Origin of the sequence: Methylobacterium sp. CCH7-A2 (genome assembly GCF_001557075.1) — a bacterium.
Classification (GTDB): domain Bacteria; phylum Pseudomonadota; class Alphaproteobacteria; order Rhizobiales; family Beijerinckiaceae; genus Allobosea; species Allobosea massiliensis.
Window position 1 is genome coordinate 1 of sequence record NZ_LSKN01000289.1, and the last position, 110,784, is coordinate 110,784.

Here is a 110,784-nt window from a genome sequence, read left to right on the forward strand (position 1 = left end):
GGGGTGGGAGCCGGCGCGGCGGCCGGCGCCGGGGGCGGTGTGTCAGACATAAGCCAGCGTAGGCTTGGCCCGTGCCTTGGCAAGTCGATCGAAGCCTTGCAGCTCTGCAATCAGCGCAGGGAAGGCCGAGAGCGGCACCATGTTTGGCCCGTCGCTGGGGGCGCTGTCGGGGTCCTCATGCGTCTCGATGAAGACGCCGGCGACGCCGACGGCGACCGCAGCACGCGCCAGTACGGGCACGAATTCGCGCTGCCCGCCGCTCGATGAGCCCTTGCCACCGGGCTGCTGGACGGAGTGGGTGGCGTCGAAGATCACCGGCGCACCGATCGTCTGCGCCATGATCGGCAGGGCGCGCATGTCGGAGATGAGCGTGTTGTAGCCGAAGGAGGCGCCCCGTTCCGTCACCATGACATTGGGGTTGCCGCTCTCGGTGATCTTGGCGGCGACGTTGACCATGTCCCAGGGGGCGAGGAACTGGCCCTTCTTGACGTTGACGACGCGGCCGGTCCGGGCCGCCGCCACCAGCAGGTCCGTCTGCCGGCAGAGGAAGGCGGGGATCTGCAGCACATCGACGCATTCCGCCACGGCGGCGCACTGGCTCGCCTCATGGACGTCGGTCAGCACCGGCAGGCCGGTCTGCTCGCGGATCTCGGCGAAGACAGGCAGCGCCGCCTCCAGCCCCATGCCGCGCGCAGCCTTGACGCTGGTCCGGTTCGCCTTGTCGAAGGACGTCTTGAAGACGAGCCCGATCCCGAGCTCCTCCGCGATCTCCTTCAGCGCGAAGGCCGTTTCCAGCGCGTGGTCGCGACTTTCCATCTGGCAGGGGCCGGCGATCACGGCGAGCGGCAGGGCATTGCCGAAGCGCACCGGTGAGGCGAGATCCGCTCCTACGGTCACGATGGCGTTGGCGGTCATGATCGACGTCTCCCGTCCTGTCAGGCGCCGGGCTTTGGACCCTCCGCCCCGGCGGGTCAACCCGCCGCGCCGAGACGCCGCAGCTGCGCGGCTGCCGTGCGAACGCACTGGCGAAGCAGTCGCGAGGTCTGTAAATTCAGTCGCGACGCATTATGTCGGTCAGGTCAGGACAGGGATCGATCTTGGGAACGACGGCTGCGAGCACGATGCGGGGGAGGGCTGCCAGGGGCGCCGGAAACGGTCCCGCTTGGCCCGTGACCGCCCGCACCCCCCTGGTGATGGCCGATCGGCCGCGCCGCGCGGGCCCGCCCGCCGATGGTGGCCGGGAAGGCGCCGGCACCGCGGTCCTGACGCGGACGCGGACCCGCAAGCCCAACCTCTATCGGGTCCTGCTTCTGAACGACGACTACACCCCGATGGAGTTCGTCGTTCACGTCCTCGAGCGGTTCTTCCAGAAGGACCGCGCCGCGGCCACGCAGATCATGATGCATGTGCATCAGAACGGCGTCGGCGAATGCGGCGTCTTCACCTACGAGGTCGCCGAGACGAAGGTGACCCTCGTGATGGACCTTGCACGCAAGCACATGCATCCGCTCCAATGCGTGATGGAGAAGAAGTAGCGTCTTGAGTCCGTTCGCACCCCTTGAATCGGAATAGGAGCGCAATCCGTGCCGAGTTTCTCGCGCAGTCTCGAACAGGCGCTTCACCGGGCTCTGGCGCTCGCCAATGAGCGCCACCACGAATACGCCACCCTGGAACATCTGCTGCTGGCGCTGGTCGACGACCAGGACGCGGCTGCGGTCATGCGCGCCTGCAGCGTCGATCTCGACACGCTGCGGCGCAGCCTCGTCGACTATATCGACGCCGAGCTCGCCAATCTGGTCACCGACGGGCGCGACGATTCCAAGCCGACCGCCGGCTTCCAGCGCGTGATCCAGCGCGCCGTCATCCATGTCCAGTCCTCGGGCCGCGAGGAGGTGACCGGCGCCAATGTGCTCGTCGCCATGTTCGCCGAGCGCGAGAGCCATGCCGCCTACTTCCTGCAGGAGCAGGACATGACGCGCTACGACGCGGTGAACTACATCAGCCACGGCATCGCCAAGCGCCCCGGTGCGAGCGAGTCGCGGCCTGTCCGCGGTGTCGAGGAGGAGCCCGAGCAGCAGCGGGATTCGCGCGCCGCCGATTCCGGCAACGACGCCGACAAGGACAAGAAGAAGAAGGAAAGCGCCCTCGACGCCTATTGCGTCAATCTCAACCGCAAGGCGCGCGACGGCCGGATCGACCCGCTGATCGGCCGCGAGGCCGAGGTCCAGCGCACGATCCAGATCCTCTGCCGCCGGCAGAAGAACAATCCGCTGCTCGTCGGTGATCCCGGCGTCGGCAAGACTGCCATCGCCGAAGGACTTGCGCTCAAGATCACCCGCGGCCAGGTGCCCGAGGTGCTTGAGGACGCCACCGTCTTCTCGCTCGACATGGGCACGCTGCTCGCCGGCACCCGCTATCGCGGCGATTTCGAGGAGCGCCTCAAGCAGGTGATGAAGGAGATCGAGGCCCATCCCAAGGCGATCATGTTCATCGACGAGATCCACACGGTGATCGGCGCTGGTGCGACCTCGGGCGGCGCGATGGACGCCTCGAATCTGCTCAAGCCGGCGCTCGCCTCGGGCAGCCTGCGCTGCATCGGCTCGACCACCTACAAGGAGTACCGCCAGTACTTCGAGAAGGACCGGGCGCTGGTTCGCCGCTTCCAGAAGATCGACGTGAGCGAGCCCTCGATCCCGGATGCGGTCGAGATCCTGAAGGGGCTGAAGCCCTATTTCGAGGAGTTTCACAAGCTTCGCTACACCAACGACGCCATCAAGGCTGCGGTGGAGCTGTCCGCGCGCTACATTCATGACCGGAAGCTGCCGGACAAGGCGATCGACGTCATCGACGAGACCGGCGCCTCGCAGATGCTGGTGCCCGAGAACAAGCGCAAGAAGACCATCGGCGTGAAGGAGATCGAGGCGGCCATCGCTACCATGGCGCGCATCCCCGCCAAGACCGTCTCCAAGGACGATGCCGAGGTGCTGCGCAATCTCGAGACGACGCTGAAGCGCACCGTCTACGGGCAGGAAAAGGCGATCGAGGCGCTGTCCTCCTCGATCAAGCTCGCCCGCGCCGGCCTGCGCGACGGCGAGAAGCCGATCGGGTGCTATCTGTTCGCGGGGCCCACCGGCGTCGGCAAGACCGAGGTCGCTCGCCAGCTCGCCACCTCGCTCGGCGTCGAGCTGATCCGCTTCGACATGTCGGAATATATGGAGCGCCACACCGTCTCGCGGCTGATCGGCGCGCCTCCGGGCTATGTCGGCTTCGACCAGGGCGGGCTCCTGACCGACCAGATCGACCAGCATCCGCACAGCGTGCTGCTGCTCGACGAGATCGAGAAGGCCCATCCCGACCTTTTCAACATCCTCCTGCAGGTGATGGACCACGGCAAGCTGACCGACAACAACGGCAAGCAGGTCGATTTCAGGAACGTCATCCTGATCATGACGACCAATGCCGGCGCCGCCGACATGGCCCGCAACGCCTATGGCTTCACCCGGCAGAAGCGCGAGGGCGACGACACGGAGGCGATCAACAAGCTCTTCGCGCCGGAATTCCGCAACCGGCTCGACGCGGTCGTCTCCTTCGGCCATCTGCCCAAGACGGTCGTCGCCCGGGTCGTCGACAAGTTTGTGCTGCAGCTCGAGGCCCAGCTCGCCGACCGCAACGTCACGATCGAGCTGTCGGACGAGGCCCGCGAGTGGCTGGTCGAGAACGGCTATGACGAGGCCATGGGCGCCCGCCCGATGGCCCGCCTGATCCAGCAGACGATCAAGACGCCGCTCGCCGACGAGGTGCTGTTCGGTCGGCTGAAGAATGGCGGCGCGGTCCGCGTCGTGGTCGTGCAGTCCGAAACCGGCATCAAGGTGCTCGGCCTCGAATTCCCCGACGGCCCGGTCAAGCCGAAGCCGGAGAAGGACGTGGCCGCCGCAGCCGAGAAGCGCGAGCGCAAGCCGCGTGCCAAGGCCGCCGCCGCCAAGCCGGCTCCCGCTGCGCCGCGTCGCAGCGGTCCCGCCGGCAAGGCGGGCAAGGGCGACGGTGGCGGCAAGGGCGATGGTGGGAAAGGACCGGAGGCTCCCAAGGCCCAGCGTTCGGTCCGCACCGTCCCGAAAGTCCCGCTGACCAAGGCTTGAGACCGTGTTGTTCAGGCGCAAGACCGATACGCTGCTGGCTCATGCGGCCGAGCCGGCGCCGGAGCAGTCCGCTCCGGCGCGCAAGGAAAAGTTGAGCTGGTTCGAGAAGCGGGACCGGCGCCGACGCCGGCGCAAGGTGTTCGAGGAGATCCTGGGCTGGATCCTCGTCCCCGCCTTCATCTACCTGATCTATCTCGGCGTGCAGGCGATCGGCGGCATCCCGAAGGAAATCATCGACTTCGGCAACGAACTGTTCGGGTTCGTGATGAAGGGCGGTCGCTGAGAGGCGCAGGTGGCCGGCGCCCCTGCAGCCGGCGCAATCCCCGCTGCTCATCGCAGTGGCTCGGCGGGCCGGGCCGGGTCGTCTAGAAGGCGGGTACCGTCCCCGCCAGCGGGGCCGGCCCGATCTCCCGCCCTCCGAGCCGCCTGCGTGCTGACATCCTCATGACCGTATCCGCCGAGTGGAGCTGGTGGCGCGTCGCGCTGGCCGGCATGCGCGATGCGCTGTCGCTGCCGGCCTGGGTCGTCGGCTTCGGCTTGGTCGGCATCGGCTCGCTGGCGCGCGATGTCGGCTATCCGGTCGAGGTCGCGGTGCTCTCGACCATGCTGGTCTGGGCCGGCCCCTCGCAGGTCATCTTCTTCGCCTCGATCGCGGCCGGCGCGGCCTGGAGCGCGATCGCGATCGCGGTCGGCTTCGCCTCGCTGCGCTTCCTGCCGATGACGGTGGCGATCCTGCCCTTGCTGCGCCGCCCGGGGCAGGGTGTCTGGATGCAGCTCCTCCTCGCGCATTACGTCGCGGTGACGGCCTGGACGGAAGGGCTGCGCCGCTTGCCGCATGTGCCGCCGGCCCAGCGCGTCGCCTATTTCCTCGGCTTTGCCAACACCTGCATGGCGACGAGCTCGGTCGGCACCTTCCTCGGCTACTATCTGATCGGCGCCCTGCCGATCCCCTTCGCCGCCGGCCTGCTCTGCCTGACGCCGATCTTCTTTCTCGCCTCGCTCACGGCGGGGCTGCGCCACCGCGGCGACGCCGCCGCCATCGTTCTCGGTCTCGCGCTGGCGCCGATCTGCGACCGCTTTATCGGCGGCGGCTTCGATCTCATCGTCGCCGGGCTGATCGCGGGTACGATCGCTTTCGCCCTGCGGCCGAAGCGGGCGGCGCCATGACCGGGACGATCACGCAGCCGATTGCCTGGCTAGACGGGCCGTGGTGGCCCTATCTCGCCCTCATCCTCTTCGCGGTGCTGCCGACCGAGATCTGGCGCTGGCTCGCCGTGGCCTTCTCGCGCCGGATCGACGCCGACTCGCCCGCGCTCGAATGGGTGAGGGCGGTGGCGACGGCGCTGCTCGCCGGCATCGTCGCCAAGCTGATCGTCGCGCCGCCGGGGGCGCTGGCCGCCGTGCCGCTCGCGCTGCGGGTCGGCGCGCTCTCGGTCACGCTCGCGATCATGCTGTTCGACCGCCGCCGGGTCCTGCTCGCGGTGCTGGCGGGCGAGGCGACGCTGATCGGCGGCGCCTATGTGCTGCTGGCGCTGTGACCCGGCCGCTCAGCGCGCCGACAGCGCCGACCGGATCTTCTCCGCATTCGCCTTGAGCACTTCGGCATCCGCCATGGCGCCCGTATGCGGACGCAGCGCCACGCCGTCGTGACGCGGCATGACATGGACATGCAGGTGGAAAACGACCTGCCCGCCGGCCGCCTCGTTGAACTGCTGGATCGTCACGCCGTCGGCGGCGAAGGCGGCCTTCACCGCGCGCGCCATGCGCTGCGTCGTCAGCGCCACGGCCTGCAGCGCCTCGGACGGCGCGTCCAGCACATTGCGGCAGGCCGCCTTGGGCAGCACCAGCACATGCCCGTCGGCACGCGGCATGATGTCCATGATCGCGACCGTCGCCTCGTCCTCATAGACGGTGTGGGAGGGCAGCTCGCCGCGCAGGATCCGGGCGAAGACGTTGTCGGTGTCGTAAGCGGTCATGGAGCATCCGGACGGCGTTGAAACAAGGCGTCAGCCTGTGGGGGCGGGCCGTCGGCGTCAAGGCCGGAGCGCCTGGGGAGGGGGACGCTCGTCGGCGCCCAATGACAGGGTCTCGCTGATCTGCGACTCGAGCACGAGATCGTCGCTGGCGCCGAGCACCCAGAGGTCGGTCACCTCGAAGCGCAGCAGCGAGACGTCCCACCAGCGCGCCACGATCTCCGCCAGCGCCGCCGTCTCGCCCGCGTCGAGATCCTCGGTCAGGTTGTAGAGCCCGACGAGATAGAGACCGCCCGGCGGGCGCCCGAAAGCGGCCTGGACCTCATGGATCGGGTTCAGCCCGCGCCGCTTCTCCGGATAGACCCGCAGATAGAACCGCCCGCGATTGACATTGCCCGAGAAGGGCCCGCGCAGATCCACCGCGAAGGGCTCGATCCGGGCGAGGGCGCGGCGGGCGCTGTCCGAGATCACCGGCGCGTCGCCGGTGGCGAGCGTGCCGCACAGCGTCGCATGCAGCCGTCCCGCGCGTCGCGGCAGGATGTCCCAGGCGATCTTGGGGGCGAAGGGCGCCGCGCGCATCTGCGCGTCGAGCCGCTGGAACGGCTCGGAAGCCGCGAGCCGCGCGCCATCGATCGGCAGGACGAGCGAAAACACCGGCGGATGCCGGCCCATCTCATACGCGCGCCCCTCCTGCCGGGGAATGACGCGGGGATGATCGGGCGCCACCAGCGGCAGATGCGCCAGCCGGTAGGACTCGTCCAGAAGCAGCGGCTCGCTCTGGAAATCGCTCAGGCTGCGGCGGTAGCCCAGTTCGCCATCGGTACAGAAGGTCGGCCCGGCCGTTGCCGGGTGAGCCTGCCGGTCAGCCATCGTGATCCCCGGTCTTGCGGAACGGGCTCTCGGCCGCGAGCGCCGCCTGGGCTTCCGCGATCTGAGCCCGCTCGCGGGGCAGGTAATGCGCGACGGCGCGCTTCAGGCCCGGATCGGCGAGATGGTGCAGCGAGCGCGTCACCACGGGGCGGTATCCGCGCGCGAGCTTGTGCTCGCCCTGGGCACCGGCCTCGACGCGGGCGAGCCCGTTCGCGATCGCATAGTCGATGGCCTGATGGTAGCAGATCTCGAAATGCAGGAAGGGGTGGTCCTCGATGCAGCCCCAGTTGCGGCCATAGAGCGTGTCGGCGCCGCGGAAATTGATCGCGCCAGCGATGTAGCGCCCGGCGCGCTTCGCCATCACCAGAACGATCCGCTCGCCCATCGCCGCGCCGACGCAGGAGAAGAAGGCGCGGTTCAGATAGGGGCGCCCCCATTTGCGCGAGCCGGTGTCCTCGTAGAAGGCGTGGAAATCATCCCAGACCGTCTCGGTCAGGTCGCTGCCGCTGAGCACCTCGACGCTGATCCCCGCCGCCAGCGCCTCGCGGCGTTCCCGCTTCAGCGCCTTGCGTTTGCGCGAGGCGAGCGTCGCCAGGAAGTCGTCGTAAGAGCCGAAGCCCTCGTTGAACCAGTGGAACTGGAGATCGTGCCGCTCGAGATAGCCGGCCTCCCGCAGGGCCATGACATCCGGCTCCTGCGCGAAGGTGACATGGACGGAAGACGCCTCGGTCTGCTCGCACAGAGCCTCCAGCCCGGCGATCAGCCCGGCGCGGGCCTCGTCCGCCCGCGGCCCCGGCGCGACCAGCAGCCGCGGGCCGGTGGCGGGCGTGAAGGGCGCCGCGACCTGGATCTTCGGGTAATAACGCCCGCCCGCGCGCTGATAGGCGTCGGCCCAGCTGTGGTCGAAGACGTATTCGCCCTGGCTGTGGCTCTTCAGAAAGCTCGGCGCGGCGGCGAGCAGCCGGTCCTCGCCGTCCTCGACGAGGAGATAGGCCGGCGACCAGCCCGAGCGACCGCCGACGCAGCCGCTTTCCTCGAGCGCGCGCAGGAACGCGTACGAAATGAACGGGTTTTCGCGGTCGAGCCCGCTCGGCAGTCCGTCCGGAGGAGCGGGATGGGCGCAGGCATCCCAGGCTGCGGCCGGAACCGCCTTCAGCGAGGTCGCGACGCGTACCCTGAGGTCGCCGGCCCCGCTCTCGCTCAAGGCGTGAAGCCCTCGAACACCATCTGGTCGGCGAGGCGCGAGGCCTTCTCCCGATCCTCCGGCGTGCGCACCGTCCAGCTCATCAGCGGCATGCCGACGACATTGCGGCAGAGATAGGGGGCCGCGCTGTCGAGATCCACCACCTTCCAGGAGAGGAAATCCGGCCGGCTTCGCTCGAAATGCAGCAGATTGGCCATGGCGCGGCGCGTTCCGGCATCGAGATGGGCATAATCCGGATAGGAATAGTCGTTCATCGCGACGATCCCGCGCGGGACGGCTGGCGCGATCTCGCGCAGCGCGGCGACGATCTCGGGATCGAAGGATTTGAACACGATCGGTTGGCCGGCGCGGCCGGCGACGATCTCGGCCGCGCGCCGCGTCAGGCGCAGATCGCCGTCGAAGCGGCTCTTGATCTCGATGACGAGGGGCACGCGCCCGCCGATCAGGTCGAGGAAGCCGGAGAGCGTCGGGATCGGCGCTCCGCTGCCGCGCAACGGGATGGCGGCGAGCGCCTGCGCCGTCTGCGCCGAAACCGCGCCCTGGCGCTCGGTCAGCCGGTCCAGCACGAAGTCATGGAACACCATCGCCTCGCCGTCGGCGCTGAGCTGGACGTCGCATTCGATGCCGAAGCCGTGGGCGATGGCCGCCTCAGCCGCCGGGCCGCTGTTCTCGATCACGCCGGCGGCGGCGTCGTGCAGCCCGCGATGGGCGATCGGGCGGGCGATCAGCCAGCCGAGATCGGGGCGGGTTCCGCCAAGGAGAGGGCCGCGCATCAGGCGATCTCGAACATCGCCTCGACCTCGACCGCCGCATCGGCCGGCAACTGGGCGACGCCGATCGTCGAGCGGGCATGGCGCCCCTTGTCGCCCAGAACCTCCACCATCAGGTCCGACGCGCCGTTCATGATCGCGGGCAGGGCGGCGAAATGCGGCGCGGCGTTGATGAAGCCGCCGAGGCGGACGCAGCGCGTGATCCGGCTGAGATCGCCGTTCAGTGCCGCCTTGGCCTGGGCGAGCACGTTGATGGCGCAGAGCCGCGCCGCCTCGAGACCGGCCTCGTTGAAGATCTCGACGCCGAGCTTGCCCTTGTGCTTGTCGGAGAGCTTGCCGTCGAGGCCGAAGCAGAGCTGGCCGGAGATCACCAGCAGGTTGCCGGTGATGACAGCCGGTACGTAGTTCGCGATCGGCGCGGCCGGCGTGGGCAGGGTGATGCCGAGTTCGGCGAGCTTGGTATCGACGGCATTCATCGGAAAAACTCCACCGGAGCGGCTGATGTGAAGCGGGCCCGGCGCGAGGCGGCGCGACGAAAACACGAGCCGGGCGAGGGCCTCCCTTCATGGCCGATGCCCGGCCCGCCCGCAAGCGCGAGGCCATGCGCCATCCGGCCGCCCGCCGCGCGCGACGCGGCCGCCTCTCGCGCGCTGACCGCCTTGTTTGCGCCATTGCGGCAATGCACCTAGCTTCGAGAGTGTTCAGCACAGGAAGCGGCGCGACCATGACGACGAACGCAGCAGGCCTCACGGGATTTCTCGCAGTCGCGGCGCTCTGGAGCGGCGCGGCGGCAGCCCAGCCGAGCCCTACTGAGCGTGTCGTTCTGGCGCCGCATCGCGCGGTCTACGATCTGGTTCTCGACGCCGGCAAGGCGGCCAAGAACGTCGACTCGGCCCGCGGACGCATCGCCTTCGACTTCACCGGCGATGCCTGCGAGGGCTATGCGCTCTCCTTCCGCCAGGTGACGCAGCTGCAGAGCGGCGAGGGCGGCCCGCGCCTGATCGATGCGCGAACAACCAGCTTCGAGGCCGGCGACGGCGCGAGCTATCGCTTCAAGACCGAAAGCTCCGCCAGTGGCACGCCGAAGGAAATCGTCGACGGCACGGCCACCCGCACCGGGGAGGGCTATGAGGTCAAGCTCACGGCGCCCAAACCCGAGACTCATCGCGAGCCGGTGGCAGCGCTGTTTCCCAACGCGCAGATGAAGGCCGTCATCCAGGCGGCGCGCGAGGGTCGCAACACCCTGAACGTCCGGCTCTATGACGGCGCCAATGGCGGCAAGGACGTCTACGAGACGCTGTCCGTCATCGGCCGCAAGCTGGACAGCAAGCCGACGGAAGAACCGCTGCAGCGGCCGGAGTTCGAGAAGCTCGCCCGTTGGCCCGTGACCATGTCCTATTTCAAGGTCGGCTCGGGCGAGACGACGCCGAGCTATACCATCTCCTTCGAGCTGTACGAGAACGGCGTCACCGGCGCGGTCCGGCTCGACTATGGCAGCTTCGCCCTGCGCGGCACGCTCACGCGTCTGGATCTTCTGCCTCAGGCGGATTGCGCGAAATAGCGCTCTCGCCCCCGGCCCGCTGCGGCAGGCGCAGGCTCAGCCCCTTGCCGATGGCGGCGTCGCCGAAGCGGGCCCGCAGCGCATCGAGCGCGCCCTCCATGGCCTTCAGCCGCGGCGTCGCGACATCGGCGAGGTCGCCATGGTCGGCATCTTCCGGGCCGGTCAGGTCGCTCGCCCCGATCCCGATCAGCCGGTAGCGCGGGCCGGTGCATTCGCGCCGCAGCAGCTCGCGCCCGGCCGCGAAGAGCCGCGCGGCGAGCTGCGTCGGCTCGGGCAGCCGCGTCGCCCGCGTGATGGAGTGGAAATCCGCGGTCTTCAGCTTCAGCGTGATCGTCCGTCCGGCCAGCTCCTGATGCTTCAGGCGCTTCGAGGTCTTCTCACACAGGCGCCACAGCACGGGCTCCAGCTCCTCGAAGCGCGAGAGATCGACATCGAGCGTGGTCTCGCTGGAGACGCTCTTCGTCTCGCGCTCCGGCGTGACGCGGCGCGGGTCGATGCCGTTGGCGAGATTCTTCAGCCGAGGCCCGTCCTTGCCCGCCAGCCGGAACAGCTTGTCGACCGGCGCCTCGCGCAGGTCCCCGATCAGCCTGAACCCGGCTCCAGCCAGCTTTGCCGCGCTCGCCTGGCCGATGCCCGGAATCAGGCCGACCGGCTTGGAGGCGAGGAAGGAGACCGCTTCCGCCCGCCCGATCACCGAGAAGCCGCGCGGCTTGTCCATGTCGGAGGCGACCTTGGCCAGGAACTTCGCATAGGACAGGCCGACCGAGACGGTGATGCCGATCTCCTGTTCGATGCGCCGGGCGAAGCGCGCCAGGGTCACGGCCGGGCTGGCATGGTGCAGCAGCTCGGTCCCCGCGAGGTCGAGAAAGGCCTCGTCGATCGAGATGGGCTCGACCAGCGGCGTGAGCTCCTGCATCAGCCGGCGCACCTGCCGGCCGACCGCGACGTATTTCGCCATGTCGGGCTTCACCACCACCGCTTCGGGGCAGGCCTTCAACGCCTTGAACATCGGCATGGCCGAGCGGACGCCATAGGTCCGCGCGATGTAGCAGGCGGTCGAGACGACGCCGCGCTTGCCGCCACCGATGATCACCGGCTTGTCGATCAGCGAGGGATCGTCACGCTTTTCCACCGCCGCATAGAAAGCGTCGCAATCGATATGGGCGAGGCTGAGACTGTCGCGCTCGGGGTGGCGCAGCAGGCGCGGCGAGCCGCAGGCGGGGCAGCGCCGCGGCTCGGCCTCGTCGCCGTCATGGTCGCGCAGGCAGTCGCGGCACAGGACGCGCCGCGCCAGGCCCCGCGACGGCGCGGTCAAGCGAAGTCGCCGGCGGGTGGCCCGCCCAGACGCTCCCGGGCCCGCGCCACCGCTTCCGGGTTTACCCCCGCATTGGCGGCGAATTCGAGCAGCAGCGAATCGCTGCCGCCGACATGGTCCAGCACCGCCGCCAGGAAGCCGGGGTCGCCCGCGGCGGCGCGCAATGTCGCCGGGCCCAGCCCCGTCGTGGCCAGGAAGGGCTCGAGCCGCTCGGGCTCGGCGGCGAGAAATCCCAGCGCGCGCAGGGCCAGCATCTCGGCGTCGTCTTGGCTCGGGGGGCTCGCCATGGCTGTCGGAAGGCTCCTGCCGGAATTGGTCGGGGGATTTGCGTTTCGTCAACGGCTTACATGCTAGGCAGTGATCATGGAACGAGGCTGCCAGCTTGGGCAATCGGGATCGGCCCCCGGTCCGCGGCGCAAAGGAAGGGCGGCATCATGAAGACGGTTCTGATCGTCGAGGATAACGAGCTCAACATGAAGCTCTTCAACGATCTCCTCGAGGCGCATGGCTATGCGACGCTGAAGACCGCCGATGGTATCGAGGCGATCGAGCTCGCGCGCACGCATCGTCCCGACCTGATCCTGATGGACATCCAGCTGCCCGAGGTCTCGGGGCTCGAGGTCACCAAATGGATCAAGGAGGACGACGACCTCAAGGCGATTCCCGTGATCGCGGTCACGGCCTTCGCGATGAAGGGCGACGAGGAGCGCATCCGGGAGGGCGGCTGCGAGGCCTATCTCTCCAAGCCGATTTCCGTCGCGAAATTCCTGGAGACCGTCCGCGCCTATGCCGGCGCGGCCTGAACGTTCGAGGGGCTTCCCATGTCAGCGCGCGTTCTGGTCGTCGACGACATCATCACCAACGTGAAGCTGCTCGAGGCGAAGCTCTCCTCGGAATATTTCGACGTCGTCACGGCACTGAACGGCCCCGATGCCATCGCGATCTGCGAGCGCGGCGAGGCCGACATCGTGCTGCTCGACGTGATGATGCCGGGCATGAACGGCTTCGACGTCTGCCGCCGCCTCAAGAGCGAGGCGATCACGGCGCATATCCCGGTCGTGATGGTCACCGCGCTCGACCAGCCGGGCGATCGGCTCAAGGGGCTGGATGCCGGCGCCGACGACTTCCTGACCAAGCCGCTCGACGACACCGCGCTCTTCGCCCGCGTGCGCAGCCTTGTACGGCTGAAGTCGATGACGGACGAGCTGCGCAACCGGGCACTCGCCTCGCGCCGCCTTGGCATTGCCGATCCGCTCGCCGCCGCCGCCTCCGAAACCGGGCTGAACGGCCGCATCCTGATCATCGAGGACCGGCCGCGCGTGATCGAGCGGCTCGAAAGCGCGCTCTCGGCCTTCCATGTCGTGGAAACCGAGCCGGATCCGCAGCAGGCGCTGCTGCGGGCGGTCGAGGGCGAATTCGACAGCGTGCTGGTCAGCCTCGACCTGCAGGGTTTCGACGGGCTGCGCCTGTGCAGCCAGCTGCGCTCGCTGGAGCGCACCCGCAACGTCTCCGTGCTGATGATGGGCGAGGCGGAGGACCGCACCCGTATCCTGCGCGGCCTCGAGATCGGTGCGCATGACTTCCTGATCCGGCCGATCGATCGCAACGAGCTGCTGGCGCGCGTCCGCACCCAGGTGCGCCGCAAGCGCTTCACCGAGAAACTGCGCGACAGCGTGCAGACCTCGATGGAAATGGCGGTGATGGATCAGCTCACCGGGCTGCATAACCGCCGCTACATGGATACGCGCATGGCGGCGCTCTTCGACGAGTCCGCGCTGCGCGCTCGCTCGCTGGCGCTGCTCGTGCTCGACATCGACCACTTCAAGAGCGTCAACGACAGCTACGGCCACGATGCCGGCGACGAGGTGCTGCGCGAATTCGCCGACCGCGTGCGCGCCTGCACCCGCGGCATCGACCTGGTCGCCCGCATGGGCGGCGAGGAGATCGTCGTCGTGCTGCCGGATACCGCGCTGGACGCCGCCTATGCGGTGGCCGAGCGCATCCGCGAGCGCGTGGTCTCCGAGCCCTTCGGCATCCAGGGTGCGACCCGCACGATTCCCGTGACCGTGTCGATCGGCGTCTCGAGCCGGCGTGCCGGCGATGCCTCGCCCGCCGAGATCATGAAGCGCGCGGACGACGCGCTCTATCTGGCCAAGGCGAACGGCCGGAACCGCGTCATCGCGGCCAACGCCGCCTGAAACGCGGCGGATCTGGTTATCAGGTAAGGTTAAGCCCCGACAAAGATTGGTGAATCGCGGTCCGGCTGTTGATTCGGCTGCGCTCCGGCGGCAAGTGTTGTGCGACGCAGCGTCATGCGCTGCCTCGCCACGCCCCTCGGCTCTCAGGTCCGCCGCATCTCCTGGGATCCCGGAGGGCTCGGCCGGTCGGTTGCGGACATTCTGGCCTCCTCAGAACCGCCGCCGGCCGGCCACCTCTTTCCCGCTTCAGAAATACTGGGAAAGCACGGCCGGCACGACATAACCGAGCCCGGCGAAGATCGCGAGGATGGCGACGAGCGCGACCGCCGCGACGACGCGGTTGCCGAGGAAGCGCGAGGAATCGATTTCGACGAGCAGCTTGAGCAGGCGACGCCCGGCGCCATGCGGCGTGCTGCGGGGGGCGGGATCGGGATCTGCGGCGTTCACGGGTCGATCTTCCGGTAACCAAGGGACGAACCCTGCGCAGCGCGCGCCGCCAGCGCAGATGGTCGTCGCCCCCGACCGATCGCCAGCGTGACATCATTCTGCGTTCCGTGGCGTGACAATTGCGCCGCAGCCGCCCAAAAACCGCCTTCAGATGTCTGTCGGCATGCTTAGCCTCGCGCCGATGACGTCCGGCGCCCGGCGGGGAGGGGATCTCAGAGCCCGGTCGCGCGCCGCAGCGCCGCGTTGATGCGATCCTGCCAGCCGGGTCCGTCGATCTGGAAATGTTCGAGCACATCGCTGTCGATGCGCAGCGAGACCAGTTCGCGCGCACCGGGCAGGGCGGTCCGCTGTGTCACGGGCTCGGGCGCCGGTGGCTTCGGGGCGGCGAACAGGGCTTCCGCCTTGTCGCGCGCGCTGAGGGGGCGGCGTGGCCGATCGTTGCTCATGGCGCGAGATCCTTTGGCGCAGACATCTTTCAGGGGCCGCTGGGCGACGAGGGAAGGCCGCGGCCATGGAGGGCGACAGGTCGGGCGCAACAAAAAAACCGCCCGGAAGGGGCGGTTTTCGTGAAAGACCGATCTCAGTGGGGCCAAAGCCTCACTTGATCTTGGTCTCCTTGAACTCGACGTGCTTGCGCGCGATCGGGTCGTACTTCTTCTTCGACATCTTCTCGGTCATCGTGCGCGAGTTCTTCTTCGTCACGTAGAAGAAGCCGGTGTCGGCGGTCGAAAGCAGCTTGATCTTGATGGTCACGGCCTTGGCCATGGGGATATCCTCGAACCATGCGGGGCGGTGAGGCCCACGGAAAATCAGAAAGGCCGGGCGAGCCCGGCAAACCGTCGGGCGTGGGAATGCCGGAAAGGGGCGCCGAAGTCAAGGCGGATCGGTGCGGCGACCGCCCGGCGGGACGGAGGACGCGTCAAAGCTCCTCGCGCACGAAGCGGCCGTTCTTCTCCCAATAGAACGGCACCGGCAGCCAGGGCGCAAAACCGCCGGCGATCCGCGCTTCCACCTCCTGGATGATGACCTTGGTGATGGTCGGCAGGTCGAGTTCCTTGGCCTCGTCGAAGTCGACCCAGACGAGGTCGATCAGTTCCGAATCGGGCCCGACGACGTTCTCGATGCGCTTGGCGCTCGCCGTGGCGTCGACCGTGAAGAAACGGGTGTCAAAGCGCTTCGGGCGCCGCGGCGGCGTGATCGCACGCGCGACGAAGGTCACCGCCGACAGATCCGGAAAGATGCCGTGGCCGGCGAAATCGGCCCAGCTTCCGGCCGGGGCCTTCTCCGGCGCGCCGAATTCGGTGGAGCCGAAGAGCAGGCCGGTCTCCTCGAAGGTCTCTCGGATCGCGGCGAGCGCCAGAGCCCGCGCCTTGCCGGCGCTCGGGCGCAGGGTCCGCTTCAGCAGCCGGTCCTCGCAGATCTGGGGGAGCGCCCCCGTTGCAGCCATCCGCCGGTCGCCGGGATCGACCCGGCCACCCGGGAAGACGTACTTCCCCGGCATGAATTTATGGCCGGGATGGCGCTTGCCCATCAGGATCCGCGGCTTCGCCGCCGCGCGGTCGAGGATCATCATCGTCGCCGCGTCGCGCGGCCGCTGGTTGACGGCGACGCGGACGCGTTCGGCATTGGTCAGGGTGACGGCATGGTCGTTCATGGCTGCTGCACCGCAGGCGGAAGGGGTTGGCGCTCGGCCGTGTCGGGCCGGCCGCCGAAGCCGTGCATGCGCAGGGCCCATTGCAGGCCGATGACGCCGCCCTTGACCGGCTGCATCAGCAATAGCGAGAGGATGACGGTCAGCGCCGGCCAGACCGCCATATGCAGGCCCATCGACCAGTCGGCATACTTCTCCGCCAGCAGCAGCCCGCCGACGACGACATGGCCGACGATGGTGATGACGACATAGGGCGGCAGATCGTCGGCGCGCTGGTGATGCAGCGCCTCGCCGCAGGCCTCGCAACTGTCGACCGGCTTCAGGAAGCCCTTGAACAGCCGTCCCTGGCCGCAATGCGGACAGCGTCCGCGCAGGCCGTTGCCGATCGCCCGGCGCCAGTCCCGTGCCTGCGGTTGAGGGTTCGCCGTGTGGATCTGGACCGCCATCACCGCCTCTTTCCCGATTTGGGCTTGCCCGCCTTGCCCTTGGCGAAGCGCCCCGGGCCGCTGCGGCCGCCGGGCGGACCGCCGAAGGCGCCGCCCTTGCCGCGACGAGGCGCGGGGCCACGTCCGCCCAGGCCGCCTCCCGTTGCCGCCCGGCCGGCCGAGAGCAGCTCGAAGCGCAGCGCACCCGCGACGGGTGCGGCCTCGACCAGCTTGACATGGACGCGGTCGCCGAGGCGGAAGCTCTCGCCCGTGCGCTCGCCGATCAGCGCATGCGCCGCCTCGTCGTAACGGTAATAGTCCGCCCCCAGCGTCGAGGCGGGAATGAAGCCGTCGGCGCCCGTGCCGTCGAGCTTGACGAAAAGCCCGGCCTTGTTGACGCCGCCGATGCGCCCGTCGAAGGAGGCACCGATCTGATCGGCGAGGAAATGCGCGATCAGCCGGTCGACCGTTTCGCGCTCGGCCGCCATGGCGCGCCGCTCGGCGGCGGAAATCCGCGTCGAGACCTCGCGCAGTGCTTCCAGCGTCGTGCCCTTCGGCAGGCCGTCCTCGCCGAAGCGCTGGGCGGCGATCAGCGCGCGGTGGACGACGAGATCGGCATAGCGCCGGATCGGCGAGGTGAAATGGGCGTAGCGGCGCAGGTTGAGCCCGAAATGCCCGTAATTTTCGGCGACATACTCCGCCTGGGCCTGGCTGCGCAGCACCACCTCGTTGATGAAGATCTCGTTCTCCGAGCCCTTGATCATGCCGAGAATGCGGTTGAACAGCGCCGGCCGCAACACGCCTTCCTTCGGCAGCTTGATGCCGATCAAGGCCAGCACCTCGCCGAGTGCGCGCATCTTCTCGAGCGAAGGCTCGTCATGGCAGCGATAGACCAGGAGGCTCCCGGCCTTTTCCAGCGTCTCCGCCGCCGCGACATTGGCGAGGATCATGAACTCCTCGATCAGCTTGTGGGCCGCCAGCCGCTCCGGGACGATGACGCGGTCGACCGAGCCGTCGGGCTTCAGGATCAGCTTGCGCTCGGGCAGGTCGAGATCGAGCGGCTGGCGCGCATCGCGGGCGCGGGCCGCCACGCCATAGGCCGCCCAGAGCGGCATCAGGATGGTGTCGCGGACGGCCGCGCCCTTCTCGTCGCCCTGTCCGTCGATCGCGGCCTGCGCCTGCTGGTAGGAGAGCTTGGCGGCGGAGCGCATCAAGATGCGGTGGAAGGAATGGCTCTTCTTCGAGCCATCGGCCTTCAGCACGAGCCGCACGGCCAGCGCCGGCCGGTCCTCGCCCTCACGCAGCGAGCAGAGATCGTTGGAAATCCGCTCCGGCAGCATCGGCACGACGCGGTCGGGGAAATAGACCGAGTTGCCGCGCTCCAGCGCCTCGCGATCGAGCGCCGAGCCCGGCCGGACATAGGCCGCGACATCGGCGATGGCGACGGTGACGACATGGCCACCGGGATTGTCCGGGTCGGCGTCGGGCGCGGCATGGACCGCGTCGTCATGGTCCTTGGCATCGGCGGGGTCGATCGTGATCAGCGGCAGCGCGCGCCAGTCCTCGCGTCCCGCCGGGCCGGCCGGCCGCACGGCTTCGGCTTCCGCGATCGTGGCGGGCTGGAAGACATGGGGAATGCCATGGGCGTGGATTGCGATCAGGCTGACCGCCCGCTCGGATTTCAGCGAGCCCAGACGCTCATTGACCTGCGCCTCCGGCGGCCCGAAGCGCGTTTCGCGTCGCAGCGCCACCGAGACGAGATCGCCGTCCTGCGCATCGCCGGTCTGGCCCTTCGGGATCAGCGCCTCGCGGCCCTGCGCCTTCTTGTCGATCGGGATCAGCCGGCCCGAACCGTCCGGCATGGCGCGGAAGATGCCGAGCACCTGCGCCTTGCCCTTGCCCATGACCTTGAGCACGCGGCCGGAATACCCATAGCCCTCGATGCCCTTCAGCCGAGTCAGCTTCAGCAGCACCTGGTCGCCAAAAGCCGGAGCCGGCGCGGCATGGCGCTTGGCCCGGAATTCGCGCGGCCGCTCGACCAGAATGCGCGGCGCGACACCCTGCTCGGCCTCGTTCCACTCGAGCGGCAGGGCATAGGCGTCGCCGTCGCGATCCTTGCCCTTGATCTCGCAGAGCAGCACGGGGGGCAGGGCGCCACGCGGATGCACCGGCCGGGCGACGCCGTCGCCGCCGGTCTCGCCCTCTTCCTCGAGCTCCTTGAGCAGGCGCTTGAGCCAGATCTTGCCGCCACCCGACAGCCCGAAGGCCTTGGCGATCTCGCGGCGGCCAACCTCGCGGCCGGCCTCGCGCTCCGCCTCGATGAAGTCGAGGATCGCCTCGCGGCTGGGGTCAGGAGCGGACAAGGCCGAGGCTCTCGGGATGGGGCGGGAACTGCGTCATCCGCCTGATGTGGCATGCGAGGGCGGGCGATACCAGAACCCGCAGCGGATTCCGCCCCTGCAACGGAAGAAGGGCCGCCCTCGCGGACAGCCCTTCCATTGCCGAACCGCAGCCCCGGTAACCGGGCCTGAAGGTCCAAAACTCAGGCGGAACAAGACCCCCACGGAGAGAGAGACCCTGTCTGCCCGCCTTGAACCAGCGGTTGATGACAATGAGACACTGGATCACCTCCTTTCATTTGTTACCGGCAGGGAGAGGCTAGGGCGATTCCCGACGGGTCGTAAATGTCAAAAAGCAAGCGGGCTTCCGTGGCGCCCATCCCGGTGCTGCCGGGCCTCTCGGCAATACGACAGCCGAATGCCTGTCCGATAGGCAGATGAGTTGCCTACAGATCAGGCAAATCAGCCATATCCGCATGAACATTGCGTGGCTAAGGGAGGGCGTCGCAGGAAATGCTGTCGGGCGGCCTCTGGTGACAGAGATTTGTGGTGCGGTGCAGCGGTATTCCCGAGGTTGGCACGTCCTTTGCCAGCCACCTGAACCGGGCCGGGGAGGCCCGCCGACGCCTCGGTCCGCAGGCGCGGCCAACCAGGGTCGGTTCGGGGGATCATCCGTGAACACCACACGTCGCACAGTTCTAGGCGCCGCTCTCGCGGGCGCCACCATGCTTGCCACCCTTCTGCCGGCGGCGGCGCAGGAGACCATCAAGGTCGGCATCCTCCACTCGCTCTCGGGCACGATGGCCATTTCCGAGACGACGTTGAAGGACGTCATGCTCATGCTCATCGAGGAGCAGAACAAGAAGGGCGGCGTGCTCGGCAAGAAGCTCGAGCCGGTCGTGGTCGACCCTGCCTCGAACTGGCCGCTCTTCGCCGAGAAGGCGCGCGAACTCATCACTAAGGACAAGGTCTCGGTCGTGTTCGGCTGCTGGACCTCGGTGTCCCGCAAGTCCGTGCTGCCGGTCTTCAAGGAGCTGAACTCGATCCTGTTCTACCCCGTCCAGTACGAGGGCGAGGAGAGCGAGCGCAACGTGTTCTATACGGGCGCCGCGCCGAACCAGCAGGCGATCCCCGCCGTCGACTATCTCGCCAAGGAAGAGAAGGTCCAGCGCTGGGTGCTGGCCGGCACCGACTACGTCTATCCGCGCACGACCAACAAGATCCTCGAGGCCTATCTGCTCGCCAAGGGCGTGGCCAAGGAGGACATCATGATCAACTACACGCCGTTCGGGCATTCCGACTGGCAGACGATCGTCTCCGACATCAAGAAGTTCGGCACCGCCGGCAAGAAGACGGCCGTGGTCTCGACCATCAACGGTGACGCCAACGTGCCGTTCTACAAGGAGCTCGGCAACCAGGGCATCAAGGCGACCGATATCCCGGTCATCGCCTTCTCGGTCGGCGAGGAAGAGCTGGCCGGCATCGACACCAAGCCGCTGGTCGGCCATCTCGCCGCCTGGAACTACTTCCAGTCGGTGAAGACGCCGGAGAACGAGGCCTTCATCAAGCAGTGGAAGGCCTTCAAGAAGAACGACAAGGCCGTCACCAACGACCCGATGGAGGCCCATGTCATTGGCTTCGCCATGTGGGTGAAGGCGGTCGAGAAGGCCAAGAGCTTCGATCCCGACAAGGTGATCGACGCGCTGCCGGGCATCACCGCGCCGAACCTGACCGGGGGCATCTCGACGATGCTCCCCAACCACCACATCACCAAGCCCGTCCTGATCGGCGAGATCAAGGCCGACGGCCAGTTCGACGTGGTCTCGAAGACCGATCTCGTTCCCGGCGACGCATGGTCCAAGCACCTCGAAGGCTCCAAGGACCTGATCGGCGACTGGGTCGAGAAGAAATGCGGCAACTTCAACACCAAGACCGGCAAGTGCGGCGGCGCCTGACGACTTGAGAGGGGGAGGGCCGGCACGGGCGCCATAAGGCCCGGCCGGCCCTCGCAATCAGCGGCACCCCCGGCTCGGGCCGGGGGTGTTCGCCACAGACGATCCGGCGCCGCGCCCCGCCCGCCGACGGACCATGCGAAGCGAGCCCATGCGGATCCTGCCCTGCCTCCTGCGCACCCTGGCGCTGGCGATGTTGCTCGCGCTCCATCCGGGTGCAGCCCCCGCCCAGAGCGCCGACGACGCCTTTGCCCGGCTCGGTGCCGACAGTTTCTCCGAAACCAACCGCGCCATCGAGCTGCTGATCGCCCAGGCGCATCCGCAGGCGGCGTTGATCATCGAGGCGCTGGCCGAGGGCCGGCTGCTGGCCGGTGGCGGTGCCGTCGTGGTGCGGATGCCCGACGGCCGCATCCTCGACGCCCGCACCGGCGCGACCCTGCCCGCGGCGCCCGCGGGTCTTGCGGCCGTGCGGCTCAACAACAGCGTGCGCCGCACCATCCAGGGCGCGCTCGGCGGGCTCGGCCTGCTCAATCCCGACGCCGGCAAACGCATCGCCGCGGCGGAGGCCGTGTTCAAGTCGCGCGACGCCTCGCTGCTGCCCGTGCTCGAAGGCGCCATCGCCAAGGAGACGAATGCCCGCGTCAAGGCGGCGCTGCGGCAGGCACAGGCCGCCATCCTCGTCGCGAAATCCGACGCGCCCCCCTTCGACCGGATCGCCGCCATCGACGTGCTGCGCGAGCGCGGCGACCAGGATGCGCTGGCGACGCTGCGCTCCCTGCCGGCCGATGCCTCCGCCTCGCTGAAGGAGGCGCAGGCCCGCGCCATCTCCGACATCGAGGGCCGGCTGGCGCTCTGGCGGGCCGGACAGAACCTCTGGTATGGGCTCTCGCTCGGCTCGGTCCTCCTGCTCGCCGCCATCGGGCTCGCCATTACCTTCGGTGTGATGGGCGTGATCAACATGGCCCATGGCGAGATGGTCATGATCGGCGCCTACACGACCTTCATCGTCCAGGAGGTCATCCGCGCCCGCTTCCCGGGCCTGTTCGACTATTCGCTGCTGATCGCCGTGCCGCTCGCCTTCCTCGTGGCGGGGCTGGTGGGCATCGCCATCGAGCGCGGCGTGATCCGCTTCCTCTATGGCCGGCCGCTGGAGACGCTGCTGGCGACCTGGGGCATCAGCCTGATCCTGCAGCAGGCGGTCCGCACCGTCTTCGGGCCGACCAACCGCGAGGTCGGCGCGCCCGCCTTCATGTCGGGCGCCTTCGAGATCGGCGAGATGGCGATCACCTGGAACCGGCTCTGGATCATCGTCTTCGCGATCCTCGTCTTCGCGGCCCTGCTGGCGATCCTGAAGCTGACGCCGATCGGCCTGCAGATGCGCGCCGTCACCCAGAACCGGCGCATGGCCTCGGCCATGGGCATCCGGACCGGCCGCGTCGATGCGCTCACCTTCGGGCTGGGCTCCGGCGTGGCGGGGCTGGCGGGCGTCGCGCTCTCGCAGATCGACAATGTCAGCCCCAATCTCGGCCAGAGCTACATCATCGACAGCTTCATGGTCGTGGTCTTCGGCGGCGTCGGCAATCTCTGGGGCACGCTGGTCGCCGCGATGACGCTGGGTGTCGCCAACAAGCTGCTCGAACCCTATGCGGGGGCGGTGCTCGGCAAGATCGCGCTGCTCGTCTTCATCATCCTCTTCATCCAGAAGCGCCCGCGCGGCTTGTTCGCGCTCAAGGGCCGGGCGGTGGAAGCATGATCGCGCGCTTTCTCCTGCAGGACATGGACCGGCGCGGCGCGATCTTCCTCGCCCTCATCGCCGGGCTTGCCATCCTGATCCCGGCTTTGAACCTGCTCGTGCCGGCCGGCTCGCCCTTCCACGTGCCGACCTCGACCATGTCGCTCTGGGGCAAATATCTCTGCTACGCGCTGCTGGCGATCTCGCTCGACCTCGTCTGGGGCTATTGCGGCATCCTCTCGCTCGGCCACGGCGCCTTCTTCGCGCTCGGCGGCTATGCGATGGGCATGTATCTGATGCGCCAGATCGGCTCGCGCGGCACCTATGGCAACCCGATCCTGCCGGATTTCATGGTCTTCCTGAACTGGAAGGAGCTGCCCTGGTACTGGTACGGCTTCGACTCCTTCCCCTTCGCGATGCTGATGGTGCTGCTCGCGCCGGGGCTGCTCGCCTTCGTCTTCGGCTGGTTCGCCTTCCGCAGCAGAGTCACCGGCGTCTATCTCTCGATCATCACCCAGGCGCTGACCTACGCCCTGCTGCTCGCCTTTTTCCGCAACGACATGGGCTTCGGCGGCAACAACGGCCTGACCGATTTCAAGGACATCCTCGGCTTCAACGTCCAGGCGCAAGCGACTCGTGCGGCTCTGTTTTCCATGACCTGCGTCATGCTGATCGCGGGCTTCCTGATCGCGCGCGGCATCGTCGTCTCGAAGCTCGGCAAGGTCGTCATCGCGATCCGCGACGCGGAATCGCGCACGCGCTTCCTTGGCTACCGGGTCGATCGCTTCAAGCTCTTCGTCTTCACCGTCTCGGCCTGCATGGCGGGTGTCGCGGGGGCGCTCTACGTGCCCCAGGTCGGCATCATCAATCCCAGCGAATTCGCCCCGGCCAACTCGATCGAGACCGTCATCTGGGTCGCGGTCGGCGGCCGCGGCACGCTGGTGGGTGCGGCGCTCGGCGGCGTCGTCGTCAACTACGCCAAGACGATCTTCACCTCCGGCTTCATGGCACCCTACTGGCTGTTTGCGCTCGGCGCGCTCTTCGTCTTCGTCACCCTGTTCATGCCCAAGGGCATCCTCGGCACGGCGCAGGACTGGTGGGAGAAGCGGCGCAGGCCCGCTCCCGCGACGACGCCCGAACCGGCCCCGGCGGAGTGACGCGCATGAACGCTCCCACCCCCGGCCAGCTCACCTCGTCACTGCTCTATCTCGACGGCGTCAGCGTCTCCTTCGACGGCTTCAAGGCGATCCGCGGCCTCTCGCTGACGATCGAGCCCGGCGAAATGCGCGCCATCATCGGCCCCAACGGTGCCGGCAAGACGACGATGATGGACATCATCACCGGCAAGACCAAGCCAGACGTCGGCACGGTGATGTTCGGCGGCTCGATCGACCTGACGCGGCTCGACGAGGCGGCGATCGCCAATCTCGGTATCGGCCGCAAGTTCCAGAAGCCGACCGTCTTCGACTTCCACACCATCGAGGACAACATCCTTCTGGCGCTGAAGGCGCCGCGCACGGTGGCGCGGACCCTGTTCTGGAAGACGGCGGCGGCGCAGCAGAAGCGCATCGACGACATCCTCGGCATCATCAAGCTGGGCGATGCGCGCGAGCGGCTCGCGGGTTCGCTCTCGCACGGCCAGAAGCAGTGGCTCGAGATCGGCATGCTGCTGGCGCAGGACCCCAAGCTCCTGCTCGTGGACGAGCCCGCCGCCGGCATGACCGACGGCGAGACCGCCGAGACGGCCGTGCTCCTCAAGGAGATCGCCAGGGACCATTCGGTCATCGTGGTCGAGCACGACATGGGCTTCATCCGCGAACTCGGCGTGAAGGTCACGGTGCTGCACGAGGGCTCGGTCCTGGCCGAGGGGCCGCTCGACCAGGTCAGCGCCAATGAGCGCGTCGTCGAAGTCTATCTGGGGCGCTGAGCATGCTGACCGTCGACGCCATCGACCTGCATTACGGCGCCGCCCAGGCGCTGCGGCGCGTCTCGATCACCGCGCAGGCCGGCCAGGTCACATGCGTGATGGGCCGCAACGGCGTCGGCAAGACCACGCTGATGCGCGCCATCGTCGGCCAGCAGCCGATCAGCGGCGGCAAGATCGGCTTTCGCGGCGAGGATATCTCGACCTTGCGCACCGAGGACCGCGCCCGTGCCGGCATCGGTTTCGTGCCGCAGGGCCGCGAGGTCTTCCCGCTGCTCAGTGTGAAGGAAAACCTCGAGACCGGCTTCGCGCCGCTGCCGCGCCGGGAGCGCTATGTCCCGGACGAACTCTTCGACCTGTTCCCCGTGCTCAAGTCCATGCTGGGCCGACGCGGCGGAGACCTCTCGGGAGGCCAGCAACAGCAACTCGCGATCGCGCGGGCGCTGGTGACCCGACCCAAACTGCTGGTGCTCGACGAGCCGACCGAGGGCATCCAGCCCTCGATCATCAAGGATATCGGCCGCGCGATCGATTATCTGCGCTCCAAGGGCGACATGGCGATCGTGCTGGTCGAGCAGTATTTCGACTTCGCCCGCGATCTCGCCGACACGATGTTCGTGATGGACCGCGGCGAGGTCGTGCTGTCCGGCGCGATGAAGGACCTCGACGCCAACCAGGTGCAGCGGCTGATCCAGGTGTAGGGGCGACCTTTCGCCGTCATTGCGACCGAAGCGAAGCAATCAAGGAGACGTAGATTACTGCCGCTCTGGATTGCTTCGCTCCGCTCGCAATGACGGAAGGGCCAGCCACGGCCCCCGTCAAAACGCCAGCGGCGCGTTGTCGACGACCTCCTTCATCACGAAGAAGGTGCGGGTCTGCCGCACGCCGGGAAGCGCGATCAGCTTGTCGCCGTGGAGCTTGTTGAAATCCGCCATGTCCCGCACGCGGATCTTCAGGATGTAGTCGAAGTCGCCGGCGACGATGTGGCAGTCGAGCACGACCGGCATCGCCCGGATCGCCGCCTCGAAATCGCCGAAGCTCTCCGGCGTCGATCTGTCCAGCACCACGCCGACGAAGGCCAGCGTGCCCATCTCGACCTTTTGCGGCGAGACCTGCGCCCGCACACCCGTGACGTAACCCTCCGCGAACAGGCGCTGGATCCGCCTGTGGCAGGTCGCGGCGCTGGTGTTCACGCGCTTGGCGATCTCGGCATTGCCCATCCGTCCGTCGCTCTGCAGCAGCCGCAGAATCTTGAGGTCGGTCCGGTCGAGTTTGGGCTCCATGAAAGGATCTTCCAGAACAGCCGCCGATTATGGTTTGATATGTAAGCAGCCGAGCAGCCATCGTCGTCAAGACGTCATCCACGCCTCCCACTTCGGAAGCACCTTTCAGGCAATTCTCGCTAGTTTTTTCCGAACTTCAATCCGGAGCAAGCAAGAACCATGCTGTCGAAATTCGAGCGCTATCCGCTGACCTTCGGCCCGACGCCGATCGAGCCGCTGCCGCGTTTGTCGGCCCATCTCGGCGGTCAGGTCGAGCTCTTCGCCAAGCGCGAGGACTGCAATTCCGGCCTCGCCTTCGGCGGCAACAAGCTGCGCAAGCTCGAATACATCGTGCCGGATGCGATCGCGTCTGGAGCCGACACGCTGGTCTCGATCGGCGGCGTCCAGTCCAACCACACCCGCATGGTCGCGGCGACCGCCGCCAAGATCGGCATGAAGTGCCGCCTCGTGCAGGAGAGCTGGGTGCCGCATGACGATGCCGTCTATGACCGCGTCGGCAACATCCTGATGTCGCGGGTGATGGGCGCGCATGTCGAGCTGGTCGACGAGGGCTTCGATATCGGCATTCGCGCAAGCTGGGAGAAGGCGCTGGAGGATGTGAAGGCGAAGGGCGGCAAGCCCTATCCGATCCCCGCCGGCGCTTCCGTCCACAAATTCGGCGGCCTCGGCTATGTCGGCTTCGCCGAGGAGGTGCGGGCGCAGGAGGAACAGCTCGGCTTCAAGTTCGACTACATCGTCGTCTGCACCGTGACGGGCTCGACCCATGCCGGCATGGTCGTCGGCTTCGCCAAGGACGGCCGCCAGCGCAACGTCATCGGCATCGACGCCTCCTTCACCCCGGCCCAGACCAAAGCGCAGGTGCTCGACATCGCGCAGAAGACCTCGGCCCTGGTTGGCGGCAAGGACATCGTCGCAGACGACATCGTTCTGAACGAGGACTACGCCTATCCGGTCTACGGGGTCCCCTCGAAGGAAACGATCGAGGCGATCCGGCTCTCCGCCAGGCTCGAGGGCATGATGACCGACCCCGTCTATGAGGGGAAATCGATGCAGGGCATGATCGACCTGGTGAAGAAGGGCTTCTTCCCCGCCGGCTCGAAGGTGCTCTACGCCCATCTCGGCGGCGTACCGGCGATCAACGGCTACAGCTACACCTTCCGTAACGGCTGAGCGCGATGGAGGTCGTCCTCCTGGTCGAGTTCGAGGCGGGGGCGCCAGAACGCGCCGCTCTGCTGGAGCGGCTCGGTGCGCTTGCGCTGACGGGGCGAGGCCGGCTCAGCTTTCTCGGCACCGCCCCGGGCGAGGCGGGTCGGCCGGGCCGCGAGGTCCTGGCTGTCGGGGTGACGCGGGCGGCCGAGGCCACCGCGCTCGTCGCGCGCTGGCGCGAGGAGGGGGCGCTTCCGGTCGAGGCCTCGGTGCGGCCTCTCGCCGTCCAGCCGCTCTGGTCGATGGAGCCCTTAGCGCTGATGTTTCCCTGAAACGGCACGCTCGCCCGGCGGCCTGCGGCACACCGGGCGAGGGCAGGAGGGCTCACTTGCCTGCGTTGACCGTGATCGCCGGCAGGGCGCTGCTCTGCAGGCCGTATTTCGCGAAGATCGCGTCATAGCCGCCCTTGGCCTTGAGCCGGTCGAGAGCGCCCTTGACCGCGTCGCGCAGCTGGTTGCCCTCCGCGGTCTTGGCGAAGGGGATGCCGGCGCGGACATCGGTGAAGGGCGTGCCCAGCGGCACATAGGTGTTGGGCTCGAGCTTCAGGAAATAGGGCATCGTCTCGCTGCCCTGGACAGCCGCCTGCAGCCGCTGCGTCTTGAGCTGCGTGCGGGCATCGACCGAGCCCTCGGTCCCGACGATCGTCATCGCCGGCTTGCCCTTGGCGACGCAGTTGGCCTGGCTCCACTTCTCCATTTCGGCCGGCCAGGTGGTGGAGCGGCTGGCGCCCACGCTCTTGCCGCAGAGGTCGTCGGTGGTCTTGATGCCCGAGGCCGCCAGCGCCGTGATCGTGTAGAACTGCGCGCCGGACGCGAAGTAGTTGACGAAATCCACGGTCTCGCGCCGGGCTGCATTGTCCGACATGCCGGCCATGACCATATCGACGCGGCCCGTCTGCAGCGAGGGCAGCATCTGCGCGAAGGCGGTTTCCTGCCATTCGATCTTGACGCCGAGTTCGGCGCCGATCGCCTCGCCAAGCTCGATGTCGAGCCCGGTCAGCGTGTTGGTCGCCGTGTCCTTGAAGGTGATCGGCGGGTAGTTCGGCTGCGTTGCGACCACGATCTTGCCGGCGGACTTGATGCGCGCCGGAAGCTCCTGGGCCGAAGCGGCGGCAGGCAGGGCGAGGGCGAGCGCGGCGATCAGGCTGCGGGTCATCTGGGACATGGGAAACTCCTCTGGAAGCGGCGCTTGATGATGGGGTGGGTCAGCTCAGGACGGCGGCGATGAAGTCGCGGGTGCGCTGCTGCTGCGGCGCTCCCAGAACCTGGGCCGGCGGGCCCTGCTCGACGAGCCGGCCCTGGTCCATGAAGACGACCCGGCTGGCGACTTCGCGGGCGAAGCCCAGCTCATGCGTCACCACGATCATCGTCATGCCGCTGCGGGCGAGGTCGCGCATCACGGCCAAGACTTCGCCGACGAGTTCGGGATCGAGCGCCGAGGTCGGCTCGTCGAACAGCATCAGGCGCGGCTTCATGGCCAATGCGCGGGCGATGGCGACGCGCTGCTGCTGGCCGCCGGAGAGTTCGGACGGATAGGCGTCGCGTTTCTCCGCCAGGCCGACGCGCGCGAGCAGCGCCTCGGCTTCGGCGATCGCATCGCGCCGCTGGCGCTTCAGGACCGTCACCGGCCCCTCGATGATGTTCTGCAGCGCCGTCATATGGGCGAAGAGATTGAAGCGCTGGAAGACCATGCCGCTGGCCAGCCGCTGCCGGGCGATGTCGCGGTCGGTCAGCTCGACCAGCCGTCCGCCCTCCTGCCGGAAGCCGGTGAGTTCGCCATCGACCCAGATCGCGCCGGAGTCGATGCGCTCGAGCTGGTTGATGCAGCGCAGCAGCGTCGATTTGCCGGAGCCCGAAGGCCCGACGATGCAGACGACCTCGCCGGGTGCGATCTCGAGCGAGACGTCGTCGAGCGCGGCCAGCGTGCCGAAGCGCTTGGTGACCGACAGCGCCTTGACCATCGGGATGCCGGTCTCAGCCATGTCGACCTCCCGCGCCGGCACGCCCCTTGGCGAAATGCCGTTCGAGCGCGATCTGGCCGAGCGACAGGATCGACACCACGATCAGGTACCAGCCGGCGGCGACGATCAGCAGTTCGATGACGCGGGCATTGGCGTAATAGATCGTCTGGGCGTTGCGCAGGATCTCGGAGAACTGGATCACGCTGGCGATCGAGGTCAGCTTGACCATGCTGACCACCTCGTTGCCGACGGGCGGGATGATCACCCGCATCGCCTGCGGCAGCACGATCCGGCGCAGCGTCGTCAGCCGTGTCATGCCGATCGCCTTGGCGGCTTCGGTCTGGCCGTGATCGACCGAGAGGATGCCGGAGCGGACGACCTCCGCCGTATAGGCCCCCTGATTGATGCCGAGCCCCAGCAGCGTCGCCATGAAGGGCCCGATCACGTCGATCGTCCGGACCGAGAACAGGCCGGGGATGCCGAGGGTCGGGAACACCAGCGCGAGGTTGAACCAGATCAGCAGCTGCAGGATCAGCGGCGTGCCGCGGAAGAACCAGATGTAGAAGGCGGCGCAGCCCCGCATCACGCCATTGGGCGACATCGCCATGATGGCGAAGAGGACGCCCAGCGCGATGCCCAGCGCCATGGCGCAGACCGTCATGATGACGGTGTTGACGAGCCCGCCGAGGATGGCCGGCGCGGTGAAGAACTGGCCGACGACCTTCCAGGCGATGTCGCCCTCGGCGAAGGCCTTGATCACCAGTGCCAGGGCCAGCAGCACCAGCGCGGCCGAGAGCCAGCGCCCGAGATGCAGGCGTCCGACCCGGGGCAGGCTCAGGATGGCTGGGTCGAAGTGAGATGCCGTCCGCGTGGGCTGGGTCATGGCGTCGGCCCCCGGTACTCCAGCGCCCAGGCGCGCTGCCGGGCCAGATCGCGCGACAGCCGCTCGATCTGCTCGGCGACGCGTGCTGGCGAGGTACCGCCCCGGGCCATGCGGGCGTCCAGCGCGGCCTCGAGCGTCAGATGCTCGCGGATATCGGGCGTCAGGCGAGGATCGACGGCCGCCAGATCGGCATCGTCGATCTCGTGGAGCTCGCAGTCGCGCTCCTCGCAGAGTCGCACCAGCGCGCCGGTGATGTCATGCGCCGTGCTGAAGGGAACGCCCTTGCGCGCCAGGAAATCGGCGACCTCGGTGGCGAGCGTGAAGCCCTGCGACGCGGCCTTCCGCATCGTCTCGGTCTCGACGGTCATCGTCGCGACCATGCCCGCCATCGCCGGCAGCACCAGCGCCAGCCCGTCGACGGCCTCGAAGGCGGCGCGCTTATCCTCGGCGAGGTCGCGGTTGTAGGACAAGGGCAGGCTCTTCAAGGCGGCCAGCATCGTGGTCACGCCGCCGATCAGCCGGGCCGAGCGTCCGCGCGTCAGCTCGGCGATGTCGGGGTTCTTCTTCTGCGGCATGATCGAGGAGCCGGTCGCGAAGGAATCGTGCAGCGAGATCCAGCGATAGGGCTGGGTGCACCAGATCACGATCTCCTCGGCCAGGCGCGACAGATGCACCGCGAGCATTGCGGCGACGAACAGGAATTCGGCGACATGGTCCCGCGCGCCGACCGCGTCGACCGAATTCTCGAAGGAGGCGTCATAGCCGAGCTCTTCGGCCGACAGCTCGGGATTGAGCGCAATCGCCGAGCCCGCCAAGGCCGCGGCCCCCAGCGGGGAGACGGCATTGCGCGCATCCCAGTCCATCAGCCGGCCTGCATCGCGCGAGAAAGCCTGGGCATGGGCGAGAAGATGATGGCCGAAGGTGATCGGTTGGGCCGCCTGGAGATGGGTCACGCCGGGCACCGGCGTCGCCTTGTGGGCCTGCGCTTGGGCGACGAGCGCATCCTGCAGCGCCATGAGCTCCGTCATCAGCGTCCGCGCCCGGTGGCGCAGGAACAGCTTGAGATCGTTGGCGGCCTGGTCGTTGCGCGAGCGCCCGGCGCGGATCTTCCCGCCGAGCGGTCCGAGCTTCTGGGTCAGCACCCGCTCCAGGAAGGTGTGGACGTCCTCGTCCTCCGGCCAGGGCTCGATCAGCCCGGCGGCATGCTGCTGCGCCACCTCGTCGATGGCCCTCAGGATTGTGGCGATCTCGCCATCGTCGAGAAGCCCGGCGCGGCCGAGTTCGCGGATATGGGCGCGCGAACCGGCCAGATCATAGGGCGCGAGCCGGAAATAGCTCGGCTCCGAGCGGGAGAGGCGAGTCAAAGACGGATCGGGCTCGGCGCCGAAGCGGCCACCCCAGAGGCGCAAGGGCTGGTTCACAGATCAACTCCGGCACGATGTCTCTTCGGGGAAGCCTAGGGCGAGGACGGCCCCGCCGGCAAAGGAGATGATTTCCCACGATCATTCCATTTCGGAATACCTCTTTGCCGGATCGGCAACGTCCCTTAAAATGTCGGGATGAGCGGGCCGTCGCATCCCTTGCCGTCGACCACCGGCCTGCGCGTCGTCGAGGCCGTGGCGCGTCACGCCTCCTGCTCCGGCGCGGCGCTCGAACTCAACATGACGCAGAGCGCGGTCAGCAAGCAGCTCAAGGCCGTCGAGCAGATCGTCGGCGTGCCGCTGTTCAGGCGCAACCGCCGCGGTCTCGAGCCCACCGAGGCCGGCCGCGCCTTCATCGAGCCGGCGCGCGCGGCCCTGTCGGGTCTGGTGGCGGCCGTCGCCGGGATGGCGCCGTTTCGCCCGGCACAGCACCGCGTCAGGCTGCATGTGCTGCCGATCCTGGGCGATCGCTGGCTGGTGCCGCGCTTCTCGGGCTTTTCCGACCGGCATCCCGAGATCGACGTGCAGTTCACCACTTTCGTCACCCATGACACCAGTGAGCCGCCCGACGCCATCTTCCGCTTCGGCGAGGGCGACTGGCCCGGCCAGGTCTGCGACTATCTCTTCGGCCGCGACGTGGTTCTGGTCGGCGCTCCCGATGTCTTCGGCCGCTTCGGCGGTCTCGAGAGCGCAGCCGACGTCGCGCGATTTCCGGTGCTCGACCATTTCCAGACGCCGCTGCGCTGGAGCGACTTCGGCGAGGCGAACGGCGTCGTCGGCCTCGCGCCCCAGCGGGTGATTCGGTTCGGCTTCTATGCGCTCGTCATCCGCGCCGCCATCGCCGGCCAAGGACTGGCGCTGGTGCCCCGCACGCTGGTCGGCGAGGAATTGGCGAGCGGCCAGCTCGTCAATCCGGCCGGGCTCGGTTTTCGCAGCCGCCACGGCTACTGGCTGACCTATCCCTCCGATCGCCCCCCGAGCCCGGCCTTCGCGCTGTTGCGGGACTGGCTTGTCGCGGAGGCCGCCGGGATGCGAGAAGCGCGCTGAAAATCCGTGGCCTCGCATCGCGAGGGCGGCGACGAAAGGATTCCCGATGCAGCTTGGAATGGTCGGCCTCGGCCGGATGGGTGGCAACATCGTGCGCCGGCTGATGCGCGCCGGGCATGACTGCGTCGTCTACGACCGCGATCCCAAGCCCGGCGCGGCCTTGGCGGCGGATGGCGCGGTCGTCGCGGCCGATCTCGCCGACATGGTCGCCAAGCTCCAGGCGCCGCGCGCGATCTGGGTGATGCTGCCGGCCGGCAAGATCACCGAGGCGACACTGGCCGAGCTCGCCGGCCTGCTCTCGCCGGGCGACACGCTGATCGACGGCGGCAACGCCTTCTGGAAGGACGATGTCCGCCGTGGGCGCGAACTGGCGGCCAAGGGCCTGCACTACATGGATGTCGGGACCTCGGGCGGCGTGCATGGTCTCGACCGCGGCTACTGCCTGATGATCGGCGGCGACAAGGCGGCCTTCGACCGGCTCGAGCCGATCTTCGCGACGCTCGCGCCCGGCAAGGGCGAGATCGAGCCGACGAAGCATCGCGAGGGCCGCAATCCGACGAGCGAGCAGGGCTACCTTCACTGCGGACCCGTCGGCGCCGGCCATTTCGTCAAGATGGTCCATAACGGCATCGAGTACGGCATGATGCAGGCCTTCGCCGAGGGCTTCGACCTGCTGCGCAACGCCTCCGCGACGGAAGGCCTGCCGCCCGAATACGGCTTTTCCTTCGATACGGCCGAGATCGCCGAAGTCTGGCGCCGCGGCTCGGTCGTGACCTCCTGGCTGCTCGACCTGACGGCCGAGGCGCTGGCCGCCGACGAGGAGCTCTCGGCCTATTCCGGCCATGTGTCCGACTCGGGCGAGGGGCGCTGGACCGTCGATGCCGCGGTCGAGACCGCGACGCCGGCGGAGGTGCTGACCTCGGCGCTGTTCGCGCGCTTCCGCTCGCGCGTCGACCACACCTTCGGCGAGAAGGTGCTCTCGGCGATGCGGGCCGGCTTCGGCGGCCATGTCGAACCCAAAAAGCAGGGCTGATTCCGGATGGTTGCCTCGCATGCGACGGTCAAGCCGGCCGTCATCGTCGTCATGGGCGTCGCCAGCTCGGGCAAGACCTCGCTGGGGGAGCGCCTCGCCGGCCAGCTCGGCTGGCCCTTCCGCGACGCCGATTCGTTTCACCCGCCGGAGAACGTCGCCAAGATGGCGGGCGGCACGCCGCTGACCGACGAGGACCGCAAGCCCTGGCTCGCCGCCATCGCCGCCTGGATCGACGATCTGCGCGCGTCGGGCGGCCACGGCATCGTCACCTGCTCGGCGCTGAAGCGCGCCTATCGCCGCGTCATCGTCGGCGACCGGGCGGATGTCGCGCTGGTCTATCTCAAGGGCTCGCGCGAGCTGATCGGCGAGCGCATGGCACAGCGGCAGCATCACTTCATGCCGACGGCGCTGCTCGACAGCCAGTTCGCCACGCTCGAAGAGCCAGGCGAGGACGAGCGACCGCTCGTCGTCTCGGTCGAATCGTCGAAGGACGCGATCGTCGCCGACGTGCTGACTCGGCTCTCGCTGGCTTGAGCCCGGCGGGGAGCGTCAGGGGCGCTTGAACGGCCAGCGGATGACACCGCCGGCCTGGAGCGCCCACCAGACCAGCACCGGCTGCAGCGCCAGGCGCGGCGCGTGATACCACCAGCTCGAGGGAAGGCCTGTCACGGCAACGCCTTCCAGCGCATGCTTGATGTTGGCCGGGAACACGCAGGCCGCGTAGAGCGCGAGCCCGATGCCGGCCGCCGGGCGCAGGCGCGGGATCATCAGGCCGACGGCACCGGCGATCTCCGCAACGCCGGTGGCGATCACGACCGCAAGAGGCGCCGGCACCCAGTCCGGCACGATCGGCAGGAAACCCTCGGGTCGGGCGAGATGCAGCAGGCCGGCCGCGAGATAGAACGCCGCCAGCAGCCACCGCATCCCCCGGCGCCAGCGGCTTTCAGCCATCACGTCACCTCGAACCAGGTCCACAGGCCGCGGTCGAAGCGCTCCAGCACGGTCGAAGAGATCAGCCAGCGGCCGGGATTCTCGGCGATGAAGGCGATGTGCAGGCGCTTGCCGTCCGGGATCTGCACGGTGTCGAGGAAGTAGGGCTCCCAGCCATCGTCGAGCGGGTGAAGCAGGCGGAAGCAATGGCCGTGGACATGCAGCGGCTGCAGGAAGGCGGTCCGGTTGTCGATCGCGAGCACGATCGGCGTGCCGCGCTTGACGCTGAAGAGCGGCTTGCCCGCGGCATCGCCGACCCCGCCATTGAGGCGCCAGGGCCGCGCTGGATCGACGCTCGCCATGTCGAGCTTCAGGTCGGCACCGAGCTTCGCCCCGCCCTCGATCACGATCTGCGGTCGCACCGCATCCTGCAGGCGCACCGCCGCCGGCAGCGTCGGGTTGGCCTTGAGGGCCATCGGCGCGGTCGAGACCGGCCGGGCGGTGCCCTCGGTGACAAGCCGGACCAGCGGCACGCCCGAGCCGACGAGCGCCGTGACGATCGCGGTCGCCCCGGCCTCCGCCGGCATGTCGACCAGGAGGTCGTAGCGGGTCCCCGGCGCGAAGGGCAGTTGCGAGCGCACCGGCTCGAAGGATTCGGTCGGTTGCCCGTCGACCGCGATGACCACCGCCTTGATGCCGTCAAAGCGCAGCCGCATGATCCGGGCGTTGCAGGCATTGGCGAGCCGCAGCCTCACCCGCGCTCCGGGCGCCACCGGCACACGCTGCGGCGGCGCCGCGCCGTTGACGGTCACCCAGCTCCCGAGCCGCCCGGCGGCCGCAACGGCAGGGCTGTCGGGCGCGAAGGGCTGGACCGCATTGTCGTCGCCGAGCAGCCAGTCGGTGACCAGAACGGGCAGGTCGAGCGTGACCGGTGGCGGTTCGGGCTCCTCGACGACGAGCAGGCCGCTGAGCCCCCGCCCGGCGGGCTCGGCGGCACCGCCGAGCACCAGCGGCCGATACAGGATGGTGCCCGAATCCGGCGGCTTCAGGCGATAGGTGAAGCGCTCGCCTGGCGCGATCGCGGGCTGGCTGAAGCCGCCGACCCCGTCCATCGCCGCGTCGCCCCGCAGCCCGTGCCAGTGCAGTGACAGCGGCCCGCTGGTGTTGTTGAGCAACTCGAGGCGCAGCGCCTCGCCCTGGCGGATCCTCAAAGTGGGCCCCGGCGTGGCGCCATCGAAGGCCCAGATCTCGCTGTCGAGCGCCGGTGCCGGGCGCAGACGCGCTTTCGCAGGCGCCGCGGTGAGCGTGCGCAGGGGCGGCTCGGCGGCAGCCGCCGGGGGCGAGGCCGACTGGGCGCTGGCCCCGCCGGGCAGGGCGGCGAGCGCGCTCGCGGCGGCCAAACCGGTCAGCGCGGCGCGGCGGGTCGGTAGGGCGGGGCTGTCGATCGTGTCGGTCATGCACAACCGCATAATCGGCGGCGGGAGCGAAGGCGAGAGGCCGTGCCCTTGCGATCGCGTGAGGACGGCCGCCCGGCGTCTTTTGCAGAACCGTCATTTTTTTGCTGCATGGGCCGCCTGAAATGCGTATAGCACCGGCGCCCAATGATGGCCGCGCTGCGCTTTTGCGCATGCTGGCGCCATCGGGCCGGCGGGCGTGGCGGAACTGGTAGACGCACTGGTTTTAGGTACCAGCGGCGAAAGTCGTGGGGGTTCGAGTCCCTCCGCCCGCACCATCGAATGGTTTTCGTGAGCGCGGCGGCGGTCTCCCCGGCGTCGCGCTTTGGACATTGAAGTAACGAGCTGTTGGCGGATCGAAAACGATGAACGTGACCGAAACCCTCTCGCAGGGCCTCAAGCGCGAATTTCAGGTGGTGCTGAACGCCGCCGACCTCAAGACGCGGCTCGATGACGGCCTCCAGGGTCTGCAGGGCAAGGCGCGCATCAACGGCTTCCGCCCCGGCAAGGTGCCGGTCGGGCATCTGCGCCGGCTCTATGGCCGCTCGGTCATGGCCGATGTCGTCCAGAACGCGGTCAACGAAGCCAATCAGAAGATCGTCGCCGATCACGGCCTGAAGCTCGCCTTCGAGCCGCAGATCAAGTTCCCCGAGAACAAGGACGAGATCGAGGCCGCGATGGAGGCCAAGGGCGATCTCGCCTTTACCGTCGCGCTCGAGGTCCTGCCGAAGATCGAACTCGCCGACCTCTCGGACGTGGCGCTGACCAAGCCGGTCGCCGAGGTTCCGGACGCCGATGTCGACGCCGCCCTGGAGCGGATGGCGTCCTCGAACCGCAGCTTCTCCAACAAGGGCGAGAAGGCCAAGGCCGAGAAGGGCGACCGCCTGATGATCTCCTTCGTCGGCACGCTCGAGGGCAAGCCCTTCGACGGCGGCACGGGCGAGGGCATCGCGCTGGACGTCGGCGCCGGCCAGTTCATCCCCGGCTTCGAGGAGCAGCTCGAGGGCGCGAAGGCCGGCGAGACCCGCACCGTCAAGGTGACCTTCCCGGAGAACTATACCGCCCAGCATCTCGCCGGTAAGCCGGCCGAGTTCGAGGTCACCGTCACCGAGGTCCAGGCTCCCGAGCCGGTCAAGATCGACGACGAGCTCGCCAAGGCGTTCGGCCTGGAGTCGCTCGACGCGCTGAAGACCGCGATCCGCGAGCAGATCGGCCGCGACTTCGCCACCCAGTCGCGCCGCAAGCTCAAGAAGAGCCTGCTCGACGCGCTCGACGGCAAGTACACCTTCGAGCTGCCGCCGACGCTCGTCGAGCAGGAGTTCGGCAGCGTCTGGAGCCAGGTCGAGGCCGACATGAAGGACGCCAAGAAGTCCTTCGAGGACGAGGGCACGACCGAGGAGGCCGCCCGCGCCGACTACCGCAAGATCGCCGAGCGCCGCGTCCGTCTTGGTCTCGTGCTGGCCGAGATCGGCGAGCAGGCCAAGGTGCAAATCTCGGATGACGAGGTCACTCAGGCTCTCGTCGAGCGCGCCCGTCAGTTCCCGGGCCAGGAGAAGCAGGTCTGGGAGTTCTACCGCAAGAACCCGCAGGCTCTCGCCGAGATCCGCGCGCCCATCTTCGAGGAGAAGGTCGTCGACCACCTGCTCGGGCAGGTGAAGGTCGAGGACCAGACCGTCTCGCGCGAGGCGCTCTTCGCCGACGAGGACGCCGACGCGGCCGCCGAGGCCAAGCCGAAGAAGGCGGCCGCCAAGAAGGCGAAGAAGGCCGACAAGGCCGAGGATTCCTCCGGCGACGACGCATCCGTCTGACGATACGGAAACCTTATTCTCAACATTCGCGCCGCTCGGCCCCGTGCCGGGCGGCGCTTCTCTTTTCAGCCGCGTTTGCCGTGCTTATGTGTGTGGCTCTCACGACAGTCACGATTCGACCGACCGCCGGTTCCCGGCCTCCGCTCTTCCGGCCTCTTCCATCCAAGGACATCTCCATGCTTCGCGATCCGATCGAGACCTACAACAATCTCGTCCCGATGGTGGTCGAGCAGTCGAGCCGCGGCGAGCGTGCCTTCGACATCTATTCGCGCCTGCTGCGCGAGCGGATCATCTTCCTGACCGGGCCGGTCGAGGATTACTCGGCGTCGCTGATCGTGGCGCAGCTCCTGTTCCTCGAGGCCGAGAACCCCAAGAAGGAAATCTCCTTCTACATCAACTCGCCCGGCGGCGTGGTCACCTCCGGCCTGTCGATCTATGACACGATGCAGTTCATCCGCTGCCCGGTGACGACGCTCTGCGTCGGCCAAGCCGCCTCGATGGGCTCGCTGCTGCTGACCGCCGGCGCCAAGGACATGCGCTTCGCCCTGCCGAATGCCCGCATCATGGTGCATCAGCCCTCCGGCGGCTATCAGGGCCAGGTCACCGACATCCTGATCCATGCCCGCGAGGTCGAGAGCCTGAAGCGCCGGCTGAACGAGATCTATGTCAACCACACCGGCCGCACCTATGCCGAGATCGAGGCGGCTCTCGAGCGCGACAATTTCATGACCGCCGAGGCGGCCCGCGAGTTCGGGCTCATCGACAAGGTCATCGACAAGCGCCCCGAGGACCCGGCCTGATCGCGGCTGCGACCAGCGGGCGCGTTGCAGATGGGTTGGCTCGGCCTCGCCGAGTCCCCATATTGCCAGGTGGCCGGCCCCGTGTTTGCATGGGGAATCGGACGGATGCGGGATGATCCCGCCGGTGTCCCACGCTGATCCGCTTGTGGATCAGCCGCGAAATCAGGCGTCTCGGAACGGGCCGTTAACCTGATGATCGTGAACTGGACGCCTATGATGACGAAGAGACGACGGTTGCATCCGCTTAGGGCTGATGTGGTCTCCGGCTCCGAGAATGGAGATGGACGATGAGTAAGGTCAGCGGCGGCGATTCCAAGAGCACGCTCTACTGCTCCTTCTGCGGCAAGAGCCAGCACGAGGTTCGCAAGCTCATTGCGGGTCCGACCGTGTTCATCTGCGACGAATGCGTCGAGCTCTGCATGGACATCATCCGCGAGGAATCGAAGTCCGCGCTGGTCAAGTCCAAGGACGGGGTGCCGACGCCGAAGGAGATCCGCAAGGTTCTGGACGACTACGTCATCGGCCAGGAGCACGCCAAGAAGGTGCTCTCCGTCGCTGTCCACAACCATTACAAGCGCCTCTCGCACGCGACGAAGCACAACGACGTCGAGCTGGCGAAGTCCAACATCCTGCTGATCGGGCCGACCGGCTCGGGAAAGACGCTGCTCGCGCAGACGCTGGCCCGCATCCTCGACGTGCCCTTCACCATGGCCGACGCGACGACGCTGACCGAAGCCGGCTATGTCGGCGAGGATGTCGAGAACATCATCCTCAAGCTGCTCCAGGCCTCCGACTATAATGTCGAGCGGGCGCAGCGCGGCATCGTCTACATCGACGAGATCGACAAGATCAGCCGCAAGTCCGACAACCCGTCGATCACGCGCGACGTCTCGGGCGAGGGCGTGCAGCAGGCCCTGCTCAAGATCATGGAAGGCACCGTCGCCTCCGTGCCGCCGCAGGGCGGGCGCAAGCATCCGCAGCAAGAGTTCCTGCAGGTCGACACCACCAACATCCTCTTCATCTGCGGCGGCGCCTTCGCCGGCCTCGACAAGATCATCGCGGGCCGCGGCAAGGGCACCTCGATCGGCTTCGGTGCGACCGTGAAGGGCCCCGACGAGCGCCGCACGGGGGCGATCTTCCGTGAGGTCGAGCCCGAGGATCTGCTGAAGTTCGGTCTGATCCCGGAATTCGTCGGCCGTCTGCCGGTCCTGGCGACGCTGGAGGATCTCGACGAGGCCGCGCTGAAGACCATCCTGACCGAGCCGAAGAACGCGCTGGTCAAGCAGTATCAGCGTCTCTTCGAGATGGAGGACACCGAGCTGACCTTCACCGACGAGGCGGTTGGCCTGATCGCCCGCAAGGCGATCGAGCGCAAGACCGGCGCGCGCGGCCTGCGCTCCATCATGGAGGGCATCCTGCTCGAGACGATGTACGAGCTGCCGGGCCTCGAGGGCGTCGAGCAGGTCGTGATCGGCCCGGAGGCCGTGGAATCCAAGTCTCGCCCTCTGTTCATCTACTCGGAGCGCGAGGACGAGGCGAAGTCGGCCTCGGCCTGAGACGCCGCGTGATCGGGCCGGGCTGGTATTGGGCGGGTGTCCGAAGCGGCCCTGCCTGTGCCTTGCCAGATAACAAATCGTCGAACGCGCGCCGTCTGGCGCGCGTTTTGCGTATCCGGCCCGGCGTCTGCTTGGGCCCTCGCGGCGAATGCTTGACCGGTCTGTCTCCTGCCCTGGTGGCGGTGGCGCGAAATCGGGCCGCCGTCTCGGCTGGAGCAAATTGACGCGGTGCAATTGTCTGGGGCCAACTGTCGCCGGATCGCTTGAAAGCCGGTGAGGAAGTCTCCACTTTAGGCTCACTCGCGAGAGTCGCATGCCTGTCGAGGGTGCGATGCGCGGGGGCGGATGGGCGAATGGTCGCCACGTCCGCTTACGTCCGGCGCCGACGCCCATTGCGGGGAAGACGGCGGGCGCAACCACAAAGGAATAGTCATGACTGGCTCGGCGCCCCGCGCTCCTTTCGTGCCCGGTGAAACCGGCACCTATCCGGTTCTCCCCCTGCGCGACATCGTCGTTTTCCCCCACATGATCGTGCCGCTCTTCGTCGGCCGCGAGAAGTCGATCCGTGCGCTCGAGGAGGTCGTGAAGACCGACGGGCTGATCCTGCTCGCCACGCAGAAGAACGCCGGCGACGACGATCCGGAAACCAAGGACATCTACGAGATCGGCACGCTCGCCCGCGTGCTGCAGCTGCTCAAGCTGCCTGACTCCACCGTCAAGGTGCTGGTCGAGGGCGTCGGCCGCGCCAAGGCGACGGCCTATGTCGCCGACGAGGCTTTCTACCAGGCCGAGGCCGTCGGCCTCGCCGAGGAGGAGGGCAAGAAGGTCGAGGTCGAGGCGCTGGGCCGCTCGGTCGTCAGCGAGTTCGAGAGCTATGTGAAGCTCAACAAGAAGATCTCGCCCGAAATCGTCGCCGCCGTGTCGCAGATCGAGGAGCCCTCGAAGCTCGCCGACACCGTGGCCTCGCATCTGGCCGTCAAGATCGCCGACCGTCAGGCGGTGCTCGAGATCACCCATGTCGCGCATCGGCTCGAGAAGGTGCTCTCGCTGATGGAAAGCGAGATGTCCGTGCTCCAGGTCGAGAAGCGCATCCGCTCGCGCGTCAAGCGCCAGATGGAGAAGACCCAGCGCGAATACTACCTCAACGAGCAGATGAAGGCGATCCAGAAGGAGCTCGGCGACGGCGAGGAAGGCCGTGACGAGCTCGCCGAGCTGGAAGAGCGCATCGCCCGCACCAAGCTCTCCAAGGAGGCCCGCGACAAGGCCATCGCGGAGATGAAGAAGCTGCGCCAGATGTCGCCGATGTCGGCCGAGGCGACGGTCGTGCGCAACTATCTCGACTGGATGCTCGGCATTCCGTGGGGCAAGAAGTCGAAGATCAAGAAGGACCTGCCGGCCGCCCAGGCTGTGCTGGACGACGATCATTTCGGTCTCGACAAGGTCAAGGACCGCATCGTCGAGTACCTCGCCGTGCAGCAGCGCGCCAACCGGCTCGCCGGCCCGATCCTGTGTCTCGTCGGTCCTCCCGGCGTCGGCAAGACCTCGCTCGGCAAGTCGATCGCCAAGGCGACGGGTCGCGAATTCGTGCGCATGTCGCTCGGCGGCGTGCGTGACGAGGCCGAGATCCGCGGTCACCGCCGCACCTATATCGGCTCGATGCCCGGCAAGATCATCCAGTCGATGAAGAAGGCGAAGACGGCCAACCCGCTCATCCTGCTCGACGAGATCGACAAGATGGGCCAGGACTTCCGCGGCGATCCGTCGGCGGCCCTGCTCGAAGTGCTCGATCCGGAGCAGAACGGCACCTTCAACGACCACTATCTCGAGGTCGATTACGACCTGTCGAACGTCATGTTCGTGACGACGGCGAACACGCTGAACATCCCGCCGGCCCTTCTGGACCGCATGGAGGTGATCCGCATCGCCGGCTACACCGAGGACGAAAAGACCGAGATCGCCCGCCGCCACCTGATCCCGAATGCGATCAAGAAGCACGGGCTCGAGTCGAAGGAGTGGTCGATCGAGTCCGATGCGCTGCAGACCCTGGTCCGCCGCTATACGCGGGAGGCCGGTGTCCGCAATCTCGAGCGCGAGCTGTCCAACACCGTCCGCAAAGCGGTGAAGGACATCGTCCTGACCAAGAAGAAGAAGGTCACCGTCACGAGCGAGCTGCTAGAGGAGTATCTCGGCCCGCCGCGCTATCGCTACGGCATGGCGGAGACGGAGGATCAGGTCGGTGTCGTCACGGGCCTGGCCTGGACCGAGGTCGGCGGCGAGCTGCTGACGATCGAAGGCGTCATGATGCCCGGCAAGGGCAAGATGACCGTCACCGGCAACCTCAAGGAGGTGATGAAGGAATCGATCTCCGCGGCGGCGTCCTATGTCCGCTCGCGCGCCGTCGATTTCGGCATCGAGCCCCCGCTCTTCGACCGTCGGGACATCCATGTCCATGTTCCCGAAGGAGCGACCCCCAAGGACGGACCGTCGGCCGGTATCGCGATGGCGACCTCGATCGTTTCGATCCTGACCGGCATCCCGACCAACCGCGACGTCGCCATGACCGGCGAGGTCACGCTGCGGGGCCGGGTGCTGCCGATCGGCGGGCTGAAGGAGAAGCTCCTCGCGGCGCTGCGGGGCGGCATCAAGAAGGTGCTGATCCCCGAGGACAACGCCAAGGATCTGGTCGATCTGCCGAAGTCCGTGAAGGAGGGCATGGAGATCGTGCCGGTTTCGCGGATGGAGCAGGTCCTGCAGCATGCCCTGACGCGGCAGCCCGTGCCGATCGTCTGGGAAGAGGATCTGAAAGCGCCTCCCAAGGTGGCCGAGGACGATGCGGCCGGCGTCGTCGCTCACTGAAGCTGGCTGACGTTCAATCGAAAGGCCGCCGGGCAACCGGCGGCCTTTCCCTATGGGAAAGCCTTAACCATCCGCTGGCATGTTCGGAGCGTCCGAGTTGGTCGCAGCGGTCATGGCTAAGGCGAGAGTAAGTTTGGGAGACGCGCCCGGAAGGCCGGCCCCGCCCGCCGCGTTCGGTTCCAGATCGCTGATCTGGTCCATCGTGCTACCGGGCGTCTCGGCCATCATGATGCTCATGATCGCGCTCTCTGCCTATTTGCCGGGCTCGATCATCGCGGTCGAGGTGCGCGCGGCGCGAGAGCGGGCCGTCGCGGGCGCGATGCGGCTCGTGGCGCTGCGGGCCTTCTACTCCGACGCCGTCATCGCCCGCTTGTCGCCCAAGGCCGAGGGGGCGGCCAAGTCCGGATACGGCCCAGATCTGCATGCGATCCCCGTGCCCACCAGCTTCCTGCTCGACTACACCGAGAAGCTGGCCGCCGGGGGCGATCAGATCAGGCTCGTCAGCCCCTTTCCCTGGCCACAGCGGCCGCGGCGGGAGAGCCTCGACGCCTTTCAGGCGGCCGCCTGGAAGGCCCTGACGGAGGACAGGACGCCCTCCTTCAGCGCGATCGAGGGCGAGGGCGCCGAGGCCATCCTGCGCGTCGCCGTGGCCGATCGCATGACGCAGAGCTGTGTGGACTGTCACAACAATCATCCGGCCTCGCCGGCGCGGCACTGGAAGGTCGGGGATGTGCGCGGCCTGATCGAGATCAGGCAGCCTCTCGCCACCGTCACGCGGGAGGCGCGGGAGATCGGCTGGCGGCTGGCCCAGGGCGGGCTGCTGGCGGCTGCGATCCTCGCTCTCACCTTCATCGCCGTCGGGCTTCGCGTGGTCCGGCCCCTGCGCGACCTGACCGCCACCATCGGGCAGCTCGCGCATGATCGTGGGGGAGAGGTCGCGATACCCTATGTCGGCCGGCGTGACGAACTGGGCGTTGTCGCGCGAGCCCTGGAGATGTTGAAGCAGGAACGACGCGCGGCTCACAGCGCGCAGCGGGAAGCGGATGAGGAGGCCCGTCAGCGGCTGGAGCGCGCCGGCCGTCTGCATCGCTTCAGCGCCGGGTTGGGCGAGGATCTCCACCGCCTGCGTGCCGAAGCGGCGTCGTCCTCGGAGGCGATCCGCGGGGCGGTGGACGAAGTCGCCACGCTGTCGGTCGTTAGCGGCGAGCTCGTGCATCAGGCCGGCACCCACGCCGCCCGGCTGGACGAGGCTGGGCGGGCGGTGATCGCGCTCGGCACGGACATCGGCACGGCCGTGCAGGCGGTGGAAGCCCATCTCGATCTCGTCGGCCATCAGGCCGAGCACGCCGTGCGTCGTTCGCGCGATGCCGAGGAGCGGACCCGCCGCCTCGCCGCCGAAGCCACCCGGGTCGGCGATGTCGTCGGGGTGATCCGGGACATTGCCGAGCAGGTCAATCTGCTCGCCCTCAACGCGACCATCGAGGCCGCCCGGGCAGGGCCGGCCGGGCGCGGCTTCGCCGTCGTCGCCGGCGAGGTCAAGGCGCTGGCCGAGCGCACGGCATCCGCGACCGAGGATATCGCCGATCGGATCCGCCAGATCCAGCAGGCCTCGGGGGAGGTCGCCGCCCAGATCACCGACATGACCGGCGGTCTCGTCGGCGACGGGGCCACGGCCCGCGATCTGGCCCAGCGGCTGCGCGACGACGTTGCCGTCTCGGCCGATATCGAGCGCCATATGCGGACGGTGTTCGAGGAGGCGAATGCCCTGGTCGCCGCTCTTGATCGCGTCCGGAGCGAAACGGCGGCCGCGGGCGGCACCGTGCAAGCGCTCGACGAGGCGTCTTCGCGGGTCGCGGACGCGGTCAAGCAGCTAGACCGCCACGCCGAATCGCTCTCGCGCGAGATCGCCACAGCCTGAGGGGGCTGGATGGTGGGCGGTGACGGGCTCGAACCGCCGACCCTCTCGGTGTAAACGAGATGCTCTACCGACTGAGCTAACCGCCCGCGCAGCCGCATGTAAGCCGTGCGGAGGCGGCCATCAAGCTTTCCGTGGTGGGAGGACGGGATGGACGGTGGACGCATCGCCTGCTCCATCCCGGCCATCTGCATTTTGCCGGCGCTGCGCGCTTGACACTTCGGGCCGGTCGCCATAATCCACACCTCGCCGACGGCCACAGCGCCTCGGATGCCCTGCGCGGGCGTAGCTCAGTTGGTTAGAGTGCCGGCCTGTCACGCCGGAGGTCGCGGGTTCGAGCCCCGTCGCCCGCGCCATTTCTTCAATAATCTCAAAAAATTGCCGGCAGAAGCGGATCCGTTGGTTCGGATGCCGCTTGAGGCGCTTTTGCGTGCTGCCTATGCTGGAAGCCGGCTGCGATTTGCCTCGATGTCGAGGACGCTTTGGCCGCGAATCCGCGAGGCTTTTCCGCTCATGACGGCTTCCCTTTTGCTGCGCGACGTCCGCCCCTTCGGCGCTGCGGCGACCGACATTCTGATCGAGAACAGCCGCATCGCCCGGATCGCGCCGGCCATCGCGGCGCCCGGCGTCGCGGTAGAGGAGGGACGCGGCGAGATCGTCGTGCCCGGCCTCGTCGAGGCCCACACCCATCTCGACAAGAACCTGCTCGGCCTGCCCTGGTATGTGAACGAGGTCGGCCCGAATCTGCTCGACAAGATCGACAATGAGCGGATGAACAAGAAGAGGCTCGACATCGAGCCCGCCCGTCAGTCGGCCCGGCAGGCGGTGCGAGCCTCGGTCTTCGGCGCGACGCATATCCGCAGTCATGTCGATGTCGACACTGAGCATGGCCTTTGGGGCATCGAGGGCGTCATGGCGACGCGCGACGCCTGGCGCGACATCGTCGACATCGAGCTGGTCGCCTTCCCGCAATCGGGCCTGCTGCGCCGCCCGGGAACGCTCGAGGTCATGGACGCGGCCATGAAGGCCGGTTGCGAGGTCGTTGGCGGGCTCGACCCCTGCGGCATCGACCGCGACCCCAAGGGCCATCTCGACGCGATCTTCGGGCTCTGCCAGCGCTACGGGAAGCCGCTCGACATCCATCTCCACGAGCCCGGCGAGATGGGTGCCTTCTCGCTCGACCTGATCATCGAGCGCACGCGGGCGCTGGGCATGAAGGGCAAGGTCGCGATCAGCCACGCCTTCTGCCTGGGCACGCCCGATCCGGCGCTGGTCGATCCGCTGATCGAGCAAGTTGCGGCGCTCGACATCGCCATCGTCACCACCGCGCCGGCGAGCCGCCCGGTTCCCGCGGTCAAGCGCATGCTCGCCGCCGGCATCCGCATCGCCGCCGGGTCCGACGGTATCCGCGACACCTGGAACCCCTATGGCAATGGCGACATGCTAGAGCGCGCCGTGCTGGTCGGCCTGCGCAACAATCTCCGCCGTGACGACGAGGTCCGGCTCGCGCTCGACACCTGCACCGTCGAGGGCGCGAAGCTGATGGAGGTGGCCGATTACGGGCTGGCCGAGGGCTGCGCCGCCGATCTGCTGATCCTGCCCGGCGAGACACTGGCCGAGGCGGTCGTCAACCGCTCGCCCAACCGCCGCGTCCTGAAGCGCGGCCGCATCGTCGCCCGCGACGGGGTGCCGCTTCGGCCTGCGACCTGAGGCTGCAGCTCAGTTCTTCTTGAGCCCCGACAGGCTGCGCGCCTCGACCTGGTCCATGGCGCGCACCTGGCCCCAGAAGCTCGCCGGCGTCTCCAGCAGAGGCCGGAATCCGCAATAATCTAGCATCCATTCCGTCTGCGCCTGCGCCGTGTCGAGCACCGCATCCTCGTTGACGAATAGCGCCTTGCGGCCACGCAGCGCGATCCGGCCGTCGACGATGACGGTGTCGACGTCGTTGCCATTGGCGAAATAGACCAGCCGGAACAGCGGCATGTTGGCCGGGTAGAGATGTGGCCGGCGCCAGTCGAGCAGCACGACATCGGCCTTCTTGCCGACCTCGAGCGAGCCGATCTCGTCGGCCATGCCGAGCGCGCGCGCGGCATCCACCGTGCACATCTCCAGCACGCGGCCCGGCGGCAGCCAGCTCGGATCGTGGTGGAAGGTGCGGTGGTAATGCATGCATTGCTGCATATGCCGGAACATGTCGCCCGAGCGGTCCGGCGCCGTCGCATCCGAGCCGAGGCAGACATTGGCACCGGCCTCGAGCAGCTCCGTCACCGGGCAGCGGGCCAGGATCGAGGCGACGGCGGACGGATTATGGACGATATGCGTGCCGGTATCGGCGACGATCGCGATCTCCTCGTCGGTCAACGCTGTCGAATGCGAGAGCAGCGCATGGGGCCCGAGAACGCCGAGCTCCCTGGCATAGGCGACGCTGCCCTTGGTGTGCCCGTCCTGCGTGAAGACGAGGCCGGCCTCCCGGGCGAAATCGGACATGCGACGGCCCTGCGCACGCGCATCGGCCAGATCCGACGCGCTGAGCCCGGCCTCGTGCTCGGCCCGCAGCGTCGGCGTGATCAGCGCGATGTTGAGCCGCTTTCCGAGCCGGCCATGCTGCGACTCGACCAGCGATTGGCAGGTCGCGAACATGTCTTCAAAACTCGTGGCGTGTTCCTTCACCTCGCCGTTCTCGAAGCGGGCATAGGTGCGCGGGAAGGGCGGGCGCGTCGCGCCGACCGCCAGCACCGAGCGCGTGCCGACCTCGGCGACGCCGTCGAGATGCGCCTCGCCATAAACCGGCTCGTCGCAGCGCATGATGGTGTCACCGCCGCCGAGCAACGCGACCGCCGTGGTCACGCCGAAACGCAGTCGCTCCAGCGCCGCGAGCTGCGCCTCCGCGCGCCACCATTCCGGCGTCGAGGCGACGGTGTAGACGGTGTGGCAGACCTCGTACCATTCGTCGCTGCGCCCGCCGCCCATGGTCTTGATCAGGCCGTGGCCGGCATGGGTGTGCGCGTCGATCAGGCCCGGCATCACGATCTTGCCGCCCGCGTCGATGATGGTCTCGGCATCGCCATGGCTGATCGCGAGCTCGGCGCTGGTGCCGACGGCGACGATGCGGTCGCCTTTGATCGCGACGGCGCCGTCCTCGATGACGCGGCGGGTGCCGTCCATCGTCACGACCACGCCGTGCTGGATCAGGATGTCGGTCATGGTCGTCTCCTCAGGCCGGATGTTTGGTTCGGTGAAGCGGCCGTCAGGCCTCGCCGCGAATGCGCTCGAGCGTCGGCACGAGCGAGAGCAATTGCCGGGTGTAGTCGGCCTGGGGCGCCGTGAAGAGCGTCTCGGCGGCCGCCATCTCGACGATGCGACCCGCCCGCATCACCGCGACCCGGTCGCACATCTGGCGGATGACCGCGAGGTCATGACTGATCAGCAGAAGCGTCAGCCCGGTCGCGTCGCGCAGATCCTTCAGCAGGTTGAGGATCTGCGCCTGGACCGAGACGTCGAGCGAGGAGGTCGGCTCGTCGCAGACGATCAGCCGCGGCCGCGCGCCCAGCGCCCGCGCGATCGAGAGCCGCTGGCGCTGGCCGCCGGAGAAGGCATGTGGGAAGCGCTGCGCGGCTTCCGCCGGCAGGCCGACGGCCTCGATCAGCAGGCCGACATCGGCCTCGGCCTCGGCCCGCGTCCGGGCCAACTCGTAGAACAGGATCGGCTCCGCCAGGATGCGGCCGACCCGCATCCGCGCGTTCAGCGAGGAATAGGGATCCTGGAAGATCATCTGGATCGCGCGCCGGGCCTTGCCCTTGCGCGGGGCCGCCTCCGCGCCGGCGATCACCTGGCCATCGAAGCGGATGCTGCCGCCGGTCGGCGCCCGCAGGCCCGCCACCACATTGGCGATCGTGGTCTTGCCGCAGCCGGATTCGCCGACGAGGCCGAAGACCTCGCCTTGCCGGATCTCGAAGCTCACCCCGTCGACGGCCCGGAAGGCGCGGGCGCCACGGCCGGCCAGGAAGCCTGCCCCGTAGTCGACGCTGAGATTGTCGACGCTGAGTAGCGGCACGTCGCGACCCGACGACGGGTCCCCGACGGCCAGGGCCTTTTCCCGTAGCTGGTCTCGCGCGGCGCCGGCCTCGGTCTGGTTCGCCCCGTCGAGCATGGGAAAACGGTCGAGCCGGATGTCGATGCGCGGCACGGCGCCGATCAGGGCCTTGGCATAATCCGCCTGCGGCGTGCGCAGCACCTGCGCCACCGGCCCGCTCTCGACGATGCGGCCGCGGTGCATGATCGTCACCGTATCGGCGATCTGCGCGACGACGCCCATATTGTGCGTGACGAGCAGGATGCCGATGCCGCGCTCATCCGCCAGCCCGCGCAGCAGATCGAGGATCTGCGCCTGAATCGAGACGTCGAGCGCCGTCGTCGGCTCGTCGGCCACCAGCAGCCGCGGCTCGCAGGCCAGGGCGCAGGCGATGACGACGCGCTGGCGTTGCCCGCCGGAGAGCTGGTGCGGATAGGCCGACAGCCGTCGCTCCGGCTCGGGAATGCCGACCGCCTTCAACAGATCGAGGGCGCGCGCCCGCGCCGCGGCCCGGTCGAGCGGCAGATGCGCCCGCAGCGTCTCGACGATCTGGCTCTCGATCGTGAAGAGCGGGTTCAGGCTCGTCATCGGGTCCTGGAAGACCGCGCCGATGTCGCGCCCGAGCCGGATCGCGCCCGGCTTCAGCGGGTCGAAGGGCTGGCCGTCGAGGGCGATCGTGCCCGAGGCGATGCGGCCCGGCTTTTCGAGCAGGCCGAGCACGGCATTGCCGATCGTCGTCTTGCCCGCGCCGGATTCGCCGACCAGCGCATGGATCTCGCCCGGTGCGATGGTCAGCGACGCGCCTTCCACCGCCGTCAGCACGCCACCATCCGCAAGCGGGTATTCGATCCGCAGCCGGTCGATGGCGAGGATGGGGGCAGGGGCGCTCATCCGCGCCCCCGCAGCTTCGGGTTGAACAGGTCGCGCAGCCAGTCGCCGACGATGTTGACGCCGAGCACCAGCAGCACCAGCAGAAGCGCCGGGAACAGCGCGATCCACCAGACGCCGGAGAAGACGAACTCGTTGCCGATGCGGATCAGCGTGCCGAGTGAAGGGTAGGTCGGCGGCATGCCGACGCCGAGAAAGGAGAGGGTGGCTTCCGTCAGTACGGCAGCCGCGAGGTTGATCGTCGCGATGACCAGCACCGGCCCCATCACATTGGGCAGGATGTGCCGCAGCATGATCTGGCGGGAAGGCAGGCCGATCACCTTGACGGCGCGGACATAGTCGCGCGCGCTCTCGACCATCGTCGCGGCCCGCACGGTGCGGGCATACTGCACCCATTCATGGATGGCGATCGCGCCGACGAGGATGAAGGGCGCCCATTCGGCCGAACTCGCGGCCGGAAACAGCATCCGCGTCACGCCCGCCACCAGCAAGGCGAGCAGGATGGTCGGGAAGCTCAGGATGATGTCGCCGAAGCGCATGATCGCGGCATCGACCCAGCCGCCGAAATAGCCCGCGACCAGGCCGAGCCCGACGCCGACCACTGCGGCGACCAGCACCGCCCCGCCGCCGATCAGGATCGAGACCCGCGCGCCATAGAGCATGGCCGAGAGCAGGTCGCGGCCCTGGTTGTCGGTGCCGAGCAGGAAGCGCGGATCGCCCTCGGGCGAGAAGCGCGGCGGCAGCTCCGCATCGATCAGGTTGAAGCTGGTCAGGTCGGTCGGATCGAAGGGCGCGATCAGCGGCGCGAGCGCGGCCGCCGCGACGATGACGACGGCCATCAGCCCGGCGAGCCAGACCGACAGCGGGACGCGTCTCAGGCGGCGGGAGAGGGAGGCGGCCACGCTCAACCCCTCACGCGCAGGCGCGGATCGACCAGCGCATAGAGCAGGTCGACGGCGGTGTTGATCAGCACGAAGAGCAGACCGACGAAGAGCAGATAGGCCGCCATCACCGGCACGTCCGAGAAGCTGACCGCCTGGATGAAGAGCAACCCCATGCCCGGCCACTGGAAGACGGTCTCGGTGACGATGGCGAAGGCGATCAGCGAGCCGATCTGCAGGCCGGTGACGGTGATCACCGGCATCAGCGCATTGCGCAGAGCCAGCGTGAAATGGATGTGCCGGGCCGATAGGCCCCGCGCCCGGGCGAAGCGGATATAGTCGCTGGAGAGCACGTCGATCAGCTCCGATCGCACCAGTCGCATGATCAGGGTGAGCTGGTACAGCGCCAGCGTGATCGAGGGCAGGATCAGCGCCTTGAGCCCGCTCGCGGTCAAAAGCCCGGTCGACCAGGGTCCGATCTGCACGGTCTCGCCCCGGCCGAAGGAGGGCAGGAGCCCGAGCGTCACCGCAAAGGTCAGGATCAGCACGATTCCCGTCACGAAGGTCGGCGTCGAGATGCCGATCAGCGACACCGCCTGCACCAGTCGTGCCGCGATCCCCTCCGGCTTCAGCGCGCAGAGCACGCCGAGCGGGATGCCGAGCGCCAGCGAGAGGATCGTCGCGACCAGAACCAGTTCCAGCGTCGCCGGCAGCCGCTCCGCGATCAGCGCCGCCACGGGGCGCTGGTTGCGGAAGCTGATCCCGAAATCGCCCTGCACGATGCGGCCGAGGAAGCCGGCGTATTGCACCAGCACCGGCCGCTCGAGCCCGAGCGCCTCCCGCAACTCTTGTTTCTCCTCCACCGTCGCGTTTTCGCGCGACAGGGCCGAGACCGGATCGCCGACGAAACGGAACATCCCGAAGGAGACCGCCGAAACCGCGAGCATCACGAGCACGGCCTGTCCGAGCCGGGCGATCAGGAGGGGCAGCATGGCAGCCGGTCCGGCCTCTATCGGCGCGTCACTTCACCTGTGCGAACCAGAGGCGGACATACTCGTCCGGGAACTGCGGCACATCCAGGCCCTGGCGCGAGGCCCAGGCCACCGGCTGCAGATGCAGGGGAATATAGGCGACCGTGTCCTTCGCAACCTTCAGCGCCTGCACCATCATCGCGCGGCGCTTGGTCTCGTCGAGTTCCACGGCCGCCTCCCGGGTCAGCCGCTCGATCTCGGGGTTGGTGTAACCCATCGGGTTCGACCCGCCATAGCCGTCCTTCGGCGCGGTCAGCAGGGCCGAGAGCACGCTGAATCCGTCCATCGGTGGCAGGGTGGCCCAGCCGAGCATGAACGCGTCGAACTCGCCGCGGTCCTGCTTCGGGAAATAGGTCGCGCGCGATTCCGTCTTCACCTCGGTCTGCACGCCGATGCGGCTCCACATCGCGGCGACGGCGACGCAAATGGCCTCGTCGTTGATGTAGCGGTCGTTGGGGCAGTTCAGTCCGAGCTTGAAGCCGTTGGGATAGCCCGCTTCGGTGAGCAGCGCCTTGGCCTTGTCGGCGCTGTAGCCGGGCAGGGTGTCGTTGGCCTTGTCGTAGCCCGGCACCGGCGGCGCCACGAGCGTGCCGGTGTTCTGCGACTTGCCGCGCATGACGCGCTTCTGGATCGCGTCGAGATCGATGCCCTGCCAGAGCGCCTGGCGGACCTTGAGCTCTTTGAGCGGGTTCTTCTGCCCCGGCATCGACTTCAGTTCGTCACGCTGGCTCAGGCCGAGGAAGATCAGGCGCAGGGATGGCTCCTCGATCACCTTGAAGGCGCTGTTGGCGCCGATGCGGGCGAGGTCCTGCAGCGGAGCCGGCGCGATCAGGTCGAGCTCCCCCGAGAGCAGGGCGGCGACGCGCGTGGCGTCCGACTTGATCGGTTTGAACTCGATGCGGGTGACATTGTGGGCCGGCTTGTCCCACCAGTCGGGATTCACGACCATCGTCGTCCCGGCATCCGGCTTGAAGGATTCGAGCTTGAACGGCCCCGTGCCGATGGCGGTGTTGGAGGCGGCGGTGCTGACGCCGGTGGCGATGTTGCCGGGCTTGAGCGAGCCGGTCTGCTCCATCCACTCCTTGTCGAGGATGTAGATGCCGGCGAGGTCGTTCAGCAGCAGGGGGTAGGGGCCCTTGGTGATCAGATCGACCGTGAAATCGTCGACCTTCTCGGCGCGGATCACCTGCGAGAGATTGCCGCGCGCCCGTGCACCGGGGTCGAGCAGACGGGTGATCGAGGCGACGACGTCGTCGGCCGTAAAGGCATTGCCGTTGTGGAACTTCACGCCCTTCCGCAGCTCGAAGCGCCAGGTGTCGGGCTTGACCGTCTTCCAGCTCGTCGCCAGCGCCGGCTCGAGCTGCATCGTCCGCCCGCGGCGCACCAGCGGGTCGAAGACGTGGTGGAGCATCGCCGTGGTGAAGCTCTCGGTCTGGGCATAAGGGTCGAGGGTGGCGATGTCGGTCGGCGCGGACCAGCGCACCGTGTTCGCACCAGCCGCGGTGGCAGCGAGAGCGACTGCCGAGGCAGCCACCAGAAGCGTGACGATCCGGTTCATCTGATACCCCCCACAGCAAAGAATTGCATGCTGTATCTTACGCAAACTGCATGCAATTGCGTCAAGCGGGGAATCCGCGCTCTCGCTCAGATTCCTGCCCGTTCTTTCATCAGCGCATAGGCAGCGCCCGCCCGGTCGAGAACCGCGCCGGCATCCATTGTGAGTGGCGCGCGGTCGCGCAGCAGGAGGCGGCCATCAACCATGACATGGCTGACATCGGCGGCGTTGGCGAAGAAGACCAGTCGTTCTACCGGCAAGTCGGCGGGATGGAGATGGGCGCCCCGCATCGACACCACGACGAGATCGGCCCGCTTGCCCGGTTCGATCGAGCCGAGGCTGTCGCCGAGACCGAGCGCGGCGGCGCCACCCCGTGTCGCCATCTCCAGGATCGTCCAAGCGTCGATGGCGGACGGGTCCTTCCAGCGGATCGCTTGGTGGCGATGGGCCATGAACATCGTTCGGAACAGATCGAGCGAGCGATCCGGCGCCGGTCCGTCGGTGCCGAGCCCGACGCGCAGCCCCGCGGCGAGCATGGCGGGCGCCGGGCAATAGCCGAACACCGCCATCAGCGAACTCGGCGTGTAGGCGGCCGCGCAGCCGCGCGCGACCATCGTGGCGATGTCGGACTCCGTCAGGTCGATGCAATGGGCCAGGACCGAGTGTTCGTCGAACAGGCCGAAGCGCTCGGCCATGAAGGCGACCGACCCGTCGCGATGGCCGTCCTGCACGAAGCGGCTGCCGCTGCGACGCGCGAGGTCCCAGGCGGCGATGACGCTGTCGGCGATGGCACGCTGCGCCTGCGGATCGCCGGCTGCGAAATCGGCCGCGCTGACGACCGGAGCGGACACGGCGACGTCGATCCGGCCATCGGCGGCCTCCCGCCAGGATGTGACGACAGCCTCAATGGTCGCGAGCTGGTCCGCGAGCCCGATGGCGCGCTCGGCCCCGCCGCGGCCCCAGTCGCGTCGGCGCTTCGGAAAGGGCGGGCGATCGATGCCCATCACCAGAATTTCGCGCAGGCCGCTCGCCGCCACGGCGGCGAGATGCGCCTCGGCGAAGGCGGGGTCCTCGCTGCGCATGACATTGTCGCCGCCGCCGAAGAAGGGCACGGCGAGCGTCGTCCCGCCCATCAGCCGCTCCAGCGCCTGGAGCTCGGCATCCGCCGTCCAGAAGGCGAGATCGGAATGCAGCGCATAGACGTCGCCGACCGTCGCCATCCAGTTGTCGACGCCGCCGCCGAGATTCTTCGTCAGGCCGTGGCCGGCATGCAGATGCAGATCGATCAGGCCCGGGATCAGGATGGCACCCTCGCAATCGAGGCGCTCGGCCTCGGCGGGAAACGGCTCGGGCCAGCGCCCCTCTGCGACCGTGATGATCACGCCGTCCGAGACGACGACATGGCCGCGGTCGAGGATCAGTCGGCTCCCGTCGACGGGAATGACGACGGCGTTACCGAGGACCGTGAGCCTAGCCTCCGTCATGGCGCCGCCTCGACGGGATAACTCGGCTGGAAGATCTCCGAAACCGGAGGGTGCCCCCAGGTCCTCTCTGGATACTTGGCGATCAGCCCGTCGAACTGCCGCTGCGCGCGGGCATGGGCTGCTGCCGCGTCGAAGCCGGGGATGGCACCGTCCACGAGCACATGGCGCCCCTCCACGAAGACGTCGGTGACGTCGCGCCCCGCGCTGGACTGCATCAGGGTCTGGATCGGGTCGATCACCTGCCCGATCCGGTCATGGCCGAAATCGATCGCGATCAGATCGGCCCGCGCGCCGGGCATCAGCCGCCCGAGATCGGGGCGACCGAGTGCATCGGCTCCGGCCGAGGTCGCGGCGTCGAATAGCTGCGCGCTGCTCGGCTGGCTGACCGAGCCGGCCATCACCCGGCCGAGCATCAGCCCGACCTGCATGTTGAGGATCATGTCCGGCGGCCAGGTGTCGGTCCCGAGCCCGATGCGCAGTCCCCGTGCGACGAGATCGGACAGGCCTGCGAGCGCCGCGCCGTTGCGCGCCATCACCACCGGGCAATGGACGACCGTCGCATCGGCCGCGAGCAGGGCGGCGAGGTCGGCGTCGCGCGTCGAAACGCCGCCGACGCTCGGAAAATCCGTGAAATGCGGCAGCAGCACACGGGGGCCGAGCACGCCGAGACTGTCCAGCCACGAGGTCGGCGAGAGCCCGTGCAGCCGCATCACCGTCTCGACCTCGAAGCGCGACTGGTGGCAGTGCAGCCGCAGCGGTACGTCGAGATCGCGCGCCGCGGCCGCGGTGCGGCGCAGAAGTTCCGGCGTGCAGCTCTCGATCCGGTCCGGTGCCAGCATGGTCCGGACCCGTCCGCCAGCCAGCCCTTCCATGTCGCGGCAGAAGCGGATCGCCTCGTCGAGACCCGCGAGCCCGCGCGCCTCGTCCATGAAGAGGCTGACCGCGCCGGCCTCGTCGACTTGCGTGTGGCCGCTGCGATAGGCCGGTCCGAGATAGACCCGCAGGCCGAGATCCTCGGCCGCTTCGGCGGCCGCGGCGAATTCCTGATAGGTCTCGCCCCAGGCGCGGTAGAACAGGGACGCGATGGGCAGCGCCGTGGTGATGCCATTGCGCAGAAGCTGCGCCAGTCCATAGCGCTTCTGGAAGGCGAGTTCCTCGGGCCTGTACATCTCATAGGGCCCGCGCGCGATATAGCTTGTCGGCCAGATGCGCCCCTTGCGCCAGGAGGGCGTGTTGTCGAGGCTCAGCACGGCGGTATCGAGATCGCAGACCGCATCGAGATCGATGAAGCCCGGTGCGATCAGGGCGTCCGGCCGGTCGACCCGGCGCGCGACCTCGCCGGGAAAACCGTGCCCGACGAAGACGATCTCGCCGCCCTCGAACACCACCTCGCCGCGCTCGATCAGGACATGCCGGCCGCCGCGATGGCCGACGACCCATCGCCCGCTGACCAGCGTGCGTCCCCTGCTGTCCGTGCCGAATGTCATGCGGCGGCTCCTGCAACCCATGTGCCGCCCGCCTCGCAATCTGCGGGTTGGCCGACCAGGAGAACCATTCAAACGCCCCATCACGGCCGCGGCAATGATGTCGCCGGTTGCAGATCCACGCCACCACGCCCGGGCATTGAGCCGGCGCGGCGCTTCGCCTACATCTGGAAGAGACGAATCCCCCGCAGGATCGGCGTCGGCTCAACCTCCGAGGACGACATTCTCGACAGCGCTCGACTTTACTATCAGCCGCAGGTCGGTTCGGACGGGAAGACGTTCGTCGGGGTCGAATGCCTGCTGCGATCGGTCAACGCCGACGGATCGGTGGCGGGGCCGGGAGGCATCCTCGACAAGGTGGTCGATGATGCGACGGCCGATGCGCTGGACTGGTGGGTGATCCGGCAGGCCTGCACGGATGGGCTGCGCTGGCCGCAGCTCACGATTGCGGTGAACATCAGCGCGCGGCAGTTCCAGGCGCCGGACTTTGCCGCAAGGCTGCTGGCGGTCATCGCGGAATTGGGTAGCGCGCCCGCCCAAATCGAGCTCGAACTGCTCGAGAGCGGGATCATCGAGAATTTCGAGCGGGCCATCGAAACGATGGAGGTGCTGCGGCGCGCCGGCATCCGCATCGCGCTGGACGATTTCGGCACGGGCTATTCGAGCCTCGGCTATCTGCAGAAGCTCCCGATCGACAAGCTCAAGCTCGACAAGTCTCTGGTGGACGGCACCGGCGAGCTGAAAGCGGCCGCGATCGTTCAGGCAGTGACGGCGCTGTCGCGGGCACTCGGCCTCAAGGTCGTGGCGGAAGGGGTCGAGACCCGCGCGCAGCAGCAGTTCCTGCGCATTGCCGGCTGCCACCTGCTTCAGGGCTATCTGTTCTCGCCAGCTGTCCCCGCCGAACGGATCGATCAGTTCTTGCGCGGGGGCTGGCCGGCGGTCGCCGACACGCCGGCCTGAGGCGGCGGGTCAGCGCGCTAGATGCGCCGCCGTCGAGCCGGGACCGACGCCTTCCGGCACCGGGATGTTGGTCGACGAGTACTTCGCGTTCATCACCATGGTCGGCCCGGCCGAAAGGGTGAACCGCCGTGCCACCACGATGGTGTAGGCCGAATCAGCCGCGACAGGCTTGTTGGCGCCGATGTTCAGTTCGCCCTGCGGCAGGTAGAGCGTGCCGAGCAGAACCTTGGCGTCGTTGCTCAGGATCTCGTGTTTCTGGTTCAGCGGCGAGCTGCGGTCCTCGAAAACCAGCATGCCGGCCATCACACCGTCACGCGGCGCGGTCAGATCGATCTTCGTATCGGCATCGAAGCGCAGAACGGCGCCCTTTCCGGTGAAATAGAGCCCGACATTCGCCCCTTTGAGCGTCGCGCCGCCGGAGACGTCCAGCTTTCCGTCCTTGAAGGCGTAGATTCCCGGGTTCAGCGTGACGACGGCGCCCTTGCTGATGCGCACGCCGCCACAATAGGTGCCGGGGCTGAGCGTGGTGCTGGATGTCACCTTCAGATCCGTGGCGGCGCAGGCGCCGGTCGACGGGGGCGGGCGCGAAGCGAGTGGGTCCTTCAGCACCGGGCAATCCAGCGTCGGGCTCGGCACGAAGCTGTCGTATTTGTCCTTGTAGCTGCCGCCGGCCGAGCAGATGAAGCGGGCGCGGATCTGCGAATTCTGCATCGCCTTGAGGCCATGCGTCATGTTCGAGTTGGAATAGACGGCGCATTCCGGCGCCTCGAGCTTGGCTTCCTTCTCGAGATAGATCGTCTCGTTCTTCGTGGTTTCGAGCCCGACGACGCAGATCGAGGCCGTGCCGAGCACGCGCGCGGTCGCGCTCGCCGCCACCGTGACCATGTCCTGGCCGAACATGTGCATGATGTTGGTCCGCGCCACGGTCGACACGTCGACCGTCACCGAGAACTTCTTGAGGTCGACGGAGGTCGCGACGGTAGCGGTCTGGTTGACGGCCGCGAGCTGTGCCTTGGCGAACTTCTCGGCGGCGGTCTGGACCGTCGCCGGCGTGGCGTTGGCGAGGCGGAACTCGCGGGCGGCCGCCAGGGCCGAGGCGTCAGCGACGGTCTGGAAGGCCTGGCGCTGCTCGGACAGGATGCCGTAATCGACGACAACGCCGGCGCCCATCGCCAGCACCGGCAGCGCGACGCCCATCGCGACGATGGTGCCGCCCCGCTCGCAACCGAGCAGGCGCCGCAGCAGCCCTGTCAGCCGCGCCGCCATCTCAGGCCGCCGCCAGGGCGCGATGCGCCCGGACCATGAAGCGGATCTGGTGGCCGAGCAGCCGCCAGTTGACCGGCTTGCACATGAAGGAGGTCGCGCCGGCCGCATAGGCCTCGTCGATCGACAGGACGTCCTCGCGGCCGGTGATGACCATCACGGGGAGGTCGTCGAAGCGCCGGTCGGCCCGCAGACGGCGGACCATTTCGATGCCGTTGATCCCCGGCATGTCGACATCGACCAGCGCGACGCCGAAGGCGGTGGTCTCCAGCAGCGCGAGGCCTTCTTCCGCGGAGGCGGCCGTGGTGACGTCGGCCTGCGGGCCGGCGAGATAGACGGCGCAGAATTCGCGCTGGATCGGGTCGTCATCGACCGCCAGGATCGAGAGTCGATCGTTCAGCACGTAAGTGAATGGGATGCAGGCTTCGCCCGTCATCGTCATCGCAACGCTCCCGCGGCACCGTTCTGGTGCCTGAGCGAGAACCCTGACGCGCAGATGCAAATAAACCGTTCCGACTCTTTCGACTTATTCGCAATCGAGTTTGGAATTGGGAAAGCATGGGCGGCCTATCGTCAGGCATGCGCATGCGTCTTCAGCTGTCGATCCGTACCCGCCTGATCCTCCTCGTCGTGGCTTCGACGCTGCTGGCGAGCGGGGTGCTCGTGGCCGTCTCGGTGTGGCGCGAGACTGAGAGCTATGGTGTCTCGCGGCGCGACGCCGTGCTCGACACCGGCTTCGCCATCGCCGCCGCCGCTGCCCGTCCCACGGCCGACCACGATTCCGCAGCAGCTCAAGAGGCGATCAACGCGATTTCGCGCCTGAAGGGCATCACCTATGCCGGCATCGAGACCAGCGACGGTCGCGCTTTGGCCGAGATCGGCGCGACCGAGCAACTCGCGGGCGATCTCGTCGTGGACGGGCCGCAGACGCGCTGGTCGCTTTCGGCGATCCTCCGCAGCCGCTCGATGGAGGCCGTCGTGCCGGTCATTCATGGCGGCGCCGCGGTCGGCAGCCTGCGGGTCATCGCCGACACGCGCGACCTGCCGGCGCTGATCCGCCGCGCTGTCGAGGAGACGCTGCTGACGGGCGCGGTGGCGACGCTGGTCGCGATTGCGCTGGCGCTGCGCCTGCAGGGACGCATCACGGGTCCCCTCGGCGTGCTGACGCAGACCATGATGCGCGTGCGCCGGGAGCACGACTACACGGTGACGCTGCCGGCCGGGCCCCGCGACGAGATCGGCATCCTGGTCGACAGCTTCAACAGCATGCTCGGTGACATCCGCGAGCGCGACCAGAGGCTTGCCGACCACCGCAACCGGCTGGAACGCGAGGTCGCCGACCGCACCGCCGACTATCAGCGCGCCGCGCTCTCGGCCGACCGCGCGAACCAGGCGAAGTCCGACTTCCTGGCGACGATGAGCCACGAGATCCGCACGCCGATGAACGGCATCCTCGTGATGGCCGAGCTACTGGCCGCCGGCGAGCTGCCGCAGCGCGCCCGCCGCCAGGCGGAGGTCATCGCGCGCTCCGGCACCAGCCTGCTCGCGATCATCAACGACATTCTCGACATTTCGAAGATCGAGGCTGGCAAGCTCGAGGTCGAGACGCTCGAGATCGACCCCGAGGAATCGGTGGACGCGGTACTCCAGCTCTTCGGCGATCGCGCCCTGTCCAAGGGACTCGACCTCTGCGGCCTGTTCGAGACGCCGCCAGGTCTGACGATCACGGCCGATCCCGTGCGCCTCGGCCAGGTGCTGGGAAATCTCGTCAACAATGCACTCAAATTCACGGAGGCGGGCGGCGTCACCGTGGCGCTGACGCGGGAAGGCGAGGGGGCGCTTCGCTTCTCGGTCACCGACACCGGCATCGGCATCCCGGCTGACAAGCTCGGCACGATCTTCGAATCCTTCTCCCAGGCCGACCAGTCGACCACCCGCACCCATGGCGGCACGGGGCTTGGGCTCTCCATCGCGCGCCAGCTCGTCGCCGCCATGGGCGGAACGCTCGAGGTCCGCAGCACACTCGGACAAGGCAGCACCTTCTCCTTCGCACTGCCGATCGCCGCTGTCCCCGCGCTCAACGAGCGGCCGGCGCTCTCCGGTCAGCGCCGGAGTGCGGCCATCCTGCTCGAACAGGGCCAGACGGCGGCCATGCTGGCGCGCGCGCTGGCCGTGGGAGGCTACGAGGCGGGCGAGCCCGCGGCCGCCGGCCTCGATCTGATCGTGACCTCGCCCGCGGGGCTTGCGGCGGCCAAGGGCAGGGCGGCGGTGGTCCTCGTCGTCGCAGCTGCGACCCAGGATCCCAGCGCCCTGATCGAAGCGGGCGCGGACGAGGTGCTGACCTGGCCGGTTCAACAGCGCGATCTCCGGGCGGTGCTATCGGCGCTGCGCGAGGGCGCGCCGCTGCGGCGTGCGGAGATCCGCCGCGCCGTGGCGGGCGAGACCCCGCACTATCCGGCTCTGCGCGTGCTCGTCGCTGACGACAGCGAGGTCAACCGCGAGGTCGCCGATGCCGCGTTGCGTCGCTTCGGCATCGTGGCGCGTTTCGTCGAGGACGGGCTGCAGGCCGTCGCCGCGGTGGAGCGCGAGGCCTTCGATCTCGTGCTGATGGACGGCAGCATGCCCGGCCTGGACGGTTTCGAGGCCGCCCGCGCCATCCGAACCCGCGAGGCCGAGACGGGGCGGGCCCGCTTGCCCATCGTCGCCCTGACCGCTCATGTCGTCGGCACGGCGGCCGATGCCTGGCGCGAGGCCGGCATGGATGACGTGGTCCACAAGCCCTTCACGCTTGCACGACTAGGTGAGGTTCTCTCGGCCTTCGCGGCGGGAGAGGAAGGCCGGCCCGCGCCGGAGGCTGTGTCCGAAGCGGCGCCCGACGAGACACCCTGCCTGGACGAGTCGGTGCTGCAGGATCTGATCGCCATGACCAATGGCTCGATCGAGACTGCTCAGCGCATCGCCGAGCTCTACAGGGTGAAGTCGCTGGAGGAGGCGGACCGTCTGGCCGAAGCCACGCGGGCCGGCGATGTCGACAGGATCGCAGCCTGTGCCCATGCGTTGAAATCGATGAGCGCGAACCTCGGTGCCAAAAGGCTGGCGGCGTCTGCGGCCGAGATGGAGCGCGCGGCGCGCGAGGACCAGACACCGCCGGGCGCGGAGCAGATCGCGGAGGTCTCGGGCCTGTTGCTGCAGACCCATCGCGAGATCGCGGCGGCGATGGCCCGCGCTGCGTGAGGACGCTGCGCTCCCCAGCTCACCAGCCTGTGATCGGCGGCCGCGAAACAGTGGCATCTGTCCCGTTGCTGCGGTCACGGACAGCCCCTAGTCGTGACGCCACCAGAGGGAGCCCGGTCGCGCGGGCGGGGGAGTTCACCATGCGTCTTCGTTCAGCCATTGTCCTGGCCGCCGCCGGCCTGCTGTCCTGTCTCTCCGCACCGGCCTCGGCCCACGAGATCAAGATCCTGACGGCGGGGGCCTTCAAGCCGATCGTGACCGCCGTCGCACCGGAGTTCGAGAAGAGCACCGGCCACAAGCTCGTCATCGACAACGATACGGCCGGCGGACTGCTGCGCCGCATCGGCGGGGGCGAGGCCTTCGATGTCGCGGTGCTGACGCCCGCCGCGGTGAACGAACTGGTGGCCAGCGGCAAGATGGCAGCGGGGACCCCGGTCAATCTGGCGCGGACCTCTGTCGGCGTCGCGGTGAAGGAGGGGGCGCCGCGTCCCGACATCGCCACAGTCGCTGCCTTCAAGACGGCGCTGCTGGAAGCCCGCAAGGTGGCCTATATCGACCCGGCCGCCGGCGGCTCGAGCGGCATCTACTTCTCGAAGCTGCTCGAGACCATGGGCATCGCCGAGCCGATCCGTGCCAAGGCCGTGCTGGTGCCGGGCGGACTCGTCGCCCAGCGGCTGGTCACCGGCGAGGCGGATCTCGCCATCCACCAGATCAGCGAGATCCTCGCCGTTCCCGGCGCCGTCTTGGTCGGGCCGCTGCCGGCCGAGATTCAGAACTACACCGTCTACACCGGCGGTCTCGCCACCGGCTCGGCCAGCTCGGCTCCGGCGAAGGCGTTCCTCGCCTTCCTGCAGGGCGATGCCGCGCGGCGCATCTTGGCCGAGAAGGGCATGGAGCGCGCGCCGGAGTGAGCCTCACCAGGGGCGCCGCGGCCCCGTGTCGATATGCAGGATGCCGTTCCAGTAGACCTTGTGCCTGCCGACCTCGGGCAGGGTCCGGACCCATTCGATGACGGCGCGCGGTCGGACCCCCGGCACGCGGAAGTCCATCGCCTCGCAGCGCTTGTGATAGGAGCCGCGCCGCGCCCGCCAGGGCGGGCGCCAGGTCGAGGTGACCTTCACCGCCCCGTATTTGTCGGAAATCTGGTTCAGGATTGTCTTCAGCCGTGGCGGCAGGCAGGCGATCGAGGTGCCGGGATCGGTTGAGATGCCGGGACGCTCCGGCTTTTCGTTGGGGTCGAAAGCGGGCTCGGCGCCAGCCTTCTGTCCCGGCGTGAGTTGCGGCCATTCCGGCCCCTCATCCTCGTCCGGCTCGCTGGTCAGCGGAGCGTTGGCGGCCGGGGGAGGGCCGTCGGCAGCCGGAGCCGGCGGCACGATGATCGGCGGCAAGGGCGGGCTGCCCAGAAGATCCAGATCGAAGGGACGTTGCGGCGGCAGCGGCGCGCGCATCATCTGCCCCTCCTGCTGCGCCAAGACGGTGCCAATCGGCGCGCAGGACAGGGCCAGCGCCAGGCTCGGCGCGATCGGGAAGCGTCGGGCCATGAAAATCAGGGCGTCGGCGCCGGGATGAAGACGGCGCGCGTCTCGGCCCCGACGAGGGCGAGTTGCGGGGATTTGGCACAGAGTTCCGCCAGCGCGGCGGGCGCGGCTGTCACCTTGTCGGTGTCCAGCAGCGGACGCATCGCACTCCCGGCGAAATAACCCGCCAGCCAGAGCGAGAGCTGGGTGCGGTCGTTCTCGTTCATCGAGACGAAATCGGCACAGCTCGCCCGCGACAGGTCGAGCGCCTCAGCCTGCGCGAGCTGCAGCCCGGCGACCAGGAGGAGCGGGGCGGCGAACAGAGACCGGAGATGCGCGGGCATGGGTGCCTCTTCTGGGACATCGCGGCGAAACGCGGATGAGTCGATTCGACGCGAGTGTGTCGTGTCGCGTCCTGTGCGGCTAGCGGGAAGCCGGCATTCTGCGGCGAAATTCGGGCGATGCCGCCGGAGGCCGCGGCGCGATCGAGAGAAATCGTTCATCCTGCGCGGTATTCAACCCCGCTGCGCGATGCTGCAGCGCGGCAGAGTCTTGCTTCATTCTAAAGCAAGGTCTAATCGACAGCGGCGGCGCGGTGCCGCGTCCGTTTTGAGGCGGGATCGTCCATGCAAGCTCTTCCGGTGCCGTCGCTGCTGAACGACTATCTGCCGCTGGTGATCTTCCTCGGCGTCTCGGCGTTCATCGGCCTGGCGCTGCTGATCGCTCCCTTCGCGATCGCCTATTCGAAGCCGGACCCCGAGAAGCTCTCGGCCTATGAGTGCGGCTTCAACGCCTTCGACGATGCGCGCATGAAGTTCGATGTGCGCTTCTATCTGGTGGCGATCCTGTTCATCATCTTCGACCTCGAAGTCGCTTTCCTCTTCCCCTGGGCGGTCGCTTTCGGCGAGCTCGGCTGGTATGGTTTCTGGTCGATGATGGTCTTCCTGGGCGTGTTGACCGTCGGCTTCGTCTACGAATGGCGCAAGGGTGCGCTCGAGTGGGACTAACTGTCGCCTCGCAGGCGCAAAGCGCGAGGCATATCTGACGGTTACGGTTCACGAGGATACGAGAATGGCAATGACAGCGATCGACCGCGGGAACCCGCTCGTCGCGCCCGCGCCCAAGGGGCTCGTCGGGCCGGACGGCTTGCCGGTCGGCCAGCGCGACCCCTTCTTCACGGCGATCAACAGCGAACTCGCCGACAAGGGCTTCCTCGTCACCGCGACCGACGACCTGATCAACTGGTCGCGCACCGGCTCGCTGATGTGGATGACCTTCGGCCTTGCCTGCTGCGCGGTCGAGATGATGCAGCTCTCGATGCCGCGCTACGATGTCGAGCGCTTCGGCTTCGCGCCGCGCGCCTCGCCGCGCCAGTCGGACGTGATGATCGTCGCCGGCACGCTGACCAACAAGATGGCTCCGGCGCTGCGCAAGGTCTACGACCAGATGCCCGAGCCGCGCTACGTCATCTCGATGGGCTCCTGCGCCAATGGCGGCGGCTACTACCACTACAGCTATTCGGTGGTGCGCGGCTGCGACCGCATCGTGCCGATCGATATCTATGTGCCGGGCTGCCCGCCGACGGCGGAGGCGCTGCTCTACGGCGTGCTACTGCTGCAGAAGAAGATCCGGCGCACGGGCACGATCGAGCGCTAGGCCGTATCCGTCGGTCGGGCCTCGCCCGGCCGGCTCGCGACGGACAGGACAGGGATTGGGCCCAATCCTGCATGAGACGGTCGGGCCAGACCCCACCGTGACGCAGATGGGTCAACGAAGGTGAGATGATGAGCGAAGCGCTCGTACAACTCGGCGAAGAGATCAAGGCGGCGCTGCCGGGCGCGGTCACCGAGGCCGTCGTCGCCTTCGACGAGCTGACCATCCATGCCGAAGCGGCCTCGATCGTCGAGGTGATGAAGACGCTCTGCGGCGACCGCCGCTTCCGCTTCGTCAATTTCACCGACATCGCCGGCGCCGACTATCCCGGCCGCGAGAAGCGCTTCGACATCGTCTACCATTTGCTGGCGCCCTATTCGAACCGCCGCATCCGCGTGAAGGTGCAGACCGACGAGGCGACGCCGGTCCCGTCGATCATCGAGGTCTTCCCGGCCGCGAACTGGTACGAGCGCGAGGCCTATGATTTCTACGGCATCCTGTTCTCGGGCCATCCGGATCTGCGCCGCATCCTCACCGACTATGGCTTCGAGGGTTATCCGCTGCGCAAGGACTTCCCGCTGACCGGCTATGTCGAGGTCCGCTACGACGACGAGCAGAAGCGCGTCGTCTACGAGCCGGTGAAGCTCAACCAGGAATTCCGCAACTTCGATTTCCTCTCGCCCTGGGAAGGGACGGATTACGTCCTGCCGGGCGACGAGAAGGCGAAAACGGTCTGATCGGAGCCGGACATGACCGAGCACAACATCCGGAACTTCTCGATCAATTTCGGCCCGCAGCATCCGGCGGCCCATGGCGTTCTGCGCCTCGTGCTGGAACTCGACGGCGAGATCGTCGAGCGCGTCGATCCGCATATCGGCCTGCTGCATCGCGGCACCGAGAAGCTGATCGAAGCGAAGACCTATCTCCAGGCGATGCCCTATTTCGACCGGCTCGACTATGTCGCGCCGATGAACCAGGAGCATGCCTACTGCCTGGCGGTCGAGAAGCTGATGGGCGTCGAGGTCCCGCGCCGCGGCCAGCTCATCCGCGTGCTCTATTCCGAGATCGGCCGCATCCTCTCCCATCTGCTCAACGTCACCACGCAGGCGATGGACGTCGGCGCGCTGACGCCGCCGCTTTGGGGCTTCGAGGAGCGCGAGAAGCTGATGGTCTTCTATGAGCGGGCCTCGGGCGCGCGCATGCATGCGGCCTATTTCCGGCCCGGCGGCGTGCATCAGGACCTGCCGCCCTCGCTGATCCACGACATCGCCGAGTGGTGCGACCCGTTCCTGCAGACCTGCGACGACCTTGAGGGTCTGCTGACCGACAACCGCATCTTCAAGCAGCGCAATGTTGACATCGGCGTCGTCGATCTCGAGACCTGCTGGAAATGGGGCTTTTCGGGCGTGATGGTGCGCGGCTCCGGCGCCGCCTGGGACCTGCGCAAGTCGCAGCCCTATGAGTGCTATGCCGAGATGGATTTCGACATCCCCATCGGCAAGAACGGCGACTGCTACGATCGCTACTGCATCCGCATGGAAGAGATGCGCCAGTCGGTGCGCATCATGAAGCAGTGCTGCGAGAAGCTGCTCTCGGCCGATGGCGGCGGGCGGATCTCGGCGCTCGACGGCAAGATGGTGCCGCCCAAGCGCGGCGAGATGAAGCGCTCGATGGAAGCGCTGATCCATCACTTCAAGCTCTACACCGAGGGCTTCAAGGTCCCCGAGGGCGAGGTATACGCCGCCGTCGAGGCGCCCAAGGGCGAGTTCGGCGTCTATCTCGTCGCCGACGGCACCAACAAGCCCTACCGCGCCAAGATCAAGGCGCCGGGCTTCGCCCATCTCCAGGCAATGGACTTCATGTGCCGCAAGCACATGCTGGCGGACGTTTCCGCGATCCTCGGCTCCCTCGATATCGTCTTTGGTGAAGTTGACCGCTGATGTCCGTCCGTCGTCTCGCCCCCGATGCCGTCCAGCCCGCCTCCTTCGCCTTCGACGCGGCGAACGAGAACTGGGCCGACCAGCAGATCGCCAAATATCCGGAGGGGCGTCAGGCCTCGGCCGTGATCCCGCTGCTGTGGAAGGCGCAGGAGCAGCATGACGGCTGGCTGCCGCGGGCCGCGATCGAGGCGGTCGCGCGCAAGCTGGGCATGGCGCCGATGCGGGTGATGGAGGTCGCGACCTTCTACACCATGTTCAACCTGCAGCCGGTCGGCGAGCATTTCGTCCAGCTCTGCGGCACCACGCCCTGCGCGCTGCGCGGGGCGGAGGCGCTGAAGAAGGTCTGCCTCGACGTGATCGGTCCGCAATCGACGGTCAGCGCCGACGGCAAGCTTTCCTGGCTCGAGGTCGAGTGCCTCGGCGCCTGCTGCAACGCTCCGATGGCGCAGATCAATTTCGACTATTACGAGGATCTGACGCCCGAGAACTTCAAGGCGCTGCTCGAGGATCTGCGCCATGGCCGCCCGGTCAAGACGGGCTCGCAGATCGGCCGCTCCGGATCCGAGCCGGTCGGCGGCGGCGAGACGCTGAAGGACCCGGCCCTCTATGACGGCTCGGTGATCGGCGCCGGCGACTGGCAGAAGCGCGTCACCGAGCAGCGCAAGGCGGCCGCCGAAGCCGCCGCCGCCAAGGCCGCGGCCGAGGCGGAGGCCAAGAAGGCTGAAGCGAGCAAAACCGACGCGACGCCGGCTGCGGCGACAAAGCCGGCGACGGAGACCGCGGCGCCGGGCCGCCCGAAGCCGTCCGAACCGGGCCAGCCGACGAGCGCCGCCAACGACACCCCGGCCGCCGGTGGCAAGGTCGATGCGAAGTCCGCCGCGGAGTCGGCCAAATCCGCCGGCGCGCCCGCCGACAAGCCGGTGAAGTGAGGTCAGGACGATGCTCGCCGATCGCGATCGTATTTTCACCAATCTCTACGGCCTTCACGACCTCTCGCTGAAGGGCGCCATTGCGCGCGGCGCCTGGGACGGCACCAAGTTCCTGCTGGAGCAGGGGCGCGACTGGATCATCGACGAGATGAAGAAGTCGGGCCTGCGCGGGCGCGGCGGCGCCGGCTTCCCGACCGGGCTGAAATGGTCCTTCATGCCCAAGCAGAACGACGGGCGGCCGCATTACCTCGTCGTCAATGCCGACGAGTCGGAGCCCGGCACCTGCAAGGACCGCGAGATCATGCGCAACGACCCGCATACGCTGGTCGAGGGCTGCCTGATCGCCTCCTTCGCCATGGGTGCCCATGCGGCCTACATCTATATCCGCGGCGAATATATCCGCGAGCGCGAGGCGCTGCAGCGCGCCGTCGACGAGGCCTATGAGGCGAAGCTGATCGGCAAGGACAACGTCCACGGCTATCCCTTCGATCTCTACGTACATCACGGCGCCGGCGCCTATATCTGCGGCGAGGAGACGGCCCTGCTCGAAAGCCTCGAGGGCAAGAAGGGCATGCCGCGGATGAAGCCGCCATTCCCGGCCAATGTCGGCTTGTATGGCTGCCCGACCACGGTGAACAACGTCGAGTCGATCGCGGTGGCACCGACCATCCTGCGCCGCGGCGCGGCCTGGTTCTCGGCGCTGGGCAACCCCAACAATGTCGGCACCAAGCTATTCTGCGTCTCTGGCCATGTGAACAAGCCGTGCAATGTGGAAGAGGTGATGGGCATCACCTTCCGCGAGCTGATCGACCGGCATTGCGGCGGCATTCGCGGCGGCTGGGACAACCTCAAGGCGGTCATCCCGGGCGGCTCCTCGGTGCGCATGGTCCCGGCCGAGCAGATCATCGACACGCCGATGGATTTCGACTCGCTGTCGAAGCTGAAGTCGGGCCTCGGTACGGCGGCCGTGATCGTCATGGACAAGTCGACCGATATCGTCCGCGCCATCGCCCGCATCAGCCATTTCTACAAGCATGAGAGCTGCGGCCAGTGCACGCCCTGCCGCGAGGGCACGGGCTGGATGTGGCGCGTCATGGAGCGCATGGCCGAGGGCCGCGCCCAGAAGCGCGAGATCGACATGCTGCTCGACGTCACCAAGCAGATCGAGGGACACACGATCTGCGCGCTCGGCGATGCCGCCGCCTGGCCGATCCAGGGCCTGATCGCGCATTTCCGTCACGAGATCGAGCAGCGCATCGACGACTATGCCGCCAACCCGCACAGCGAGCCCGTGCGCATGATGGCGGCGGAGTGACGACGATGAGCGAAGAGCCCGACAACATCGTGCTGGTGATGCTTCGGCGCATGGACGCGAAGCTGGACCGTGTCATCGACGATGTCCGGGATCTCAAGGTTCGCATGACGAACGTCGAAGAAGGCTTGGCGAAGGTCGAATTGTCGATCGCCGGCGTGAATCGGCGTATCGACGGGGTTGAAGCGCGGCTGGACCGGATCGAGCGCAGGTTCGATTTGGTCGACATGCCGCACTGAGAGAAAATACGATGACCAAACTCATCATCGACGGCATCGAGGTCGACGTACCCGCCGAATACACGGTCCTGCAGGCCTGCGAGGCGGCGGGTGCGGAGGTGCCGCGCTTCTGCTTCCATGAGCGGCTCTCGATCGCCGGCAATTGCCGCATGTGCCTCGTCGAGGTGAAGGGCGGCCCGCCCAAGCCCCAGGCCTCATGCGCCATCGGCGTGCGCGATCTGCGCCCCGGCCCGAATGGCGAGCCGCCGGTCGTCTCGACCAAGTCGCCGATGGTCAAGAAGGCGCGCGAGGGGGTGATGGAGTTCCTCCTCATCAACCACCCGCTGGATTGCCCGATCTGCGACCAGGGCGGCGAGTGCGACCTGCAGGACCAGGCGATGGCCTATGGCGTCGACACCTCGCGCTATGCCGAGAACAAGCGCGCCGTCGAGGACAAGTATATCGGCCCGCTGGTCAAGACCTCGATGACGCGCTGCATCCAGTGCACGCGCTGCGTCCGCTTCACCACGGAGGTCGCGGGCGGTTCCGATCTCGGCGCCATCGGGCGCGGCGAGGATATGGAGATCACCACCTATCTCGAGCAGGCGATGAGCTCGGAGCTGCAGGGCAATGTCGTCGATCTCTGCCCGGTCGGCGCGCTGACCTCGAAGCCCTACCAGAACAAGGCCCGGCCCTGGGAGCTGTCCAAGACCCAGTCCATCGACGTGATGGACGCGGTCGGCTCGGCCATCCGCGTCGATTCCCGCGGCAAGGAGGTCATGCGCATCCTGCCCCGCCTCAACGAGGCGGTGAACGAGGAGTGGATCTCCGACAAGACCCGCCACATCGTCGACGGGCTGCGCACGCAGCGTCTCGACCGGCCCTATATCCGCGAGAACGGCGCGCTCCGCCCGGCCTCGTGGAACGAGGCCTTCGCGCTGATCGCCGGCAAGGTGAAGGCGGCGAAGCCTGAGAAGATCGGCGCCATTGCCGGCGATCTCGCGGCGGTGGAGGAGCTGTTCGCGCTGCAGAGCCTGATCGGCTCGCTCGGCTCGCCCAATCTCGATGCCCGCCAGGACGGCACCAGGCTGCATCCGAAGTTCGGCCGCGCCAGCTACGTTCTCAATGCTGGCATCGCAGGCATCGAGGAGGCGACCTCGCTGCTGATCATCGGCGCCAATCCGCGCCGCGAGGCGCCGATCCTGAACGCCCGCATCCGCAAGCGCTGGCTGCGCGGCGATTTCAAGATCCAGCTCATCGGCGAGCAGGCCGACCTGACCTATGACTATGATTACCTCGGCGCCGGCACCGACACGCTGGCCGATCTCGCCGGCAAGGCGGAGAAGGCGGGCGAGCGGCCGATGGTGCTGATCGGGCAGGGCGCTCTCGCCCGCGCCGACGGCGAGGCCGTGCTGGCGCTGGCGGCGAAGGCCGCCCAGTCGCTCGGCGCCGTGAGCGAAGGCTGGAACGGCTTCGGCGTGTTGCACACCGCCGCCGCCCGCGTCGGCGCGCTCGATCTCGGCTTCGTGCCGGGCGAAGGCGGTCTCGACGTCGCCGGCATGCTCGCGCCCGGCGCGCTCAATGTGCTGTTCCTGCTCGGCGCCGACGAGGTCGAGGTGCCGGCAGGCGCCTTCGTGGTCTACCAGGGCACCCATGGCGACCGCGGCGCCCACCGCGCCGACGTCATCCTGCCCGGCGCCGCCTACACCGAGAAGTCGGCGACCTATGTGAACACCGAAGGGCGCGTGCAGATGACCGCGCGCGCCACCTTCCCGCCGGGCGATGCCCGCGAGGATTGGGCGGTGCTGCGGGCGCTCTCGGCCGCGCTCGGGAAGACGCTGCCCTTCGACTCGCTGGCCGGGCTGCGCCAGGCGCTCTATGCGGCGCACCCGCATTTCGCCGCGCTCGACACGCTGCAGACGACGGATGCCAGCGGCTTGGCTTCTCTCGCCGGGCTCGGCGGCAAGCTCGACAAGGCGGGCTTCGCCTCGCCCGTCGCGGATTTCTACCAGACCAACCCGATCGCGCGCGCTTCCGCCGTGATGGCCGAATGCTCGGCGCTGGCCTCGGGCCGGCTTCGGCAGGCGGCGGAGTAACCGGCCATGAACTGGGACCTCGTTCTCGATCTCGCGATCATGCTGGGCAAGAGCCTGCTACTGCTGGTCTGCCTGCTCGTCTTCATCGCCTACATCCTGCTGGCGGACCGCAAGATCTGGGCGGCGGTGCAACTGCGGCGCGGCCCCAACGTGGTCGGCCCCTTCGGCCTGTTCCAGAGCTTCGCCGACCTGCTGAAGTTCGCCTTCAAGGAGCCGATCATTCCGTCGGGCTCGAACAAGGGCGTCTTCATCCTGGCGCCCTTCGTCTCCTGCCTGTTGGCGCTCGGCGCCTGGGCGGTGATCCCGGTCGCGCCGGGTTGGGCGATCGCCGACATCAATGTCGGCATCCTCTACATCCTCGCCATCTCCTCGCTCGGCGTCTACGGCGTCATCATGGCGGGCTGGGCGTCGAACTCGAAATACCCCTTCATGGGCGCGCTGCGCTCGGCCGCGCAGATGGTCTCCTACGAGGTCTCGATCGGCTTCGTCATCATCACCGTGCTGCTCTGCGTCGGCTCGCTGAACCTCACCGCCATCGTCGAGGCGCAGAACACCAAGGCCGGCCTGCTGGGCTGGTACTGGCTGCCGCTCTTCCCGATGTTCGTGATCTTCTTCATCTCGGCGCTGGCCGAGACGAACCGCCCGCCCTTCGATCTGCCGGAGGCGGAGTCGGAGCTCGTCGCGGGCTATATGGTCGAGTACTCCTCGACCCCGTATCTGCTGTTCATGCTCGGCGAATACGTGGCGATCATGACCATGTGCGCGCTGACCACGATCCTGTTCCTCGGCGGCTGGCTGCCGCCGTTCCCGATCGCGCCCTTCACCTGGCTGCCGGGCGTGTTCTGGTTCGCGCTCAAGGTCTGCCTGGTCTTCTTCATGTTCGCGATGGTGAAGGCCTTCGTGCCGCGCTACCGCTACGACCAGCTGATGCGGCTGGGTTGGAAGGTCTTCCTCCCGCTCTCGCTGGTCTCCGTGGTGGTGGTCGCCTTCGTGCTGCAGCTGACGGGCTGGGGCCCGGCGCGCTGATGGTTGCGTCCGTCCTCGGCGGGGTGGCCGGGATGGTGGCGGGCGGCGGGCTGTTCTTCGCGGGGTGCTACTTCGCTTGGCGCGGTCAGTGGTTCGGTGCAGTCGACGCGATGTTCGACTTCGCCTGGAACGGGTGGATCTTCGCGGTCTTTCTCGGGGGCCTCCTCGGGAGCCGCGCCGTGCAATGGCTGGGGCTGGTGCCGGGATGAGCATGGCGGGCGCGATCGGAGCCGTCCTCGGCTTCGCGTTGGGGCTGCTGGAATACAGGATCGTGTCGGGCGTCGTCATCGCGGCGCTGCGCCGGACCGATCGTTCGACGACGCAGGCGGAACGCGACGACTACGAGCGCCGCATCCGCGTGCTGAAGCTGGCGCTGGCCGTTCTGATGATCGGTGTCACGCCGGTGCTGGGTTATGTGATCGGCCGGACGCTGTTCGGCTGAGAGGGAAGGACGAAGGCGATGTCGCTCGCACAAGCCGCCAAGGGCCTGCTGCTGAAGGAGTTCGTCGGCGCGTTCGCGCTGTCGATGCGCTATTTCTTCAAGCCGAAGGCGACCATCAACTACCCCTTCGAGAAGAACCCGCAGAGCCCCCGCTTCCGCGGCGAGCATGCGCTGCGCCGTTATCCGAACGGCGAGGAACGCTGCATCGCCTGCAAGCTCTGCGAGGCGATCTGCCCGGCGCAGGCCATCACCATCGAGGCCGGCCCGCGTCGCAACGACGGCACGCGCCGCACCACGCGCTACGACATCGACATGACGAAGTGCATCTATTGCGGCTTCTGCCAGGAGGCCTGCCCGGTCGATGCGATCGTCGAGGGGCCGAATTTCGAGTTCGCCACCGAGACCCGCGAGGAACTGTTCTACGACAAGGACCGGCTGCTCGCGAACGGCGCCCGCTGGGAGCGCGAGATCGCGCGCAACATCGCGATGGACGCTCCCTATCGCTGAGGGTCCGGCAGGCTCAGGGCGCGGTTGTCGCAGCCGGTGGGCCTGACTATAGACGCTCCAAACGACGCCCGGCGAGAGTCGGGCGGCACGGAACACGAGAGCCGCCGGCAGGGGCGGAAAGGCTGACCGAGATGAATGCCGCAGCGGCCTTCTTCTATCTCTTCGCAGGTGTCACCGTCGCCTCGGCGTTCATGGTGGTGGCCTCGCGCAACCCCGTCCATTCGGTGCTCTACCTGATCCTCGCCTTCGTCAACGCGGCGGGGCTCTTCCTGCTGCTGGGCGCCGAGTTTTTGGCGATGCTGCTGATCGTCGTCTATGTCGGCGCGGTGGCGGTGCTGTTCCTCTTCGTCGTGATGATGCTCGACGTCGATTTCGCCGAGTTCCGCCAGGGCTTCCTGAACTATCTGCCGATCGGGGCGCTGATCGGCCTCGTCTTCGCGGTCGAGCTGCTCCTTGTGGTCGGCGCCTGGGTGATCGACCCGCAGATCGTGCGCGCGCCCGTCGCAGCGATCCCATCCGGCATCACCAACACCGAGGCGCTCGGGCGGGTACTCTACACGCAATATGTCTACTACTTCCAGGCGGCGGGCCTCGTCCTGCTCGTCGCGATGATCGGCGCGATCGTGCTGACCCTGCGCGAGCGCGTCGGCATCAAGCGCCAGGACATCGTGCAGCAGAACGCCCGCACCAAGGCGACCGCGATGGACGTCAAGAAGGTGCAGCCGGGCGCGGCCCTGCCGGAGGAGACCGTCTGATGATCGGCCTTGGCCACTATCTCGCTGTCGGCGCGATCCTGTTCACGCTGGGCGTGCTCGGCATCTTCCTGAACCGGAAGAACGTCATCGTCATCCTGATGTCGGTCGAGCTGATCCTGCTCTCGGTCAACCTGAACTTCGTCGCCTTCTCGAGCTTCCTGAACGACATCGTCGGGCAGGTCTTCGCGCTGCTGGTCCTGACGGTGGCGGCGGCCGAGGCGGCGATCGGCCTCGCCATTCTCGTCGTCTACTTCCGCAACCGCGGCACGATCGCGGTGGAAGACATCAACATGATGAAAGGCTGAGGCGCCAGCGCCCGGATCCGCCCCATGTATCACGCGATCGTCTTCCTCCCCCTGATCGGCTTCCTGATCGCCGGCCTCTTCGGCCGGCTGATCGGCGCGCGCGGCTCGGAAATCGTCACCACCTCGCTGCTCGTCGTCTCGGCCGTCCTGTCCTGGATCGCCTTCTTCAATGTCGGCTTCGGCTCGGGCACCACGCGCGTCCAGGTCGCGACCTGGATGTCCTCGGGCGGGCTGCAGGTGGACTGGGCCTTCCGCATCGACACGCTGACCGTGGTGATGCTGGTCGTCGTGAACACCGTCTCCTCGCTCGTGCACCTGTACTCGATCGGGTACATGCACGAGGATCCGCACCGGCCGCGCTTCTTCGCCTATCTCTCGCTCTTCACCTTCGCCATGCTGATGCTGGTGACGGCGGACAACCTGCTGCAGATGTTCTTCGGCTGGGAGGGCGTCGGCCTCGCCTCCTATCTGCTGATCGGCTTCTGGTACCAGAAGCCCTCCGCCTGCGCCGCCGCCATGAAGGCCTTCATCGTCAACCGCGTCGGCGATTTCGGCTTCCTGCTCGGCATCTTCCTGGTCTTCGTGCTGACCGGCTCGGTCGCCTTCGACACCATCTTCCCGCAGATCGCCGGCCTGACCGAGAAGAGCTTCCGCTTCCTCGGCTATGACTGGAACGCGCTGACGCTGACTGCGCTGCTGCTGTTCATGGGCGCGATGGGCAAGTCGGCCCAGTTCCTGCTGCACACCTGGCTGCCGGACGCGATGGAGGGCCCGACCCCGGTCTCGGCCCTGATCCATGCGGCGACCATGGTCACCGCCGGCGTTTTCATGGTGGCGCGCCTGTCGCCGATCTTCGAATACGCACCTGTGGCGCTCACCGTCGTCATCGTCGTCGGCGCGACGACCGCCTTCTTCGCCGCCACGGTCGGCCTCGTTCAGAACGACATCAAGCGCGTCATCGCCTATTCGACCTGCTCGCAGCTCGGCTACATGTTCGTCGCGCTGGGCGTCGGCGCCTATTCGGCCGGCGTCTTCCACCTCTTCACCCACGCCTTCTTCAAGGCGCTGCTGTTCCTCGGCGCCGGCTCGGTCATCCACGCGATGCATCACGAGCAGGACATGCGGAACATGGGGGGACTGCGGAAGCACATCCCGCTGACGGCCGCCGCCATGACGATCGGCACGCTGGCGCTGACCGGCTTCCCGCTGCTCGCCGGCTACTTCTCCAAGGACGCGATCATCGAGAGCGCCTATGCCGCCGTGGCGCATAAGGGCTTCGCGGCGTCTTACGCCTTCGTGCTGCTGGTCGTCGCCGCCTGCTTCACCTCCTTCTACTCCTGGCGGCTCTACTTCATGACCTTCGAGGGCAAGCCGCGCTGGGCCGGCCACGGCCACGACGCGCATGGTCATGCTGATCAGGCTCACGCCGCCCATGGTCACGACGATCACGCCCACGCCCATGCCGCTCATGCGCATGACGACCACCACGGCCATGGCCATGACCACAAGCCGCATGAGAGCCCGCTGGTGATGCTGATTCCGCTCGCCGTGCTCTCGCTCGGCGCGCTGGGCGCCGGATGGGCCTTCAAGGAGGCGTTCATCGGCCACGACTACGAGCACTTCTGGAAAGCCGCGCTCTTCACGGGCAAGGACAACCACATCCTGCACGAGATGCACGAGGTGCCGAAATGGGTGATCTGGTCGCCCTTCGTCGCCATGCTGATCGGCCTGGCGCTGGCGTGGTACATGTATGTCCGCCGGCCTGACGTGCCGGGCAAGCTCGCCGCCGCCAATCCGGTCCTGTACCGCTTCCTGCTCAACAAGTGGTATTTCGACGAGATCTACGACTTCCTGTTCGTGAAGCCGGCGATGTGGATCGGGAAATTTCTCTGGAAGAAGGGCGACGGCTTCGTCATCGACGGCATGGGCCCGGACGGCATCTCCGCCCGCGTCGTCGACGTCACCAACCGGGTCGTGCGGCTGCAGACCGGCTATCTCTACCACTATGCCTTCGCCATGCTCATGGGCGTCGCGGGCCTGGTGACCTGGTATCTCGTGGCGCGCGGGTGAGATGATGTTCGGTTTCGGAATCCTCACCGGTCTTCTCGTCCTGCCGCTGGTCGGCGCGGCCTTCATCCTGGCGCAGCGTGGCGACCAGGCCTCGGTCGAGTCCAATGCGCGCTATGCCGCGCTCGCCGCCACGGTCGCGACCTTCGTCCTGGCCTGCGTCGCCTGGGCGAAGTTCGACCCCGCCAATCCCGGCTTCCAGATGGTCGAGACCCATGCCTGGGTCTCCGACGCCATCCAGTTCAAGCTCGGCGTCGACGGTTTCTCCTTCCCTTTCGTGGTGCTGACCGCCTTCCTGATGCCGTTCTGCATCCTGGCGTCCTGGCATGCGATCACGAAGCGGGTGCGCGAATACATGGTCGCGTTCCTGATCCTCGAGACGCTGATGATCGGCGTCTTCGTGGCGCTCGACCTCGTGCTGTTCTACCTCTTCTTCGAGGGCGGCCTGATCCCGATGTTCCTGATCATCGGCATCTGGGGCGGCAAGCGGCGCGTCTACGCCTCCTACAAGTTCTTCCTCTACACGCTGCTGGGCTCGGTGCTGCTGCTGCTGGCGCTGATGGCGATGTACTGGAACGCTGGCACCACCGACATCCCGACGCTGCTGGCGCACAAGTTCCCGGCCGGCATGCAGACCTGGCTCTGGCTGGCCTTCTTCGCCTCCTTCGCGGTGAAGATGCCGATGTGGCCGGTCCACACCTGGCTGCCCGACGCCCACGTGGAGGCGCCGACCGCCGGCTCCGTCGTGCTTGCCGCGATCATGCTGAAGATGGGCGGCTACGGCTTCATCCGCTTCTCCATCCCGATGTTCCCGGAGGCCTCGGCCTATTTCGCCTCCTTCGTCTTCGCGCTGTCGGTCATCGCCATCGTTTACACCTCGCTGGTGGCGCTGATGCAGGAGGACATCAAGAAGCTCATCGCCTACTCCTCGGTGGCGCATATGGGCTTCGTCACCATGGGCCTCTTCACCCTGACGCCGCAGGGCATCCAGGGCGCGATGTTCCAGATGGTCAGCCATGGCCTGGTCTCCGGCGCGCTCTTCCTCTGCGTCGGCGTGATCTATGACCGCATGCACACCCGCGAGATCGCGGCCTATGGTGGATTGGTGAACCGAATGCCGGTCTACGCCGTCATCTTCATGGTCTTCACCATGGCCAATGTCGGCCTCCCGGGCACGGCCGGCTTCGTCGGCGAGTTCCTGACGCTGATGGGCGCCTTCCGCGCCAACCCCTGGGTCGCCTTCATCGCCTGCTCGGGCGTCATCCTCTCGGCCGCCTATGCGCTCTGGCTTTATCGCCGCGTCGTCTTCGGCGAACTGGTCAAGCCCGAGCTGAAGGACATCGCCGATCTCGATCGCCGCGAGATGGCGATCCTGGTCCCGCTCGTCCTGCTGACCGTCTGGTACGGCATCCGCCCGGGCACGATCCTGGACGCCTTCGCCGCGCCGACCGAAGCGCTCATCAAGAATTATCAGGCCGCTCTCACCGCCGCGAAAACGGCGATGCTGGTCGTTCAGTAAGGTCTCGCAGGATGGCTCTGCCCGCTCTCGGCCCGGCACTCCCGGAAATCGTCCTCGCCATCGGCGCCATCGCGATGGTGCTGGTCGGCGCGATCCGCGGCGAGAAGGCGACGCGCCTGCTCGAGGGCGTGGCGCTGGCGCTGTTCGCGCTGACGCTCGTCCTGGTGCTGTCTGGCACGGGCCGGGCTCTGACGTTCAATGACGGCTTCATCGCCGACGGCTTCGCCCGCTTCTTCAAGGTGCTGACGCTGCTGGGCGCGGCGGCCGCGATCCTGCTCTCGGCCGACAGCCTGCGCCGCGATGGCTCGATGCGTTTCGAGTTCCCGATCCTGGTCGTGCTCGCCACCATCGGCATGATGATGATGATCTCGGCGAACGATCTCATCAGCCTCTATGTCGGCCTCGAACTGCAGTCGCTGGCGCTCTATGTCGTCGCCGCCTTCGACCGCGACAACGCCCGGTCGACGGAAGCGGGCCTGAAATACTTCGTCCTCGGCGCGCTCTCGTCGGGCATGCTGCTCTACGGGGCCTCGCTGGTCTATGGCTTCACGGGCACGGTGACCTATCCGGGCATCGCCGCGGCCGTGCAGCACGGCCATGCCGGCCTCGGTCTGATCTTCGGCATCGTCTTCATCGCCGCCGGCGTCGCCTTCAAGATCTCCGCCGTGCCCTTCCACATGTGGACGCCGGACGTCTATGAGGGCGCACCGACCCCGGTCGCCGCCTTCTTCGCCTCCGCACCCAAGATGGCGGCGATGGCGATGGTCGTGCGCATCTTCGTCGGCGCCTTCCCGGGCGCGCTGCATGAGTGGCAGCAGATCGTGATCTTCATCGCCATCGCCTCGATGGCGCTCGGCGCCTTTGCTGCGATCGGCCAGACCAACATCAAGCGCCTGCTCGCCTATTCCTCCATCGCCAATATGGGCTACGCGCTCGTCGGTCTCGCGGCCGGCACCGTCAGCGGCGTCCAGGGCGTGCTGGTCTATATGGCGATCTATCTGGCGACGACGCTGGCGGCTTTCGCCTGCGTGCTGCTGATGCGCCGCGACGGCAAGCCGGTCGAGGAGATCGGCGAGCTCGCCGGCCTGTCGCGGACCAATCCCTGGATGGCCTTCGCGCTGTCGATGATGATGTTCTCGCTCGCCGGCATCCCGCCGCTCGCCGGGTTCTGGGCGAAGTTCTACGTCTTCCTCGCCGCGATCGACGCCAAGCTCTACGTGCTCGCCGTGGTCGGCGTCGTCACCAGCGTGATCGGCGCCTATTACTATCTGCGCCTCGTCAAGGTGATCTATTTCGACGAGCCCAAGCCGGCCTTCGAGAAGGGCGACATCGGCGTTCGCGCGGTGCTGCTGATCTCGGCGCTCTTCGTGATGGCGCTGTCGCTGCTGCCGGCCCCGCTGCTGAACTCGGCCGGGGCTGCGGCGAAGTCGCTGTTTTGAGCTTGGCGCTTCCGGGAGCCCTCCTGAACCACCGCCGTCATCCCGGACAAGCGGCAAAGCCGCGCCGATCCGGGATCCATGCCGGAACCGTTCAGGCATGGATCCCGGGTCTCCGCTTCGCTGCGCCCGGGATGACGGCGAGGTGGCCGGATCTGTCATATGCTCGGTGAGGCCGCCCGCGCCGCCGGCTACCGGCTGATCATCCGCGACGAGGTCGGCTCGACCATGGAGGAGGCGCGGCGCGCGCTCCACCAGGGCGACCCCGGCCTGCTCTGGATCGTCGCCCGCAGCCAGAATGCCGGGCGCGGCCGCCATGGCCGGCACTGGACCTCGCCGCCGGGCAATCTCTACGCCAGCCTTCTTCTGGTGAACCCGTGCGAGCCGGCGCTCGCGCCGCAGCTCGGCTTCGTCGCGGGGCTGGCGTTGCACGATGCCGCCGCCCGCGTGACCGGGCTCGTGGCGCCGCGGCTGGCGCTGAAATGGCCGAACGATCTCCTGATCGACGGCGCCAAATGCTCGGGTCTGCTGCTCGAAGGCGAGAGCGGGGCAGGGCGCTTCGCCGTCATCGCGGGCCTCGGCATCAACATCGCGTCCTGCGCGCAAGGGACGCCCTATCCTGCGAGCTTCCTGCGCGCCCATGCGCCCGATGTCACGATCGAGGCGGTGCTGGAGGCGCTGGCGGAGGCCTGGGCACAGCGTTTCGCGATCTGGTGCCGGCCCGGCGGCTTCGGCCCCATCCGAGAGGCCTGGCTGGAGCGGGCGGCCTTCCTCGGCGAAACGATCACGATCCGGCCGCCCTCGGGCGCCGTCACCGGCGTCTTCGTCGGCCTCGACCCCGGCGGCCGGCTGCTGCTCGAGACGTCGACGGGGACACAAACCTTCGATGCCGGCGATCTGTTCTTCGGTGCCGCTGTTGTGGAGGATGCGCCCCGCTGACGGCGCCCCCCGCTTAGGCACATGGGCGACATGCCGCCGCTATGGAGCCCTGCGGCGCCGCGTGTTAGGGCTCCCCCATCCTCCCGGCGTCGCCGGCTGCCGACCAGTCAGGACTCTTCGTGACCCGCTCCAAAGACCAGCTCGTCTTCGTTCCCCTCGGTGGCCTCGGCGAGATCGGCATGAACGCCGCTCTCTACGGCTATGGGCCGGAGGGCAGGCGGAAATGGATTCTGGTCGATTGCGGCCTGTCCTTTGCGGGGCCCGAGGTTCCGGGCGTCGACATCGTCCTGCCGGACCTGCGCTACATCGTCGAGGAGCGGGCCAACCTCCTCGGCATCATCATCACCCATGCCCACGAGGACCATATCGGCGCGCTCGCAGCGCTGTGGCCCTCGCTGCGCGCCCCGGTCTACTGCACGCAATTCGCGGCCGGCCTCCTCGCCACGCGCCGCCTCTCGGAGCCCGGTGCGCCCAAGGTGCCGATGCATACCGTCGCGCAGGGCGGCCGGATCACGCTCGGCCCCTTCGACATCGAGTTCGTGCCGGTCGCGCATTCGATCCCCGAATCGAACGCGCTCGCCATCCGCACCCCCGTCGGCCTCGTCGTCCATACCGGCGACTGGAAGATCGACCCGACGCCCCAGGTCGGTCTGCCGACCGACGAGAAGCGCCTGCGCGAACTCGGCGAGGAGGGCGTGCTGGCGCTGGTCTGCGACTCGACCAATGTCATGCGCGACGGCACCTCGCCGAGCGAGGCGGATGTCGCGGCCAAGCTCAAGGAACTCGTCCATTCCGCGCCGGGCCGCGTGGCCGTCACCACCTTCGCCTCGAACGTCGCTCGTCTGCGGGCGGTGGCCGAGGCGGCGATGGCCGACCAGCGCGAGGTCGTCGTCGTCGGCCGCGCCATGGATCGCGTCATCGATGTCGCGCGCGAATGCGGCTATCTCGATGGCATCCCCGCCTTCCGCTCGGCCGACACCTATGGCTACCTGCCGCGCGACAAGGTCGTCTGCCTGCTCACCGGCAGCCAGGGCGAGCCGCGCGCCGCGCTCTCCCGCATCGCCTCCGACGACCATCCCGAGATCGCGCTCTCGCCCGGCGACCGGGTGATCTTCTCCTCGCGCACGATTCCCGGGAACGAGAAGGCGGTCGGCGCCATCCAGAACGCGCTCGCCCGCGACAACATCGAGATCATCACGGACCGCACCCATCTGGTCCATGTCTCCGGCCATCCGCGCCGCGAGGAGATGGCGCGCCTCTATGGCTGGCTGAAGCCGCAGATCGTGATCCCCGCCCATGGCGAGGATCTGCACCTGTCCGAGCATGCGATTTTCGCCCGCGGGCTCGGCGTGAAGACGGTGGTGCGCGCCGGCAATGGCGATGTCGTCGCGATCGCGCCCGAGGGCGCCGGCAAGATCGACGAGGTCACCCATGGCCGGCTCTACCAGGACGGCAACCTTCTGGTGAACGCACTCGAAAAGACGATTCCCGAGCGCCGCCGGCTGTCCTTCGTCGGCATGATCTCGGTCGCAGTGGCGATCGACGAGAAGGGCGGTCTCGCCGGCGATCCGGAGATCGCGGTGCTCGGCTTGCCGCCCTATACGCGCGACGGCACCGGCTTCGACGAATATGTCGCCGATGCGGTGTCCGAGCTGATCGACGGCATCCCCAAGGCGCGCCGGCGCGACCCCGAAGCGCTGCGCAACGCGCTCGAGCGCGGTCTGCGCAGTGCGGTCAACGAGGAGTGGGGCAAGAAGCCGCTGGTGCATGCGCTCGTGATCGAGGTTTAGGATCGGCCGGAACCAGCAGGGGAGCACCATGATCGGACGCCTCAACCACGTCGCCATCGCCGTGAAGAATCTCGCGGCCGCGACCGCGCTCTATCGCGACACGCTCGGCGCCCGCGTCTCGCAGCCGCTGCCGCAGCCGGAGCATGGCGTCACGGTCGTTTTCGTCGAACTGCCGAACACCAAGGTCGAGCTGCTCGAACCGCTCGGCGCCGAGTCCCCGATCGGCAAGTTCCTCGAGCGCAATGCCGATGGCGGCATCCACCACATCTGCTACGAGGTCGACGACATCCTCGCCGCGCGCGACCGGCTGAAGGCGCAGGGTGCGCGGGTGCTGGGCACGGGCGAGCCGCGCATCGGCGCGCACGGCAAGCCCGTCCTCTTCCTGCACCCGAAGGACTTCACCGGCACGCTGGTCGAACTCGAGCAGGCCTGAGGCGATGGACGCGTCCCCGATCAGCTTCTTCGGCCAGCCGGAGCCCGGTTCGCCGCGGCCCTTCAGCGCGGCGACACGTGCCGGCGGCCTCGTCTTCGTCTCCGGCCATTCCGCACCGCACGATCCCGCCCGCGGCATCCACCGTGGCGAGACGCAGGCAGACGAAGTGCGCAACGCGCTGGCCCATATCGCCGGGATCCTGACGGAGGCGGGCAGCTCGCTCGCACGCGTCGTGCAGATGACCATGCTGATCACCGATCCGGCGGACTATGCCGCCTGCAACGCCGAATATGTGAAGCACTTCCCGGGCGGACTGCCGGCGCGCCACACCGCCCGCTTCGGCGTCCCGACTCAGGCGCGCGTCGCCTTCTCCTGCATCGCGCTGGCGGGCGCCGAGGGAGTTGAGCGCCGATGACCTTCGCCAGCGCCTTTGCCGTCTATTTCGTGATCTGGTGGACCGTGCTCTTCGCGGTGCTGCCCTTCGGCATCCGCAGCCAGGTCGAGAGCGGAGAGGTCGTCGAGGGCACCGAGCCCGGCGCGCCGGCTCTGCCGGGCCTGATGCGGAAGGCCGTCATCACCACGCTGATCGCGGCGGTGGTCTTCCTCTTCGTCTGGTATGGCTGGGCGGCGCTCGACATCTGAGCCCCGGAGCGGAGCGGCGGCGCTGCCTTCGCCGGACAGCAGACAAAGAAAAAGGCAAGGCCGATGCCTTGCCTTCTCTAGTCTGTTTTTACCGCAGTAACGGCGCACATCTTCCTGAGTGCGACTCGTATACTTGGCGGGCGTTTGTCCTCCCGAGACCTGGTCCGCGGCGCTTCGATCAACAAAGCGTGTCCAGCAAGGGTTTGATAACCGATCGCCATACGCTTGTCATCACTTTAGGCAGGCGGAGCCTCAACTTTTTGCAAATTTATTCTGCGCTGCACTTGTGCGGTGCAACATCGTGCTAGAGGGCCCCGCAAGCGCCTTGTTCCGGCCAAAGGATGCCGTTACGACGCCCGCGTTGACAGACACGCCGGTGTCCGGCGGCCCAGGAGACGATCATGCTGCGCAACTCGCTTGCCACCCTCGCTTTTCTCGCCTCGCTCGGCCTCGCGGCGGCCCCCGTCGGCGCCCAGACGCCGGACCCCGCCAACACCCTGATCCTCGAGACCAAGGACGGGCCGGTGACGATCCGCCTGCGGCCCGATCTCGCGCCCAAGCATGTCGAGCAGATCAAGACGCTGACCAAGCGCGGCTTCTATGACGGCATCGTCTTCCACCGCGTCATCGACGGCTTCATGGCCCAGACCGGCGATCCGACGGGCACGGGCACCGGCGGCTCCGACCTGCCCAACATCAAGGCCGAGTTCACGCCCACCCCCTACAAGATCGGCTCGGTCGGCATGGCCCGCTCGCAGTCCCCCGATTCGGCGAATTCGCAGTTCTTCATCTGCTATGAGGGCTGCGGCTCGCTGACCGGCCAGTACACCCTCTTCGGCGAGGTCGTTTCGGGCATGGAGGCCGTCCGCAAGATCAAGAAGGGGGCTCCCGGCAGCGGCATGGTCAGCGGCCCCGACAAGATCATCCGCATGCGTCTCCAGTCGGACGCGAAGTAACCCGATGGCGGGCAGGGCGCAGCGCGCCGTCGGCGGTGCGCTCGCCCTCGCTCTGCTCGCGCTCGCGGCGGACGGGGCCGTTGCCCAGGGTACGACCGATCTCGGCCTGCCACCGGCATCGGGATCGCAGAACCCGGTCCTGCCGCCACCCTCCGGGTCGCAGAACCCGGTGCTGCCGCCCCCCTCGGGCCAGCGCTACCTTCCCGGCGTCGGTGGCCGCTTCGGCGGCGATGCCGACGGGCCGGGTGCCGCGATACGACCGGTCCCGTCGGCGCCACGTCCGGGCAGCGGCGAGATCGGTGTGGTCGGCACCGTCGAGCCGGCGATGAAGTCGCCCGACGGCGGCGCGCTCGACCGCCTCGCCGACATCGCCCCGGCACTGCGGCGCTGCTGGACTCCGCCCGCGATGGATGGTCCCGAAAGCGGTGCGATGGCGACGGTGCGCTTCAGCCTGCGCCGCGACGGCTCGCTCTTCGGGCAGCCGCGCGTGACCTGGCAGACGCAGAACACCGAGTCCGATCTGCGCCGTCGTTTCACCGACTCCGTCGTTGCGGCCGTTCGCAGCTGCACACCTATGAGGTTGTCGCCGCAGCTCGGAGCCGCTATCGCGGGGCGACCCTTGTCCATCCGCTTCCACGGCCGCGCGCCGTCTAATGAAAGGCCGATCTGATGTCGCTCGATCCCGAGAACACCCTCGTCATGGAAACCACCAAGGGCAAGGTGGTGATCAAGCTGCGCCCCGACCTCGCGCCCAAGCATGTCGAGCGCATCAAGCTGCTCGCGCGCGAGGGCTTCTATGACGGCATCGTCTTCCACCGCGTCATCGACGGCTTTATGGCCCAGGTCGGCTGCCCGCACGGCACCGGCACCGGCGGCTCGAAGCACCCGGACCTGGCGCAGGAGTTCAACGCCGAGCCGCATGTCCGCGGCATCTGCTCGATGGCCCGCGCCCAGAACCCGAACTCGGCCAACAGCCAGTTCTTTATCGTCTTCGAGGACGCCCGCTTCCTCGACAAGCAGTACACGGTCTGGGGTCAGGTCGTGGAAGGCATGGAGAATGTCGACAACATCAAGCGCGGCGAGCCCGTGCGCGACCCCGACTCCATCGTCTCGATGAAGGTGATGGCCGACGCGGCCTGACATCGCCGTGGATGTCGGGCTCTTCGACTTCGACCTGCCCGAAGACCGCATCGCGCTGAGGCCCGTCAGCCCGCGCGATGCGGCGCGGCTGCTCGTCGTCCGGCCCGATGCCCCGCAGCCCTTCGAGGATCGCGGCATCCGCGATCTCGTCCAGCTGCTGCAACCCGGTGACGCGCTCGTCCTGAACGACACGCGCGTCATCCCCTCGCGGCTCTATGGCCGCCGCCGACGGGGCGAAGCCTCCGCCCGCATCGAGATCATGCTGCACAAGCGCGAGGCGGCCGATCGCTGGCGCGCCTTCGCGCGACCGGCCAAGAAGCTGGCGCTCGGCGAGACCGTCACCTTCGGCGACGAATCCGAGAGCAGCGCCTGCGAGCTCGGCCGCCTTCAGGCCGAGATCGTCGCCAAGGCGGAGGGCGGAGAGGTCGAGCTGCGCTTCGCGCTTGCCGGTCCGCATCTCGACGAGGCCATCGCCCGCCTGGGTGAGTTGCCGCTGCCACCCTATATCGCGGGCAAGCGCGCGACCGATGCCGCCGATGCGCAGGACTACCAGACCATGCATGCCAGCAAGGACGGCGCCGTCGCGGCGCCGACGGCCGGACTGCACTTCACGCCCGAGCTCGTGGCCGCGCTGGAGGCGAGGGGTGTCACCCGTCATCTCGTCACGCTCCATGTCGGCGCCGGCACCTTCCTGCCGGTGAAGGCCGAGGATACTCAAGACCACCGCATGCACGCCGAATGGGGGACGATTGCCCCCGAGACGGCCGCAGCCCTCAATGCCGTGCGGGCGAGAGGCGGGCGCATCGTCGCCGTCGGCACCACCTCGCTGCGGTTGCTCGAAAGCGCGACCGGCGAAGACGGCGTCATCCAGCCGTTTTCGGGCGACACCGCGATCTTCATCACGCCGGGCTACCGTTTCCGCGCGGTCGATCTGCTGCTGACCAATTTCCACCTGCCGCGCTCGACGCTGTTCATGCTCGTTTCCGCCTTCTGCGGCCTCGACGTGATGAAACGGGCCTACGCCCATGCGATCGCGCAGAACTATCGCTTCTACTCCTACGGCGACGGCAGCCTGCTGCATCGGGCCCAGCCGGGCTCCCCCTAACTGCCAGCCTGATGACGAATGCGTCGTCGGACCCAGGAAAATCCTGTTCCGGCTCGCCATTGCCGGGTGGAAATGCTACCGGGCAGCACCACACAGGATATCTGACGGACCATGGCCGATATTTTCCGCGAGATTGACGAGGAAGTGCGCCGCGACAAGGCGGCGGAGCTCTGGAAGAAATATGGCTGGCTCGTCACGGGCCTGGCCGTTCTCGCGGTTGCGGCCGTGGCCGGCTGGCAGTTCTGGCTTTACCGCGAGCAGCAGGCCTCGCAGGTCGTCGGCGCCCGGCTCGAGGCGGCCCTCAAGGCCTCGCGCGACGGCAACGGGACCGAGGCCGAGACGATCCTCGGCGAACTCGCTGCGAACGCGCCGGCGGGGTACCGCCAGATCGCCCGCTTCCGCCTCGCGGCCGAGACGGCCAAGCGCGATGCTGCCGCCGGAGCGACTGCCTTCGACCAGATCGCGGCCGACGGTTCGCTGGGGCAGCTCTATCGTGATCTCGCCCGCTTGCGGGCCGGCATGCTGCGCGTCGATCTCGTGCCCTTTTCCGAACTGCGGACGGCTCTGGAGCCGCTGGCGACGCCGCAGGGGGCCTGGCGCCACTCGGCCCGCGAATTCCTCGGCATCGCCGCGCTCAAGGCCAATCTCTTCGAGGATGCCGGCCGCTGGTTCGATGCCATCGTCACCGACCCGCAATCCCCCGCCGTCCTGCGCCAGCGCACCGAACTCTACCTCGCTCTGGTGCGTGGCGGGCCGGTCGAGACGAAGAACTGACGATCGCGGGCAAGTCGCCAAAAACGAGACTCGACGCCGTCATCCCGGGCGACCGCTGGTCGACCCGGGATCCATGCCTGAGCCTGCCCGTGCTGCGTTCCGGCATGGATCCCGGATCGGCGCCGCTTCGCGGCTTGTCCGGGATGACGGCGTAACGGAATATGCAATCAGAATGACCGCCACTGTCGCCATCATCGGCCGTCCCAATGTCGGCAAGTCGACGCTGTTCAACCGGCTCGTCGGCAAGAAGCTCGCTCTGGTCGATGACCGGCCGGGCGTGACGCGCGACCGCCGTGAGGGCGACGCCGCGCTCGGCCATCTGCGCTTCACCATCATCGACACGGCGGGGCTGGAAGAGGCCGATCCCGGCTCTCTCGCCGGCCGCATGCGCGCCCAGACCGAGGTGGCGATCGCCCAGGCCGATGTCATCCTGTTCATGATCGACGCCAGGCTCGGCCTGACGCCGATGGACCAGCCCTTCGCCGACCTCGTCCGCAAATCCGGGAAGCCCGTCATCCTGCTGGCCAACAAGGCGGAGGGGAAGAAAGGCCTGGACGGCATTTTCGAAGCCTATTCGCTCGGCCTCGGCGATCCCGTGCCCTTCTCGGCCGAACATGGCGAGGGCACCTCCGACCTGCTCGAGGCGCTGGCGCCTTATGTCGATGTCGAGCCCGAGGAAGACGAGCCCTTCGACGAGAGCTATGGCGACAAGCGCTGGGTCGATGCCCCCGCCGCCGCGCCGGAGGGCGAGGAGGAGGGCGCCTATGACGACCCGAGCAAACCGCTCCGGGTCACCATCATCGGCCGCCCCAACGCCGGCAAGTCGACGCTGGTCAACCGCATGATCGGCGAGGACCGGCTGCTCGTCGGCCCCGAGGCCGGCATCACCCGCGACACGATCTCGGTCGACTATGAATGGCGCGGCCGCCCGGTGAAGCTGTTCGACACGGCGGGCATGCGCAAGCGCGCCCGCATCGAGGAAAAACTCGAGAAGATGTCGGTGCAGGATTCGCTGCGTGCGATCCGCTTCGCCGAGGTCGTCGTGGTGCTCCTCGACGCCACCATCCCCTTCGAAAAGCAGGACCTGACGCTGGTCGACCTGACCGAGCGCGAAGGCCGCTGCGTCGTCATTGGCCTCAACAAATGGGACCTGGTGGCCGACAAGAACGGCCTCCTCGCCGAGCTGAAGGAGAAGGCGAGCCATCTCCTGGCGCAGGTGCGCGGCGTGCCGATCATCCCGCTCTCGGGCCTGGCCGGCGAAGGCATCGACCGGCTGATGCAGGCCGTCTTCACCGCTTATGAGGTCTGGAACCGCCGCATCTCGACGGCCAGGATCAACCGCTGGCTCGAAGGCGTGCTCTCGGCCCATCCGCCTCCGGCCGTGGCGGGGCGGCGCATCAAGATCCGCTACATGACGCAGGCCAAGGCGCGCCCGCCGACCTTTGCACTGTTCGGCAACCAGCTCGACCATCTGCCGGTGTCCTACACCCGCTATCTGGTCAACAATCTGCGCGAGGCCTTCGATCTGCCGGGCACGCCGATCCGCCTGCACACCCGCGGCGGCGACAACCCCTACGACAGGAACAAGCGCGCCGGGTGACGATCCCGCGTGTCATTCTCGGGCGAAGACCCGAGAATCTGCGGCAAGAGACGCTCGGGTCTTCGCCAGAGCATGACGCGTGAACCTCAGCCCGGCATCTGCGGGCTGAGCACCTTGCCCTGCGGGAAGTCGAAGATCTTGCCACTCTCGGCCCAGTTCGGCGAGGCGATGGCGACCAGATGCGGCGCCAGCTCCTCCGGCGTCTTCAGCGTCAGCGGGTCTTCGCCCGGCATCGCCTCAGCCCGCATGCGCGTGCGCAGCGGCCCCGGATTGACCAGCATCACCTTGAGCGGCGTCGTCGCCGTCTCGGCGGCATAGGTGCGCCCCATCGCCTCGACGGCCGCCTTGGAGATCGAATAGGGGCCCCAATAGGCGAGGCATTTGTGGGCTGCGCCCGAGGACATCAGGATGACGCGTCCGGAATCGGAGGCCTGCAGCGCGGGCTCGACCGACTTCAGCAGCCGCCAGTTCGCCGTGACATTGGTGTCGAACACCTTGGCCCACTCCTTGGGCGAGGCATGGGTCAGCGGCGAGAGCGGGCCGAGGATACCGGCATTGGCCAGGAGGATGTCGAGCTTGCCCCAGCGCTGCAGCAGGGCCGGGCCGAGCTTCTCGACCGCCGGAGCGTCGCCGAGATCGAGCGGGACCAGCGTGGCGCTGCCGCCTTCGGCCCGGATCTCGTCGTCCAGTTCCTCGAGCGCACCGCTGGTCCGCGCCAGTGCGACGACATGGGCGCCGGCTTTGGCGAAGGCGAGCGCCGCCGCCCGACCGATCCCGCGCGAGGCGCCGGTGACGAGCGCGACGCGCCCGGAAAGAGGTTGGGTCATTCCTGGTCCCCCGTGCCCACATCCGCAGCCCTCATCCTGAGGAGCGCCGAAGGCGCGTCTCGAAGGATGTCCTAATGGGGCTCCGGAGAAATCTGGATCATCCTTCGAGACGCCGCGTTCCGCGGCTCCTCAGGATGAGGGCTGCGGAGAGACCGGCCTCTCGATCAGCCAGCCTCGGCCAGCAGCGAGATCTGCTGCTTGGCGCTCTCGCCGATCACGTCGGTCAGCGAGGTCGGATAATCGCCGGTGAAGCAGTGATCGGTGAATTGCGGCCGGATCGGATCGCGCCGCTCATGGCCCATGGCGCGATAGAGCCCGTCCACCGAGATGAAGGCCAGCGAATCGGCGCCGACGAATTCGCGCATCTGCTCGAGCGAATGCGTCGCCGCCAGCAGTTTCTCGCGATCGGGCGTGTCGATGCCGTAATAGTCGGGATGCGTGATCGGCGGCGAGGAGATGCGGAAATGCACCTCGCGCGCCCCGGCCTCGCGCATCATCTTCACGATCTTGAACGAGGTCGTTCCTCGCACGATCGAGTCGTCGACGAGCACGATGCTCTTGCCCTCGACCACCGAGCGGTTGGCCGAATGCTTCAGCTTGACGCCGAGCTCGCGCACCTTCTGCGTCGGCTCGATGAAGGTCCGGCCGACATAGTGGTTGCGGATGATGCCGAGCTCGAAGGGAATGCCGCTCGCCTGCGCATAGCCCAGCGCCGCCGGAACGCCGGAATCCGGCACGGGCACGATCACGTCGGCCTTTGCCGGAGATTCCAGCGCCAGCTGCGCGCCCATCGCCTTGCGGCGCTCATAGATGCTGCGCCCCTTCACGATCGAATCGGGGCGGGCGAAATAGATGTATTCGAAGATGCAGGGCCGCTCGGGCACCGCCGGGAAGGGCTTGTGGCTCTCGATGCCGCTCTCCGAGATGACGACCACCTCGCCATTCTCGATCTCGCGGATGAAGCGTGCGCCGATGATGTCGAGCGCGCAGGTCTCCGAGGTCAGGATGGGGGCGCCGTCGAGTTCGCCCAGCACCAGCGGGCGGATGCCGAGCGGATCGCGCGCGCCGATCAGCTTCTTGTTGGTGATGCCGACGAAGGCATAGGCGCCCTCGATCTGGCGGATCGCCTCGACGAAACGGTCGATGAAGCGCGGCTTGCGGGAGCGCGCCACGAGATGCAACAGCACCTCGGTGTCGGAGGTCGACTGATAGATCGCGCCGTCGCGGACGAGGTTGCGGCGCAGCGTCAGGCCGTTGGTCAGGTTGCCGTTATGAGCGACCGCGAAGCCGCCGCCATGCAGCTCGGCGAAGAGCGGCTGGACGTTGCGCAGGATGGTTTCGCCGGTGGTCGAGTAGCGGACATGGCCGACGGCCTGCGACCCCTTCAGCTTGTCGATCACGGCCGCTTCCGAGAATGCATCGCCGACGAGGCCGAGGCGGCGCTCGGAATGGAAACGCCCACCATCGAAGGTGACGATGCCCGCCGCCTCCTGGCCGCGATGCTGGAGCGCGTGCAGGCCGAGCGCGGTCAGCGCCGCCGCATCGGCATGCCCGAAGATGCCGAAGACGCCGCATTCCTCGCGCAGCCGGTCGGCATAGGGATCGAAGGCGGCCTCGTTTGCCGAAGCCTTCATCGAGGATTCTGCGACCATGTCTGGGCTCCTGGCGGCGGGACGAGGGGCTTCTAGGCGCGAATTAAGGGCGAGTTGGGGCAGGGGCGGCGCGCGTGCCGTCGATGGCCCGCTGCAGGGCCTGGCGGTCGGTCGCGCTCGGGGCATCTGTGCGGCGCTGCGGGTCCGCGCCGGGGGTGGCGGGCTGGCGCGGCTCTTCGGCCGGGGCTTCCGTCGGCTCCGGGCCGGATTTCGGCTTCAGCAGCGTCTTCAGGAAGTCGGCGTTGACGTCCTGCGGCAGCATGGTGATCAGCGAGCGCCCCGTTTCCTCGAGCATGGGCTTGGCCTTGGCGTCGCGCGCCCAGGGCGGCATCTTGTCGGCGCCGACCAGCGCCGCGAAGAACAGGTAGCCGATCACGGCCAGGAGCAGCCCGCGCCCCGCGCCGAAGACGAAGCCGAGCGTGCGGTCGAGCGCGCCGATGCGCGAATCGAGCACGAAATCCGAGATCCGCGCCGTCACCAGCGACACCACGATCAGCGTCACCAGGAACAGCGAGGCGATCGCCGCGATCAGCGCGATCGTGTCGTTCGGGATGTACTGCTTCATGATCGGCAGCAGCTGCGGATGGAAGATCCAGGCGACGGCGGCCGCCGCGGCCCAGGACGCGATGGCGAGCACCTCGCGCGTCAGCCCGCGCACCGCCGCCAGCAAAGCCGAGATCAGAATCACGCCGATGACGACGAGATCGAGAATGGTCACAGGCATGGATGAGCCGCTTCGTTATGGTCTCGGAATGGCCTGCAACAGATGGGCTGGCCGCATCGCGTTTGCTATACGCGCTCGCGCCCGCGGCGTCACTATTGTGACGGGCTCATTTCACATCCCGGCGAGGCGCGCGCGCGGCGATATCGGCAACGAGTTCCGTGACATGGCCGAAGCGTCGTAGCGCAAGACCGCCGCCGTCGCCGGCATCGGCGCCGCCCGCCGGCATCAGCGCCGCCTCGAAGCCGAGCTTGGAGGCCTCTCGCAGCCGCGCCGCCGCGACCGAAACGGGCCTGATCGCCCCCGACAGGGCGATTTCGCCGAAATAGACCGATTCGGGCGGCAGGATCGCGCCCGTCAGCGAGGAGACGAGAGCCGCCGCCACCGCCAGATCGGCGGCCGGCTCGTTCACGCGCAAACCGCCAGCGACGTTGAGATAGACGTCATGCTGCCCCAGCCGCAGCCCGCCATGCGTCTCGAGCACGGCCAGCACCATCGACAGGCGGCTGTTCTCCCAGCCGACCACGGCGCGCCGCGGCGTGCCGAGCGAGGTCGGCGCGACCAGCGCCTGGATCTCGACCAGCACCGGCCGCGTGCCCTCGATGCCGGCGAAGACCGCCGCGCCCGGTGCGGCCTGGTCGCGCCCGGCCAGGAACAGCGCGGACGGGTTGGAGACTTCGGACAGGCCCTTGCCGGTCATCTCGAAGACGCCGATCTCGTCGGTGGCGCCGAAGCGGTTCTTCTGCCCGCGCAGGATGCGGAAGGCGTGCGCGCCTTCGCCCTCGAAGGACAGCACGGCGTCGACCATGTGCTCGACGACGCGAGGCCCGGCGATCTGCCCGTCCTTGGTGACGTGGCCGACCAGAATCATGCAGGCGCCGCTGGTCTTGGCATGGCGGATCAGCGCCTGGGCCGAGCCGCGCACCTGCGTCACGGTGCCCGGCGCGCTCTCGACCTCGCCGGACCACATGGTCTGGATCGAATCGATCACGACGAGGGCTGGCCGCAGCCCCTGACCGAGCGTCGCGACGATGTCCTCGACATTGGTTTCGGCCGCGAGTTCGACCGGCGCCTCCGACAGCCCCATGCGCTCGGCGCGTAGCCGCACCTGCCCGGTCGATTCCTCGCCCGAGACGTAGACGACGCGACGGCCCGCCGAGGCGAGCGCCGCGCAGGCCTGCATCAGCAGCGTCGACTTGCCGATGCCGGGGTCACCGCCGATCAGCAGCACGGAGCCCGGCACGAAGCCGCCGCCCGTGACGCGATCGAGTTCACCGATGCCGGAGACGATGCGCGGTGCATCCTGCGTCTCGCCCTTCAGCCCTTCCAGCGCGAAGACGCGTCCGCGCGCCCGGCCGGACGAGGCCCCGCGCGCGCCGGGCACCGGGGCCGCCTGCGCCTCCTCGGACAGAGACGACCAGGTGCCGCAGGCGTCGCACTTGCCCTGCCAGCGGTGATAGACCGCGCCGCAGGCCTGGCAGATATAGGTGGGGCCGCGCTTGGCCATCGCTAACCTGTCATTCCGGGGCTTCGCTTCAGCGAAGAACCCGGAATCCACGACCGGCTGTGCGCTTCCCACCGGGGTCGACAAAGGTCGAGGCCCGTCACGGGTTCCGGGTTCACGGCTGCGCCGTGCCCTGGAAGGACACCGGAGCCGCTCACCTCAAACCCCGACATAGCGCCGCGCATGGCGCCGGCCGAGGCTGGTCAGGATCTCGTAGCCGATCGTCTTGGCCCCCGCGCCGACCGTCTCCAGATCGAGCGCGCCGCCGATCAGCGTCACCGGCTCGCCGCGCCGCGCGGCGTTCTCCGGCGCCTCGGTGACGTCGAGGATGATCAGGTCCATCGAGACCGAGCCGACGAAGGGGCAGGGGACGCCTCCCACGAGCGCGGTTCCGCCGGGCACCGTATCGGTGCCGCTGGCGTTGCGCGGATAGCCGTCGGCATAGCCGAGGCAGATGGTGGCGAGGCGGCTGCGGCGCTTCGCGGTCCAGCGGCCATTATAGCCGACCTGCGTCCCTGCCTCGACGTCGCGCAGCTGGATGATGCGCGACTGCAGCGAGACGACCGCCTGCATCGGGTTGGGCTGGCCGGGCGTCGGGTTGCCGCCATAGAGCGCATAGCCCGGGCGGGTCAGCTGGTAGGCCGGGCAGCCTTTCAGGAAATGCCCCGACGAATTCATCAGCGAGGCCGGCAGCTCCGGGAACGCCGCGGCGATCCCGGCAAAGGCCGCGATCTGGCGCGCATTGGCCGGATCGCCCTCGTCCTCGGAAGCGGCGAAATGGGTCATCAGCAGGCCGACACCCGCCGCATCGACGAGCTCGGACCCGTCTCCGGCGAGCGACAGCGCCTCGTCCGGCGCCAGCCCCAGCCGGTTCATGCCTGAGTCGACATGCAGCGCCGCCGGCCTGACCGCGCCACTGCCCTGCCGGAAGGCGGCCCATTCCTGCAATTCCGCGACGGAGCCCAGGACCGGTGACAGGTCGTGGCGGGCGAAGGCGGCGCTTTGACCGGGCAGGAGGCCGTTGAGGACGTAGATCGTCGCCTCGGCGGCGACGGCACGCGCGCGGACGGCCTCCGAGAGATGCGCGACGAAGAAGCTGCGGCAGCCGGCGCGCGACAGCGCCGTCACGGCGGGCTCGATGCCGATGCCATAGGCGTCGGCCTTGACCACCGCGCCGGCCTCCGTGCCGGCGCGGGCGCCGAGCGCGCGCCAGTTGGCGACGAGCGCCCCGAGATCCAGGGTGAGGAGCGTGCCGCGGGTCTCGGCCTCGGGCGTATCGAAAGGGCTCATTCGCGGTCAGGCAGCCTCAGTTCGTCGGCCCGGTCGGAGAAGCGCGTCACATCGGCGTCGAACTGCAGCGCGATCGTCCCGGTCGGGCCGTGGCGCTGCTTGCCGATGATCAGCTCGGCCACGCCATGCGCGGCCTCCATCTCGATCTGCCACTTGTTGTGTTCCTCGGTGCCGGGACGCGGCTCCTTGCCCTTGAGGTAGTACTCCTCGCGGTAGACGAACATGACCACGTCGGCGTCCTGCTCGATCGAGCCGGACTCGCGCAGGTCGGAGAGCTGGGGGCGCTTGTCGTCGCGGCTTTCGACCTGTCGCGAGAGCTGGGACAGCGCGATGATCGGCACCGACAGCTCTTTCGCGAGCGCCTTCAGGCTGGTCGTGATCTCGGTCAGCTCCTGCACGCGGTTCTGGCCGTTCTTGGCCGAGCCCGACAGCAGCTGGAGATAGTCGATGAACAGGACGTCGAGGCCCTTTTGGCGCTTCAGCCGGCGCGCCCGGGCGACGAGCTGGGCGATCGAGATGCCGCCGGTCTGGTCGATATAGAGCGGCAGCTTCTCGATCTGCGCCGCGACGTCGGTCAGCCGCGCGAACTCGGCCTCGGTGATGCGGCCCTGCCGGATCTTGTAGGAGGAGATGCCCGACTGCTCGGCGACGATACGCGTCGCCAGCTGGTCGGCCGACATTTCGAGCGAGAAGAAGGCGACGATGCCGCCATCGACCGTCTTGATCGTGCCGTCTGTCTGGCGCTCGCCGCGCCAGGCCTTGGCGATGTTGAAGGCGATGTTGGTCGCCAGCGACGTCTTGCCCATGGCGGGGCGGCCGGCGAGCACGATCAGGTCGGAGGGCTGCAGCCCGCCCATGCGCTGGTCGAGATCGCGGAGGCCGGACGAGATGCCCGAGAGGCCGCCGGCGCGCTGATAGGCATTCGCGGCCATGTCGATGGCGGTGTAGAGCGCCGCGTCGAACTTCTGGAAGCCGCCCTCGTAGCGGCCCTTTTCCGCCAGCTCGTAGAGCTTGCGCTCGGCCTCCTCGATCTGCTCGCGCGGCGCCATGTCGACGGGCGCGTCATAGGCGACATTGACCAGATCCTCGCCGACGCCGATCAGCTGCCGCCGGATCGCCAACTCATAGATGGTGCGGCCATAGTCGCCGGCATTGATGACGGTCGTCGCCTCCGCGGCCAATCGCGCCAGATACTGCGAGGCGGTCAAGCCGCCCAGATCCATCTCGCCGACGAAGGTTTTCAGCGTGATCGGCGTGGCGATCTTGCCGGCGCGGATCAGGCTCGCGGTCAGCTCGAAGATGCGCTGGTGGATCGGCTCGAAGAAATGGTCCGGCAGCAGGAAATCGGAGACGCGGTAGAAAGCGTCGTTGTTGACCAGGATCGCGCCCAGCAACGCCTGCTCCGCCTCGATGTTGTGCGGCTGGACGCGGTATTCGGCCTCGCGGGTTTCGAGGCGGGTGACGAGGGCGGTTGCTGTGGCCATGAGGGCGCGAATGTCTCGGGTCTGCGGCTATCCGACTCTGCGCTTACTCTACCACTCTGACGGATCATGCCAGCAGCGATTGGACGATCCACGCCTTTGCACAGGCTGCAACGAAAAAGGGCGCCGCGTTGCCGCGGCGCCCTTGACTTGACGAAGCGAGCGATCGGCTCAGCGGTCGTCCTCGCCGGCTTCCGCCAGCGCCGCACCGACCTCGAGGCCGAGATCGTCGAGGTCGAACTCCTCGCGGGCCGTGACGTTCTCGCCGCGGACCTGGCGCTCGGCTTCCTCGGCCGAACGGGCGACGTTCACGGTGACGGTGACCGAGACTTCCGGATGCAGGACGACCGGGACGGTGTGCAGGCCGAGCGTCTTGATCGGCGCGTTCAGCGTGATCTGGCTGCGCGAAACGTGGAAGCCCTCGGCGGTCAGCGCCTCGGCGATGTCGCGGGTCGAGACCGAGCCGTAGAGCACGCCCGACTCGCCCGACTGGCGCAGCATCACGACGCTCAGACCGTCCAGGCTCTCGGCGACCGACTCGGCTTCCGACTTCAGCTCGAGATTGCGGGTCTCGAGCTCGATCTTCTGGCTCTCGAAGCGCTTCTTGTTCTCCTCGGTCGCGCGCAGAGCCTTGCCGCGGGCGAGCAGGTAGTTGCGGCCGAAGCCGTCGCGGACGCGCACGACGTCGCCCATCTGGCCGAGCTTGGCGACGCGTTCGAGCAGGATCACTTCCATGGTGTTGTCTCCTTTGAGAGCGGTTCGAAATTGAAGATCAGGCCTGGGGAGGCGGGGGAGGCATCGCGGCCCGCTTGCGCAGCCCGAGAAGGGTGTCGATCATGCCGGCGAGCGCCAGCAGCGGCGTCAGCACGGCCTGCATCACGATCAGCGCGACATAGACGCTGATCAGCATCGGCGTGCGCCAGGTCTGGCCGCGCGAAAGGTCGTGCAGCATCGCGAGGCCGGAGAACATGAAGGCGGCGAGCAGCGCGCCGACCAGCGAGGCGCCGGCGAGGCCGACGAACCCGTCGAGCATGGCGGTGACCAGACCCACCGCCAGAAGCGGCAGCGCCGTGCGCGGCAGCGTCGTCGAGGGAATAAATGGCCAGGGCCGCGGCAGACGGCCGGAGAACTGCACCGTCTTGGCGGCCAGCCAGAGATTGGCGGTGATGGTGGTGACGATCGAGGCGGCGATGCCGAGCGGCACGGCGCGCACCAGCAGCGGCGTGATATCGGCCGAGAGATCGGCGGCGGTCTTCCCCTGCGGCAAGGTCAGCATCTTGCTGCGCACCATCTCCGCCAGGAGATTATCGACGATCCGCGCGATGACGGCGCGGTAGGTTTCGTAATCGGTTGTCATCACCAGGGCGCTGGCGACGCTGGCGAGCGTCGCCGTGCCGGCGATCCAGACCATCAGGTGCCCGAGCGGGTACCATTCGACGGCACCGCTCTCGTCGGAGCGCGCCAGCAGCGCCAGATAGGCGATCCACCAGGCCGGCAGTGCGATGATGCAGGCGAAGGCGAAGCCGGCCGGGAGGCTCAGGCCTAGCGTCACGGCGAGCGCGCCCGCGGCGGAGGCATAGAGCCCGGCGCGGTGGTTCCAACCGAGCGCGGCGATGAAGATCGGAAGCGGGGCGGCCGAATACAGCAGCACGGCCAGCGGCGATCCGGTGATCACCACTGAAAAGAGCAGGGCCGCTACGAGGCCCGCGCCGATGCCGACGGCCGGAATCATTCTCTGTCCTGCTGTCCCGCTGCTCCCGGGCCTATCGGCCGGGCAGGGTGAGAGGCTTTTCGCCTCAACGAACCCGGTGGGGTTTCACCACAGGGCGACTGGTCGGGTGGTCGAAACCGGCGGCGATCGCTCGCCGCCGGTCGATCTTGGAGCCCCCAAAGCGGGAGGCGAAAGCGATCTCAGCGGATCACGTAGGGCAGCAGGCCCAGGAAGCGGGCGCGCTTGATCGCCTGGGCGAGCTCGCGCTGCTTCTTGGCGGAGACCGCCGTGATGCGCGACGGCACGATCTTGCCGCGCTCGGAGATGTAGCGCGAGAGCAGGCGCACATCCTTGTAGTCGATCTTCGGAGCGCCCTCGCCCGAGAAGGGGCAGGACTTGCGGCGACGGAAGAAGGGGCGACGGGCGCCGGCGGATGCAGTCGACATGGCTCAGGCCTCCGCGCCGGTCGTTTCGGGAGCAGCTTCGTCGTCGCGACGCGGACGGTCACGACGCGGGCCGCGGTCGAAGCGGTCGCCGCCGCCGGGACGGTCGAAGCGGTCGCCGCGATCACCACGATCGTCGCGGTCGCGCTTCTGGAGCATGGCCGACTGGCCTTCCTCAAGCTCCTCGACGCGCACGGTGAGGAAGCGCAGGACGTCCTCGTTAATGCGCATCTGGCGCTCCATCTCCGCGACCGCCGCGGCGGCAGCGTCGATGTTCAGCAGCGAGTAATGCGCCTTGCGGTTCTTCTTGATGCGGTAGCCGAGGGACTTCACGCCCCAGTACTCGACCTTGGGGACCGAGCCGCCATTCGCCTCGATGATGCCCTTGAACGTCTCGACAAGGGCCTCGACCTGCTGCGCGCTGACGTCTTGCCGCGCGAGCAGGACATGCTCGTACAATGCCATGATTGGCCTTCCTTTTTTCACCCTGCTTCGCCCGGCGCGGAGCCCTCCGAGCCCTGGATAAGGCCCGACAGGATTTCATCGAAGGCGGAGACACGGGATGACGGCGCCCGGGGGAGCCTGCAGCGCAACAGCCGGTAGCCGGCCAAAGCGCTGCCATCCGTTCAGCCTCCGGCCGAACAAGCAGGAGGCGGTCGTTACAGGTTGCAGCCCGTCGATGCAACCGAAATCGGCTTTTGGCCGCGGACGACCCGGCCGATCGGGCGGCTTCGGCCTTGACTTGCACTCCAAGGCAGTGTGACAGCGCCGTGAACTGGCTCAAATCGTTTGAAAATCCGAGGCCTTCCGCATGACGACCGCGTTCATCTTCCCCGGCCAGGGCTCCCAGGCCGTCGGCATGGGCAAGACCTTGGCCGATGCCTTCCCCGTCGCCCGTGCCGTGTTCGACGAGGTCGATGCCGCCCTGTCACAGAAGCTGTCGGCCCTGATGTGGGAGGGACCCGCGGAGGAACTCACGCTGACGGCGAATGCGCAGCCGGCGCTGATGGCCGTGAGCCTGGCGGTGGTGCGGGTCCTCGAGGCCGAGGCTGGCCACGATCTGAAACGTGACGCCGCCTTCGTCGCGGGGCATTCCCTGGGTGAGTACTCGGCGCTGGCCGCCGCCGGCACCTTCGGCATCGGTGATGCCGCGCGCCTGCTGCGCATCCGCGGCGATGCGATGCAGAAGGCCGTGCCGGCCGGGCAGGGGGCAATGGCCGCCCTGCTGGGAGCGGATCTCGACCTGGCGCGCGCCATCGCTGCCGATGCGGCTGAGGGCGAAGTCTGCGAGGCCGCCAACGACAACGGCGGCGGGCAGGTCGTGCTCTCCGGCGCGAAGGCCGCGATCGACCGGGCGATCGCGCTAGCCGGCGAGCGCGGTGTCCGTCGCGCCATGCTGCTGCCGGTTTCGGCGCCCTTCCATTGCTCCCTAATGCAGCCCGCCGCGGAGGCGATGCGCGCGGCGCTGGCCGATGTCGCGATGCAGGCGCCGGTCGTTCCCGTCATGGCCAATGTCGGTGCCGCGCCGCTGTCGGATGTGGCGGCGATCCGCGATTCGCTGGTGGCGCAGGTCACCGGCACGGTGCGCTGGCGCGAATGCGTCGAGGCGATGGCGGCCGCGGGCGTCGACCGTTTCGTCGAACTCGGCAGCGGCAAGGTGCTGGCCGGTCTGGTGAAGCGCATCGCGCCGACTGCGACGCCGCTCTCGGTGGGAACCGCCGAGGACGTGTCCGCTTACAAGCCCTGAATGGGCAACAGAGAACGGCAGAACGCCGAAAGGGAGAGACGATGCTGGATCTGACGGGCAAGAAGGCGCTGGTGACCGGCGCCACCGGGGGGCTGGGCGGGGCCATCGCGCGCGTTCTTCATGCGCAGGGCGCCAGCGTCGCGCTGTCGGGCACGCGCGCCGAGGCGCTGGAAGCGCTCGCCGCAGAACTGGGCGAGCGAGCGGTCGTCGCGCCTTGCAACCTGGCTGACAAGGACTCGGTCGAGGCCCTCGTGCCGGCAGCCGAGGAGAAGCTCGGTGGGCTCGACATCCTCGTCAACAATGCCGGCGTCACCAAGGACAACCTCTTCCTGCGCCTCAAGGACGAGGACTGGGACAGCGTCATCGCCATCAACCTGACGGCGGCCTTCCGCCTCTCGCGCGCGGCGGTGAAGTCGATGATGCGCCGCCGTTATGGCCGCATCATCTCGATCGGCTCGGTCGTCGGCACCACCGGCAATCCGGGGCAGGGCAACTACGCCGCCTCGAAGGCCGGGCTGATCGGCATGTCCAAGGCGCTCGCCGCCGAGGTCGCCAGCCGCAACATCACCGTCAACGTCGTTGCGCCGGGCTTCATCGAGTCACCGATGACCCAGGCTCTGAACGACAAGCAGCGCGAGGGCATCCTCTCCGACGTGCCGATGGGTCGCCTGGGGACGGGCGCCGATGTGGCGGCGGCAGTGGCCTATCTCGCCAGTGCGGAAGCCGGCTACGTGACGGGGCAGACGCTTCATGTCAACGGCGGAATGACAATGATCTGAAAGACTTGTCGGGTTTTCTGGAAGAGTTCGATCCGTGGTTTCGCGCTCTCGCCAGCCAAGATCGGCTGTGTTAACTAGCGCCGTCGGGCCGCTGCGCACGATCCGGGGGACTTGACGGGAACCCGGTTGTTGCGTTTGTGCAGGCTTCGAGTTCCGGCCCGGCCGCACCGAGTTCCGGTGCGTCGGGGGTCAGGAGTGACGGTCCCTCTCTGCGGCGCGGTTCGGTGCTGCATGTTCAATCTTTAAGGATAAATCCCATGAGCGATGTCGCCGAGCGCGTGAAGAAGATCGTGGTCGAGCATCTCGGCGTCGAGCCTGAGAAGGTCGTGGATGGCGCGAACTTCATCGAGGACCTCGGGGCGGACAGCCTCGACACGGTCGAACTCGTCATGGCCTTCGAGGAAGAGTTCGGCGTCGAGATTCCGGACGATGCGGCCGAGACGATCGTCACCGTCGGCGATGCCGTGAAGTTCCTGTCGAAGTCGGCCTGATCGACTTCAAGGTCGGTCGCTGCAGAAAGAGCCATGGTTTCACGTAGTCTTCCGATGCGACGCGTGGTCGTGACCGGTCTGGGCATGGTGACGCCGCTCGGCTGCGGCGTCGAGGCGACTTGGTCTCGCCTTCTCGCCGGCGCCAGCGGCGCCGGCCCCATCACCAGCTTCGACTGCAGCGATCTGCCGGCGCGGATTGCCTGCAACATCATTCGCGGCGACGGCACCGACGGCACCTTCAATCCCGATGAGTGGATGGAGCCGAAGGAGCAGCGCAAGGTCGACGATTTCATCGTCTTCGCCATGGCCGCTGCCAAGCAGGCGCTGGCCGATGCAAATTGGCAGCCCGAAAGCTACGAAGACCAGATCGCCACCGGCGTCGCGATCGGTTCCGGCATCGGCGGTCTCGGCGGCATCTACGAGGCGTCGATCCTGCTCAAGGAGCGCGGTCCCCGCCGGCTGTCCCCCTTCTTCATTCCCGGCCGCCTGAGCAATCTTGCCGCCGGCTACGTCTCGATCGAGCACGGGCTGAAAGGCCCCAACCACGCCGTCGTGACGGCCTGCTCGACCGGCGCCCATTCGATCGGCGACGCCTCGCGAATGATTGCGCTCGGCGATGCCAAGGTCATGGTCGCGGGCGGCACCGAATCGGCGATCAACCGGCTCGGCATCGCCGGCTTCTGCGCCTGCCGCGCGCTGTCCACCGGCTTCAACGAGACGCCGGAAAAAGCGTCGCGGCCCTATGACCGCGACCGCGACGGCTTCGTCATGGGCGAGGGCGCGGGCATTGTCGTGCTCGAAGAGCTCGAGCATGCGCTGGAGCGCGGTGCGCGGATCTATGCCGAGGTCATCGGCTACGGCATGTCGGGCGACGCCTATCACATCACCTCTCCGGCCGAGGACGGCGACGGCGCCTATCGTTGCATGAGTGCCGCGCTCGAGCGCGCCGGGATCGCGGCGTCCGACCTCGACTACATCAACGCCCACGGCACCTCGACGCCGCTGGGCGACGAGATCGAACTGCGCGCCGCCGAGCGCCTCCTCGCCAACGCGCCGAAGAAGCCGGCGATGTCCTCGACCAAATCGTCGACGGGCCATCTGCTCGGTGCCGCCGGCTCGGTGGAGGCGATCTTCTCGATCCTCGCCATCCGGGACCAGATCGTCCCGCCGACGATCAATCTCGACAATCCCTCCGTCGAGACCGATCTCGATCTCGTGCCCCATGTCGCGAAGCCGCGGGCGATCGACCATGTGCTGTCGAACTCGTTCGGGTTCGGCGGCACCAATGCTTCGCTGGTGATGCGGCGCTACACCGGCGACGCCTGATCGCTGCCGAAGCGCGCTTTCGCCATAATCTGCGCTAGAGTGCACGCTTCCGATGGAAGCGCGAATTCGCTTTCGCAGGCGCCGTGAATCCGGTTCAATCGCGACCGGCCGAATAGCCGTCGTCTCGGGTCCGTCTCCTGGAAGATGGGCCGGGCGTTGCCGTGACGAAGTCCCAAGTGCGAGTTCTGAGACCGTGAACGATTCGCCCCGCGTCGCCCCGAAGAGCCCCAGCGAGGCGCTGAAGCCGGTTGCGCCGCCGGCGCCGCCGCCCAAGGCGCGTCGTCGGCGGCGCAGCAGTCCGTTCGTGGCGATGATGAGCGGCCTGTTTACGGCGCTGCTCGTGCTGGGCGGACTGGTCGGGGCGGGCATCGCCGTCGTGTCGAGCCAGAGCCGTTCGCCCGGTCCCTTCGCCAGCGACCGCGTGCTCATCATCCCCAAGGATAGCGGTCTGGCCGAGATCGCGGATCTCCTGCAGCGCGAGGGCATGATCGAGCACCCCTGGGTGTTCCGCGTCTCGGCGCTGATCAGCGGCAACTGGACCAAGCTCAAGGCCGGCGAATACCTGTTCAAGGCGCGCGCCAGCCAAGCGGACATCCTCGACATCATCGCCGAGGGCAAGGTGGTCGAGCATTCGATCACCATCCCCGAGGGGCTGACCAGCGAGCAGATCGTCGCCCGCCTGCGCGAGAACGACCTGCTCAGCGGCGACATCATCCAGGTGCCGCGCGAAGGCTCCATCCTGCCCGACACCTACCGGATCCCGCGAGGCTTCGGGCGGCAGGCGATCATCGACCGCATGGCCCGCGATCAGCGTGCCGTTCTCCAGCGGATCTGGGAGCGCAAGCCCGCCGATCTGCCGATCAAGACGCCGCAGGAACTCGTCGTCCTCGCCTCGATCGTCGAGAAGGAAACCGGGCGCGCAGACGAGCGCCCGCGTGTCGCAGGCGTCTTCATCAACCGGCTGAACCGGCGCATGAAGCTGCAATCGGACCCGACCATCGTCTACGGCCTCGTGGGCGGGAAGGGGACGCTCGGCCGCTCGATCCTGCGCAGCGAGATCACCCAGCCGACGCCCTATAACACCTATGTCATCGACGGATTGCCGCCGGGGCCGATCGCCAATCCCGGTCGCGCCGCCATGGAGGCCGTGGTCAACCACTCCCGCACCAAGGAACTCTACTTCGTCGCCGATGGCAGCGGCGGTCATGCCTTCGCCGAGACGCTCGAGCAGCACAACCGCAATGTCGGGCGCTGGCGCCAGATCGAGGCGGCGCGCCGCGATCCCGGCAAGCCGCCGGCGGAAGCCTCCGTCGACAAGGTCGAACCGCCGCCATCGCCCGATACGCGCTCCGAGGCGCCGGCCACGCAGCCGAGCGAGGGGGAGGCGATCGAGACCTGGCCCGTGCCGGGCAACCGTCGTGCGGCGGCGGGGCAGCCGCAGCAGGGCACCGCGCTGGCCGGTGGCCGGGTGCGCGCCTTCGACGCGTCCGAGGGCACGCCGCGCGATCCGCTGCTGAACAAGACCTTCGATCTGAACTCGCCGAAGCAGATCCCCGCGCTGCGCCCCTGACGGCGCAGGCCGCCCGTCCGGTCCGTCCCCAGTTTCCTGACAGCCGCGCGACGGCGCGCTTGCCCCTTGCCCGGGCCGCCACTACGGTCCCGCCGCGTCAAAAAGGGCGGAGGCGGACGAAGTTGGCGATCGAGAGCATGACGGGCTTCGCCCGGGCGGCGGGGACGGTGGGCATCCATGCCTGGGCCTGGGAAATCCGCAGCGTCAATGGACGCGGCCTCGATATCCGTGTCCGTGTCCCGCCAGGGCTGGAAGTGCTGGCCGAGGCGGCGCGCAAGCGCCTGACCGGCGCCTTCGCGCGCGGCACCCTCCACGTCAACCTGCAGGTCACCAGCGATGCCGGCCCCCCACGTCCGCGCATCAACGAGGCGGCGCTGGCGGCGCTGCTCCAATCGGTCGAGCGGCTGCCAGTCTCCGCGACGGTGACACCGCCTTCCTATGACGGGCTGCTCGGCATCCGTGGCGTCGTCGAATTCGCCGAGGAGGGCGGGGATACGCTCACGGCCCTCGAAAAGCCGGTTCTCGCCGGGCTCGAAGAGGTCGCGGCCGGTCTCAAGGACGCTCGAGCCGCCGAGGGGCGGGCGCTCGAGGCCGTGCTGCGCGGCCATCTCGACGCCATCGAGCGTCTGACCAAGGACGCCGAGAGCCATCCCGCGCGCGGCGTCGACGCCATCCGCGAGCGCATCAAGACTCAGGTCGCGCTGCTGCTGGAGGCGAGCCAGGCGCTCGATCCGCAGCGCCTTCATCAGGAGGCGGCTCTGCTCGCCGTGAAGGCCGACATCCGCGAGGAGATCGACCGGCTCCACGCCCATGTCGCGGCGCTGCGCCTGCTGCTCGACCAGGGCGGGCCGATCGGCCGCAAGCTCGATTTCCTGTCGCAGGAGTTCGGCCGCGAGGCCTCGACGCTCTGCGCCAAGGCGGGCGATGCCGGTCTCTCGCGCATCGGCCTCGAACTCCGCACGGTCGTCGACCAGATGCGCGAGCAGGTTCAGAATGTGGAGTGAGTGGTGATGGCCGAAGTGGCGCGCCCGGCCCGTCGCGGGCTGATGCTGATCCTGTCCTCTCCTTCGGGTGCGGGCAAGTCGACCCTCACGCGCAATCTCAAGACCGAGAACAACCTCGATCTCTCGGTCTCGGTGACGACCCGCGCCAAGCGCCCCTCCGAGATCGACGGCGTGCATTACCGCTTCATCGACCGGCCGACCTTCGACCAGATGAAGCAGCACAACGACCTGCTCGAATGGGCCGAGGTGCACGGCAATGGCTACGGGACCCCCCGCAAGGAGGTCGAGGCCTCGCTGGCGGCCGGCCGGGACGTGCTCTTCGATATCGACTGGCAGGGCACGCAGCAGATCGTCGCGAAGGCGCGGGCGGACGTCGTGACGATCTTCATCCTGCCGCCTTCCATGGCCGAGCTGCGCTCGCGGCTGGTGCGCCGGGCCGAGGATGCGCCCGATGTCATCGCCAAGCGCCTCGGCAACGCCCGCGACGAGATCGCCCGCTGGAACAAATACGACTACGTGATCATCAATGACGATCTGCAGGCAGCCTATGAATCGGTGAAGGCGATCCTCACCGCCGAGCGCCTGAAGCGCGAGCGCGCCACCGGCCTCTCGGAGTTCGTCAACGGCCTTCTGTCGGAACAGCTGCCCTGAGCCTCGACGTCAGAGTCGTGGTGCCAGGGTTTGCGCCAGACGCACGAAGCCGCTGACCGGCACCTCTTCGGCCCGGGCCGTCGGCACGAGCCCGGCCTCCTCGATCCAGTCCCCAGGGTCGGGCAGCACCGCTTTCAGGCTCTGGCGCAGCATCTTGCGACGTTGGCCAAAGGCCGCGAGCGTGATCCGCTCAAGCAGCCGGCGGTCGCAGGGCTCTGGACTGGCCCGCGGCACCAGCTGCACGATGGCTGAGGTGATCTTGGGCGGTGGCACGAAGGCGCTCCGCGGCACATCGAACAGAATCTTCGTCTCGCAGCGCCAATTGCAGAGCACGGCCAGGCGGCCATAGTCGGCGCGCTGCTCCGGTGTGGCGACGATCCGTTCGGCGACCTCGCGCTGGAACATCAGCGTCAGCGAGGTCCACCAGGGCGGCCAGGCCTCGGAGCTGAGCCAGCCGACGAGCAGCGGCGTGCCGATGTTGTAGGGCAGGTTGGCGACGATCCGTGCCGGGCCGCCGCCGAGCCGCTCCGACAGATCGACGGCGAGCGCATCGCCATCCACCACTTCGAGCCGGCCTGGATAATGCGCGCCGATCTGCTCCAGCGCGGGCAGGCAGCGTCGGTCGCGTTCGATCGCGATGACGCGGCCCGCACCCGCCGCCAGCAGGGCCCGCGTCAGCCCGCCTGGGCCGGGGCCGATCTCGACGACGGTCTCACCCTCCAGCGGTCCGGCGGAGCGGGCGATCCGCGAGGTCAGATTGAGGTCGTAGAGGAAGTTCTGGCCGAGCGACTTCTGCGCCATCAGGCCATGGCGCTCGACGACCTCGCGCAGCGGCGGCAGGGTGTCGATCTGGCTCATCCGACGACCTGCTCCTGCGCGGCCATGCGCGCCGCCAGCCGCAGCGCCGCGATCAGGCTGTCGGGTCGGGCAATGCCTTTGCCGGCGATGTCGAAGGCCGTGCCGTGGTCGGGCGAGGTTCGGATGAAGGGCAGGCCGAGGGTGACGTTGACGCCCTCGTCGAAGGCGATGGTCTTGATCGGGATCAGCGCCTGATCGTGATACATCGCCAAGGCGCAGTCATAGCCGGCCCGCGCTCGGGCATGGAACATCGTGTCGGCCGGGTAGGGGCCGCTGGCGTCGATGCCCTCGGCGCGTAGGGCCTCGATCGCGGGCCGGACCACCGTATCGTCCTCGTTCCCGAGCGCGCCCGATTCCCCGGCATGGGGGTTGAGCCCGCTGAGGGCCAGGCGCGGTCGCTCGACGCCGAAGCTGCGCCGCAGGCCCGCAGCGACGATGCGTCCGGTGCGGACGATCAGCTCCGTCGTCAGCAGCTCCGGCACCCGCCGCAGCGGCACATGGATGGTGACCGGCACGACGGCCAGCTCCTCGCACCACAGCATCATCACCGGGAGCGGCGTCTCGCCGCCATCGCTGGCCAGATGCGCTAGGAACTCGGTGTGACCCGGATGGGCGAAGCCGGCCGCGTAGAGCACGGATTTGGCGATCGGGTTGGTGACGACGGCGCTCGCCCGTTTTTCCCGCACGGCCGCCACCGCGCCGGTGATCGCCGCGATCGTACCGGGAGCACTGGCCGGGTCGGGCCGTCCCGGTTCGACGGCCGGTCCGGGCGCGAGCGGGACCACCGGAAATGCCTCGACGAATACGGAGGAGACCTCCTCCCAGGCGCAGGCGGCCAGCGGCACGTCGAGGCCGAGGCGCCGGGCGAGCTTGGCGAGGTGGTCGATGTCGGCGAGGCAGACGAAAGCGGGCAGCGCCAGCTCGCTCCGGCGGAGCCAGGCGAGCAGCGCGAGCTCCGGCCCGATGCCAGCCGGATCACCTTGGGTGAGGGCGAGGGGCGCGGCAGGCGCGAGGGGCATGGGGCGTGTCTCCCGCCTGCTGCGCGGCGCTGGGACCCGAGTCGCTCAGCGGCTGGAGGTCACGCCGTCGCCGACCGTGGAGCCGTCGAGATTCTGCGAATAGCTGAGTTCGCCCAGCGTGCGCAGCTCGAGGCGGAACATCACGGTGCGCGTATCCTTGGTCGCGCCGCTCTGGCGGTCGGCATAGCTCTGCGAGTAGCTGACGTCGAAGACGGTGCACTCGTCGGTGTAGTTGATGCCGAACGAGGTCGAGGCCGTCTGAAGCAGCCGCGAATCGATATAGCGCGGCTGTGTGACTGTCGAGGGCGATGCCGCCCAGGTCGTGAACTGGGAGATCCGAACCTCGCGGTCGTATTTGTACTTGTCGAGGTCGAACAGGACGCCGGCGCGCAAGCGCCAGTTCGGGGTCACGAGCACCGAGCCGTTGAGCGAGAGGCCCTCGCGACGGCGGAAGATACCGAGATCAGGCTGAGGCTCGTAGCGGCCATAGCCCACCGAGGTGGTCACGACGCTGGTGGCGTAAGTCGCCGCCGCATCGATGCGCTGCGCCTCATAGGTGGTGGCATTCAGCCGCGCCGCGCCGGTGAAGAAAAGACCGGTCATCGGCGAGACCTGAGCCCGCGCGACGATATCGGAGGTATTGGTCTCCAGTCCCGAATTCAGCCCCGTATTGACAAGGTCGCCGGTCGCGAAAGAGTTGCGCCCCGCGAGGTGATACGACTGGCCGAGCAGCAGATTGGCGAAGGCGTCCTTGCCGAAGCGCCCGGTGTAGAGGGCACCGACATTGGCGCGCGTGCCGCCCTCGACGCGGTCGTAGCCGGAGAACTTGCCACTCCACTCGAACAGATTGTTGGCATCGAACACGAGGCTCTGGGCATCCTCGTTGGCGACGCGCAGGCTGCTGGTCTCGTTCGGCCGCGCCACGATCTGTGCCACGGGCTCGATAATGTGCGTGCCCCAGGACGTCTTGGCGACGAAGGGGTAGCGATACATCAGGCCGATTGCCGGCATGGCGCGCCCGAACACCTCGTCGGACGTGTCGACGATGGTGCGCACATTGGCGTTCGCATAGCTCGTCGTGTTCGGATTGACCGAGAAGATATCGGCCCTGACTGAGGCATAGGGGGTCCAGACCTGGCCGATGGAATCGATGACGTTGCGGCGCCAGGACAGTTCCGCGGTGGCGCGGGCGACATTGCCCGCCAGCCCGCGGACGAGACAGGTGTTCTTCTGATAGACGGCGCAGCCGTCATAGAGCGAATAGCCGACGCCGGTCGTCGTCGTGCCGCTGATCAGATAGTTCGTCTGCCGCGGCAGCTGCGAGAACGCCGCCGCCTCGCGCGTCAGATGCGTGACATTAGCGTTGAGCGTGATCTCGCCGCCGAGGAAGCTCGGCTTGTGGATGCGCTTGTTGTAGTCGATCACCGGCAGCACGACGGGCTGCTGCTTTTGCCAGTCGGTCGAGGTCAGCGGCTGGAAATAATAGCCGCGCATGTCAAACCAGCCCGTGGCGGTCTGGCCGTTGAGGTAGGCGGTCGAGATCGATTCCTGCAGATAGGTCGTCGAGCTGACGGCCTCGTTGAGGATGCGGTAGTTCTTGTAGAACCAGCGATCGGTCGACATCGCCGCGTTCCAGCCGAAGGTCCAGCGCGGGTTGATGAAGAACTTGCCGTTGGTCTGGATCGAGCCGCGGAACTCGTCGTCACCGGCGCCCAGCGGCGCGGCGAGGAACGCCTCCTTCTCCTGCTGGAAGATGCCGGAGGCCCGGATCGTGTAGGACCCGTTCATCAGGCGATGGCGCCACTCAACCTGGCCGAGCAGGCCCTGCCGGCTCAGATAGGTCGGTGTGACGGTCAGGTCGTAGTTCGGCGCCAAGTTGAGGAAATAGGGCAAGCCGACGCCGTAGCCGAGCGGCCCGGTGTTGAGGAACTTCGGCGACAGGAAGCCGGACTTCCGCTTCACCGTCGAGTCGGGGCCCGACATATACGGGATGTAGGCGAGCGGCACGCCGGCGAATTCGAGCCGGGCATCCTCGTAGTAAATCGTCTGCTCGGCCTTCTTATGGATGATCCGGGCCGAACGGACCTGCCAGAGCGGTGGCCGCTCGGGGTTGTCCTTACAGGGCTCGCAGGCGGTGTAGATGCCCTTCTCGAAGATGAAGGTCTCGCCGTCGGTGCGCTCGGCGCGCGGCGCCGTAAAGCGCGTCCGGTCGGGGTTCACCACCCGCAGCGAGTCGATGAAGCCGTCGCGGAAATCGTCGGTGAGGTTGAAACGCTCGCCGGTGATGACGGTCCCGTTGGCCTCGGTGATCCGGGCATTGCCAACGGCGATGACGCGCTTCGACGCCTGGTCGTAGGTCACCTTGTCGGCTTCGATCGTGCGGCCCTGATACAGGATCTGCACGTCGCCGACCGCCGAGACGGTCTTCTTGTCGTTGTCGTAGACGAGTTCGCGCGCGTCGACGACCATGCGGTCCTGCGGCTTGGCGGCCGCCGGAGCCTGGGCGAAAGCCGTCCCCGCCAGGGCGAAGACTGAGGCAAGGCTCGAAACCAGGGCGGTCGCCGCGGCAAATCGAGCCATGCGTTTCACGCCGGGAACCATACGCTCAATCCTAAATTAACCATAGGCACAGTACGATTCACCCGTCTTCCTGATGCAGGAGGGCGAGAGCGCCCAGCATCGCACCGATCGCTGCGGGCAGCCAGGCTGCGACCACAGGATTGACGATACCGGACGAGCCCAGCTCCTCCGACAGCTGCGTCGCAACATACAGCACGAAGCCGGCCGCGACGCCAGCTATCACCAGTTTGGTCACACCACCAAAGCGGAAAAATCTTAAGGAAACGGATGCTGCCACGAGCACCATCGCCACCAGCAGCAGCGGCCGCGCCAGCAGCGACTGGTAGCGCAGTTCGTACCGCGTCGTGTCGAGGCCAGCCCGCTGCGTGCGCTCGATCACGCTGGGCATCGCCCAGAAGCCGACGGCCTCGGGCGGTGTGAAACTCTGCCGCATCTGCTCGGGCTCCAGCGTGGTGGCGAGCAGATAGGTCTTGTAGCTCTGTGGCTCTTCCATGGCCGAGACGACACGGGCGTCGGTGAGCTCCCAGT

At 67.9% G+C, this 110,784-nt stretch carries 109 protein-coding genes and 3 tRNA genes (1 of these 112 only partly in view); 64 read left to right on the plus strand and 48 right to left on the minus strand.

The features are described from left to right. Positions 1–42: 42 nt before the first annotated feature. Positions 43–915, minus strand: a complete 873-nt coding sequence (gene kdsA, locus AX750_RS21225) for a 3-deoxy-8-phosphooctulonate synthase (RefSeq protein ID WP_066716559.1) — start codon at positions 913–915, stop codon at positions 43–45. A gap of 278 nt (positions 916–1,193) precedes the next feature. On the opposite strand from kdsA, the gene clpS reads away from it, so the two are divergent. The 5 genes from clpS (at position 1,194) to AX750_RS21250 (ending at position 5,674) form a co-directional block, all read left to right on the plus strand. Beyond that, positions 1,194–1,535 (plus strand): ATP-dependent Clp protease adapter ClpS, encoded by a 342-nt coding sequence (clpS, locus tag AX750_RS21230; RefSeq protein ID WP_066716606.1) that lies wholly within the window; start codon positions 1,194–1,196, stop codon positions 1,533–1,535. Positions 1,536–1,583: 48 nt separating this feature from the next. Further along, positions 1,584–4,136, plus strand: a complete 2,553-nt coding sequence (gene clpA / locus AX750_RS21235; RefSeq protein WP_066716550.1) for an ATP-dependent Clp protease ATP-binding subunit ClpA — start codon at positions 1,584–1,586, stop codon at positions 4,134–4,136. Positions 4,137–4,143: 7 nt separating this feature from the next. Further along, positions 4,144–4,419 (plus strand): hypothetical protein, encoded by a 276-nt coding sequence (locus AX750_RS21240; RefSeq protein WP_066716547.1) that lies wholly within the window; start codon positions 4,144–4,146, stop codon positions 4,417–4,419. A 161-nt stretch (positions 4,420–4,580) separates the two neighbouring features. Next, positions 4,581–5,303 carry an AzlC family ABC transporter permease gene (locus tag AX750_RS21245; RefSeq protein WP_066716544.1) on the plus strand — a complete coding sequence of 241 codons (723 nt, stop codon included), beginning with the start codon at positions 4,581–4,583 and terminating at the stop codon, positions 5,301–5,303. Continuing rightward, the gene (locus AX750_RS21250) at positions 5,300–5,674 is read left to right on the plus strand and encodes an AzlD domain-containing protein (RefSeq protein ID WP_066716542.1); all 375 of its coding nucleotides are present in this window, start codon (positions 5,300–5,302) and stop codon (positions 5,672–5,674) included. Before AX750_RS21245 ends, AX750_RS21250 begins: the two co-directional genes overlap by 4 nt. Before the next feature lie 9 nt (positions 5,675–5,683). On the opposite strand, the gene AX750_RS21255 is transcribed toward AX750_RS21250, so the two are convergent. The 5 genes from AX750_RS21255 to AX750_RS21275 are packed head-to-tail and all read right to left on the minus strand — an operon-like array spanning position 5,684 to position 9,429. Further along, on the minus strand, positions 5,684–6,112 hold the full coding sequence (locus tag AX750_RS21255; protein ID WP_066716540.1) for an HIT domain-containing protein: 429 nt from the start codon (positions 6,110–6,112) through the stop codon (positions 5,684–5,686). Positions 6,113–6,169: 57 nt separating this feature from the next. After that, positions 6,170–6,979: a hypothetical protein gene (locus AX750_RS21260; RefSeq protein ID WP_066716537.1), complete on the minus strand. Its 810-nt coding sequence runs from the start codon at positions 6,977–6,979 to the stop codon at positions 6,170–6,172. Next, positions 6,972–8,135 carry a GNAT family N-acetyltransferase gene (locus AX750_RS21265; protein WP_245282488.1) on the minus strand — a complete coding sequence of 388 codons (1,164 nt, stop codon included), beginning with the start codon at positions 8,133–8,135 and terminating at the stop codon, positions 6,972–6,974. Before AX750_RS21265 ends, AX750_RS21260 begins: the two co-directional genes overlap by 8 nt. Positions 8,136–8,179: 44 nt before the next feature. Then, positions 8,180–8,956: a glycerophosphodiester phosphodiesterase family protein gene (locus AX750_RS21270; RefSeq protein ID WP_066716525.1), complete on the minus strand. Its 777-nt coding sequence runs from the start codon at positions 8,954–8,956 to the stop codon at positions 8,180–8,182. After that, positions 8,956–9,429, minus strand: a complete 474-nt coding sequence (locus AX750_RS21275; RefSeq protein WP_066716524.1) for a RidA family protein — start codon at positions 9,427–9,429, stop codon at positions 8,956–8,958. The genes AX750_RS21270 and AX750_RS21275 overlap by 1 nt, the downstream gene beginning before the upstream one ends. A gap of 248 nt (positions 9,430–9,677) precedes the next feature. Between AX750_RS21275 and AX750_RS21280 the strand changes: the two genes are divergently transcribed. After that, positions 9,678–10,514, plus strand: a complete 837-nt coding sequence (locus tag AX750_RS21280) for a cell envelope integrity EipB family protein (RefSeq protein WP_066716522.1) — start codon at positions 9,678–9,680, stop codon at positions 10,512–10,514. Here AX750_RS21280 and AX750_RS21285 read toward each other — a convergent pair. Both AX750_RS21285 and AX750_RS21290 read right to left on the minus strand, forming a co-directional pair. Then, positions 10,471–11,793 (minus strand): DNA polymerase IV, encoded by a 1,323-nt coding sequence (locus tag AX750_RS21285; protein ID WP_156446407.1) that lies wholly within the window; start codon positions 11,791–11,793, stop codon positions 10,471–10,473. The genes AX750_RS21280 and AX750_RS21285 overlap by 44 nt on opposite strands. Positions 11,794–11,825: 32 nt before the next feature. Further along, a complete protein-coding gene (locus tag AX750_RS21290; RefSeq protein WP_066716517.1) occupies positions 11,826–12,116 on the minus strand; it encodes a DUF3572 domain-containing protein in 291 nt (96 codons plus the stop codon). A gap of 144 nt (positions 12,117–12,260) precedes the next feature. Between AX750_RS21290 and AX750_RS21295 the strand changes: the two genes are divergently transcribed. Together AX750_RS21295 and AX750_RS21300 are read left to right on the plus strand one after the other, a co-directional pair. Then, a complete protein-coding gene (locus AX750_RS21295) occupies positions 12,261–12,632 on the plus strand; it encodes a response regulator (protein WP_066716603.1) in 372 nt (123 codons plus the stop codon). 18 nt (positions 12,633–12,650) lie between these two features. After that, positions 12,651–14,027, plus strand: coding sequence for a PleD family two-component system response regulator (locus AX750_RS21300; RefSeq protein WP_066716514.1), 1,377 nt, complete (start codon positions 12,651–12,653; stop codon positions 14,025–14,027). A gap of 246 nt (positions 14,028–14,273) precedes the next feature. On the opposite strand, the gene AX750_RS21305 is transcribed toward AX750_RS21300, so the two are convergent. From AX750_RS21305 to rnr, 6 genes are all read right to left on the minus strand, one after another. Continuing rightward, positions 14,274–14,474 carry a hypothetical protein gene (locus AX750_RS21305; protein WP_066716511.1) on the minus strand — a complete coding sequence of 67 codons (201 nt, stop codon included), beginning with the start codon at positions 14,472–14,474 and terminating at the stop codon, positions 14,274–14,276. 212 nt (positions 14,475–14,686) lie between these two features. Then, positions 14,687–14,920, minus strand: coding sequence for a BrnA antitoxin family protein (locus AX750_RS21310; RefSeq protein ID WP_066716498.1), 234 nt, complete (start codon positions 14,918–14,920; stop codon positions 14,687–14,689). Between the two features lie 151 nt (positions 14,921–15,071). Next, positions 15,072–15,239, minus strand: a complete 168-nt coding sequence (gene rpmG, locus AX750_RS21315; RefSeq protein ID WP_066716495.1) for a 50S ribosomal protein L33 — start codon at positions 15,237–15,239, stop codon at positions 15,072–15,074. Positions 15,240–15,393: 154 nt separating this feature from the next. Continuing rightward, positions 15,394–16,128, minus strand: a complete 735-nt coding sequence (locus AX750_RS21320) for an NUDIX hydrolase (RefSeq protein WP_066716492.1) — start codon at positions 16,126–16,128, stop codon at positions 15,394–15,396. Further along, on the minus strand, positions 16,125–16,571 hold the full coding sequence (locus AX750_RS21325; protein WP_066716491.1) for a DUF983 domain-containing protein: 447 nt from the start codon (positions 16,569–16,571) through the stop codon (positions 16,125–16,127). The genes AX750_RS21320 and AX750_RS21325 overlap by 4 nt, the downstream gene beginning before the upstream one ends. Then, on the minus strand, positions 16,571–18,913 hold the full coding sequence (rnr, locus tag AX750_RS21330; RefSeq protein WP_348626296.1) for a ribonuclease R: 2,343 nt from the start codon (positions 18,911–18,913) through the stop codon (positions 16,571–16,573). The genes AX750_RS21325 and rnr overlap by 1 nt, the downstream gene beginning before the upstream one ends. Before the next feature lie 701 nt (positions 18,914–19,614). Between rnr and urtA the strand changes: the two genes are divergently transcribed. From urtA to urtE, 5 genes are all read left to right on the plus strand, one after another. Next, the gene (gene urtA / locus AX750_RS21335) at positions 19,615–20,844 is read left to right on the plus strand and encodes an urea ABC transporter substrate-binding protein (RefSeq protein ID WP_082732986.1); all 1,230 of its coding nucleotides are present in this window, start codon (positions 19,615–19,617) and stop codon (positions 20,842–20,844) included. 190 nt (positions 20,845–21,034) lie between these two features. Further along, a complete protein-coding gene (urtB, locus tag AX750_RS21340) occupies positions 21,035–22,594 on the plus strand; it encodes an urea ABC transporter permease subunit UrtB (RefSeq protein WP_066716602.1) in 1,560 nt (519 codons plus the stop codon). Beyond that, entirely contained in the window at positions 22,591–23,730 is a 1,140-nt protein-coding gene (gene urtC / locus AX750_RS21345) for an urea ABC transporter permease subunit UrtC (RefSeq protein ID WP_066716484.1), read from the plus strand. The genes urtB and urtC overlap by 4 nt, the downstream gene beginning before the upstream one ends. A 5-nt stretch (positions 23,731–23,735) precedes the next feature. Beyond that, a complete protein-coding gene (gene urtD, locus AX750_RS21350) occupies positions 23,736–24,500 on the plus strand; it encodes an urea ABC transporter ATP-binding protein UrtD (protein WP_066716481.1) in 765 nt (254 codons plus the stop codon). Between the two features lie 2 nt (positions 24,501–24,502). Beyond that, entirely contained in the window at positions 24,503–25,198 is a 696-nt protein-coding gene (gene urtE, locus AX750_RS21355; protein WP_066716478.1) for an urea ABC transporter ATP-binding subunit UrtE, read from the plus strand. Positions 25,199–25,315: 117 nt separating this feature from the next. On the opposite strand, the gene AX750_RS21360 is transcribed toward urtE, so the two are convergent. Then, positions 25,316–25,780 carry an Lrp/AsnC family transcriptional regulator gene (locus AX750_RS21360; protein ID WP_066716475.1) on the minus strand — a complete coding sequence of 155 codons (465 nt, stop codon included), beginning with the start codon at positions 25,778–25,780 and terminating at the stop codon, positions 25,316–25,318. 159 nt (positions 25,781–25,939) lie between these two features. Here AX750_RS21360 and AX750_RS21365 point away from each other — a divergent pair, with 159 nt between their 5' ends. Together AX750_RS21365 and AX750_RS21370 are read left to right on the plus strand one after the other, a co-directional pair. Continuing rightward, positions 25,940–26,950, plus strand: a complete 1,011-nt coding sequence (locus tag AX750_RS21365; protein WP_066716472.1) for a 1-aminocyclopropane-1-carboxylate deaminase — start codon at positions 25,940–25,942, stop codon at positions 26,948–26,950. A gap of 5 nt (positions 26,951–26,955) precedes the next feature. Beyond that, on the plus strand, positions 26,956–27,258 hold the full coding sequence (locus tag AX750_RS21370; protein ID WP_066716469.1) for a hypothetical protein: 303 nt from the start codon (positions 26,956–26,958) through the stop codon (positions 27,256–27,258). 52 nt (positions 27,259–27,310) lie between these two features. On the opposite strand, the gene AX750_RS21375 is transcribed toward AX750_RS21370, so the two are convergent. Genes AX750_RS21375 through argH form a run of 4 tightly spaced genes read right to left on the minus strand, consistent with a single transcriptional unit; the run spans position 27,311 to position 31,250 of the window. After that, a complete protein-coding gene (locus tag AX750_RS21375) occupies positions 27,311–28,150 on the minus strand; it encodes an ABC transporter substrate-binding protein (protein WP_082732985.1) in 840 nt (279 codons plus the stop codon). 40 nt (positions 28,151–28,190) lie between these two features. After that, positions 28,191–28,967, minus strand: coding sequence for an amino acid ABC transporter ATP-binding protein (locus AX750_RS21380; RefSeq protein ID WP_066716598.1), 777 nt, complete (start codon positions 28,965–28,967; stop codon positions 28,191–28,193). Next, a complete protein-coding gene (locus AX750_RS21385) occupies positions 28,960–29,829 on the minus strand; it encodes an amino acid ABC transporter permease (RefSeq protein WP_066716466.1) in 870 nt (289 codons plus the stop codon). Before AX750_RS21385 ends, AX750_RS21380 begins: the two co-directional genes overlap by 8 nt. Further along, on the minus strand, positions 29,826–31,250 hold the full coding sequence (gene argH, locus AX750_RS21390; RefSeq protein ID WP_066716464.1) for an argininosuccinate lyase: 1,425 nt from the start codon (positions 31,248–31,250) through the stop codon (positions 29,826–29,828). Before argH ends, AX750_RS21385 begins: the two co-directional genes overlap by 4 nt. A gap of 138 nt (positions 31,251–31,388) precedes the next feature. Between argH and AX750_RS21395 the strand changes: the two genes are divergently transcribed. The 3 genes from AX750_RS21395 to AX750_RS21405 are packed head-to-tail and all read left to right on the plus strand — an operon-like array spanning position 31,389 to position 33,864. Further along, complete coding sequence (locus tag AX750_RS21395; RefSeq protein WP_066716461.1) at positions 31,389–32,297, plus strand: LysR substrate-binding domain-containing protein; 909 nt, start codon at positions 31,389–31,391, stop codon at positions 32,295–32,297. A 46-nt stretch (positions 32,298–32,343) separates the two neighbouring features. Next, on the plus strand, positions 32,344–33,330 hold the full coding sequence (gnd, locus tag AX750_RS21400) for a phosphogluconate dehydrogenase (NAD(+)-dependent, decarboxylating) (RefSeq protein ID WP_066716458.1): 987 nt from the start codon (positions 32,344–32,346) through the stop codon (positions 33,328–33,330). 6 nt (positions 33,331–33,336) lie between these two features. Further along, positions 33,337–33,864, plus strand: coding sequence for a gluconokinase (locus AX750_RS21405; protein WP_066716455.1), 528 nt, complete (start codon positions 33,337–33,339; stop codon positions 33,862–33,864). Positions 33,865–33,879: 15 nt separating this feature from the next. Here the strand turns inward: AX750_RS21405 and AX750_RS21410 are convergent, their stop codons facing one another. Together AX750_RS21410 and AX750_RS21415 are read right to left on the minus strand one after the other, a co-directional pair. Continuing rightward, on the minus strand, positions 33,880–34,254 hold the full coding sequence (locus tag AX750_RS21410) for a DoxX family protein (protein WP_245282489.1): 375 nt from the start codon (positions 34,252–34,254) through the stop codon (positions 33,880–33,882). A 26-nt stretch (positions 34,255–34,280) separates the two neighbouring features. Next, positions 34,281–35,717 (minus strand): multicopper oxidase family protein, encoded by a 1,437-nt coding sequence (locus AX750_RS21415; protein WP_066716448.1) that lies wholly within the window; start codon positions 35,715–35,717, stop codon positions 34,281–34,283. Positions 35,718–35,907: 190 nt separating this feature from the next. On the opposite strand from AX750_RS21415, the gene AX750_RS21420 reads away from it, so the two are divergent. From AX750_RS21420 to lon, 5 genes are all read left to right on the plus strand, one after another. Then, positions 35,908–35,992, plus strand: a tRNA-Leu gene (locus AX750_RS21420). Between the two features lie 87 nt (positions 35,993–36,079). Continuing rightward, a complete protein-coding gene (tig, locus tag AX750_RS21425; RefSeq protein ID WP_066716445.1) occupies positions 36,080–37,522 on the plus strand; it encodes a trigger factor in 1,443 nt (480 codons plus the stop codon). 176 nt (positions 37,523–37,698) lie between these two features. Further along, complete coding sequence (locus tag AX750_RS21430; RefSeq protein WP_066716441.1) at positions 37,699–38,322, plus strand: ATP-dependent Clp protease proteolytic subunit; 624 nt, start codon at positions 37,699–37,701, stop codon at positions 38,320–38,322. A 287-nt stretch (positions 38,323–38,609) separates the two neighbouring features. Continuing rightward, a complete protein-coding gene (clpX, locus tag AX750_RS21435) occupies positions 38,610–39,878 on the plus strand; it encodes an ATP-dependent Clp protease ATP-binding subunit ClpX (protein WP_066716439.1) in 1,269 nt (422 codons plus the stop codon). A 432-nt stretch (positions 39,879–40,310) separates the two neighbouring features. Next, on the plus strand, positions 40,311–42,734 hold the full coding sequence (gene lon, locus AX750_RS21440; protein WP_066716438.1) for an endopeptidase La: 2,424 nt from the start codon (positions 40,311–40,313) through the stop codon (positions 42,732–42,734). 63 nt (positions 42,735–42,797) lie between these two features. On the opposite strand, the gene AX750_RS26640 is transcribed toward lon, so the two are convergent. Next, positions 42,798–42,971: a hypothetical protein gene (locus tag AX750_RS26640; RefSeq protein WP_197426509.1), complete on the minus strand. Its 174-nt coding sequence runs from the start codon at positions 42,969–42,971 to the stop codon at positions 42,798–42,800. Between AX750_RS26640 and AX750_RS21445 the strand changes: the two genes are divergently transcribed. Next, positions 42,970–44,652, plus strand: a complete 1,683-nt coding sequence (locus AX750_RS21445) for a methyl-accepting chemotaxis protein (RefSeq protein ID WP_197426508.1) — start codon at positions 42,970–42,972, stop codon at positions 44,650–44,652. The two genes, AX750_RS26640 and AX750_RS21445, sit on opposite strands and share 2 nt — an antisense overlap. 10 nt (positions 44,653–44,662) lie before the next feature. Here AX750_RS21445 and AX750_RS21450 read toward each other — a convergent pair. Continuing rightward, positions 44,663–44,738: transfer RNA gene (locus tag AX750_RS21450), tRNA-Val, on the minus strand. A 190-nt stretch (positions 44,739–44,928) separates the two neighbouring features. Here AX750_RS21450 and AX750_RS21455 point away from each other — a divergent pair. Together AX750_RS21455 and AX750_RS21460 are read left to right on the plus strand one after the other, a co-directional pair. After that, positions 44,929–45,005, plus strand: a tRNA-Asp gene (locus AX750_RS21455). Positions 45,006–45,162: 157 nt separating this feature from the next. Then, on the plus strand, positions 45,163–46,359 hold the full coding sequence (locus tag AX750_RS21460; protein WP_066716595.1) for an amidohydrolase family protein: 1,197 nt from the start codon (positions 45,163–45,165) through the stop codon (positions 46,357–46,359). A 9-nt stretch (positions 46,360–46,368) separates the two neighbouring features. Here the strand turns inward: AX750_RS21460 and AX750_RS21465 are convergent, their stop codons facing one another. The 7 genes from AX750_RS21465 to AX750_RS21495 form a co-directional block, all read right to left on the minus strand. Further along, positions 46,369–47,853 carry an amidohydrolase family protein gene (locus AX750_RS21465; protein WP_066716436.1) on the minus strand — a complete coding sequence of 495 codons (1,485 nt, stop codon included), beginning with the start codon at positions 47,851–47,853 and terminating at the stop codon, positions 46,369–46,371. 43 nt (positions 47,854–47,896) lie between these two features. Then, a complete protein-coding gene (locus AX750_RS21470; RefSeq protein WP_066716435.1) occupies positions 47,897–49,612 on the minus strand; it encodes an ABC transporter ATP-binding protein in 1,716 nt (571 codons plus the stop codon). Then, complete coding sequence (locus AX750_RS21475) at positions 49,609–50,448, minus strand: ABC transporter permease (RefSeq protein ID WP_082735425.1); 840 nt, start codon at positions 50,446–50,448, stop codon at positions 49,609–49,611. The genes AX750_RS21470 and AX750_RS21475 overlap by 4 nt, the downstream gene beginning before the upstream one ends. Before the next feature lie 65 nt (positions 50,449–50,513). After that, positions 50,514–51,482 carry an ABC transporter permease gene (locus AX750_RS21480; protein WP_066716429.1) on the minus strand — a complete coding sequence of 323 codons (969 nt, stop codon included), beginning with the start codon at positions 51,480–51,482 and terminating at the stop codon, positions 50,514–50,516. Positions 51,483–51,510: 28 nt separating this feature from the next. Next, a complete protein-coding gene (locus AX750_RS21485) occupies positions 51,511–53,079 on the minus strand; it encodes an ABC transporter substrate-binding protein (protein WP_066716426.1) in 1,569 nt (522 codons plus the stop codon). Between the two features lie 86 nt (positions 53,080–53,165). Further along, positions 53,166–54,560 carry an amidohydrolase family protein gene (locus tag AX750_RS21490; protein WP_066716423.1) on the minus strand — a complete coding sequence of 465 codons (1,395 nt, stop codon included), beginning with the start codon at positions 54,558–54,560 and terminating at the stop codon, positions 53,166–53,168. Continuing rightward, on the minus strand, positions 54,557–56,047 hold the full coding sequence (locus tag AX750_RS21495) for a chlorohydrolase family protein (protein ID WP_066716422.1): 1,491 nt from the start codon (positions 56,045–56,047) through the stop codon (positions 54,557–54,559). Before AX750_RS21495 ends, AX750_RS21490 begins: the two co-directional genes overlap by 4 nt. A 21-nt stretch (positions 56,048–56,068) precedes the next feature. On the opposite strand from AX750_RS21495, the gene AX750_RS25705 reads away from it, so the two are divergent. Further along, positions 56,069–57,004: an EAL domain-containing protein gene (locus AX750_RS25705; RefSeq protein ID WP_068075045.1), complete on the plus strand. Its 936-nt coding sequence runs from the start codon at positions 56,069–56,071 to the stop codon at positions 57,002–57,004. A gap of 9 nt (positions 57,005–57,013) precedes the next feature. Here AX750_RS25705 and AX750_RS21505 read toward each other — a convergent pair whose 3' ends face one another. Together AX750_RS21505 and AX750_RS21510 are read right to left on the minus strand one after the other, a co-directional pair. Then, positions 57,014–58,270, minus strand: coding sequence for a pilus assembly protein TadG-related protein (locus tag AX750_RS21505; protein ID WP_066716418.1), 1,257 nt, complete (start codon positions 58,268–58,270; stop codon positions 57,014–57,016). Between the two features lies 1 nt (position 58,271). Further along, a complete protein-coding gene (locus AX750_RS21510) occupies positions 58,272–58,709 on the minus strand; it encodes a response regulator (RefSeq protein WP_197426507.1) in 438 nt (145 codons plus the stop codon). Between the two features lie 143 nt (positions 58,710–58,852). Between AX750_RS21510 and AX750_RS21515 the strand changes: the two genes are divergently transcribed. Together AX750_RS21515 and AX750_RS21520 are read left to right on the plus strand one after the other, a co-directional pair. Then, the gene (locus tag AX750_RS21515; protein ID WP_197426506.1) at positions 58,853–61,501 is read left to right on the plus strand and encodes an ATP-binding protein; all 2,649 of its coding nucleotides are present in this window, start codon (positions 58,853–58,855) and stop codon (positions 61,499–61,501) included. Between the two features lie 140 nt (positions 61,502–61,641). Then, a complete protein-coding gene (locus tag AX750_RS21520) occupies positions 61,642–62,412 on the plus strand; it encodes a substrate-binding domain-containing protein (RefSeq protein ID WP_066716413.1) in 771 nt (256 codons plus the stop codon). A 3-nt stretch (positions 62,413–62,415) separates the two neighbouring features. Here AX750_RS21520 and AX750_RS21525 read toward each other — a convergent pair whose 3' ends face one another. Continuing rightward, a complete protein-coding gene (locus AX750_RS21525) occupies positions 62,416–63,042 on the minus strand; it encodes a D-Ala-D-Ala carboxypeptidase family metallohydrolase (protein ID WP_066716410.1) in 627 nt (208 codons plus the stop codon). Between the two features lie 5 nt (positions 63,043–63,047). Beyond that, a complete protein-coding gene (locus tag AX750_RS21530) occupies positions 63,048–63,362 on the minus strand; it encodes an HdeA/HdeB family chaperone (RefSeq protein ID WP_066716408.1) in 315 nt (104 codons plus the stop codon). Positions 63,363–63,659: 297 nt separating this feature from the next. On the opposite strand from AX750_RS21530, the gene AX750_RS21535 reads away from it, so the two are divergent. The 28 genes from AX750_RS21535 (at position 63,660) to der (ending at position 88,602) form a co-directional block, all read left to right on the plus strand. Then, complete coding sequence (locus tag AX750_RS21535; protein ID WP_156446405.1) at positions 63,660–64,025, plus strand: NADH-quinone oxidoreductase subunit A; 366 nt, start codon at positions 63,660–63,662, stop codon at positions 64,023–64,025. A 64-nt stretch (positions 64,026–64,089) separates the two neighbouring features. Next, entirely contained in the window at positions 64,090–64,674 is a 585-nt protein-coding gene (locus AX750_RS21540) for an NADH-quinone oxidoreductase subunit B (protein ID WP_066716403.1), read from the plus strand. 128 nt (positions 64,675–64,802) lie between these two features. Then, a complete protein-coding gene (locus AX750_RS21545) occupies positions 64,803–65,408 on the plus strand; it encodes an NADH-quinone oxidoreductase subunit C (protein ID WP_066716591.1) in 606 nt (201 codons plus the stop codon). A gap of 12 nt (positions 65,409–65,420) precedes the next feature. After that, complete coding sequence (locus AX750_RS21550; RefSeq protein ID WP_066716400.1) at positions 65,421–66,611, plus strand: NADH-quinone oxidoreductase subunit D; 1,191 nt, start codon at positions 65,421–65,423, stop codon at positions 66,609–66,611. Further along, entirely contained in the window at positions 66,611–67,540 is a 930-nt protein-coding gene (gene nuoE, locus AX750_RS21555; protein WP_066716394.1) for an NADH-quinone oxidoreductase subunit NuoE, read from the plus strand. Before AX750_RS21550 ends, nuoE begins: the two co-directional genes overlap by 1 nt. A 10-nt stretch (positions 67,541–67,550) precedes the next feature. Continuing rightward, positions 67,551–68,855: an NADH-quinone oxidoreductase subunit NuoF gene (nuoF, locus tag AX750_RS21560; RefSeq protein WP_066716391.1), complete on the plus strand. Its 1,305-nt coding sequence runs from the start codon at positions 67,551–67,553 to the stop codon at positions 68,853–68,855. Positions 68,856–68,860: 5 nt separating this feature from the next. Beyond that, positions 68,861–69,091 (plus strand): hypothetical protein, encoded by a 231-nt coding sequence (locus tag AX750_RS21565; protein WP_066716589.1) that lies wholly within the window; start codon positions 68,861–68,863, stop codon positions 69,089–69,091. 11 nt (positions 69,092–69,102) lie between these two features. Beyond that, positions 69,103–71,166 carry an NADH-quinone oxidoreductase subunit NuoG gene (gene nuoG / locus AX750_RS21570; protein WP_066716388.1) on the plus strand — a complete coding sequence of 688 codons (2,064 nt, stop codon included), beginning with the start codon at positions 69,103–69,105 and terminating at the stop codon, positions 71,164–71,166. A gap of 6 nt (positions 71,167–71,172) precedes the next feature. Beyond that, on the plus strand, positions 71,173–72,192 hold the full coding sequence (nuoH, locus tag AX750_RS21575) for an NADH-quinone oxidoreductase subunit NuoH (RefSeq protein ID WP_066716386.1): 1,020 nt from the start codon (positions 71,173–71,175) through the stop codon (positions 72,190–72,192). Beyond that, positions 72,192–72,401: a hypothetical protein gene (locus AX750_RS21580; RefSeq protein ID WP_066716384.1), complete on the plus strand. Its 210-nt coding sequence runs from the start codon at positions 72,192–72,194 to the stop codon at positions 72,399–72,401. The genes nuoH and AX750_RS21580 overlap by 1 nt, the downstream gene beginning before the upstream one ends. Before the next feature lie 2 nt (positions 72,402–72,403). After that, positions 72,404–72,634 carry a hypothetical protein gene (locus AX750_RS21585; RefSeq protein WP_066716381.1) on the plus strand — a complete coding sequence of 77 codons (231 nt, stop codon included), beginning with the start codon at positions 72,404–72,406 and terminating at the stop codon, positions 72,632–72,634. Positions 72,635–72,652: 18 nt separating this feature from the next. After that, positions 72,653–73,141: an NADH-quinone oxidoreductase subunit NuoI gene (gene nuoI / locus AX750_RS21590; protein WP_066716373.1), complete on the plus strand. Its 489-nt coding sequence runs from the start codon at positions 72,653–72,655 to the stop codon at positions 73,139–73,141. Positions 73,142–73,272: 131 nt separating this feature from the next. Further along, positions 73,273–73,896, plus strand: a complete 624-nt coding sequence (locus AX750_RS21595; protein ID WP_066716370.1) for an NADH-quinone oxidoreductase subunit J — start codon at positions 73,273–73,275, stop codon at positions 73,894–73,896. Then, positions 73,893–74,201, plus strand: a complete 309-nt coding sequence (gene nuoK, locus AX750_RS21600; RefSeq protein WP_066716367.1) for an NADH-quinone oxidoreductase subunit NuoK — start codon at positions 73,893–73,895, stop codon at positions 74,199–74,201. Before AX750_RS21595 ends, nuoK begins: the two co-directional genes overlap by 4 nt. A gap of 24 nt (positions 74,202–74,225) precedes the next feature. Continuing rightward, complete coding sequence (gene nuoL / locus AX750_RS21605; protein WP_066716364.1) at positions 74,226–76,271, plus strand: NADH-quinone oxidoreductase subunit L; 2,046 nt, start codon at positions 74,226–74,228, stop codon at positions 76,269–76,271. A 4-nt stretch (positions 76,272–76,275) separates the two neighbouring features. Beyond that, positions 76,276–77,787, plus strand: a complete 1,512-nt coding sequence (locus tag AX750_RS21610; RefSeq protein WP_066716586.1) for an NADH-quinone oxidoreductase subunit M — start codon at positions 76,276–76,278, stop codon at positions 77,785–77,787. An 11-nt stretch (positions 77,788–77,798) separates the two neighbouring features. Next, positions 77,799–79,226 carry an NADH-quinone oxidoreductase subunit NuoN gene (nuoN, locus tag AX750_RS21615; protein ID WP_066716360.1) on the plus strand — a complete coding sequence of 476 codons (1,428 nt, stop codon included), beginning with the start codon at positions 77,799–77,801 and terminating at the stop codon, positions 79,224–79,226. Positions 79,227–79,385: 159 nt separating this feature from the next. Next, the gene (locus AX750_RS21620; protein WP_066716357.1) at positions 79,386–80,162 is read left to right on the plus strand and encodes a biotin--[acetyl-CoA-carboxylase] ligase; all 777 of its coding nucleotides are present in this window, start codon (positions 79,386–79,388) and stop codon (positions 80,160–80,162) included. A gap of 119 nt (positions 80,163–80,281) precedes the next feature. Beyond that, positions 80,282–81,952, plus strand: a complete 1,671-nt coding sequence (locus tag AX750_RS21625; protein ID WP_066716354.1) for a ribonuclease J — start codon at positions 80,282–80,284, stop codon at positions 81,950–81,952. 28 nt (positions 81,953–81,980) lie between these two features. Then, entirely contained in the window at positions 81,981–82,385 is a 405-nt protein-coding gene (mce, locus tag AX750_RS21630) for a methylmalonyl-CoA epimerase (RefSeq protein ID WP_066716351.1), read from the plus strand. A 4-nt stretch (positions 82,386–82,389) separates the two neighbouring features. Then, positions 82,390–82,800, plus strand: coding sequence for a RidA family protein (locus tag AX750_RS21635; protein ID WP_066716350.1), 411 nt, complete (start codon positions 82,390–82,392; stop codon positions 82,798–82,800). Continuing rightward, positions 82,797–83,027: a DUF1467 family protein gene (locus AX750_RS21640; protein ID WP_066716349.1), complete on the plus strand. Its 231-nt coding sequence runs from the start codon at positions 82,797–82,799 to the stop codon at positions 83,025–83,027. The genes AX750_RS21635 and AX750_RS21640 overlap by 4 nt, the downstream gene beginning before the upstream one ends. Positions 83,028–83,428: 401 nt before the next feature. Then, positions 83,429–83,983, plus strand: a complete 555-nt coding sequence (locus tag AX750_RS21645; RefSeq protein ID WP_066716346.1) for a peptidylprolyl isomerase — start codon at positions 83,429–83,431, stop codon at positions 83,981–83,983. A 4-nt stretch (positions 83,984–83,987) separates the two neighbouring features. Continuing rightward, positions 83,988–84,653, plus strand: a complete 666-nt coding sequence (locus AX750_RS21650; protein ID WP_066716344.1) for a hypothetical protein — start codon at positions 83,988–83,990, stop codon at positions 84,651–84,653. Next, positions 84,653–85,123: a peptidylprolyl isomerase gene (locus AX750_RS21655; protein ID WP_066716341.1), complete on the plus strand. Its 471-nt coding sequence runs from the start codon at positions 84,653–84,655 to the stop codon at positions 85,121–85,123. The genes AX750_RS21650 and AX750_RS21655 overlap by 1 nt, the downstream gene beginning before the upstream one ends. A gap of 7 nt (positions 85,124–85,130) precedes the next feature. Further along, entirely contained in the window at positions 85,131–86,228 is a 1,098-nt protein-coding gene (gene queA / locus AX750_RS21660) for a tRNA preQ1(34) S-adenosylmethionine ribosyltransferase-isomerase QueA (protein WP_066716339.1), read from the plus strand. Between the two features lie 111 nt (positions 86,229–86,339). Beyond that, positions 86,340–87,002, plus strand: a complete 663-nt coding sequence (locus tag AX750_RS21665) for a tetratricopeptide repeat protein (RefSeq protein WP_066716336.1) — start codon at positions 86,340–86,342, stop codon at positions 87,000–87,002. 172 nt (positions 87,003–87,174) lie between these two features. After that, positions 87,175–88,602 carry a ribosome biogenesis GTPase Der gene (der, locus tag AX750_RS21670; protein ID WP_066716333.1) on the plus strand — a complete coding sequence of 476 codons (1,428 nt, stop codon included), beginning with the start codon at positions 87,175–87,177 and terminating at the stop codon, positions 88,600–88,602. 86 nt (positions 88,603–88,688) lie between these two features. Here the strand turns inward: der and AX750_RS21675 are convergent, their stop codons facing one another. The 10 genes from AX750_RS21675 to rpsF all read right to left on the minus strand — a co-directional run bounded on the left by AX750_RS21675 (position 88,689) and on the right by rpsF (position 98,696). Then, the gene (locus AX750_RS21675) at positions 88,689–89,429 is read right to left on the minus strand and encodes an SDR family NAD(P)-dependent oxidoreductase (protein ID WP_066716330.1); all 741 of its coding nucleotides are present in this window, start codon (positions 89,427–89,429) and stop codon (positions 88,689–88,691) included. 164 nt (positions 89,430–89,593) lie between these two features. Continuing rightward, entirely contained in the window at positions 89,594–91,063 is a 1,470-nt protein-coding gene (gene purF, locus AX750_RS21680) for an amidophosphoribosyltransferase (protein WP_245282490.1), read from the minus strand. A gap of 61 nt (positions 91,064–91,124) precedes the next feature. Then, positions 91,125–91,805, minus strand: coding sequence for a CvpA family protein (locus AX750_RS21685; RefSeq protein WP_066724860.1), 681 nt, complete (start codon positions 91,803–91,805; stop codon positions 91,125–91,127). 106 nt (positions 91,806–91,911) lie between these two features. Then, positions 91,912–93,309, minus strand: coding sequence for a DNA repair protein RadA (radA, locus tag AX750_RS21690; RefSeq protein ID WP_066724861.1), 1,398 nt, complete (start codon positions 93,307–93,309; stop codon positions 91,912–91,914). 156 nt (positions 93,310–93,465) lie between these two features. Beyond that, positions 93,466–94,596, minus strand: a complete 1,131-nt coding sequence (alr, locus tag AX750_RS21695) for an alanine racemase (RefSeq protein ID WP_082735417.1) — start codon at positions 94,594–94,596, stop codon at positions 93,466–93,468. Beyond that, positions 94,593–96,080, minus strand: a complete 1,488-nt coding sequence (locus tag AX750_RS21700) for a replicative DNA helicase (protein WP_066724863.1) — start codon at positions 96,078–96,080, stop codon at positions 94,593–94,595. Before AX750_RS21700 ends, alr begins: the two co-directional genes overlap by 4 nt. Positions 96,081–96,248: 168 nt before the next feature. Continuing rightward, a complete protein-coding gene (gene rplI, locus AX750_RS21705; protein WP_066724865.1) occupies positions 96,249–96,812 on the minus strand; it encodes a 50S ribosomal protein L9 in 564 nt (187 codons plus the stop codon). Between the two features lie 37 nt (positions 96,813–96,849). Next, positions 96,850–97,809 (minus strand): DUF2232 domain-containing protein, encoded by a 960-nt coding sequence (locus AX750_RS21710; RefSeq protein WP_066724867.1) that lies wholly within the window; start codon positions 97,807–97,809, stop codon positions 96,850–96,852. Between the two features lie 179 nt (positions 97,810–97,988). Then, positions 97,989–98,234 (minus strand): 30S ribosomal protein S18, encoded by a 246-nt coding sequence (gene rpsR, locus AX750_RS21715; protein WP_038367644.1) that lies wholly within the window; start codon positions 98,232–98,234, stop codon positions 97,989–97,991. 3 nt (positions 98,235–98,237) lie between these two features. Beyond that, entirely contained in the window at positions 98,238–98,696 is a 459-nt protein-coding gene (gene rpsF / locus AX750_RS21720; RefSeq protein ID WP_066724869.1) for a 30S ribosomal protein S6, read from the minus strand. A gap of 346 nt (positions 98,697–99,042) precedes the next feature. Here rpsF and fabD point away from each other — a divergent pair, with 346 nt between their 5' ends. The 7 genes from fabD to gmk all read left to right on the plus strand — a co-directional run bounded on the left by fabD (position 99,043) and on the right by gmk (position 105,799). Next, on the plus strand, positions 99,043–99,978 hold the full coding sequence (gene fabD / locus AX750_RS21725) for an ACP S-malonyltransferase (RefSeq protein WP_066724871.1): 936 nt from the start codon (positions 99,043–99,045) through the stop codon (positions 99,976–99,978). Positions 99,979–100,019: 41 nt separating this feature from the next. After that, a complete protein-coding gene (gene fabG / locus AX750_RS21730; RefSeq protein WP_066724874.1) occupies positions 100,020–100,757 on the plus strand; it encodes a 3-oxoacyl-[acyl-carrier-protein] reductase in 738 nt (245 codons plus the stop codon). Positions 100,758–101,014: 257 nt separating this feature from the next. After that, entirely contained in the window at positions 101,015–101,248 is a 234-nt protein-coding gene (locus AX750_RS21735) for an acyl carrier protein (RefSeq protein WP_056713189.1), read from the plus strand. A gap of 54 nt (positions 101,249–101,302) precedes the next feature. Beyond that, a complete protein-coding gene (fabF, locus tag AX750_RS21740) occupies positions 101,303–102,574 on the plus strand; it encodes a beta-ketoacyl-ACP synthase II (RefSeq protein WP_066724875.1) in 1,272 nt (423 codons plus the stop codon). Positions 102,575–102,767: 193 nt separating this feature from the next. Then, positions 102,768–104,144: an endolytic transglycosylase MltG gene (gene mltG / locus AX750_RS21745; RefSeq protein WP_245282483.1), complete on the plus strand. Its 1,377-nt coding sequence runs from the start codon at positions 102,768–102,770 to the stop codon at positions 104,142–104,144. Between the two features lie 122 nt (positions 104,145–104,266). Then, positions 104,267–105,148: a YicC/YloC family endoribonuclease gene (locus AX750_RS21750; RefSeq protein ID WP_066724877.1), complete on the plus strand. Its 882-nt coding sequence runs from the start codon at positions 104,267–104,269 to the stop codon at positions 105,146–105,148. Between the two features lie 6 nt (positions 105,149–105,154). After that, positions 105,155–105,799, plus strand: a complete 645-nt coding sequence (gene gmk / locus AX750_RS21755) for a guanylate kinase (RefSeq protein WP_066724880.1) — start codon at positions 105,155–105,157, stop codon at positions 105,797–105,799. Positions 105,800–105,808: 9 nt separating this feature from the next. Here the strand turns inward: gmk and rsmA are convergent, their stop codons facing one another. The 4 genes in view from rsmA to lptG are tightly spaced (at most 58 nt apart) and all read right to left on the minus strand, a layout consistent with a single transcriptional unit that may run on beyond the window. After that, positions 105,809–106,657 (minus strand): 16S rRNA (adenine(1518)-N(6)/adenine(1519)-N(6))-dimethyltransferase RsmA, encoded by an 849-nt coding sequence (rsmA, locus tag AX750_RS21760; RefSeq protein WP_066724882.1) that lies wholly within the window; start codon positions 106,655–106,657, stop codon positions 105,809–105,811. Continuing rightward, positions 106,654–107,676, minus strand: a complete 1,023-nt coding sequence (gene pdxA / locus AX750_RS21765; RefSeq protein ID WP_066724885.1) for a 4-hydroxythreonine-4-phosphate dehydrogenase PdxA — start codon at positions 107,674–107,676, stop codon at positions 106,654–106,656. The genes rsmA and pdxA overlap by 4 nt, the downstream gene beginning before the upstream one ends. 45 nt (positions 107,677–107,721) lie before the next feature. Next, positions 107,722–110,256 carry an LPS-assembly protein LptD gene (locus AX750_RS21770; RefSeq protein WP_197426706.1) on the minus strand — a complete coding sequence of 845 codons (2,535 nt, stop codon included), beginning with the start codon at positions 110,254–110,256 and terminating at the stop codon, positions 107,722–107,724. A 58-nt stretch (positions 110,257–110,314) separates the two neighbouring features. Beyond that, positions 110,315–110,784 carry the end of an LPS export ABC transporter permease LptG gene (lptG, locus tag AX750_RS21775; RefSeq protein WP_066724891.1) on the minus strand. Its footprint extends 619 nt past the window's final position, so only the last 470 of its 1,089 coding nucleotides appear in the window; its start codon lies off the right edge, out of view; the stop codon is at positions 110,315–110,317.

What these genes read in the sequence shown, in the direction of transcription:
- kdsA (WP_066716559.1), bottom strand. Translation starts at nt 915, where the DNA reads ATGACCGCCAACGCCATCGTGACCGTAGGAGCGGATCTCGCCTCACCG.
- clpS (WP_066716606.1), top strand. Translation starts at nt 1,194, where the DNA reads ATGGCCGATCGGCCGCGCCGCGCGGGCCCGCCCGCCGATGGTGGCCGG.
- AX750_RS21245 (WP_066716544.1), top strand. Translation starts at nt 4,581, where the DNA reads ATGACCGTATCCGCCGAGTGGAGCTGGTGGCGCGTCGCGCTGGCCGGC.
- AX750_RS21250 (WP_066716542.1), top strand. Translation starts at nt 5,300, where the DNA reads ATGACCGGGACGATCACGCAGCCGATTGCCTGGCTAGACGGGCCGTGG.
- AX750_RS21255 (WP_066716540.1), bottom strand. Translation starts at nt 6,112, where the DNA reads ATGACCGCTTACGACACCGACAACGTCTTCGCCCGGATCCTGCGCGGC.
- AX750_RS21260 (WP_066716537.1), bottom strand. Translation starts at nt 6,979, where the DNA reads ATGGCTGACCGGCAGGCTCACCCGGCAACGGCCGGGCCGACCTTCTGT.
- AX750_RS21270 (WP_066716525.1), bottom strand. Translation starts at nt 8,956, where the DNA reads ATGCGCGGCCCTCTCCTTGGCGGAACCCGCCCCGATCTCGGCTGGCTG.
- AX750_RS21275 (WP_066716524.1), bottom strand. Translation starts at nt 9,429, where the DNA reads ATGAATGCCGTCGATACCAAGCTCGCCGAACTCGGCATCACCCTGCCC.
- AX750_RS21280 (WP_066716522.1), top strand. Translation starts at nt 9,678, where the DNA reads ATGACGACGAACGCAGCAGGCCTCACGGGATTTCTCGCAGTCGCGGCG.
- AX750_RS21290 (WP_066716517.1), bottom strand. Translation starts at nt 12,116, where the DNA reads ATGGCGAGCCCCCCGAGCCAAGACGACGCCGAGATGCTGGCCCTGCGC.
- AX750_RS21300 (WP_066716514.1), top strand. Translation starts at nt 12,651, where the DNA reads ATGTCAGCGCGCGTTCTGGTCGTCGACGACATCATCACCAACGTGAAG.
- AX750_RS21310 (WP_066716498.1), bottom strand. Translation starts at nt 14,920, where the DNA reads ATGAGCAACGATCGGCCACGCCGCCCCCTCAGCGCGCGCGACAAGGCG.
- rpmG (WP_066716495.1), bottom strand. Translation starts at nt 15,239, where the DNA reads ATGGCCAAGGCCGTGACCATCAAGATCAAGCTGCTTTCGACCGCCGAC.
- AX750_RS21320 (WP_066716492.1), bottom strand. Translation starts at nt 16,128, where the DNA reads ATGAACGACCATGCCGTCACCCTGACCAATGCCGAACGCGTCCGCGTC.
- AX750_RS21325 (WP_066716491.1), bottom strand. Translation starts at nt 16,571, where the DNA reads ATGGCGGTCCAGATCCACACGGCGAACCCTCAACCGCAGGCACGGGAC.
- urtA (WP_082732986.1), top strand. Translation starts at nt 19,615, where the DNA reads ATGCTTGCCACCCTTCTGCCGGCGGCGGCGCAGGAGACCATCAAGGTC.
- urtB (WP_066716602.1), top strand. Translation starts at nt 21,035, where the DNA reads ATGTTGCTCGCGCTCCATCCGGGTGCAGCCCCCGCCCAGAGCGCCGAC.
- urtC (WP_066716484.1), top strand. Translation starts at nt 22,591, where the DNA reads ATGATCGCGCGCTTTCTCCTGCAGGACATGGACCGGCGCGGCGCGATC.
- urtD (WP_066716481.1), top strand. Translation starts at nt 23,736, where the DNA reads ATGAACGCTCCCACCCCCGGCCAGCTCACCTCGTCACTGCTCTATCTC.
- urtE (WP_066716478.1), top strand. Translation starts at nt 24,503, where the DNA reads ATGCTGACCGTCGACGCCATCGACCTGCATTACGGCGCCGCCCAGGCG.
- AX750_RS21360 (WP_066716475.1), bottom strand. Translation starts at nt 25,780, where the DNA reads ATGGAGCCCAAACTCGACCGGACCGACCTCAAGATTCTGCGGCTGCTG.
- AX750_RS21365 (WP_066716472.1), top strand. Translation starts at nt 25,940, where the DNA reads ATGCTGTCGAAATTCGAGCGCTATCCGCTGACCTTCGGCCCGACGCCG.
- AX750_RS21370 (WP_066716469.1), top strand. Translation starts at nt 26,956, where the DNA reads ATGGAGGTCGTCCTCCTGGTCGAGTTCGAGGCGGGGGCGCCAGAACGC.
- AX750_RS21375 (WP_082732985.1), bottom strand. Translation starts at nt 28,150, where the DNA reads ATGTCCCAGATGACCCGCAGCCTGATCGCCGCGCTCGCCCTCGCCCTG.
- AX750_RS21380 (WP_066716598.1), bottom strand. Translation starts at nt 28,967, where the DNA reads ATGGCTGAGACCGGCATCCCGATGGTCAAGGCGCTGTCGGTCACCAAG.
- AX750_RS21385 (WP_066716466.1), bottom strand. Translation starts at nt 29,829, where the DNA reads ATGACCCAGCCCACGCGGACGGCATCTCACTTCGACCCAGCCATCCTG.
- AX750_RS21395 (WP_066716461.1), top strand. Translation starts at nt 31,389, where the DNA reads ATGAGCGGGCCGTCGCATCCCTTGCCGTCGACCACCGGCCTGCGCGTC.
- gnd (WP_066716458.1), top strand. Translation starts at nt 32,344, where the DNA reads ATGCAGCTTGGAATGGTCGGCCTCGGCCGGATGGGTGGCAACATCGTG.
- AX750_RS21405 (WP_066716455.1), top strand. Translation starts at nt 33,337, where the DNA reads ATGGTTGCCTCGCATGCGACGGTCAAGCCGGCCGTCATCGTCGTCATG.
- AX750_RS21410 (WP_245282489.1), bottom strand. Translation starts at nt 34,254, where the DNA reads ATGCGGTGGCTGCTGGCGGCGTTCTATCTCGCGGCCGGCCTGCTGCAT.
- AX750_RS21415 (WP_066716448.1), bottom strand. Translation starts at nt 35,717, where the DNA reads ATGACCGACACGATCGACAGCCCCGCCCTACCGACCCGCCGCGCCGCG.
- tig (WP_066716445.1), top strand. Translation starts at nt 36,080, where the DNA reads ATGAACGTGACCGAAACCCTCTCGCAGGGCCTCAAGCGCGAATTTCAG.
- AX750_RS21430 (WP_066716441.1), top strand. Translation starts at nt 37,699, where the DNA reads ATGCTTCGCGATCCGATCGAGACCTACAACAATCTCGTCCCGATGGTG.
- clpX (WP_066716439.1), top strand. Translation starts at nt 38,610, where the DNA reads ATGAGTAAGGTCAGCGGCGGCGATTCCAAGAGCACGCTCTACTGCTCC.
- lon (WP_066716438.1), top strand. Translation starts at nt 40,311, where the DNA reads ATGACTGGCTCGGCGCCCCGCGCTCCTTTCGTGCCCGGTGAAACCGGC.
- AX750_RS21445 (WP_197426508.1), top strand. Translation starts at nt 42,970, where the DNA reads ATGATCGCGCTCTCTGCCTATTTGCCGGGCTCGATCATCGCGGTCGAG.
- AX750_RS26640 (WP_197426509.1), bottom strand. Translation starts at nt 42,971, where the DNA reads ATGAGCATCATGATGGCCGAGACGCCCGGTAGCACGATGGACCAGATC.
- AX750_RS21460 (WP_066716595.1), top strand. Translation starts at nt 45,163, where the DNA reads ATGACGGCTTCCCTTTTGCTGCGCGACGTCCGCCCCTTCGGCGCTGCG.
- AX750_RS21465 (WP_066716436.1), bottom strand. Translation starts at nt 47,853, where the DNA reads ATGACCGACATCCTGATCCAGCACGGCGTGGTCGTGACGATGGACGGC.
- AX750_RS21470 (WP_066716435.1), bottom strand. Translation starts at nt 49,612, where the DNA reads ATGAGCGCCCCTGCCCCCATCCTCGCCATCGACCGGCTGCGGATCGAA.
- AX750_RS21475 (WP_082735425.1), bottom strand. Translation starts at nt 50,448, where the DNA reads ATGGCCGTCGTCATCGTCGCGGCGGCCGCGCTCGCGCCGCTGATCGCG.
- AX750_RS21480 (WP_066716429.1), bottom strand. Translation starts at nt 51,482, where the DNA reads ATGCTGCCCCTCCTGATCGCCCGGCTCGGACAGGCCGTGCTCGTGATG.
- AX750_RS21485 (WP_066716426.1), bottom strand. Translation starts at nt 53,079, where the DNA reads ATGAACCGGATCGTCACGCTTCTGGTGGCTGCCTCGGCAGTCGCTCTC.
- AX750_RS21490 (WP_066716423.1), bottom strand. Translation starts at nt 54,560, where the DNA reads ATGACGGAGGCTAGGCTCACGGTCCTCGGTAACGCCGTCGTCATTCCC.
- AX750_RS21495 (WP_066716422.1), bottom strand. Translation starts at nt 56,047, where the DNA reads ATGACATTCGGCACGGACAGCAGGGGACGCACGCTGGTCAGCGGGCGA.
- AX750_RS21505 (WP_066716418.1), bottom strand. Translation starts at nt 58,270, where the DNA reads ATGGCGGCGCGGCTGACAGGGCTGCTGCGGCGCCTGCTCGGTTGCGAG.
- AX750_RS21510 (WP_197426507.1), bottom strand. Translation starts at nt 58,709, where the DNA reads ATGACGATGACGGGCGAAGCCTGCATCCCATTCACTTACGTGCTGAAC.
- AX750_RS21515 (WP_197426506.1), top strand. Translation starts at nt 58,853, where the DNA reads ATGCGTCTTCAGCTGTCGATCCGTACCCGCCTGATCCTCCTCGTCGTG.
- AX750_RS21520 (WP_066716413.1), top strand. Translation starts at nt 61,642, where the DNA reads ATGCGTCTTCGTTCAGCCATTGTCCTGGCCGCCGCCGGCCTGCTGTCC.
- AX750_RS21525 (WP_066716410.1), bottom strand. Translation starts at nt 63,042, where the DNA reads ATGGCCCGACGCTTCCCGATCGCGCCGAGCCTGGCGCTGGCCCTGTCC.
- AX750_RS21530 (WP_066716408.1), bottom strand. Translation starts at nt 63,362, where the DNA reads ATGCCCGCGCATCTCCGGTCTCTGTTCGCCGCCCCGCTCCTCCTGGTC.
- AX750_RS21540 (WP_066716403.1), top strand. Translation starts at nt 64,090, where the DNA reads ATGGCAATGACAGCGATCGACCGCGGGAACCCGCTCGTCGCGCCCGCG.
- AX750_RS21545 (WP_066716591.1), top strand. Translation starts at nt 64,803, where the DNA reads ATGAGCGAAGCGCTCGTACAACTCGGCGAAGAGATCAAGGCGGCGCTG.
- AX750_RS21550 (WP_066716400.1), top strand. Translation starts at nt 65,421, where the DNA reads ATGACCGAGCACAACATCCGGAACTTCTCGATCAATTTCGGCCCGCAG.
- nuoE (WP_066716394.1), top strand. Translation starts at nt 66,611, where the DNA reads ATGTCCGTCCGTCGTCTCGCCCCCGATGCCGTCCAGCCCGCCTCCTTC.
- nuoF (WP_066716391.1), top strand. Translation starts at nt 67,551, where the DNA reads ATGCTCGCCGATCGCGATCGTATTTTCACCAATCTCTACGGCCTTCAC.
- AX750_RS21565 (WP_066716589.1), top strand. Translation starts at nt 68,861, where the DNA reads ATGAGCGAAGAGCCCGACAACATCGTGCTGGTGATGCTTCGGCGCATG.
- nuoG (WP_066716388.1), top strand. Translation starts at nt 69,103, where the DNA reads ATGACCAAACTCATCATCGACGGCATCGAGGTCGACGTACCCGCCGAA.
- nuoH (WP_066716386.1), top strand. Translation starts at nt 71,173, where the DNA reads ATGAACTGGGACCTCGTTCTCGATCTCGCGATCATGCTGGGCAAGAGC.
- AX750_RS21580 (WP_066716384.1), top strand. Translation starts at nt 72,192, where the DNA reads ATGGTTGCGTCCGTCCTCGGCGGGGTGGCCGGGATGGTGGCGGGCGGC.
- AX750_RS21585 (WP_066716381.1), top strand. Translation starts at nt 72,404, where the DNA reads ATGGCGGGCGCGATCGGAGCCGTCCTCGGCTTCGCGTTGGGGCTGCTG.
- nuoI (WP_066716373.1), top strand. Translation starts at nt 72,653, where the DNA reads ATGTCGCTCGCACAAGCCGCCAAGGGCCTGCTGCTGAAGGAGTTCGTC.
- AX750_RS21595 (WP_066716370.1), top strand. Translation starts at nt 73,273, where the DNA reads ATGAATGCCGCAGCGGCCTTCTTCTATCTCTTCGCAGGTGTCACCGTC.
- nuoL (WP_066716364.1), top strand. Translation starts at nt 74,226, where the DNA reads ATGTATCACGCGATCGTCTTCCTCCCCCTGATCGGCTTCCTGATCGCC.
- AX750_RS21610 (WP_066716586.1), top strand. Translation starts at nt 76,276, where the DNA reads ATGTTCGGTTTCGGAATCCTCACCGGTCTTCTCGTCCTGCCGCTGGTC.
- nuoN (WP_066716360.1), top strand. Translation starts at nt 77,799, where the DNA reads ATGGCTCTGCCCGCTCTCGGCCCGGCACTCCCGGAAATCGTCCTCGCC.
- AX750_RS21620 (WP_066716357.1), top strand. Translation starts at nt 79,386, where the DNA reads ATGCTCGGTGAGGCCGCCCGCGCCGCCGGCTACCGGCTGATCATCCGC.
- mce (WP_066716351.1), top strand. Translation starts at nt 81,981, where the DNA reads ATGATCGGACGCCTCAACCACGTCGCCATCGCCGTGAAGAATCTCGCG.
- AX750_RS21635 (WP_066716350.1), top strand. Translation starts at nt 82,390, where the DNA reads ATGGACGCGTCCCCGATCAGCTTCTTCGGCCAGCCGGAGCCCGGTTCG.
- AX750_RS21640 (WP_066716349.1), top strand. Translation starts at nt 82,797, where the DNA reads ATGACCTTCGCCAGCGCCTTTGCCGTCTATTTCGTGATCTGGTGGACC.
- AX750_RS21645 (WP_066716346.1), top strand. Translation starts at nt 83,429, where the DNA reads ATGCTGCGCAACTCGCTTGCCACCCTCGCTTTTCTCGCCTCGCTCGGC.
- AX750_RS21650 (WP_066716344.1), top strand. Translation starts at nt 83,988, where the DNA reads ATGGCGGGCAGGGCGCAGCGCGCCGTCGGCGGTGCGCTCGCCCTCGCT.
- AX750_RS21655 (WP_066716341.1), top strand. Translation starts at nt 84,653, where the DNA reads ATGTCGCTCGATCCCGAGAACACCCTCGTCATGGAAACCACCAAGGGC.
- AX750_RS21665 (WP_066716336.1), top strand. Translation starts at nt 86,340, where the DNA reads ATGGCCGATATTTTCCGCGAGATTGACGAGGAAGTGCGCCGCGACAAG.
- der (WP_066716333.1), top strand. Translation starts at nt 87,175, where the DNA reads ATGACCGCCACTGTCGCCATCATCGGCCGTCCCAATGTCGGCAAGTCG.
- AX750_RS21675 (WP_066716330.1), bottom strand. Translation starts at nt 89,429, where the DNA reads ATGACCCAACCTCTTTCCGGGCGCGTCGCGCTCGTCACCGGCGCCTCG.
- purF (WP_245282490.1), bottom strand. Translation starts at nt 91,063, where the DNA reads ATGAAGGCTTCGGCAAACGAGGCCGCCTTCGATCCCTATGCCGACCGG.
- AX750_RS21685 (WP_066724860.1), bottom strand. Translation starts at nt 91,805, where the DNA reads ATGCCTGTGACCATTCTCGATCTCGTCGTCATCGGCGTGATTCTGATC.
- radA (WP_066724861.1), bottom strand. Translation starts at nt 93,309, where the DNA reads ATGGCCAAGCGCGGCCCCACCTATATCTGCCAGGCCTGCGGCGCGGTC.
- alr (WP_082735417.1), bottom strand. Translation starts at nt 94,596, where the DNA reads ATGAGCCCTTTCGATACGCCCGAGGCCGAGACCCGCGGCACGCTCCTC.
- AX750_RS21700 (WP_066724863.1), bottom strand. Translation starts at nt 96,080, where the DNA reads ATGGCCACAGCAACCGCCCTCGTCACCCGCCTCGAAACCCGCGAGGCC.
- rplI (WP_066724865.1), bottom strand. Translation starts at nt 96,812, where the DNA reads ATGGAAGTGATCCTGCTCGAACGCGTCGCCAAGCTCGGCCAGATGGGC.
- AX750_RS21710 (WP_066724867.1), bottom strand. Translation starts at nt 97,809, where the DNA reads ATGATTCCGGCCGTCGGCATCGGCGCGGGCCTCGTAGCGGCCCTGCTC.
- rpsR (WP_038367644.1), bottom strand. Translation starts at nt 98,234, where the DNA reads ATGTCGACTGCATCCGCCGGCGCCCGTCGCCCCTTCTTCCGTCGCCGC.
- rpsF (WP_066724869.1), bottom strand. Translation starts at nt 98,696, where the DNA reads ATGGCATTGTACGAGCATGTCCTGCTCGCGCGGCAAGACGTCAGCGCG.
- fabD (WP_066724871.1), top strand. Translation starts at nt 99,043, where the DNA reads ATGACGACCGCGTTCATCTTCCCCGGCCAGGGCTCCCAGGCCGTCGGC.
- fabG (WP_066724874.1), top strand. Translation starts at nt 100,020, where the DNA reads ATGCTGGATCTGACGGGCAAGAAGGCGCTGGTGACCGGCGCCACCGGG.
- AX750_RS21735 (WP_056713189.1), top strand. Translation starts at nt 101,015, where the DNA reads ATGAGCGATGTCGCCGAGCGCGTGAAGAAGATCGTGGTCGAGCATCTC.
- fabF (WP_066724875.1), top strand. Translation starts at nt 101,303, where the DNA reads ATGCGACGCGTGGTCGTGACCGGTCTGGGCATGGTGACGCCGCTCGGC.
- gmk (WP_066724880.1), top strand. Translation starts at nt 105,155, where the DNA reads ATGGCCGAAGTGGCGCGCCCGGCCCGTCGCGGGCTGATGCTGATCCTG.
- rsmA (WP_066724882.1), bottom strand. Translation starts at nt 106,657, where the DNA reads ATGAGCCAGATCGACACCCTGCCGCCGCTGCGCGAGGTCGTCGAGCGC.
- pdxA (WP_066724885.1), bottom strand. Translation starts at nt 107,676, where the DNA reads ATGCCCCTCGCGCCTGCCGCGCCCCTCGCCCTCACCCAAGGTGATCCG.
- AX750_RS21770 (WP_197426706.1), bottom strand. Translation starts at nt 110,256, where the DNA reads ATGGCTCGATTTGCCGCGGCGACCGCCCTGGTTTCGAGCCTTGCCTCA.